Raw genomic sequence first — 112,540 nt, forward strand, 5'->3', positions numbered from 1 at the left:
TACTTGACAGGGATAAGACCACAATCGGTCTTTTTTCATTAATATAATAAAGATTAGAAATAAATAGCATTGTATTTCATACTACCCTGCGAATATTATAAGATAGATATAAATTGATTATAGTTTGAAAGTAGATTTGTTATCAGTTTTTTTAAAAATCTTACAAGCGTGTAAGATGAATCAATATGTGCTATAAAACAATTCATTTACACTATATTGTGAGAAGTGCAAATGAAGGGAGAATATAAATGGAAATTCTACATGCAAAAAGTATTAGTAAAGTATATAAAGGGAAAGTACCTTTTAAAGCATTGGTAGATATTGATTTATCAATTCAAGAAGGTGAATTTATAGGGATTATGGGGCCATCAGGGAGCGGGAAAACAACGTTATTAAATATGGTATCTACTATCGACTCTCCAACATCGGGAGAAATATTAATAAATGGTACAAATCCTTTCCAGTTGACATCAGATAATTTGGCTTTATTCCGTAGGAAACAATTAGGATTTGTTTTTCAATCATTTAATTTACTTAGCACACTTACAGTAAAGGAAAATATCGTATTGCCGATGACATTAGATGGTGTTTCTGTACAAGAAATGAACAAACGAGTTGAAGAAATTGCAGAGAAATTAAATATTACAGATATATTGAGTAAAAGAACTTTTGAAATTTCAGGGGGGCAAGCTCAAAGAACAGCAATTTCTCGTGCAATTGTTCATAAGCCGCAATTATTACTTGCAGATGAACCAACAGGGAATTTAGACTCTAAATCTTCAAATGATGTAATGGAGATGCTAGATACTTTAAATAAAGAAGAAAAAGCTACGATGATGTTAGTTACACATGATCCGTATGCAGCGAGTTTTTGCAGCAGAGTCATATTTATTAAAGATGGTCAACTATATAACGAAATTTATTGTGGTGAAAGTAGGCAAGCATTTTATCAAAAGATTATGGATGTCCTTTCTTTGTTAGGAGGGAAAAGGCATGACTTTTCGTCAGTTCGCATTTAATAATATTTTTCGCAATAAGCGTACATATGCAGCTCATTTTTTAAGTAGTGCATTTTCTATTATGATTTTCTTTACGTATGCTCTTTTATTATTTCATCCTGATTTACAAGGTGAGTTAAAATCGACAAGTGCAACAATAAGTGCATTTGGTACATTGGGATTTTCAGTTTCGCAAGGCTTGATTTTTGTATTTTCATTTTTCTTCATTCTATATTCAGTTAGTTCATTTTTAAAAACGCGTAAGAAAGAATTTGGGATATTAATGATGCAAGGTATGTCAATGAGACAGCTTAAGAAATTATTATTAATTGAAAATATGTTGATTGGACTTGGCTCAATTTGTATAGGAATTCTCATTGGACTCGTATTTTCTAAACTAGTTTTATTGATAAGCGCAAGTGTATTAATGATTAGTAATGGTTTGCCTTTTTATATACCAGTGCAGGCTGTATTATTAACAGTCATCACATTTCTTTTATTATTTTTAATTGTTTCGCTCGTTACATTTAAAATGATAAAAGTAACAGAACTTGTGGAACTTATACAAGCAGAGGAAAAGCCAAAGCCAGAACCGAAAGCATCAATTTTATTATCGCTACTTTCTTTAATTAGTATAGGGTATGGATATTTTTCAGTATTTCGCTTTATCCCAAGTACTAATTTTATTACGCTTGGAATAGGGGTGCTCCTAGTAATTATAGGAACGTACTTTTTATATACACAGTGTAGCGTTTATATATTGCACCTTGCGAAAAGGAGAGAATCTTTCTTTTTAAAGAGAACAAATATATTAACATTTTCTGAATTAATTTACCGTATGAAAGATAATGCAACGATGTTTTTTATAGTATCTATTGTTTCAGCAGTTGCATTTACAGCGATTGGTACAACAGCTGCAATTGGAAATAGGGATTTGGTAAGGATGACAAATCCGTATACATTTTTGTATGGAAGTTTTGAAAACGACAAAGTATTAAATAAAAATCTTTCTATTATAAAAAAACACCTTTCTGATGCTAATATTCCGTATCGAATGGCTTCATCTTCATATATATACACGGAAAATGGTGTAGATGTAATGAAGTTAAGTGAATATAACGATCTTGCTAAAGCACTAGGCTATCAACAAGAAACAATAGAAAAAGAAGATGAAATTTTATTAATTCCTGGAGTCGTATCACAAAAACAAGAATTTAAAAATGGCGAGTATAAAAAGAATATAGAAGTCATTCAAGGAGATTGGACAAAGACATTTCATGTGAAAAAAGCCGTAGAAAATTTAGTTTTACCACATGATTCTAGAACTATTTATATCGCTGTTAAAGATCAGGTATATGATGGAATACCTCTTACTAGTGACCCAGTTAATAAAGATGTTCAATATCGTACTTACGGATTTGTTGTAGACGATTGGATGAAAACGAAGGGAATTTCAAACGAATTAATTAGTAGATTTGAGAAAGATACTAGAGTAGGTAATTTTCAATTTCGGGCTTTAACTATAGATTTGTTAAGTGCAAAGCAAACGAATGGATTATTACTTATGGCAAGTGTTTTAGTCGGAATCGTCTTCTTCACATTCGCTGCTAGTTTTATTTATTTCCGATTATATACTGATTTGGATCGCGATCAACAGCAATATAAAATGATTTCGAAAATGGGATTAAGTAAACGAGAATTAAAAAAAATTGTAACGAGACAGTTATTATTAATGTTCTTCTTACCGATTATTGTTGCAGTGATTCATACTGTAGTCGCTTATACGGCATTACAGCAATTAGTCGATTTTTCTATAATTAATAGCTCTATCGTTATTTTAATTTCATTTATATGTATACAAGTTTTATATTTCTTTATAACCCGTTGGCGTTACCTGCAAAAGCTTTATAAGGTTATGGAGCAATAGAGTTTATTAGCTTGTAAGACTACATTAAAGTATGTGGAAAAAATGAACTGTATGATGAAAGGAAACGCGATGAAAAGAACTTTAACTATTTTTATGTTAACGATACTACTATTAATAAGTTTTAGTGCATGTTCTAAAAAGGAGAATCCATTTCCTGCAAACGGTTTATTAATCATTGGAAATGAAAATAAAATTTCACCAATTATTAATCGTTATCAAGAAATTACGAAAGAAAATGAAGTGTTTTCTGTGAAAACAGGTACTTATGGAAACGGACAAGTATTAATTTTAAATGAGTCTACAGCACAAGCATTGATTAAAGCTAAAGTTTTCCGTAAACGAGATAATGGCTCCAATTTTATGCCTGTAAATACGTTACCGAAATTCCCAAAAGAGGGTTCTCTACTGTTTGCACAAGAAGACGAAAAGACTTTGAAAAGTATTAAATTAGAAGGAAAAGAGGTTCCTGTCATATACAATAGTGACGCTTGGATAGGTAACAAGCGTAATTATCCAACGCAATGGTATGTGATTGTATCAAAAAATAATATATATAAGGAAATAAAAGCAAATGAAACAAAAATGCATCTTCTTCAATTAAAAAAATCTTTAGGTGACGAAAACCCTAAAATGTCGACGGATAATACATTGGTTAATGAAAATGTAAAAGTAAGAAAGCTAATTAAAGATTTTGAGGGAGAAGTATCAGTTCAGTTTTTAACGATTGAAGAAAAATCTTAAAAAAGAGTTCAAGGTTGATAAAGTTTCTATCAACCTTGAACTCTTTTTAGTTATAGACCATTCAGATAACATAGTTTACATGACTTCATTTAATCGAGTCTCGCTCGTTTCTTCAATCGCATTTGAATGTTGAACCGAACCATTTTGAGATTCCTTTTCTTTACGAAATTTCTGTAACATTTCTAAAATCATCCATAAAGGTACACCTTTGTCTTTTAGCATTTTCCATAAGTCTAATTCGCTAAATTTATGATCCGCTTGTTTCATTTCTTGTTCAGATGTACGAATATCAAATTTGATTAGATCATTAGATTTCTTATCTTCATGCTTAGTAGAAGAGATAGTATTATGCTCAAGATTAGATGGGGTTATTTTAGAAGGTTGAGCTAATGTATGAATGTTTAATCCGACTTGCATGCTTTTTTCCTCCTTTTCAAGCAATGAAATTAGTTTTCTTATGATTTTTAAATCCATTTAACATGAGGAAACTATATTTGATTATAAATTCAAATAATCAGATTTACAAGTTGTGTTATAAGAAGTAAATGCTTACTAGAATTAATATTTATCAACATTTGTATATGTTTTCTATATATACAACGTATATAAAATACTTTACATTATGTTTAAGTTGCAAACTAATTTTGTATTTTTTTTCAAAGATAAATGTAAACGTTTTATTGAGGGGGAGAAAGTATGGGGAAATTATTTTTAAAAGTATGTTTTTTCGCATTAGTGACTGTTTGTTCATTCGCAGCGAAAACAACATACGCTGAAGAGAGACAACAAAATAATTATCCTATCATTTTAGTGAATGGATTTGCTGGATGGGGTAGAGAGGAAATGCTAGGGGTAAAATATTGGGGTGGTGTTCATGATATACAAGAAGATTTAAAAAGAAATGGTTATACAGTACATACTGCAGCTGTTGGACCAGTTTCTAGTAACTGGGATCGTGCATGTGAATTATATGCGCAAATTAACGGTGGAATAGTAGACTACGGTGCGGCACATGCTGAGAAACATGGACATAATCGTTTTGGTAGAACTTATAGTGGATTTGCACCGAATTGGAGTGAAACAAATAAAGTTCATTTAGTTGGGCATAGCATGGGTGGACAAACGACAAGAACATTAGTGCAGCTATTAAAAGAAGGAAGTTATGAAGAAAAAGATTATGTGAAAAATCATCCGAACACAAAGATATCACCACTATTTGAAGGTGGCAAATCGTATGTTCATAGTGTTACAACTTTAGCAACTCCTCATAACGGTACAACACTCGCGGACGGAAGTCTTCTGTTGCCGTTCGTTAAAGATTTACTCATTACAGCTGCAAGTTTAGGTGGAAACAATAATTTATCATTATATGATTTTAAATTGGATCAATGGGGTATAAAAAAGAATAATGGAGAGTCCTTTTTCCAATATACTGATCGTATTTTAAATAGTTCAATTTGGGAAAATACAAAAGATATAAGTCAATGGGATTTAAGTACTGATGGAGCAAAGGAGTTAAATAATTGGGTAAAGACGCAATCGGATGTATATTACTTATCCTATAGTGGACATGCATCGCAAGCAGCACCAATAACAGGTTTACATTTACCTCATATAACGATGAATAAAGTGTTAATGGGTAATGCATTTTTCTTAGGTTCCTATGCAAGATATGAAGAGAATCGAACATTAATAGATACTTCTTGGTGGCAAAATGACGGTGTAGTAAATACAAATTCTATGATTGCACCTTCATCTAATATTGCTGCAAATGATAATGAGTCTTTACAGGTTGGAAAATGGAATCATATCGAAACGAAAGCAAATTGGGACCATCTTGATATGGTAGGATTAAGCGTTTCAGACACGTTAGGTTTTTCTAATATTCAAGAGTTTTATAGAACAATTGCAGAAAAATTATCACGGTTACCGAAATAGATAATAATAAAGCGCTCTCGATGGAATTCGAGGGCGCTTTATATTATATTGAAAGAGGGATTTGGCAAAAAAAACATGGGGTGATCTTATGAAAATTCAAGTTGTATTATCGGGGTATGGGACAGTTGGTAAAGAATTTATTAAATTATTAAACGAAAAATATTTATATATAAATGAAACATATGGAATTGACTTAGTTGTTAGTGGAGTGATAGGAAGAAATATTGCAATATATAACGGGAAAGGTTTGCAGATTAATGATTTATTGACGTATGGTGATGGTTCTGCTGCAATTGAAAAATATATCGAACATTATCCAGAGGAACGCGGAACGATTAATATAAATGGTACTGTATTGGTTGAATCAACTGCTACAAATCTTAAAAATGGAAATCCAGGGAAACAGTATATGAAACAAGCTATTGAAAATCAAATGGATATAGTAGCTATTTCAAAAGGTGCACTTGTTACAGCTTGGAGTGAACTGAATACGGCAGCACGTATTTCAGGCTCACGCATTCGATATAGCGGTGCAACTGCCGCTGCGTTACCGACATTAGACATTGGACAACTAAGTTTAGCAGGTTGCCATATTGAAAAAATAGAAGGAATATTGAACGGGACAACAAATTATATTCTTACAAAGATGCATGAAGAATATAAGACGTTTGAAGAAGCATTGCAAGAAGCACAAAATAAAGGAATTGCGGAGACTAACCCGTTATTAGATATAAGCGGGATGGATAGCGCTTGTAAATTATTACTTTTGACGAATAGTTTAATGGGAAACGATTATTCACTCAAAGATATAAAAATAAACGGAATAGAGCACGTTACAACGCAACAAATTCAAAATGCAAAGGAACAAAATAAATCAATTAAATTAATTGCATCAGTATATAAAGACGATAATGGAAAAGTAAACCTTAGTGTACAACCTTGTAATTTAGAGAAAGAACATCCGTTAGCAAATATAAATGGCACGGAAAAAGGAATTACGTTCTTTACAGATACAATGGGACAAGTCACTACAATTGGTGGAGCTTCTAATCCACGCGGAGCTGCAGCTGCTGCTTTAAAAGATGTAATCAATTTATATCGAAATGATTTATAGGCTTTATAACCGTACCGCTATTAATAAAAAATACATATGTAGTGGACCTTTTGAGAATGAAATAAATATGTAAAAATAATTGCAGGGGGTAAGAAATTGTTTAAAGATTTTAAAGTTGTAAAAGATCGTCCCGTTTATATTCAATTAAAGGATTATTTAAAAAAGATGATTATGAAAGGGCATTTGTTGGGGGACCAAAAAATCCCATCAACAAGGGAACTGAGTGAATTATTATCAGTGAGCAGAAATACAGTACTCTCTGCATATGCGGATTTAGAACAAGAAGGACTCATTTATGCAGTTAAAGGAAAAGGAAATTTCGTTGCGAAGGTGGATATAAGTAACACCTCGTCTGTTGAAATAGATTGGAAAAATAAACTTAATACAGTTACCACATTAGCGGATGAATTAGACTTAATGAAGCATGGAGTTCGCTGGGAAAAAGGAATGATTGTTTTTAATAGTATAGCCCCGGACGAAAAGCTATTTGATGTTGAAAATTTCAAAAGAGCTTTTCTTACTCGTATGTCCATTGAAGGGGATATCGTATTGAACTACGGATATGCAAAAGGTTATAGACCGTTAATGAATTATTTACTTCATTACATGGAAATGAAAGGTGTAGATATTTCGAACAAAGATATTCTAATTACAAATGGATTTACAGAAGGATTAGATATTGTGTTATCTTCTTTATCGAAGAAATCAGGGCGTGTTATTTGTGAGAACCCAACTCACCATGCTGCATTGAAGCTTTTTCGTTTACATGGACTTGAAGTTCATGGAATTAATATGAATGATGATGGTATTGATACGAATGAAGTAGAAAAAAGTTTGCGTGAAAAGGATTTTGATTTCGCGTATTTAATCCCTTCTTATCATAATCCAACTGGTATTGTTACGAGTTCGGAGAAAAGAACGGAATTGATGAGGTTATTTTCAAAATACAAGATCCCTATTATAGAGGATGGGTTTAATGAAGAATTACGTTATTCGGGTTCACATTTATCGCCATTATTAACTTTTGCAGGGGCTGGTAATAATGTGATTTATATTAGTAGCTTTTCAAAGGTGCTTTTCCCTGGTTTACGTGTAGGTTGGATCATTGCAGATAAAGAACTGATACATTATTTAGAAAGTGTTAAAAGAGCCAGAACCATTCACACATCTACGTTAGATCAAGCTGTTCTGTTTCAATATTTACATGAAGGATATTTTGAAAAATATTTAAAAAAAGCAAGATCTGTTTATAAGAAAAAATATGAGTTAGCTGTTGGGGCGTGTAATCAGTACATTCCGTTTAAAAGAATGACTGGAGACGGTGGACTTCATTTGTTTATAGAGTTGGAAGAAAAAATTCAAGCCCGCACACTTTTACAAAAGTGTTATGAGAAAGGAGTTACGTTTTCTCCTGGAGATGTTTTTTACTCTGATGGAGGAGGAGCGAACACATTCCGATTAGGATTTTCACGTTTGAAAGAACAGGAAATTGTTAGCGGGATTCAAATAATTGGTGAAACTTTAAAAAATGAAACTTGGAGTTGAGAAAATGAGAATTGGCGTTATTATGGGAGGAGTATCCTCTGAAAAACAAGTATCAATTATGACTGGGAATGAAATGATTGCACATTTAGATAAGAGTAAATATGAAATCGTTCCAATTACGTTAAATGAAAAAATGGATTTAATTGAAAAAGCGAAAGATATTGATTTTGCATTGCTAGCATTACACGGAAAATACGGAGAAGATGGTACGGTTCAAGGGACGCTTGAGAGTTTAGGTATTCCATATAGCGGCAGCAATATGTTATCTAGCGGTATATGTATGGATAAAAATATTTCAAAAAAGATTTTGCGTTATGAAGGAGTAGAAACACCAGATTGGATTGAACTTACAAAAATGGAGGATCTAAAGCTTGAGGAGTTAGATAAATTAGGATTTCCGTTAGTGGTAAAACCAAACTCTGGCGGCTCAAGTGTTGGAGTTAAGATTGTCTATGATAAAAATGAATTAATCTCTATGCTAGAAACTGTATTCGAATGGGATTCTGAAGTAGTAATTGAGAAGTATATAAAAGGTGACGAGATTACATGTTCAATTTTTGATGGGCAACAGTTACCTATCATTTCGATTCGACATGCTGCTGTGTTCTTTGACTACAATGCAAAATATGATGATACTAGTACAGTTGAAGAAGTTATCGAACTTCCAGCTGAAATAAAGGAACGTGTAAATAAAGCGTCACTGGCTTGTTATAAAGCATTAAAATGTAGTGTTTATGCAAGGGTTGATATGATGGTGAAGGAAGGAATTCCATATGTAATGGAAGTTAATACATTACCAGGGATGACACAATCAAGTTTACTGCCAAAAAGTGCGGAAGCAGCGGGAATTAATTATAGCAAACTATTAGATATGATAATTGAAACTTCATTAAAAGTAAGGAAAGAAGAAGGTTTTTAAGGTAGTTATATAATTAATTCTTTTGACAGTTCCACGAATTATGCTATGATAATTACAATACGACAACTAAATATTTATCCACTAGGGGGGCCTTTTATAGGCTGAGATCAGATGAAATTTTGAGACTCTTAGTACCTGATCTGGTTAATGCCAGCGTAGGGAAGTGGGAAAGACGTTGCTATTTAACGAATAAATACTGTCAATTTCACTTTCTTTACGCCTGTAAAGAAAGTTTTTTTATTTTACAGCTTTAATAATTGTGGATAAATACGTATATTTTTTACATTATTTGGAGGGATTTAAATGACTTTTTCACAATCATTACGTAAAGAAGTAGATTCAATTTGGGAAGCAAGTTTTAACCATCCTTTTGTAAAAAAACTAGGTGAAGGAACATTAGATTTAGCTAGTTTTCGATATTATGTGCTTCAAGATTCTTATTATTTGAGTCATTTTGCTAGAGTACAAACGTTAGGTGCTGCAAAGGCTCTTGAATTAGAAACGACAGCTCGTATGGCACACCATGCACAAAATACGTATGAAGCTGAGTTATCATTACATGAGAATTTCGCAAAGAAATTAGGGATTACAAAAGAAGAAAAAGATAATTTTATTCCTGCGCCAACTGCATATGCATATACATCTCATATGTATCGTGCAGCTTATGAAGGGCATTTAGGAGATATTATTGCGGCTATTTTACCTTGTTATTGGTTATATTATGAAATCGGTGAACGATTAAAAGAATGTCAACCAGAAGAGCCAATTTATCAAGAATGGATTTCTGCATATGGATCTGATTGGTTCCGTACTCTAGTAGAAGAGCAAATCACACGATTAGATACGATCGCTGAAAAAGTAACAGAGGCAGACCGTAATCGTATGAGACAACATTTTATTTTTAGTAGTCAATATGAATATTCATTTTGGGAAATGGCATATACATTAGAAAAATGGCCGGTGAATGAAGAAGTTAAAGGTGTTATTTAATTAAGAGGATATAAAAGGTATCGCTATATAAAGAGGCGATACCTTTTATTATATTTAGTTTCTGTAATTTTTTTGTAAATCATAGATAAAAAATATAATAATTCATTATAATGATTTTATAATATAAAGTCCCATAAGGAGGTAGTTATATGTTAATAGTTACTTTATATTAATTTGATTTTAATAATGTTTTATTCGTATAATCAAATGTAATTTAGCTATTTCCTTTAATGTGCTTGGTTAAAATTTGATTCGTTAATGCTTAAAAAATTGGTATCTTTTCTAGTATTATTCATGATCAATATAAATTAAGAGAGGAAGTATTAATAATATGGAAAAATTACAGTTATTAGCATTTAAAAATATAGTAGAACCCCTCTATAATGAGAAAGTATCGTATATTTATTTTCCTATTGAATGGCTTGAGATTGTAGAGATACATTATAGAACATTTTTATTAACGAGCAAATTAAAACTTGTAAATGAAAGATTGTATGAAATGTTTTCTGATATATTATTCATTCAGCATAATCCATATATATTAAAGGAAGATACGCCCTGGATTGTAGCAAAAGAACCAATGAAACAAGAACAGTTAGACTATATTTTCCAAAGCTGGTATGAGGTTATTCATGATTGGAAACCTAATAAATTAATAGATCCACCACATTTAGAATGGCAGTATGATTTAATTAGTAATTTGCCAGCATTACATGATAAAAAAACGTTTTCTAAATGGGTACCAGCTCTAATTACTCATATTTTTTGCGAACAGCCTTTACATTTGGAAAATAAAAATGAGGAAGAAATATATTTTTCACCACTGCGATCACAACATGTTTCTGAAGCGATGTCTGAGCCAATTAAAGATGAAGAAACACATGATTATTTCTCTTATGTATATCGGTTTGAATACGTAACTCGTGGAGGTGAGAATATTCCGCTATTAAAAGTATCTGTAGGGATTAGGAGGTTTTATCAACAATATAATCATAAAGATATCCCTATACTTTTAGGGCGAAAGCGGAGCCAAATACTGATTTCAACTCCTGAATTTGAATCAAATAATAAAAAGCAAAGATTTGTAAAGTTAAAAGTACAACAAGCTGTAAAAGGAATAAAGTGGATTAAACGTTTTAGAAATTTAAAAGATGATTATAGGATAGGGGGAGAAGTTAAATTAGAGAACATTCTCCAATGTCCGAAAGAGTATATTAGAGGAACAAAGATAAGAGTGCTTCTTCCATATAACGAAAATATATATAAAGTTCAAGGAACAAAAATAAAATTTGGTATAAAAGTAAGAGAAAAAGAGGAACTTTTTAATGAATTCCAACGAATATGCCCATATTTCACATTACTTCCAGAATGTGAAAATGTATTAACTAATAATGAGAATGAGTTATTACCTTTATTTGCCCCAAAGGGATTAGACTCAATTACGTTAGAAGTATGGTCAGATGATATAGTAATAGAGATAGAACAAGCGTTATTAGATAGCAAAATAGTTTTAGCTCAAAACGGAGATTCCTCCTATGTATTAAATGCAGACAATCCGGTGTTGTTAAAAATAGTAAGATATAACATTAGGAAATTGTTACAAAATCCATATAGAATGCAATATAGCCATAAAAACAAAAAGAAACTAGTAGACGATGTCGTAAAAGCTGTACATGCTACGGCAGGTGAGCAAAATGAAATGAAATTAGCATTAATTGCAATAAAAAATTGTGATGGTCGCGAAAAAATTAATCCAAAGCAAATTATTCGGGAAGGATTCGCTCAAACGGAACGTATTTCAGCATTTATTAATTTATTTATCGGACAAAGTGTATCTAAAAAAGAAATTATTAATGCCATTCTTAGTTTGTTAGAACAAAAGGGGTTCTTAAAGTGTAGTTGGAATAAGATAAAATTACCGGGGGTAATTGTAAATTTATCAATTGAGAAAATGTCTAAATATGATTTCTTACCTATTTTTTCAAAAATAAATGGGAGAGAAATATTATATAAATTATATGGTCAAGAAGAATGGGGCACAATTGATCATACTTTATTAAATATAGGTAATAATAAAGTGTTTTTACCACAACCATCAAAAAGGAATGATATAGGATTCAGTTTTAAACAATTTATGTCAGAAACATTAGTTGAAATTTCACAAGATGCACATAAACAAAATAAAGAAGTTTATTTTATTGTAGATGCCAATATGAGGGAATATTGGATAGAGGAATTGCAAAATAAAAGCGTTAATATTGGGGGTTCACCTGAAATAATATCAAATTTAAAAGAGGATATAAACATAATTAGAATTAATACTAACTCAGATGTACCGAACTATATTGTTAGAGACCAAGAACATGTTATGAATGAAACGAGATTATTTGTAGATCAAATGGGAATTTACTATAGCACGGCTGCATACGAATTAGATTGTAATGAGATAGTACAGCAGTACATACTCGAAGTTATCCCGCTTGGTGTGAAATCTGAAGAGAGAGAAGAAATCGCCAAAATGATACATTACATGTGCTGTAAATCAACCTTGCTCTCAGAACAAAATATTCATAATACGTATGTAATGCATATGGCTAAATTAATTAAAAATTATACTACCGATATTGATTCAAGGGAGTTTAAAGAATTCAATGACGAATTAGATGAAGATGTAATAATTTTAGAAAAAGAAGATACATTGATATTAATATAAATAATAGTGTACAAATCCTGCTAGTAATAATGAGCAGGATTTGTCATTTTTTCATGTAAATAAGGCTATCCTTTGTCATGTATCTTTTCTTTTACGTATTTACTTTATTTACATACAGGATTAAGATGTTTTTTAGAAATACAAAAACTACATCATATGGAAAAGCGATTTTTATTAATTGAAAAGAAAATTTGAAAGGAATGGGGAATTGTGAAGAAATTAGATGTATTATTAATGCTACTGAGCGGCCTCTTTCCAATTGCAGGAATGTTAAAGCAAATCCCTCTTGAACAATCTTTATATATTGGAGGACTTTTATTTTTTACTAGTTTCGGTAGTTACTTTGCGAAAAAGATATATTCACGTATATGTAGCTGGATAGCATATGCACCATTTATAACACTACTGTTAGTTATTTGGAATCAGGATATTTCAACAAGTGCTATAATAGCAAATGCAAAAATTGCCGCTTGTATCGCTTTAATACCTTGTATATTCCGCTTTCGTACATACGGGCTTACTTTAGGTTTATTCTCATTATGGACCGCTTTATTATGGGACATAAAAGAAGTACAGTCGTTAGTCATACTTGAGCGTATGACGAGTTTAATGACAAGCAATTACGTATATCTTCTACTCTTGGTTGGAGGACTTATATTAGGTGGATTACTTGCGATGTTAATACATCGAAAAGAGAAAGATAATAATAAAGAAAATACAAATCTATTTAAACAAAAAAAGAGACGTAAAAGGCTATCATTTAAGATCCGCTTTCCAAGATTACCGAAATTTAAGATGGAATTATTTAAGTTTGGTGGAAAAGGTTCTAAACGTAAAACGCCAGAAATAATGCATGAGCGTAATAACGAAGAACCAGTTGTAACATATGAAATGGCAGAGCAAATAGATCAATATAAAGAAAGTACTGTTCAAGGACAAACTAGGATGGAACGTCGAAAAAATAGGTATAATGCATAATAAATTTCACTAACCCCTTAATGATTTATCGTAAAATTGATAAATCATTAAGGGGTTTTTTTATGTAATTAAATATAGGTTGCGTATGAAGGATTCATAGCATATTTTAAAGGTAAGGATTTAAATAAAATAATGGGAGGACAAAATGCTTATTATTACATATATTTCTGTTTGCATATTATTCTTAGTTAGTTTTTTACATGTTTATTGGGCTTTCGGAGGTAAGTGGGCGACAAATAGTGTCATTCCAACTAAAGCTGGAGAAAAGGCGTTTACACCAGGTACAGGAATGACATTGTTCATTGCGTTATTATTAAGTATGGCAGCAATGATTTTATTACAACAAGCAAATATTGTTCATTCCGCACTTCCCAATGTTTTTGTTCAAATGGGATCCTGGGTTTGTATGGTTGTTTTTTTCATAAGAGTAATTGGTGAGTTTCATTATTTTGGTATCTTTAAACGAAAAAAAGATACGCAGTTTGCTAGAATGGATACTGTTTTATATGTACCACTTTGTGCATTTTTATCTTTATCCTTCTTATTAGCAATAATAACGTGAACATATAACCAGCATTATTTTAATACTTTATTACAAACTAAACTAGGGATTTATACGGCAACAGAGATGATTAGATAAGCAGTACCCTCTACCATTTGCTTTAAATAACAAGTTATTGGAGCGGTTAGAAAATGAATCTCTTCAAACTATTGAGGGTTGTGTATCATGTCTACATTTCATGTTGGATATAAATTATGAAAAAATAAAACATTATGGATCGAGCACAAGTAGGTCATTTGTTCCATTATCGCAATCTTCAATTTGTCTTGCTGATTGTGTTTGTTTAACAGGAGTTGTATTGGGGTTACTAGGAACAGTGACATTTGGAGGATTAATGTTATCTGTATGTTCTCTTACATAAAGAAAAAAGGACACCCACTTAAGGTGTTTTTTTTAGTTACTTAGGAGAGCTTTTGAGATAGGAGGGACATGGATTCAAATCTATAGTTACACATTTTTATTGTGTTGTGTAACTCAAAAAGGAAAGTATCAGCAACTGCTTATTTTGTATGACTATAAACATTGGCTATTTGGGAGCTGTAATAGAATGCTTAGAAGGGGGCAAAAAATGGTGTGTGAAATATTAATAAAAAAGGACAAGCAGTCGTACCTACTGTCCTTTAAAGGAGAAAAGTCTTTTGGTTAAGAACTACGAATAAACAGAAAATCTGCTTGTAATTAGTTTTATCCCAAATATACATGCCTATACAAAAAGGGATAAGTTCAAAAATACTTATCCCAGGAAGAGAAATCCCAAACACCAAAATGGCTTGTATTGGTATACAGGTTCAAAAGTAGTATATGTCAAACGAAAAATCTCATACAAAAAGCAGACAATCAAAAGTATTGTCTGCCAGAAAGTCGGATGAATTAGCCAACTGTGAAAAATTGCTTTCCCACTTCAAGAAGAGTAAAGGCACAAATTTGAAAGAAATGAATTGGGATTTAGTTATTGCTTCTATGAATGATGCATTTTTTTCATTTTTTTTGTCCCCAAAAAACAACTAATAATTGCGAGTAATGCATTTGAAGAAATGAAATTTACGGTCCAATAAATTCCTGTTCCAGCAATTATATCGATAATTATAAATCTTTTAATTGCCGAACTTTGTACTACATGAAAAATAAATTGATTGTTATCGTTACCCAATGTTATCACATCCCTTATCTAATATATGACAAGGCATGCTTGCTCTAGTCTTCATGATAATATACGAAAAAGAGTAATTAGCAGAAGCTTATAAAGTAGTTATAAATAAAAGATAACTATCGGAAGTTAAATTATTAACTTCAGTGAAAAAAATAACAATCATAATTTATCCTGCGTTATTGATGGGATATTATGTTTTACTTAAGGGCTTATGCGGAAAGTTTGATGAAAAATTCTTTCATTAAAAGTACGATTCCTAGCAGAAACAAGACTTCAATTGAGAACCAAAACATACTTTTGTGAGGTTTTTTAAACTCCATAATAATTGATGAAAATAAAAAAATTGCGATAAGTATGATGATTAAGAGTCGGATTATATCAACCATTAATAACACTCCTAATATTTAATCAGTACTATTATATAATCTTTTCCAAAGATATATAATTCTAGAAACATTCTATTGAAATTTTAATGAAAAGAACAGGTGGTGTTTAGTAGTTTTTTTCTCAAAATCATTTCAAACGTGTAGTGGGAAGTGATAAAAGTGATAAATCCACGTTTTAATAAAAGGATGTAAGCGTATTTTTAGCGAATTATAGATAATTAAGAGAGGCGGTGACACTATGAAGTATGTAAAAGTCAGTATGAATGGTGGAAGTGAGCACAAATTCTCAATGACTTTAGAACGATTTGAAGAGTTTATTACTACAGAGAATGGATTATTAGAAAATAAATTAGTTTGTATTGAAAATGTAATGATTAACCCTACTAATATATCTTCTGTAGTTGAAAAAATTGGTGTACCTGCTAAATTTATGGAAGTTTAAAGGTAATTAGATAAAAAACATCCATGGGGATGTTTTTTGTTTATAAATAAAGAAATTGTACAATGAAAGTATGAGAAAATTTTATTAGTAATAATGTAGGCTATTAAGAATGAATGGATATAGAAAGGTCTTTTCTAGCGTGTTAGTTACTCCAATGTGTATGTATCTATTTGGCATCTAGACATTGTGCTTTCTAGTGCACAATGTAATAAGTATAAGCATATAGTATGTAATAGGACAAGATCTTCGTGTCCTACTAAATACTCAGAAAAAACCTCTAATCACATTAGGGCATCCAATAGCAGGGTGCTCTAATTTTTTATGAAAAATGTAGCTTCACAACGGTTTCGTTTCAATTATAGTTTTCTTTAACGTTAATAAATATTAAGATTAATATGATAGCAATAATTAAATTAGACAAATAGAAATTTTGGTGACACAGTAGTTCAAAGATGACATCGAATGTATACAATAAAGCGACAGCAGGTAATATACAAATAAATATAAATCTCCAATTTTTTAAATAATGTTTATAATTAGTAAGTACTTTCGCCATTAATATTGCTCCTGTATTTTTTATTTTCTATATAATTATACATTTAAATAAAAAGATTTACAAAGTGTTTAAAAATTATTTAGCAACTAATGTGATTTTGGGAGATAAATAAGGAGGAAGAAAAAAATATTATAGATCTATAGATTGAGAGGAACATAGAGAAAGCTTTTGTTAAAAACTTAGATGGCTGCAGCAATCTGTGTAATTTAAAAAGACTTTTAAACATCTGGGCTAAAATGATACACTATAATCTACGTTATTTTAGAAATGAATAGAGGGATTTATATGATAGATAAAATTAAAAATGTTGTAGAGGATATGTATGAAGATGAAGCAAAACATTTACTTCAAAGTATTCTAATACAGTTAGATGTATTAGACGGGAATTATAGCGAAGATATGATAAAAAATTTAACGAGTATCCCTAAGCAATTGACGAGTCATACAACTCAGGGAAAAAATTTAGAAGAAAGCACACACATTCATATTGCCTTTGATGATTCAACTGCCGGATGTTTAAAATATATGTTGAAACAAGAAGGATTACACGAGGAGAGTGTTGTTTCATACTCTGAATTCTTTTCAATTGGTCCCATACATCAATTACATACGAATGAAGGTCAATTAGCAAGGGCACAGTGGTTATTAAATAACTTAACTTCTTATGATTGTTATTTTGAAGAAGAGTATTTACCAAGATTTAAGGAGACTTTAGAAGAGCTACATTCAATTCCGAATGAAACACCGATTACCGTTTGGAAGGCGGATAATGCCCATGAGCACGTAGGGCTTTGTTTTGCAATTGCGCAATTAAAAGATAAGAAAAATATTCGTGTTATGAATACTTCTGAAGCGAGTAGAGAAATATTAAAACAAGATTATGATATCCGTGGAACTGGAGAATTATCTCCTGAAAGTTTAGCTCTTTTCCAAAAAAGTTTTGTGGAATTTCCGTATTTAACTGAAGAGAAGCGAATGAAGTTTGCACATGAGTGGGATAGATTATCGCAAAGCACGGAGTTTTTAAGAGTTTGGAAAGACGATGAAGTGCATTCTGTACAAGAAGATTATTTTGATCAATTCATTATTGAGTGTGCGAAAAATGTAGGAGCAGATAAAGAATTTCATAAAGCTCCGAGAGTAATAGGTGAAGCACTTGGACTTGCGGATCAATTGGTTGGGGATACGTTTTTGGAATATCGCTTGAAAGAATTAATTAAGCAAGAGGTATTTGAATATGAAGGTTCGTTAGATCAAATGCGTTTTTATAGTGTGAAGTTAATAAAATAAAAAACATATTTTGTTTATAAAAAAGCTCGTATTTTAAAAATACGAGCTTTTTTTAGATGAATTTAGGCTATACATAAGCTTCCTATGAATGGCGTATCACATATGAATGTTAAAAGAAACAAATGAAAAGAAGGTGATGGGTTATTATGTATAACCAACAAAACTATCCATATGATCAAGAGATGTATTATAATCCACAAAACTACGGTTATGAATCTACAAATGAAGTGAGAGATATTGAACAAGAAGACTATAGACCAGATGATGCGGAAGATGCTCCAACGTCACCACCACCGTCACAAGCTCCGTCGTTACCGTCCACATTTGCTTCTCCAGCACAAGCAGGCAATATGAAATCTTGGATGTGTAACTGTCTAGGAAGATGGGGCTATTTACGTTTACATCGACCTGGTCCTTTCGGAAGAGATTTATGGTTCTTTCCAACCGAGGTAAGAAGAAGCGGGGTTTCAGGTTACACTTGGCAAGGTGGTCGTCGTCGTAAAGTAAGTTATCGATATCAACAAATTAGTAATTTTATGTGCTTCGCATAATAGGAAGTGAGAGAGTAGCATAATTTTACTCTCTCACTTTTTTATTTTTCAATATACGAAGTAAGATTTTAATTAAAAATTTACAATTTTCTAGTTTTTATTGAAGTATAATTCAAATGTTAGGTTGATTTACACAAATAATTGAGAGTGAGGGAATGTAATGTCAATAAAAAATAAGGTTGGCCGAAAAATAGAGGATGGCATTAATTTAGCTTCTGCTCAGTTTAAAGAAGATGCTTATGAAATTTATAAAGAATCGAGAAAAGTACAGCCTATATTATTTGTAAATCAAATTGAAATCGGTAAAGAATGGCTCATTACAAGATATGAAGATGCTCTGCCGCTTTTAAAAGATAATCGCTTAAAAAAAGATCAGGCAAATGTGTTTCCTCAAGATACAAAGAACATGCATCTTTCCGTTGACAATAGTGATCATTTAACAACGCACATGTTAAATTCGGACCCACCTAACCACAGTCGTTTGCGATCTTTAGTTCAAAAAGCTTTTACACCGAAGATGATTTCACAATTAGACGGAAGAATTCAGAGAATAGCGGATGATTTAATAAGTGAAATAGAGCGAAAAGGTACATTAAATCTTGTGGATGATTATTCATTCCCATTACCGATTATTGTAATAAGTGAGATGCTTGGAATTCCAAAAGAGGATCAAGCGAAATTTAGAATTTGGTCTCATGCTGTCATTGCATCGCCAGAAACACCTGAAGAAATAAAAGAAACCGAAAAACAACTATCTGAGTTTATTACATATCTCCAATATATAGTTGATGTAAAACGAAAAAATCCAAAAGAAGATTTGGTTAGTGCGTTAATACTTGCAGAAAATGAAGGGCATAAACTTAGTGCTCGAGAGCTATATTCAATGATCATGTTATTAATTGTAGCCGGACACGAGACGACAGTGAATTTAATAACAAATACGGTATTAGCACTTCTTGAAAATCCGAAGCAATTACAGTTATTAAAAGAAAATCCGGAATTAATTGATTCAGCTATTGAGGAAGGATTGCGTTATTATTCTCCAGTTGAGGTGACGACTGCAAGATGGGCGGCTGAGCCGTTTCAAATTCATGACCAAACAATCCAAAAAGGAGATATGGTTATTATCGCATTAGCTTCAGCAAACCGTGATGAAACAGTATTTGAAAACCCAGAAGTATTTGATATTATGCGTGAGAATAACCGTCACATTGCTTTTGGACATGGTAGCCATTTCTGTTTAGGAGCTCCACTTGCTAGGTTGGAAGCAAAGATTGCTATTACTGCTCTGTTTAAAAGAATGCCATCGTTACAAATAAAAGGTGAGCGTGAAAAAATTAATTGGCAAGGTAATTATTTAATGCGTTCTTTAGAGGAATTACCATTGTCTTTTTAGAATAGTTATATTGAGACATGCATACACGACAAATGATTAACATAGAGTATGTATGTGTTATTTAAATTCGAAACGGAAGGGTGAAAACATCCCAATGATCAACTAATTCTATTTGTAAGAGATCTTCGTTAAAAAACGAAATATTCTTCTGAATAGGATTAGTATGTGCATGTATAGAAAAGGGATGTGTTTCGCACTGCGAATATATAGTCTTTTCATATGATTTGTGCTGCCTCCTGTTCAGAACACGAAATAGGAGGCTTTTTTATGTCGACGACTGCAGAAACGAAACAAAATCATGGGGTATCACAAGTATTAAAAAATCGATTTGTGCAAGGGATTCTAGCATCAGCATTATTTTTACAAGTTGGAATTTGGGTTCGTAACTTTGCGATATTACTTTATGTTATGGAAATGACGAAAGGTGATGCTTTTGCTATTTCGATGATTTCGGTTGCTGAATTTGCTCCCATTTTTATTTTCTCATTCATTGGTGGAACTTTTGCTGATAGGTGGAAGCCAAAGAAGACAATGATATGGTGTGAGACGTTAAGTTCTATTTCCGTATTCGCTGTATTAATTACTCTTATGTTTGGAACGTGGAAAATCGTGTTTTTTGTGACGCTTATTTCTGCAATCCTTTCGCAGTTTTCTCAACCATCCGGTATGAAGTTGTTTAAACAGCATTTATCAACGGAACAAATTCAATTAGCGATGTCTATATATCAAACAATATTTGCGATTTTTATGGTGTTAGGACCGATTCTTGGAACATTTATTTTTCATAGTTTTGGAATTTATATTTCAATCATCATAACAGGTATCGCTTTTTTACTTGCAGCAGCTGTGTTGTTATTTCTTCCGAAAGATCTTGAGAATGATAATGAGAAGAAAGAAATTACGCTGTTACAGGAAATGCTGGATGGTATTAAATATGTAAAAAAGAAAAAAGCATTAACTTTGCTAGGGTTTTGTTTTATGGCAGCAGGACTAGGTATAGGTTTAATTCAGCCACTAGGCATCTTTATTGTGACTGAGCAGTTAGGGTTATCAAAAGAGAGTTTACAATGGTTACTAACAGTAAATGGTGCGGGGATGATTGTTGGCGGAGCTCTAGCGATGGTATTTGCGAAAAACGTTGCTCCGCAAAAAATGTTAATTGTAGGTATGCTTGGTCAGGCAATTGGAATTGCTATTATAGGCTACTCTACAAATTTATGGGTGACACTTACAGCACAACTTTTCAGTGGTTTAGCCCTACCTTGTATTCAAATAGGGATAAATACACTTATTATACAAAATAGTGATACGGATTTTATTGGTAGAGTAAATGGCATTTTAAGTCCACTATTCACCGGTTCAATGGTAGTAACGATGAGTATAGCTGGTTCATTAAAGGAGATGTTTTCATTAGGTACGATGTATGAGGGGACGGCTCTACTATTTGTTATTGGATTATTGTTTATTTTGCCTATATACAATTTAAAGCCAGTAATAGCAGTAGAAAGTGAAATGAATGGTAAAGGAAGTGCTGTGCAACATGAATCCTAATCCAAATGTTAAATACCCTATTGAAGGAAATCAAAACGTTCATTTTATAAAAAATACAATAACGAAATCTAATATATTTGTTGGTGACTATTCTTATTATGATGCGAAAGATGGAGAAACATTTGAAGATCGAGTATTACATCATTATGAATTTCTTGGAGATCATCTTACTATTGGAAAGTTTTGTTGTATTGCAAATGGAGTTACCTTTATTATGAACGGAGCGAATCACCGGATGGATGGATTTTCGGCATATCCATTTAATATATTTGGGAATGGGTGGGAGAAGTATACACCTAATTTGTCTGATTTACCTTACAAAGGGGATACAGTTATAGGAAATGACGTATGGATTGGTATGGATACAACGATTATGCCTGGAATAAAAATAGGGGATGGTGCAATCATTGCAGCAAAATCTGTTGTGACTAGAGATGTCGTACCATATACAATTGTTGGCGGAAACCCTGCAAATAAAATAAAGGAACGATTCACAAATACAATAATAGAAGAATTATTGCAAATTCAATGGTGGCATTTTGACATTGAAAAAATAACCGAAAATATAGATGCTATTGTACAAGGAGATATTGAACCATTAAGAAAGTTAAAAAGGTAATAAAAAATGCATGACAAAGAGTATCATACCTCCGAATTTTGTTAATGATAATAGAACAAGGAGGTGTGATACTATGGCACAAGACGTTTTATGTGAAGTAAACAACTGTAAATTTTGGGCTAACGGCAATAAATGTAGTGCAGATGCAATTTATGTAGTAAGTCATAAAGGTAAACATGCATCTACAACTGAAGAAACAGATTGCAAAACTTTTGATCCAGAAGTATAAATTTTTGAAGGGTAGCCAAATCGTGGTTGCCCTTTTATTAATTATAGTATTGATAATAAATCTCATTTTCATTCATTGTTTTTAACTTTTCTTTTTATTTTTTCATATTTTCTTCATAAGTGATGCAATCCAGAGCAATTCATGTTCAATACGTGATTTACTAAATTCAATGACTTCTGTAATAAAAGATGAGCTAACATGTAAAGATTGAATAGCAGGTAATGAAACAACTACAAATTTAATTATTAACAGCTTTTATTGCTTTTTAGTAGATTCACCTGGAATATATGAAGAGTTAAGAAAAGAACCTACGTTAATTTCAAAAGCGATTGAGGAAGTTTTACGCTATCGCTTTCCCATTACATTAGCTAGGAGGATTACAGCGGACACAAATATATTTGGACCTTTTATGAAAAAGGATCAAATGATTGTTGCGTGGGTTAGTGCAGCAAATTTAGATGAGAAAAAGTTCTTACAAGCTTCTAAATTTAATTTACACAGAATAGGAAATGAAAAGCATTTAACCTTTCGTAAAGGTCCTCATTTTTGCTTAGGGGCGCCACTTGCACGTTTAGAAGCTGAGATTGCATTAACTACCTTTATAAATGCCTTTGAAAAAATAGAGTTATCTCCATCGTTCAATTTAGAAAAATGTATATTAGAAAATGAACAAACATTAAAATACTTACCTATTCTTTTGAAAACTAGGTAAAACGTTCAACAAGGTACAAAATTACTGTACCTTGTTTTTTTATTTCTCAATTGTAAATTTTTAGTGGTCTATTTAGTATGGAAGTGTGTGAAAGAAGAGTGGAGGAGGATGCTTATGTTAACGTGTAATGGAAGTAAAACGTTTCAAACATTTATTAAAGCTGTAACGGATTTAATTGATAGTAATTTATTAGAAGATCAAATTGTTTGTGCGATTGAAAAATTACTAGAAGAACTTTTAGAAAAAAAAACATGGCTTCCGCTAGAAAAACAGAAGGCGAATTCGGCCCAATATGCACGACACTTGTTATATGAAGATCCTTTAAAGCGATTTGAAGTATTAGCTCTTGTATGGAAAGATGGACAATCTACACCTTTACATGATCATGATGGTACATGGGGAGTAGAAGGCGTTTTTTCAGGAAGGATAATGGTGAAGAACTTTATACAAACTAAGCAACTTGAAAATTCACTTGTTTATTTAACCCATACAGGAAATCTTTATTTGGGAGAAGGAGAAACAGATAAAGTCATTCCACCAGCTGATTGTCATATTCTTAAAATAGCTGAATGTGAAAGCGTTGTCACGATTCATATTTACGGAAAACGTTTAGAAAAGTTTAAAGTATATGTCCCAACTGAAGAAAAGAATGTGTATATGTGTGAGACAAAATATATTAATTATAGTTCATAGTTTAAAATCAAAAGCTTTTCTTTAAAGAGAAAAGCTTTTGATTTTATTTTTAATTATTTCTTGACCTGAAACGCTTTTCATAAATTATAAATAAGAAGTACTTAACGAGCTCAATATGAAAACGATACCTTTTTGTTAAATAGATCTCGTGTATTTATAGAAAGTGGTGAAGAAATAATGAAATTAATAGCAATTGACTTAGATGGAACCCTTCTTTCCGGTAATAAAATGATAAGTAAAGAAAATGCAGAAGCAATTCGAAAATGTCAGGAAGCAGGCCATGTTGTAGCAATTTGTACTGGACGTTCTATTGTGGATATTGAACGACTATTGTTAGAAGTTGATTTGGAGTGTCCGATTATCGCGGAAAATGGTGCCCTTATATATAAAGATAAAAAAATGATGAAGAGATATCCAATTCAAAATATGCAGGCACTTGAGATTGTAGAATATCTTGAAGAGAATGGCTTGTATTATCAGCTTTATACTAATAAAGGTGTGTATGTACCGGATTATGGAGTAGAGAGTGTACGTAATGAAATCGAGTATGTGAGGAATGCAAAAGAAAATTTCGATTTGAAAGAGTTAGAAACGATTGCAGCATTATATCTTGAACATACAGCATTTCATAGTACAGAAAGTTGTAAACCAATTGTAGAAACTGATATACATGTGCATAAACTTTTACCGTTTTCTTATGACATAGAGAAATTAAAAAAATTAAAAGAAACGTTTCTGCATAATACAGATTTAGCTATTACATCTTCCTATTGGCATAATTTAGAGATTAATCATCGAGATGCTCAAAAAGGAAATGGATTATATACTTTAGCAGAACATCTTAATATTCCAGTTGAAAACACTGTAGCAATAGGTGATGGCCTAAATGATGTTTCTATGATGGAGAGAGCAAATATATCAATTGCAATGGGAAATGCAGTTGAAGAAATAAAAGCGATGTGTCAATACGAAACGTTAACAAATGAAGAACATGGTGTCGCACATGCTTTATATAAATATGTAATGTAATAAAAAAAGAAAAAAGAATCCAAATAGATTCTTTTTTCTTTTTATTAGGGGTAAGGTATTCTATGTGATTCATAGAAGCCTTATTACACCTAATTATATAGAATATATTGGAATAAATGTTTATATTTTTCATGAAAATTATGAAAAAATTGTGAACTTTATGTTTATTGTATTTTTATAGTGCTGTTAGCAGCGCGTAACACTCCCATATTATTTTCTGTTTTTAATTGAAAAATAGAATTTGTTCGAATAATTATTCTACAGCTATATACCTAGGAGCACTTTCTTCGTATAATGAAGAAGTATGAATTTTGAATTTGTATAATTTTTACATATCGAGGTGAAAAAGGAATGGATGCGCGGCTAATGGAACTTATTGATGTGAGTACAATAGAAACCATGGCAGAACAATTTTATAAATTAACCAACATATCACATCAACTTCTTGATGCTGAAAACGAATGTATATTTTCATTTGGAATTAATGAAATGAAAGTATGTAAACTTCCCAAAATTGAAATCCCCCTTTTCTTATACAATCAATATTTAGGATCTTTTATTGTATGGTCCAAACGAAGCGAAATTTTCAATTGCCAAAAATATTTTGAAATGCTTTCTAACCTCATTATAACTGGGATGAAAAAAGCAGTTCAAAGTAAAAATACATCGTTACTTTCTCGAAAAGAGGAAGAACTACATACGATCTTACAAAACATGCCTGTTATGGTTGATGCGCTTGACTATAATGGAGATTTTGTTTTATGGAATCGAGAATGCGAGATTGTAACAGGTTATACTGCTGAAGAAATAATTGGGAATCCAAACGCTCTTCAATTACTGTATCCTGACCATAATTATCGCCATCAAATACAAAATAAATTTTTGACTCGTGGAAAAAATTTTAGAGATTGGGAAATGAGTTTAACATGTAAAAATGGTGAAATTAAAACGATAATGTGGTCCAATATATCAGAACAGTTTCCTGTAACAGGATTTAGTTACTGGGCTGTTGGGGTAGATATTACACATTTAAAAGCGATAGAAGAGCAATTAAAACAACAAACGTCTGAATTAGAATTAATTTTTAAAGCTTTACCAGATTTATGTTTTTTAACAGAAGATGATGGGACAATTATAGATTATAAAGCAGGATCCCCTACAAAATTTTACGTACCTGCAGAAGCTTTTATGGGAAAAAAGTTTTACGAAATATTACCGTCTCCAGTAGCACAGCAATTTCAAGAAGCAATTCGCCAATTGAAAGAAGAAGGAAAGAATGTAATTGTAGAATATATTCTAACAATTAATGGAAGTATCGATTTCTTTGAAGCTAGATGTTTACCATTATTACAAGATAAAATTATGATCATTGTACGCGATATCACAGAGCGGAAAAAGGCAGAAGAATTGCTAAATAAATCAGATACACTTGCGGCAATTGGTCAATTAGCAGCCGGTGTAGCTCATGAAGTGAGAAACCCATTAACTGTAATTAAAGGATTTATACAGTTATTCCAAATTAATAAAGAAGATCAAGAAAAATATTTTGATCTTATGCTTTCCGAAATAGAAAGAATAGAAGCAATCCTCCAAGAGTTTTTGTCGATTGCTAAAACTGATGAAATAAATACAGAAAAGAAAAATATTTATCAAATTTTTAAAAATGTCGTATCATTAATTAATACAAAAGCAATCATGACAAATATTCAAGTTGAACTATTTACAGATTCCAAAGAGATAATCATTGAATGCTCAGAAAATCAATTGAAACAAGTATTTATTAATATTTTGCAAAATTCAATTGAAGCAATGCTAGATGGCGGGAAAATTTCAATCCATATAAAAGAAATACATAAAAAAGGTGTCATTATTAGTGTAATAGATGAAGGAATAGGAATACCTGAAGAAAGAATTAAAAGATTAGGTGAACCTTTCTATAGTACGAAAGAAAAAGGTACCGGTATTGGATTGATGTTAAGTTATAAAATAATTGAAGGTCATCAAGGAACAATAAGTATAATGAGTGAGGTTGGCGTCGGGACAACTGTAACTATTTACTTGCCGAAAATTCAGAGTAAACAATCTCTATCAAATTGTGATGATAAATGTATATCGATACGTTCTAGTATTAACTCTTAAATAAATGATTAAATACCCAATGAAAAAAGCTAAACTTTTTTCATTGGGTATTTTTATATTTAATTTAGTAAACTTTACCTTTTCTTAACCTTTGTTTTAATTTCTATTAAGTTTTTATCAGTATATTAATATTTGTACAAAGTACTGTATAGAAAATGTGCACTACTTTTAATATATAGATTCAATTATTATTAGAAATACTGTAAGGAGGAGATTATGACAAGGTGAAAAAGCAAGTGAAAAAAAGTGGTAGAGCAATACCGATGCGGTTAAATATTTTATTTCTATGTGTATTTTTATTATTTTCTGCAATGATTATACAGTTAGGTAAAGTGCAAATTTTCGATGGAGAGACTTATAAAAATGAAGTAGAAAAGAGAGAAAATGCAACTGTGAGCCTATCTGTCCCACGTGGGAAAATATTTGATCGAGAAGGGAATCCAGTTGTTGATAATACATCTTTACGCACGATCACGTACACAAAGATGAAAGGTGTAAAATCAGAAGATATATTAAAAACTGCAAGACAACTTGTAGACATAATTGAAATGCCGCAAGAAGATATAGATAAGTTAAATGAGACAGATAAGAAAGATTTTTGGATGCAATTAAATCCGCAACTGGCTGAAAATCTAGTATCGAAAAAAGAAATAGATACATTTAGAGAAAAGGATATTAGCGGCAAGAAGCTAGATAAAAAAATAGAAGAGTTAAAAAGAAAACGGGTTACAGATAAAAATCTTCAGGAATTAACAGAGAAAGATATAAAAGTGTTAGCTATTAAAAGTAAGATGACTTCAGGTTATCAAATGGCACCTCAAATTATTAAAAAAGATGTTAGTGAAAAGGAATTTACTATAATTAGTGAAGGTTTAGCGAATCTCCCAGGTGTAGACGTATCGGTGGATTGGGAGAGAGTGTATGTAAATGATGGATTATTCCGATCTGTTCTTGGAAATGTTTCTAATTCCGATGAAGGATTACCAAGTGAACGATTAGATTACTACTTGGTACGTGATTATAGCCGAAATGATAGGGTTGGAAAAAGTTATATCGAGCAGCAATATGAAGATGTACTTCATGGTACAAAAAAAGAAGTAAGAAGCGTTGCAGATAAACAAGGTAATACAATTAGAACGGAAACCGTTTCTGAGGGAAAGAGCGGTAAGAATTTAACTTTAACAATAGATATGGAATTACAGAAAAAAGTAGAAGAGAGCATAGAAAAAATATTAAAGGCCTATAAAGGTTCAGAATCGATGTTGGACCGTGCTTTCGTTGTAATGATAAATCCGAAAAATGGTCAAGTATTATCAATGGCAGGGAAAAAATTAGTAGAAAAAGATGGGAAAACAGAAGTTGAAGATTATGCTTTAGGTACGATGACAAGTTCATATGAGCTTGGATCAACAGTTAAAGGTGCGACAATATTGACTGGTTTCGAAACGAAAGCTATAACACCAGGTACTTACTTTTATGATGCGCCTATGAAGTTTAAAGGAACTAAGGAGAAAAAGTCTTGGAAAGATTTCGGGAATATTGATGATCTAAGAGCTTTACAAGTTTCTTCTAACGTTTATATGTTTAATACAGCATTAAAAATTGCAGGTGTAGATTATGTGAAAAATAGTTCATTAAATATTAAACAGGAGTACTTTGATAAAATGAGGTATTATTTCAGGCAATTTGGATTAGGTGTTCCAACGGGTATTGATTTACCGAATGAAACAGCTGGACAAATTGGTAAAAAAGATAATCAACCTGGTTTTTTACTAGACTACTCAATTGGCCAGTATGACACCTATACGCCACTTCAGCTTGTACAGTATATTTCAACAATCGCAAACGGTGGATATCGAATGAAGCCACAAATTGTTCAAGAGGTAAGAGAGCAAACGTCGCAAAAAGATGAGATTGGTAAAGTGGTGCATGCAGTAGAACCAATCGTTTTAAATAAGATAGATATGAAAGAGGAATATATAAATCAAGTAAAAGAAGGATTTAGAAGGGTATTCCAAGAAGGTGATGGAACAGGAGTAAGGGCGTTCCAAAAAGCATCTTATAAGCCAGCAGGTAAAACAGGGACAGCACAGACAGTATACGGTGGAGAAAGTGATATTGGAAGAAATGAAAAAGGTGAGCGAAGGGAATGTTATAATTTAACGTTAGCAGGATATGCGCCGTATGATAATCCTGAAGTAGCATTCTCTGTAGTTGTGCCGTGGGTTATTAATGATAAATCTGGTATTAACTCTGATATTGGAAAAGAAGTTTTAGATGCTTATTTTGAATTAAAAAATAAGCGATTAACTGGCGAAGCACCAAAAACAGATGACTCTAAAGAGAATTAAAATATACGAAACGTCTCTAGCAATTATATGAACTAGAGACGTTTTTTACATACGAATAGATTAGAAATGAGGTATATATGAAGCAATTGATTCTAAAAGATCGGAGAAAAATATGTAGCTATATTTTAATTATAATAGGAATTATTTTTATTAATAAGTCATTTTTATTTTGTATGGTAGAAGGAATTTCGATGCAACCTACTTTGAATGAGAATAATCGCATACTTGTTAATAAGGCTAGCATCTATTTTTCTTCTTTTCATCATGGTGATGTTGTAATAATAAAAAAAGAAGACTCGGCTACATACTACGTGAAACGAATTATTGGATTACCGGGGAATAACATGTAATTAAGAGACGATGAGGTATATATTAACGGTAAAAAGCGTGATGAGTCGTATATACAGTTAGATATGTCACAAGTATCAAATCGTTTTTCAAACTGTAGAGAAATGAAAGTTCCCACGCATAAATTATTTGTGTTAGGTGATAATCGAAATCATAGTAAAGATAGTAGGAATACGCTTGGACTAATTGATGAGTCAAATATAATAGGTAAAGTGAAAATGGTATATTATCCATTTGATCAAATAAACTGATTAAAATAATTCTATTAGATATGCACGTTTTATAAAATAAATCATATATTGATAGCATAGGACAAGCAGAAAAGCTTATCCTAACCTCACAGAACACTCCTTATCACAGTTAGGCATCTACATTTTATGTAGATGCCTTTTTCAATGTCTGATAATTATTTATCAACCTAAAGTAGTAAGTATATTGGGACTATTAAGGGAAGATTGCTTGTAATAATAACAGTACGATTAATAAGAACATTGAATTGTAGGAGTGAGAAATAAGTGATGAATATTTTAATAGTTAATTTCCCTGCAGAGGGACATGTAAATCCTACATTAAGTTTAGTAAAGGCCTTTACTGAAAGAGGTGATAACGTACACTATATTACAACGGAAAGCTTTAAGGAAAGGCTTGAAGTTTTGGGAGCCATTGTACATACTCATCCGGATTTATTAAAGGAGATTTCTATTGATAATGAAACTTCATATGGATTAAAAACTTTCTTTCATGTACATGTTCAAACTTCTTTATACATATTAGAAATTACGAAACGATTATGTAAAAGCATTAATTTTGATTTCATAGTTTATGATATATTTGGTGCTGGAGAGTTAGTAAAGGAATATTTACAAGTTCCAGGCATAGTTTCCTCTCCTATATTTTTAATTCCACCAGTATTATTGGAAACCTTGCCTTTTCATCCAAATGCAGAAATACAATTCCAACCCGATGAACTCTCTGAAAAGTTACTGTATCAAATGGAACATGAATTTGGAGTAAAGCCCAAAAATAATCTTCAATTTATGCATAATAAGGGAGATATTAGTCTCGTGTATACAAGTCGTTATTTTCAACCTAATAGCGATTCGTTCGGAGAAAACAATGTTTTTATTGGACCGAGTATTATAAAGCGCAAAACAAATGTAAAGTTTCCACTTGAATTGCTTTCAAAAAAGAAAGTTATTTATATTTCAATGGGAACACTTCTCGAAGGGATCGAACCATTTTTTAATACTTGTATTGATGCTTTTTCAAATTTCGAAGGGATTGTAGTAATGGCGATTGGTGATAGAAATGATATTTCAAAAATTAAGCAAGCGCCAGACAACTTTATTATAACCCCTTACGTACCTCAATCAGAAATATTAAGTGAAGCAGATGTTTTTATTACACATGGTGGAATGAATAGTGTGCACGATGCAATCCATTATAATGTCCCATTTGTGATAATACCGCATGATAAAGATCAACCTATGATAGCGCAAAGATTAACTGAGCTTGAGGCAGCACATAGATTATTGAAAGAGCATGTTAATGTGCAAACTTTAAAAAAGGCGGTAACAGACGTTCTTTCAAATAAAAAGTATAAACATGGCATTCAAAAACTGAATGAAAGTTTTTTAGAGTGTGGTGGTTCCAAAAGAGCCATTGCAGTTATTGATGCTCTTTTAAATAAATAGCTCGGATAATATAAAAGCATATAGGCTCTACCTGTATGCTTTTATATTATTATCCAGCAAATTGTACAGCAGTATTCGCATGTAAATAAGCAGTATCAAAAACAGGAACAGATAGATCATTTTGGGAAATGAGCAAAGGAATTTCCGTACAGCCAAGTAGAATTCCTTCAGCCCCATTATTAATTAATGAATTGGTAATTTGTATTAGTTTTTCTTTTGATGTTTCTGAAATAATTCCTCTACTTAATTCATTTAATATGACGTGATGGATAAAAGTTCTTTCTTCGTCATTTGGGATGATTGTCTCAATGTTATATTTTGCTAGTCGTGATGTATAAAAATCTTCTTCCATTGTTTGTTTCGTTCCTAATAATCCGATCCGTTTTATATTCTGTTCTACCATTTCTTTAGCACTTACATCACCGATATGAAGAAGTGGGATTGATATTGCTTGTTCTACTTCCTCAGCAAATAGATGTACAGTATTAGAACACATTAGTAAACATTCAGCTCCAGAGTGTTCTACTTTTTTTGCTACTGCGACTAATTCATTTTTCACTTCTTCATATTGATGATTTTGTAATAATGTAGTTACTTCACCAAAGTCCATACTATATAAAACAAGCTTCGCATTTTGATCATATTGAGAGAGAGTTAGTGTATTAATATGTTTATAATATAACGATGTTGATTCCCAACTTAGTCCGCCAATTAAGCCAATTACTTTCATCATGCATTCCTCCCGTAACAATTTTGAATTTATTATTTCATAATTCCGATGAGAATACAATGATTTAAATGAACTATTTATCAAAAAATAAAAATAGTAAGAAAAGTATTGAAATTATTTATTGTTAGTGCCATAATACAGATTACAAATACATACTTATCCAGAGAGGTAGAGGGAACGGCCCTTTGAAGCCTCAGCAACCCCTATGTAATTACATAGGAAGGTGCTAATTCCGCAGAGGACACTATGTGTCTTTTGAAAGATAAGGGGATTCTTGTACGTGAAAGAAAATGACCTCTTATTTAAGAGGTCATTTTTTGTTGTATAGAAAGGAAGTGTCGATGCATAATTCCTTTTCAAAATAAATATAGAGTATTAAAAGTTGAATAATACGAGAGGGGAATTGTAATGAACAAATTAACGACAAAGCTAGTAGTAGCTATTGGAATTGGAGCAGCTCTATACGGGGTATTAGGGCTTTGGGGATTTTCTATCGCACCGAATACATTTATTAAACCCGCATTGGCTATTTTAACAGTTTTTGGAGCGTTATTTGGCCCGGTAGCAGGACTTTTAATAGGACTCATCGGTCATACCGTTACAGATACGATCGCTGGTTGGGGTATTTGGTGGGGATGGGTTATTAGTTCAGGTATTATTGGTTTAGCAATGGGACTCATACAAAAAAGAGTTGGTTTTAGTGTAAAACATGGAACGTATAATAACCGTGATATTTCTTATTTTGCAATTGCAGGGTTAATTGGTATTGTCATAGCAATTATATTTGCTGGAGCATTCGATATTATTGTGATGGGAGAACCGTTTGACAAAATAGTTATACAAGTACTAGGCGCAACAATTGCAGACGTTATCGTATTTTTAGTTCTTGGCTTACCAATCACGATCAGTCTAGCGAAATCAAATAAGAAACATACACATTTAAAAATTGAAAAGTAGGGATGAATACATGCAACCAATTATTTCTTTTGAACAATTTACCTTTCAATATAGGCATACCACGCAGCCTACTTTAAAAGATATTACATTTCAAATATATCCTGGGGAAAAGGTACTTATCGCTGGACGAAGTGGTTCAGGTAAGTCAACATTAGCTCATTGTATAAATGGGCTAATCCAATTTTCTTACGAAGGGATAAGTACCGGTAACATTTTAATAGCTGGAAAGGATCCGAGAAAAGGTAGTGTTTTTGAACAGAGTAAACACGTAGGGACAATATTACAAGATCAAGATTCACAATTTATAGGCCTTACTGTCGAAGAGGATGTAGCATTTGCATTAGAAAACGATTGTGTAAATCAAATAGAAATGAAAAAGATTGTTACGGATTCTTTAAAAAAGGTAAGCATGCAGGACTTTCATACACAAAGTCCGCATGAATTATCAGGAGGTCAAAAACAGACAGTCTCTCTTGCAGGTCTGCTAACGACAAATGCCGATATATTATTATTTGATGAACCGTTAGCTAATTTGGATCCTGCATGTAGTTTGAATACAATAGAACTCATTAAAAATATACATGAGAAATATAATAAAACAATTGTAATTATTGAACATCGAATAGAAGAAATTTTAAACCTTGATTTAGATAAAATTATTTTAATGGATGAGGGAGAAGTTATTGCCGTTGGTTCACCGGATAGTATTTTAAATTCTAATATATTACCAAATATCGGACTAAGAGAACCTATTTATATAGAGGCGCTAAAGAAATTAAATTTTGATAGTAATAATGTTAGGGTATTTCCAATTGAAAATCTTCGTAATGCAGGCGTTCATAGCCTATTAAAGAACTGGATGCATAAGCAAGTTTCATCAAAAAACAAATATATTAAAAAAGCTTTATGCAAGATAGAAAATTTATCATTTACGTACAATAACAAACATACAGCCTTAGAAGATATCAACCTTTCAATAGGAGAGGGAGAAATAGTAGCGTTATTGGGTCATAATGGAGCAGGGAAATCGACATTAGCTCATACTCTTATAGGAATAAATAAAACAAAGAATGGGAGAATAACATTCGATGGAGAAAATATAAATTGTTGGTCTATTCGTAAACGCGGGGAAGTTATTTCTTACGTTATGCAAAACCCAAATCAAATGATTACACAGCCTACTGTTTTAGAAGAGGTTTCATATTCATTAAAATTAAAAAAGGTTTCTAAAGATGAGATTGAGACAAGAGTCGAAAAATCTTTAAAAATTTGTGGGTTATATCCATTTCGTAACTGGCCAATTCAGGCATTAAGCTATGGACAAAAAAAGAGGCTTACTATTGCATCTGTACTTATAACAAACCCAAAACTTATTGTATTAGATGAGCCGACAGCTGGACAAGATTATTACCATTACAAACAGTTTATGTCGTTTATTAGAAAACTGGCTGAAAGGGGCATATCCTTTATTATTATCACACACGATATGAATCTTGCTTTAGAATATGCAGATCGAGCGGTAGTTCTGCATGAAGGGAAAATTATTGCGGACAATACTGTATCTGCTGTTTTAGGGGATAAAGGAACGTTACAAAGAGCTAATCTACGGGAGATTTCATTAATAAAACTAGCTAAATTAAGCGGAATTCCAACTCCAGAAGCATTTGTGAAACTTTATATTGAAGCTAATAGGAGGGAGGAATATGCATAATACGTATTTGTATCGTATGGATGGTGCAATTAAATTATCTTTATTTATATTTTGTATGACACTTACTTTTTTATTTTTTGATTTTCGTATATTGCTAATTTTATTTATTATTGGATGTATCGGCCTCTTAATTGCAAAAATTCAATTGCGTAAAATTATAGTTATTTTCAGCGTTATATTTACATTTAGTTTATTAAATTCCGTTATGATTCTTTTCATTACGCCCACCCATGGATCGGAATTAACGGGATCGTATACCTCTTTTTTTTATATAGGTTATGCAACAATTACATATGAAACTTTATTTTATGCAGCTACACTTTCATTGAAATATTTTACGTTATTACCATTTACACTTCTTTTTATTTATACAACTCATCCAAGTGAATTTGTAAGCAGCTTAAATAAATTTGCTGTTCCTTATAAAATTACATATGCAATAAATATTGCACTGCGTTATATACCAAGTATTCAATCTGAATATATAATCATTAGACACGCGCAGGAAGCAAGAGGCGTACCTTTTGAAAAAGGAGAAGCGAGCTTGTGGATTCGTATGAAAAACCGTGTTTTAATTTTTTGGCCACTTATTATTCATTCATTAGAAAGGATTGATACTGTTTCAAATGCAATGGATTTAAGAGGTTTTGGAAAAAAGGATAAACGAACGTGGTACTATGCAAAAGACGCACAAAAGGAGGATTACATCACACTTTTTGTTGGTATTATCATTTTGATTATTGCAGTTTACTTAAAGCTGAATGTATTCCAAAGCTTCTGGTACCCATTTTAAAGCACTCTCAATAGAGTGCTTTTACTAATTTTTATGAAGACATGCTCAAAAAAGGGAGATATACATACTGTATAATACGAACCAGTTAAAATGATCAACTACCTATTAGTTTTCAAACCAAAAGGAGGAAAAAATATGAGTTTCGGCGGTTCTTGTGGTTTTGGTGGAGGTTTCGCTTTATTAGTTGTGTTATTTATTTTATTAATTATTGTTGGATGTAGCTGTTGGAGCTAAGGGTACTAATTTCTAATTAGTCTCTTCTAAATGTAAATTAAAAAAACATAGCAGATACTTTTTGTATCGAAATAAAAAAGGAGCCATTATGCTCCTTTTTTATTTATTATGCAACGTGCTCTCATTATTATATTTTGGGAATGTAATAGTTAAAGTAGTTCCTTTATTAACGATACTTCGGATTTTTAAACTGCCTCGCATCGTTTCAATAATTTTAACAGCAACCATCGTACCTAAACCAGTACCTTTCGTTTTTGTACTAAAATATGGTTCGCCAAATCGATTAATTTGCTCTTGCGACATTCCAACTCCACTATCTTGAATCCTTATTATGACCTTATTATTGCTAACAGTTGCAGAAATAATTAGATTACCGCCACATGGCATTGCTTCTATACTGTTTTTTATTAAATTTAAAAAACATTGATGGAAGTGCTGTGTATTACCAATAATTGTTCCCTCTGAGAACTCTTTTGTAATATTAATATTATTCATGTTACAAAAAGGCAACATCATATTAATAACTCGATTTAACTCGTGCTCCACTGAAATATGATCTAGTTTTTCTGAAGCCGGTTTGGCAAAAGTTAAGTAATCATCAATAATTGCTTGTGCACGATTTAACTCTTCAAGAATATGTTCAATATACTCATCTTTGGATTGTTGAGTTATATTGGGTGTTTTTAAAAGTTGTGTAAATCCTTTTACAACAGTCAATGGATTCCTTACTTCATGTGAAATACTTGCAGCGAGTTGGCTGACAATCTCCATTTTTTCAACTTTTATTAATTTTGATCGCATAAATATTGCATCTTTTAAAACCTCATTAAAATAGACCATAAATAATATTAAAATAGTTGGTAATAGAATGAAATAAATAATGTACAAATTATTCACTTCAAAATCTGATAGAGTTAAAACAATTACTGTTGTAAATATTGCAAGGAAAAAAGTTAAAAACATAGATGAAGTTACTTTTATTTTCCTATTGTATGTATTAAATTTTGATGATGCGAATGCTGTAATTATTAACATCGTTCCATAAACAATGATTGTTAACAGGCTAAAACCATAAAACATAAAACGTATTATTAATAAAATCATGAGTAATGCAATACCGACTGGAAATCCACCATAAAGTGTACCAATTAAAAAGGGGATTTGTCTTAAATCGTGAATATAATTTTCATCCATATAGATGGGGTACCGCATACATAAAATTAGTGGGATACTCGTACAAAGAATGATAAGTAGTTTCTTATATTTCTTCCCGAAGTACCCACTATCATAAATAAAATAAAAAACAAATATACTGCTTAAAATATAAAGAAGATTATTTAAAACATTTTGATTAATGTAAACAAAGTTCATAATACATGCCCCGTTATCCTGAATTTCAATCCCATATGTATTATACATTATAAAAGTACAAGTTTTACATGTACTTTTACAATGTATTTAGTTTTTATAGATTTTCAGTGTTATAGGCTTTTAACCATGCATTATTAAACTCTTCCATTGACGCATAGCGCTCACTACGATTTTCATTTACAGCACGGTATGCTACTTCATATAAGCCTGCACTAGCTTCCCATTTCATAAAGGAACGATCTTGCCCGCCACCTAATAATGCGAAAGCTATAGCCCCCATATTAAATACATTAGTTTTCCCGTCTATCATAGCATTAAGTTGAAACTCTTCAGGTGACATAAAACGAGATGACCCCCACATTCGTCCCATCTTATTTACATACGGTTTGTTACTGTATAAATCAATATCACAAATTTTTGTTTCATTAGTTTTAAAGTTGTACAAAATACTACCGTCATAAAAATCAATAGCTACATAGTTTTTGTGTTCAACGTAAGTATGGAAATTAAAAATAGAATTTAATGAAACTAGCCTATTTTTAACGGATAATTTTTTATATTTATAAAATGGTGAGTTAGGATCATTATATTTTGCTGGGGGTGGGAAACTCCAGTGCGAGTGAAGACATTCACCGTCAAACCAATCGAAAATTAAAACATATCCATGCTGTACAGGGTAGTGATCAATTAAATTTATAAGAGAAACGTGTTTTAATTCATTGTATATTGTAACTGAGCTTTTTAATCTTTGTATAGCTTCATTTGTAGAAGCATTATATGCGAGTGTTTGTGCCCCTGCATATTTTATAAAGTTCTTTTTCCCATTCTTTTCAACACCAAAACTTATATTACCGGAATCTTGTTGGTCAAAAACCGCAAATACTGTACCTAGTTTTGTAAGCCAATCAAAATTATGATGTTTTTTTAGTTGGAATGTTATAATATCTAACTGAATTTTAACTGGAATATCTTTCATAATTCACCTCAAATTTAATATAATTAAGTTGTCCATTACAGTATTCGACATATTTTGTGAAATTCCTATATTTATAAACTTAAATTTTATAAATATAATAATATATAGTTATAAGGAGGAAAGCAAATGGATGGAAAAATCATAATTAAACTGTACCAACAATATTGGCATACAGAGTTTTTAAATGAAAAAAATAAACTTGTGCCGTTACTCCATGAAGAAATTATTGCTATTGAACATATCGGAAGCACAGCTGTAGAAGGGTTAGGGGCTAAACCTCTTATTGATATGATGATCGGCGTAACAAATTTACAAATTACCGAAAATTGGAGGGAAGCCCTAGAAGAAATTGGCTATGAATATGTTCCTAAAAAAACACCTAATTGGCGTTTTTTTAGAAAAGGTAAATGGAGAGCTGGTACCCACCATTTACATGTTTATATTTATAATAGCGAGGAATGGAGGAACAACCTTTTATTTCGAGACTTTCTAATAAATCATGAGTGGGCACGTGAAGAATATAGAGTATTAAAAGAGATGCTTGCTGCTACATATCCTTTTGATCGTGTTTCATATACAAATGCAAAAGCACCGTTTATTCAAAATATATTAACATTGGCCAAAAAGAGTATTAACAAAGTATAAGTAGTATCAATTAAAGTCCTTCCTACAAAAAAAGTGTGGGGAGGATTTTGTTTTTTCATCATAATGATTTTTATTATTTTCCAGTTGTTACAATCAAATTATTTTATTTATTTCGACATTTAAAGTAAATTGAAAGGATTAAGGGGGAATAATTAATGAAAGCTATTGTACATCAACATAAAAAAGGATTAGAAGGTTTAGAATATAAATTATCACCTGAGATAACTCCTAACATTGGAGAGGTTAAAGTGAAATTAAAAGCAGCAGGTTTAAATCATCGTGATTTATTTATAATGAATAATAGAAAAGAAATGGAACTACCATTAGTTTTAGGGTCAGATGGTGCAGGTATTGTTATAGAACTAGGAGAAGGAGTTTCAAATATTTCACTACATACCGAGGTTATTATTAACCCTAGTATTGGATGGAATAATACTCATGAAATACCAGAGTTACCTGAAGTACTAGGCGGACCAGCAGATGGAACATTTGCTGAATATGTTATTGTACCAGCAGAAAATGTAGTGGAAAAGCCATCATATCTTACGTGGGAAGAATCTGGCGTTTTATCTTTATCGGCATTAACTGCATATAGAGCGCTTTTTACAAAAGGTAGATTAAAACCTGAAGAACATGTCCTAATTCCGGGAATCGGCGGTGGTGTAGCTACTTATGCTATGTTATTTGCTAAAGCAATTGGAGTAAAGGTGAGTGTTACTTCAAGGATAGAGGACAAAAGAAAGGCTGCTGAAAAATATGGAGCAGACTTTTCTTTTAATAGTTCTGGTAATTGGGACGAGTGCCTACATGGAGAAAAAGTGGATTTAATTATAGATAGTATAGGTCCGGCGACTTTCTTAAAATATTTTGATATATTAAAACCAAATGGACGAATCGTTAACTTTGGTGCAAGTTCAGGAGATAAAATCGAATTACCGTTACGAGCATTATTTTATAATCAAATTGATATTATGGGAACATCAATGGGAAGCCGTGAAGAATTTAATGAGATGGTTCATTTTATAGAGAAACATAATATTAAACCAATTATTGATAAAGTATATCCATTAGAAGAAGCAATCCAAGCTTTAAATCGAATGCAGCAAGGAGAACAATTCGGTAATATTGCCCTTCGTATGGAATAAGAATATGATTTCGTAACTAATATATTTAAATGAATATGTTATGTATTATATCCATGCATAGAGTGTTCACCATACTATTTAAAATGGTTTACAACCTTTATACATATTTAGCTCGTGTAAATAGTTACACCATTGTCAAATGAATAGTAGCAAAATGAGAATTTGATGAGAAAAGTTTAAACCCATTTTCATATTGATGTTGTATACTGTGTAAATCAAGAACGCTTGTATCTTTATTTAAAGTACAATGAGAAAAAATAAGGAGAGAGTAATATGAATTACACAGTATTTCAATGGATTAATAACTTTGCTGGATCATCCAAGCTATTAGATACGCTAATGATCGCTATTACAAATAGTGCTGCATATGTAGCTATTCTATTTATGCTTATCCTATGGTTCAATAATGGAAAGAAAGAGAATGCAATTAGAAAACAATATACAGTGTTATATACGACACTTTCAGTTAGTATTGCATTATTAGTAAATGTTCTTATACATGCGGTATATTACCATCCGCGTCCTTTTATAACACATCATATAAATCAATTAGTACCGCATGCAGCAGATTCATCATTTGTAAGTGATCATTCTGTACTCGTATTTTCGATTGCTTTCGTATTTATTCTAAGAGGAGAAAAACTTAAATATATCGCGTTAATATGGGCAATATTAGTCGGTGTATCACGCATGTACGTAGGCGTTCATTATCCTCTAGATATACTGGGTGCTGCGTTCTTAACATTTATTACAAGTGGATTAGTGATGCAAAGCGCACGTATATTTGAACCGTTAGCAAGTTTTATTTTCAAAATGTATGCACTAGTAGCAAAACGGTTGCCATTTTTAGCGAAATATAACCATATAGCTTAATCTTAAGAACCTACAAAAAGTAGGTTCTTTTTTGAATATTCTTAAATTTCACTTACCGTATTTTATATTAAAAAATACAAAATTAATAAAAAATAAATAGCAACAGAACTGGTTTTCTTATTGTTATAGAGGAATTAGTAAAAAAACTTCGAAAAATATAGTATCTACTATATTAAAGAACATATTTAGTAGCGCATCTTCGCATTAATGCATTGTAAAGGAAAGGAGATTAGTATGCATAAACTTCAAACGAATAAAGGCGCTCGATATATGATGATTGCTTTTATTGTTTTGTTTCTTACTATGCTTTTACGTATATTTTATATTCAAGCAGTAGGAGTCGTGCATAATGTTAATGTAAAGGATCTTGCGAAGGAACAACAAAACAAAAATGGAGTTTTAGAGGCAAATCGCGGGACAATTTATGATCAAAACGGTAAAGTATTAGTCCAAGACTCAACGACATATCGCATCGTTGTAAACCTAAAAGGAAAAGATAAATTAAAAGATAAAGAAGATACCGCACAACGTTTAGCAGATGCGCTTGAAGTTGATAAAGAGGAGATCATGAAAAATTTTCACGAAGGACGTACGCAAGTTGAAATTGGTAAAATTGGACGTAACTTATCTAGAGAAGCGAAGGAAGAGATTAATAATTTGAAAATACCAGGTGTATCTTTCACAACAGAAAAAGCCAGAGTATACCCAAATGAAGATTTCGCCTCGTATATACTTGGTTTTGCAAGACCAGACGATAAAGGTAATGCGGTGGGGAAGTTTGGGCTTGAAGAAAGTTTGGATAAATATTTGCGCTCTACAAATGGTAATGTTTCATATGTAGGTTCAAGAAAAGGAATCCCACTTACAAATGATATAGGAAAAGTAGAACCTGCTAAAAATGGAAATAACGTATACCTTACGCTTGATAAACAAATTAATAGTTTTTTAGAAGACGCGATGAATAAAGCTGAGCAACACTATGACCCTTCTATGTTAGTAGGAATTATTGCAGATCCAAAAACAGGTAAGATTTTAGCAATGTCTAGTAAGCCTAGTTATAATCCTAACAAGGGAGACATTGAATATTTTTTAAACGATCCAATTGCGAATGCATTCGAACCAGGGTCTACAATGAAAGTTTTTACATTAGCTGCTGCAATTAATGAAGGTGTATATAACGGGAAAGAATATTTCCAATCAGGAAAATACGCAGTTGGTTCAGCAGAGATTAAAGATCATAATGGCGGCTATGGATGGGGCTCAATTACATTTGATGAAGGGTTTGAACGGTCATCGAACGTTGCTTTTTCTATTTTAGAAGACCAGTTACTGAAACCAAATAAATTCAAGCAATATATGAATAAATTTGGTTTCAATCAAAAAACAGGTATAGATTTGCCTGGAGAAAGTAAAAATACATTATTGCTAAATACTCAAATTCAACAAGTTACTACTTCTTTCGGCCAAGGCTCAACTGTAACTCCTATTCAAATCGTACAAGCGGCCACAGCTATAGCAAATGACGGGAAAATGATGCAACCTTATATTGTTGATAAGGTTGTAAATCCAACAAATAAACAAGTTATTATGGAAAATCAACCTAAAGAAATAGGGAATCCGATTAAAAAAGAAACCGCAGATAAGGTAAGGAACTTAATGGAGCGTGTTATAACATCATCTAAGGGAACGGGAACGATGTATAAAATTGATGGTTATCCGATTGGTGGTAAAACAGGGACAGCGCAAATTCCGAATCCTGAAAATGGACGATATATGGAAGGGAAAGATAATTATATTTTTTCATTCTTAGGAATGGCTCCAATTGATGATCCGCAATTAGTCGTATATTTAGCCATTAAGCAACCTAAATTAAAGGGGAATGAATACGGTGCTCAGCCTCTTGCTGAAATTTTTAAACCAGTTATGAAAAATAGTCTAGAATATTTAAAAGTGAAACCATATACAGAAAAGAAAATGGCAGATGCAACAAAGCAATCTGAAATAAAAGTACAAAATTATGTAAATCAAACAATGGATACTGTAAAAAATATTGCAGAAAAAGAGAAACTTCAACCGGTATTATTAGGAGAAGGAAAGATAATAAAACAATATCCACAGACTGGCGAGGTAATGAGTGAAGGAGATCGCATATTTCTAGTAGGAAGTAATGTGAAAATGCCTAACCTAAAAGGTTGGTCAATGCGTGATGTTATGTATTTCTCTAAGTTGTTGAAATTAGATTTAAAAACAACAGGTACAGGGTATGTAACGAGTCAAAGCATTGAAAAAGGACAAGATTTACAAGAGGGTGACACTTTAGAACTAGAATTAGAACCACCGCTACAACCGTTAGTAGAGGCAAATACGAATTAATTTGGAAATTTTGAAGGGCCTATATATAATTGGCTCTTTTTTTTAGAGATTCAACTAATTTCACGCACCGTAATTTTTTAAAAAAATAATAAATAAGACTATTAACATTGGCATAACTTAAACTATCTGATTATTTATTATTTACAGTCAAATAGATATGTGATAATATGGAAAAACCAAATGCAGTGAAGAGAAGAGTAGATAAAATGAATTTTTCACAGAGAGCTCCATTTAGCTGAAAAGGAGCAAAAATTCTTTATTGAACCAAGCCTCTGAGCAGCACATCGGAACCTTTTAAAAGTGGATGGTGTGACGGGAGCTCCCGTTATAGAGCTAAGGTATAAGCATGAAAATAGTGCAGTACCTGATAAGGTTAATATGGCGACATATTAACAAACTAGGGTGGCACCGCGATGATAAATCTCGTCCCTAAGACTTTAAGTCTTGGGGGTGGGATTTTTTTATTGTTTTAAAACAATTTAGAAAGCGGGTGCCTAAAGTGAAAAAATTACTTAAAGATTGGAAATATCCTTTATTACTATTGTCCGGAGTTGGTATTGCGAATTTAGGTGCATGGATTTATTTAATCGCACTGAATGTACTTGTCTATAATATGGGTGGCTCAGCCTTAGCTGTCGCTACTTTATATGTGATAAAACGATTAGCCACTTTATTTACAAACGCTTGGTCAGGAAGTATGATAGATCGTTTAAATAAACGAAAGTTAATGATTCACCTCGATATATATCGAGTAGTATTTATCGCTATTTTACCCTTGGTTCCATCCCTTTGGATTATCTATCTCTTAGTATTTTTTATAAGCATGGCCAGTGCGATTTATGAACCAACTGCTATGACATATATGACGAAATTAATTCCAGTAGAGCAAAGACAACGTTTCAACTCACTACGTAGTTTAATAGGATCTGGTGCATTTTTAATCGGTCCAGCAGTAGCAGGGATATTATTAATTACTGGTACACCAGAGTTTGCTATATATATGAATGCTATAGCATTTTTGCTATCAGGGTTCATTACATTACTTTTACCTAATCTTGATAAAAAAGACGATTCTAATACATCCAATGATAAATTATCACTAACTGTATTAAAGAAAGATTGGAACATAGTTTTAAATTTCAGCAAAAAATCTGTGTATATAGTATGTGTTTATTTCCTATTCCAAGGAATGATGGTTTTAGCTACCGCTATAGATTCACTTGAACTATCGTTTGCGAAAGAAGTTTTATTGTTAACAGATAGTGAGTATGGCTTCCTAGTTAGTATCGCTGGAGCGGGTTTTATTTTAGGAGCCATAACAAATACAATTTTATCAAAAAAATTAGCACCTTCATTTCTAATTGGGATAGGATCATTATTCATTGCAATCGGATATTTGATTTATGCTTTTTCAAGTGAGTTTTTAATAGCTGCTATCGGATTCTTTATTCTATCTTTCTCTATGGCATATGTAAATACAGGATTTTACACATTTTATCAAAATAACGTTCCGGTTCATATGATGGGACGAATCGGGAGTATATATGGGCTCATTATAGCTGTTTTAACAATTTTTATAACGATTCTGTTCGGCGTTGCAACTCAATTCACTTCTATGCAACTTGTGGTCATTGTAGGAGTACTGGTAATGCTACTTATTACTATCATATTGTGCGTGTTTACCTTATTACCATCGCAGTCTAAGATATATTCCGCTGAATCAATAAAATCGAAATAGTTACCTTGATTTTTATTTGAAACTAAAGGGTGGGTGAATAGGAGGTTTCTTTACCCTATATATGGAAAAATAATAAGGGGAAAGAACAATACCAATAAACAAGGGTGGTTATTATGATAAAAACAAAAGATCAAATAGAGAAAATTGTAAAAGAAATACATCAGAATATAGATTTTTCTGGGGTAGTCTTAATAAAAAAAGATGATGATATTATTTATGAAAATTCATTTGGATATGCTAACCGAAGTGAATGTATAAACAATACACTACAAACAAGATTTGGAATTGCCTCAGGATGCAAATTATTTACTGCTATCATAAAGGGGCAGGACCTGAAAAACTAATGGTAGAAATAGAAGTAGCTTTTTAATTACATGGATATAAAAATTAGTGCATATAAAAAAGAAGACGAAATAGGCTAGGTACGTTGCCGTGCGTTATCTTTTTTAGATACAGCATATTATGACAATGTACTTAGAGCGAAAGAAAAATATGAAAATCCCGCAATTGAACTAGTAGCTATATATGAAGACCAAGTAGTAGGAGACGTATGAGTAAAAAGTACGTCTTTTTACTTTTATGAATTATGCTTAAGGCTGATGGGAGATCACATTCCATATTATACAAATTAAAGTAGCTATCGTATTTCAAGTATGATATGAACAGAGACGAATATAATTTTCAAAGGTAAACAAGTATATAGGAGGACTCTAAATGGATATTCTATTTGTTATTCTACTTGTTATTCTTATAATTGTATTAATTCAAGGTAAGGAATACAAAGTGAATATTAATCGTATTTGGCTCATTCCGGCTTTGCTGTGCTTTGTAACAATCCAGTCCATTATTCATATGGGACAATTAAATATATTGCAAGGACTTCTCTTCGTTGCAATGCTTGGAATTGGATTGGGTCTTGGAGTTATTAGGGGAAAAGCTTTAACATTTCGATTAGATAGTGAAACAGGTCATGTATTACGAAAAGGAAATTGGTTAAGTACAATTATTCTCCTTGTTATTTTAGGTGCAAAAATCGTGATTAAGCAAAGTATGTTTCCTGGCAGTACTCACCACACATTAATGGTTGTAACGAATGCCTTTTTATGTATTACATTAGGTACCGTAATTAGTAGACGCTATTATATTTGGAAAAAATATAATGAATTAACACAAAAAGCGTAAATACATTCGTCCCTTGTTTAACAACGCTGTGAATGGTAATACTAAATAATATTGAACTTTTACAACAAGGGATGATAATATGATATTCATTTACACAGATTTCGGTGGAACGCATTCAACTGCACTCGCTGCAGCTTATCATTTAAATAAATTACCAACAGATCGTAAGTTAACGAAAGAAGAAATATTAAATGTAGATTACTTTAATAAATTGAAAACAGAGGATATGGGAAAGATTATTTTTCATGGACAAGATGAATATGAAAATCCTGTATATACAATTGGGTGCGGGGCATCCAAAGTCGTTGTACCTGCGATGAAGCATTTAGGAGAGATTCTGCAAAAACATTATCATAGCCATGAAAAGATTATCTTTTCTAATACATCACCAACAGTTCCTTTACCAATGACTTTCGGTGGTCTGTTTTCTAGAAGGTTCCACATCGACTTTATCGGCGTACCATTACTCGTATGGGGAGCAAAACTTAGCTGTGATAACATACAAAGGCTTGTTAATTATACGAAAGAAGCTGGCCGATTGACGAATGATTATGTTGTAATTTTAGATAACGAAACATTTAAGTAATGTTAAAAGAAGGCCGGTAAATTTTGTGGTTTTCTTTTTTTTGATAAATAGACAAAAAACATTCACATTTATTATTACATCTACTATAGCCAAAATAATAAAGTCCTGTTACTATTACAGGGGATATTCTCTTTTCGTAAGATAAATATATAGAAAAGTCAGAAAAGAGGAACAGAATAAGGGAGGAACAACATGAAGCGTGTTGCTTGGTTTACTGATAGTACAACTGCGAGTTTTACAACAGATGGTGATAACTTTGTTATCCCAATTGAAGTTATTATTGATGGAGTGTCTTATAAGGATTGTGAAGAAGGAGTTCATAAACGTCTTTATGAAGCGTTAAATGATGGAAGAACAGTTACTACTTCGCAACCTAACATAGGGGAAATGGTAGAATTATTTACTAAATGCAAAGAAGAATATGAAGAAGGCTTTGCAGTTGCTATTAGCGGAAAAGTAAGTGGGACCTATCAAAATATGAAGTTAGCTGCTGATATGGCAGGTTTCCCTTTAACTGTATTAGATAGTGAAACGACAAGTTATCCAATGGATGAACTTTTGAGAAAAGCTAAAACGTTATACAATGATGGTATGACTTTACAAGATATACATAAAACATTAGTAGATGAAAAAAGAAGGCCTTTTTATGTATTTCCAAAAAGCTTAAAAGGTTTATATGCAAGTGGTCGAGTAAAGGGAGTTCAATTTTTACTTGGAAGTTTATTAAGTGTCAACTTAATCTTAGAAGTAAAAGGCGGGGAACTTTTACTTGAAAAGAAAGTGCGTAAAATCCAAAAATGTAGAGAATACATTAAAAATGAGCTTGAAAAAGAATTACCAAAAGTACTTCATATGTTCTATGCTAACGATAAAGATGGAGCTGAAGAATGGATTTCAGATATTAAACAATCATTTCCTGAAATGGATTTCAAACTGTATCCATTGCCGATTTCATTTGCTGTTCATGCAGGTGAAGGAACAATAGCAATTAGTTATTAAGAGGAAAACCCGTGAATAATTCGCGGGTTTTTTATTTTTATTTAATTAAATCAAAAATGGGGTCCCGACACACCTCCATCAAGCTTAGAAATCGATGTTTCTCCAAAACAAGCCATGAGAGATTTTATTGCGTTATCAGAATTAATTCATGAAGCTGTGTTACAAGCAATAGGGCATGCTTAATAGGAAAAAAAACAAGTATAACCGAATCTAGGTTTATACTCGTTTTTCTTTCAAATAGGAGAAATTATTTTAAAACCCAGTTTTCTGCTTCATGACGAATACGAATGAAACGACGATATGTACCTTCACGTTGGATTAGTTCTTCGTGTGTTCCTTTTTGAACAATTTTTCCGTTTTCAAGTACAACGATTTGATGGGCGTTTTGAATTGTTGCAAGTCGATGGGCAATAATGAGTGTGGTTTTTCGTTTTGTCAGCTCATCAAGTGCACATTGAATGAGCGATTCATTTTCAGGATCAAGGCTTGCGGTTGCTTCATCTAAAATAATAATTGGTGCGTTTTTTAAGATAGCACGGGCGATGGAAATACGTTGTTTCTCACCTCCAGATAGAGAAGATCCACCATCTGTTAGCACCGAACTATACCCATCTTTAAGTGACATGATAAAGTCGTGACATTGCGCTTTTTTTGCCGCCTCAATGACTTGGTCTTTCGTCGCCTTAGGATTACCAAAATGTATATTGTTATAAATAGAATCATTGAATAAATAAACATTTTGGAATACCATGCTAATCGATGACATTAATGTATGAAGACTTAATTCATTAATATTCATACCATTAATTGTAATAGCCCCCTTATCTACATCATAAAAACGAGCGATTAAGTTACATAGTGTCGTTTTACCAGAACCAGACGGACCGACAATTGCAGTTGTTGTTCCTTCTTTTATATGAAGTGATACATTTTGGATAATTGGGCGATCACTATAGCTAAATGAAACATGATCGAACGTGATATCAAAATGTTTTAAATGTATATCTTTACCTTTTGTATCGACAAATTCTGTTTGTTCAATAGCATCCAGCTTATCTAGCATATTGTCAACTGTTTCAAGAACGTGTGTGGCATCACTAATTGGTTCAATACTATCAAACATAACGAAAGAAAATAGTGTGATTAAGATCAGGTCAGAAAACTCCATATCACCGGATAAAACAAGTGACGAAGCAACGAGAACAAGTAAAACTGATGCAAGTTTCAGCCCCATACGGTGACCGACATTATAAATACCGAATGACTTTTGAATTTCAATGTTAACATTTTTACTATTTTTAAAGGCCTTGTTAATATTTCGTGATGCTATACCTTCTTGGTTGAAACTTTTTACAACCGACATACCACGTAAGTATTCAAGTGTATTGTTAACGAGTTCATGTTGACTTTGTTGATGTACGGGTGCCTTTTTCCGGCTATGTTTTTGTAGTAATTGTAAAAAGATCATAGATAGTATAACGCCAGCAATTGCAATAAGTGCCATAATGGGATTGTAGAACAATAAGAATAAAATCATTGTAAATGTCATGATATAACCGTTTACAACAATATCAATCATTTTCATTGCCATCATTTCCACAAATGATAAATCGGTAGTTACAATACCATTAATATCACCTGTACGGTACTTATTGAAAAAGCCGAGTGAAACTCCTTTTAATGTGTTCCCAAGCTGAATGCGATGTGATGCAGCGAGTTCATAACCGACACTCTCTTGATAAACAGCTTTTAAATAAGAAAAGAGGAATCGTCCTAAAATTGCTATCACCATAAATAAAAGGAGTAACCAAATTGTTTGTGAGGTTAATTCTTTTGTACCATGATAGTCATCGAGCATATATTGCAGTCCCTTAGCAGAGATGACAATGGGTAAAGCAATACAAATAGCTTGGAAAAATGAGAAGACGAACCCAAGATATACGCGCTTTTTATAAGGACCGGTCCAATTCAGAATTCGTTTTATAATCTTAAACATTGGAATGCCCCTCCTTAGTTACATAGTCTGATTGAATGTCTTTTTTACTTGCACCAATATGTGCTCGCCATAGTTTTTGATACAAATTATTACTTTGTAAGAGCTGGTCATGGGTACCCATAGTATGAACATTGCCACTTTGTAAGACGACAATTTGATCAGCGTGTTTAATCGTTGATAATCGATGAGCAATAACAATTAGTGTTTTATTTGAAGCTAACTCATTAAATGCTTTTTGAATTTCAGCTTCATTTTCAGGATCTGTGAACGCTGTTGCTTCATCTAAAATAATAATTGGTGCATCCTTTAAAATAGCACGAGCAATCGCAAGACGCTTCTTTTCACCGCCAGATAGTTTTTTTCCAGCTTCACCAGAGTCCGTTTGATAGCCATTTGGTAATGATTTAATAAATTCATCGCAACGAGCAAGGCGAGCTGCATGGAAAACTTCATCGTCTGAAGCATTGGGATTCCCCATGCGAATATTCTCTAATATACTTGTACGGAAAAGGAAATTATCTTGTGCAACATAGCTAATCATCTTACTGAAATCGTTTGGATGAATATCTTTAATATTGATGCCACCAATGTTGATACTTCCATCAGATACATCCCAAAAGCGTGTTATGAGCCGAGCGATAGTGGATTTACCACTACCAGACGGACCTACAAGTGCGGTATAGTTACGCTCAGGAATAATTAACGATAGATCGCGGATAACTGTATGTTCTTCGTTGTAACCAAATGCAACATGATTCATCTCTATTTGAAAGTGAGTTGGTACTAGATTGTAAGTAGGGGCAACCGATAATGCTTCTAGATGTAAGTAGTCCTTTGTGTCATTCACTGCATATTCGATAGATTTAAAATCATTAACGAAAGTTGTCAATTGTATGAGCGGATGAATTAATCCCATCGATAAAGTTAATGAGATAATAAGTTCTGCTGGTTCAATAGTACCATTTTGGTAAAGAAGCAATCCGACTGGAAGTGTTCCAACAAGCGTTGAGGGGAGGAGCGCATTCCCGAGAGTCATTAAAGGCCATGTGCTACGGAACCAATTCAATGTGTAATCCTTAAATGATGTAATAGCATGATAGAATTTTTTATAAGATTTGTTTGTTTGATTAAATGTTTTAATGACTTCAATTCCTTCTACATACTCAACAATCACACTGTTAACGTGGTTGCTAGCCTCCATGTAATTTTTGTATTGTGAATTAAAGTTGCGCATCATGATCATATAAATCATGAACGCGATTGGTACGGTAATGAGTGTAGCTAATGCCATTCGATAATCGATTGTTAACAAGTAAATAAAAACACCAATTGGTAATAAAATATTGGATAGCCCTTCAGGGATAATATGGGCAAGTGGAAGTTCTAATGTTTCAACACGATCAACGATGACATTTTTCATCTTACCAACAGGTTGATTGATAATGTGTCCAAGTGGCGCACGCATGAGACGCTCAGCTAATTGCAAACGAATATTCTCTAAAATACTGTAAGCAACTTGATGTGAGTAATAACTTGAGAGTGCATGAAATACTGTTTGTACGAAATAGCCACAGGTAGCAATGAAAATCCAATAGCTAATGCTACTTATAGTTTGGGTACCGTCTATTAATAGTTTAAGAATATAATAGATGGCTACATAAGGAACGAGTCCACCAATAACGCTAATAATAGCTAAGAAAGTAGAAATAATCATTAAGTGTCTAAAGGAAGCTGCAAATTGTAAAATCGAGTGAATCCAATGTTTCTTTTGAGCAGGGTGTGTATAATGTTCCATATTTTCACGTCCTTTATAGTGTAAATGTTTTAATTTCTTTTATACGACCGTTTGCAATTTCAAGTGTTTCATCACAAGAAAGAGCAATCAGTTCAGGGTCATGAGTAATAATAAATAGCTGTTTTTTTATATGCGTAAAATACTTGTATAAAGCCCAGTATTCATAAAACCTTGTACAGTTAATTTATTTTTTGTCACCATAATGAAACTCCTTTCTGTTTTGAGGTCCTTATATAAATCCAATTGATATATTTAGAATATTCTACATTAGGTATTTTATCGAGAATGATTATCAATGTCAATATGTGGATGTGGAATGAAATTATAAGTATAGTACTCTTTGACAAGGTAGGAGATCGATATGTAGGTTAGACAATGAAAGTGGGAGCTGGGAGGCCTTGTGTAGCTCTCTTTAGCAGGCAGAGTAAGACTTCTAGCGCAAAAGTTAGAGAAAAGAGGGTGGTTCATCTAAACGTACGAAATCTGTAAAACGTTGGTGCCCCCATGCATATTAATAAGGTTTTAAGTGTGGCGTACACTAGTGGCACAGGTAATCTTAAAGATTGAGTTATTATTTATGAACCTGATGCAGAATTGGCAATCCTAATTCATACTATAAATAATCTTGCATAGGGAGATAAAAGGATTTTAAAAAATAAAAAAGAAGTATATATAAACAAATACATAAATGGTAGTGATAATATGAAAATCAGTAAGTTTGCAGAAGTAAATAGTGTAAGTGTAGATACGATTAGGCATTATATAGACCTAGGACTCGTTATTCCTGAAAAAAAGGGAAGTCACTATTTTTTTGATGAATATTGTCAAAAAGATGTAGAGCTTATATTAGAGTACAAATGGCTAGGATTTAGTTTGAATGAAATTAAAGAACTTTTTCTTTATAAAAATTTAGCGAAATCTATGAATTACGAAACAGATACTTCTTATCAATCTTTATTTAAATTGAAATATGAAAAGGTTGAACAAGAAATAAAAACATTAGAGGAAAGAAAAGATAAATTAAAGACAGCGTTAAATAATTTATCTACAGCAACTAAAATTTCGAATTCAATTTTAGGGATAGATTTAACAGTACTTAATTTATTTAAATGTTTTAAGTGTAACGGAAATTTAATTCTGGAAGATGGCATTATCAATAAGAACCAAATTGTTGAGGGAAATCTAATTTGCAATTGTGGTGAAGAATACAAGATTACCTCAGGGATTTTAACAGCTGGAAAATCATTTGAAGCATATGAAAGGACTTTACTTGAAGAGTATATTTCAGATTATATCAATGAAACAGATACTACTTTTTTGGAGAATATACAAAGAGGAGGAGAATGGGCGAAAAAGAAACTAATGCAGCTAGATTTAAATAATAAGGTGTTACTTGATTTAGGATCGGGTCTTGGGTTCTTTTTACGAAATATTTATGAAGAACTACCAGAAGATTGTTTATATATTGCTGTTGATCGAGATTTGAATAAACTTCTATTTTTAAAAGATGTAATTGAAAAAAGAAATTCCAAAAGAAACATTCTTTTTATTTGCGCTGATTTTTTAAGTATACCTATTCAGAATCATTCTGTTGATATTGTAATTGATCAGTCTGGTACAAGTAATTACAGTTTTGAGCATGAAAATTTTTTATTGCACGAATTAAACTATCTATTCAAACCTGATTGTTATTTATTAAGTTCATTTATTGTATTTAAAAATTTTAGCATAAATAGCCAAATTACAACTAGATTAAGAGACAATTTTACGTCTTCAAAAGTCAAGGGAGAAATCCAAAAGCTACAGTTTAATTCCATAGATGAAAGAACTTCAGAATATATAAAACGAGGAGGAAAATACGAGGATTTCTTTGTTCAAGGAGAAGAAATTTATACATATTCATTTTTCGGAAAAAGATGGGGTTAACCCCATCTTTTTTAATTTTTCTTTTAAAAGTTTTTAATACTAGCATATTGATATTGGGTTGACCCGAGAACTTACACTGTACGTAATACAAAGTTCAGCGGGAGGGAAATGTTATGGGAAGTTTACGATTACATATAGAAAATAAAAAAAGAAACCAAGAACTAAGAAATATTTGTTTATATTCAATTGCAAAAACAGTATCAATATTCGGTAGCTCTATATATAGTTTCGCATTAGGATTATATGTTTTACAAATAACCGGATCTGCTTTAAATTTTGCGATTACGCTCATTTTAGGAACGATTCCAATGATTGTTATGAATCCATTTGCCGGTGTAATTGCTGATAAGGTTGATAAAAAGAAACTGGTTATTTGTATGGATTTACTAAGTGGATGCTTATTAATAACTGTTTATATATTAAGCAGCTATTATGGATTAAACTTATCCATCGTTTATACTACTACCTTTCTTATGACGGTATTTACAACATTTTTTGGAATAGGATTAGAAGCCGCAAAACCAAATATCGTCTCTAAAGAGCGGCTTATGAGTATTAACTCTATAAGTAAAATTATCGATTCTGTATCTTTAATTCTCGGTCCTATGTTAGGTGGCATCGTTTTTGCAGTCTTTGATATTAAAATTTTTATAATTATAAACGGTATTTCATTTATTCTTTCGGGTATATCCATAGTATTTATTCATTTTAAACTGTTCGAGTTCAATATAAATGAGGAATGCCCAAAAAGGAGAATTAATTTTATTAAAGATATAAAAGAGGGGTTTTCATGCTTAATTGAAAAGGAAAGCTTAAAGAATACGTTTCGAATTTTAATTTCACTTAATTTCTTCTTAGGGTTTGCTGTAACTGTTCCATTGCCATACATTATTAACACAGTTCTCAATCTTAGTTCTAAGCAATTTGGTATCATTCAAGGGACTTTTCCAGTAGGGATGATAATTGGTGCAATTTTAGTAAAAAAGATAACTAATCGTTTTTCTTACTCTTATCTTTTGAAAAAGCTAAGTTCAATGTTGGCAGTTTTTATGATTATTTCAGGAATTCCAGTTCTATTCAAAAGTTTTGAAGTAAATGATTTTGTATACGTTATTACGTATTGTGTCGTTATGTTCTTTTTAGGGCTAATAATAGCGTTAATTGATATTCCTTTAATTTATTTCATGCAAAAAGAGATTCCTGATGAATATAGGGGGAGGGTACTCAGTATTGGATTAAGTATAGGTAAAATGATGCAGCCAATAGCATTGGCATTATCAGGATTAGTATTAAATTATATCCCTGCTTACACGCTTCCAATTACAGGAGGGATAGTATTTCTTATTTTGAATAAGGCTTACTCAAATAAGTTAAATTTAGAAATTCATTCAAAAGATTATAGTGTTTTGCGTAGCTAAGTGAACTTGTTAAGTAACAAAAAAGATGCTTATTTTGCAATAAAGTCCTTTAAAAAATAATAATGTTGTTTAAAAATCCTTCTTTAACTAAAGTGATAGGTGGTCGAAGTAAAGGCACTTTTTTAAATACAAAATTTATTATTTGATTTCGGCTGTGGAATTTGATTTATCTATTTTGTATTTACTAATAAATGTGTTAATGCTTGCTTTAATGGTGTAGCCTGACGTTCTAATAAGAAATTCAAATGGGTATGTGTTGATTCTAATCCTCCTTCACGAATCCCTTTTTGAATCATTACTAACATTGGAAGGTAGGCTTCAGGTACTCCAGCACCTTTTAACATTTCTTCATAAGAAGAGTCATCTACTTCTAATAAAGGAATTTCTTTTCCTAATACTTCACTTAATGTATCAACAAATTGCTGTTGTTTTAAATTTTCACCAGAAAGTTCATAAATCTGATTTTTGTGACGATCAGATACCAAAACATTCGCTGCTGCTTCAGCTAAATCCGGACGATATACCCAACCGATTTTCCCTTCTCCTGCAGAAGTCACCCAAGGGGCACCAGCCATACAGCTTTGAATTGTACCAAGTTCATTTTCTACATACCAGTTGTTACGCAGAATCACATAAGGAATACCTGATTCAATAATTGCTACTTCACGTGCTCTATGCATGCCCGCTAGGAAGAAGTCATTTCTTTCTGCTCTTGTAACACTTGGATAAATAATTTGTTTTACACCTGTTGCTTTGGCAGCTTCTACTGCATTTGTATGCTGACGTATAACTGTATCAAAGTCACCAAATGTTGACATGATGAATAAACGATCAACATCTTTGAATGCTGAAAACAAAGTTTCTTGATTTTCAAAATCCGTTACACGTACTTCTAAGCCTTGTTCCTTATAGCTAAGTGCTTTTTCAGACTTGTCATTACGTACACCAACAATTATTTCTTCAATTGATAATCTGGTAAGTAAATACTCAACAATTTCAGAACCTAAATTTCCGTTTGCACCTGTTACTAAAACTTTCATACAATCTCCTCCGTTAATACAGCGTTATTTTTGATTTTTGTATACATTACATATACTATTTCTTAAGAAGGATTTATGTAAGTAGGCACAATTTAATAACATAGTCATAAAAATAGTACTTAGCGAAAAAGGAGATTTTATTATGGCACGTTTTAGTTATCAAGATGAATCGGTTTCTGAAGAAACACAGCAAGAAATTTGTCCATTAACAGTTACCCAAAATGCAATTGCAGGAAGATGGAAAATCGTGATTTTGTGGCATTTAAGCAAAAATGAAATTATTAGGTTTAATGAATTATTGAGGATGTTACCTGGTATCTCAAAAGGAATCTTAACTAGACAATTAAGAGAGCTTGAAGAGGACGAGCTAGTACACAGAGAAGTTTATAAAGTTGTTCCACCAAAGGTAGAATATTCTTTAACAGAGCAGGGGAAAAAGTTTATACCTGTATTAGAAGCAATGCAAGTCTGGGGTAAAGATTTACTAAATAAAAAAATAGAGATGTATGAAAAGCATAAGGGCTAATAAATTATTAATACCTTCCTATTGGCAATAGGAAGGTATTAAGTTTAAATTAAATACTGAACAATTTATTAATGTGAGTTGCACTGGAAAACTATCGTAATTCAGCCGTCTTTCTAATAACAATCTTATCAATATCATCCTCTTCATCACCAATAAATAATCCACGTTCTTTTAAATATGTTTCGAAGTATAAATCTGCTTCTGCACGTTCATCGTATGGCTTTACAGATAAAACGAAACCTAATTTATTTTGCTCCTCTAAATGAGAAGTGGAGATGTAAGCCGGTACATTGTGGCGTAAAAAGAGTTCTTTAACAGGAATGATCATATCTTTCATTAATTTCGTTAACATACCCATTTCAAACTCAAAATTAAAGCGATCTATACTAGATAAATCCGCGAATACTACACCAATAAAACCTGTATTAAATACTTCTTGATATTCAATATCTTCGTCACCATAAAAATTCTTTTCGATCAAATAATTTATAAAATAAGAAACACCATCACTTTGTTCAAAAGGTTTTGTTGAAAGAACAAAGCCGATTTTCTTTTGTTTATGTAAATACACACATGACATGTATGCGGATATATTATGTTCTTTAAATAATGCACTCGTTGCCCCAGATAGACCATCTAGTACGTGATGAACAATTTGAAGTTTTTTACGAGCGAAATAATAGGATTTCTTTTGTAACTCCAATGTATCAATAAAGACAGAGCCGATAAAGCCTGTATTTGAAATAATAGGTGTTTGCTTTTTTCTTCCTCTGCGCTTTGCTTGAGTCATTGTTAAAATCATCCCTTCATGTACAATTAAAATAAAAAGAACGTTTGTTCGTATATTTATATTTTACTATTAAAACGCTCTAAAGTAAAGGGTTTTTGATGAAAAAACAACAAAAAAGACACCTGTAAAAGGTGCCTTAAACGCTGTAGGGAAGAGGGTTCATCCCAACTATTTATATTATGATACAGAAACAATCTCTTCTGTATCTTCTACATCTAAATGACAGTCCATAGTACGAACATCTTGATCCTCATGACTTCCGAAATAAATAGTAATTTTCATATGTATCGCTCCTTTATTCTAGGAATACCTAAAATAATTACTAGTAATGTTAATATTTATTATATACCACTTTTTTCATTCCGACAACGTTATATCATTTTTAATTCTTTTAGGGCGCAAAGAGTGATTTATAGAGATATTTTTATAGAAATAGGTACATTTCTTATATGATATATTTAACATTTAGTAGCTATGCATGATGAAACATTAAACCGCACAACAAACGGTACTGGTTTTGTAAAAGATCATACATTAGATGAAATAAAACAACTGAATGCAGGTTCTTTTTTCAATAAAAAGTATCCAAATTTAGCAAAGAAAGAATTTGAAGATACTAAAGTTCCAATATTAGAAGAGATTATTGAAACGTTTGGACATAATGCTAATTATTATATCGAAACAAAATCACCAGATGAATATCCTGGAATGGAGGAAAAACTATTAGAAATTATTAATCACTACCAAATAAATGATAAAGTTATTATTCAATCATTTAGTGAAGAAAGTCTGCGAAAGATTCACAGTTCAAATGATAATATACCGTTAGTACAATTATTATCATATAAAAAAGCAGTTCAATTAACAGACTCAGAAATAGAAAAGTATAAAACATACTGCATAGGTCTTGGTATGAATTATAAATATATTGATGCAGCCTACGTAAAAAAAATAAAGAATTATGGATTAGAAGTTCATCCATTTACAGTAAATAATGAAAAAGATATGAAAAAGTTACTTTCTTGGGGCGTCGACGGGATGTTTACTAATTATCCGGATCGTTTACATTCAGTATTAGATTTGAAAAGTCATAATTAAAAAGTATTATTCTTAAGGGAGTAATAAACAAAAAAGAATCCAATAAACATATTGGATTCTTTTTTAGTTCTATACGCCAAACTTGATATAATACAATATTGATTATTATTTTTCATAAGTTTTGTCAGAAAGTAATCAAAATGTAATTAATTTTCCCTTTCTTTTTTATATTTTTTTGATACACTGGCTACGAGAGGAATACCGATTATAGTAGGTAAGAACCAAAACCATATTGGTGGAAGTAGATTTAAAATAGGGATATACATACCAATGTTTACTAAAAGTGCGGTAACTGCACCAATATAAGAGCCTAACATACCTCTAATATGGTGTTGCAACCAATTTCTCCATCGTTTTTTTCTTGCGAGATATCCGTAAATCGCAAATGAATAGGAGATAATTGCTACATAAAATAAATATGCGATTTTATCCCAGTTTAAAATAGACAATATAATTGCAGTAAGGGTTATGACAACATAGGACGCATGATATATTTCGCCCCATTCCGTATGTTTTCCTTTCTTTTTTTGAGCAACCATCGCTACAATACCAGTAATTAAACATATGGTTCCAAATAATATGTGTATGGTCAAAAGAATGTTGAAAATGCTCATAAAAGTTCCTCCTTTTTTATTTTTATAGTATTGCAGTATAGGAGAAAAGTTGAACAATATAGTTAGTTCGCCTTAATATATTGAAATAAAGGTACTCCTAGAACAAAATGGAATGATTAAATTTTTTCTCAAATTTAGTGAGACGAGTATTACGTTAAATGAAGGAGAGACTTCTATGTTTACATCTATTACATATTTACAATCTGGGAATGATAAGCAACAAAAAGTTTACGAAGTTATTAATAAACTAAACATAATGGAGGATTTAGCTTTATATAGCCCTGTACTTTGCGGGACAATCCCTATTAGAGTTGATACCCTTCATTCTGACTTAGACATTGTAATGGAAGTACATAATTATGATTTTTTTGAACAGGAAATTAGATCATTGTATGGCTCATACGAAGGATTTGAAATGAAAAAGAAAATCATTAAAAATATCTTAACAATAAAGGTGAATTTTCAATTTGTAGGTTTTGAATTTGAATTATTTGCTCAACCGCGGCCAGTACGTAACCAAAATGCATATAAACATATGATAGTGGAGCACATGCTATTAATGCAGCACCCACACATTAGAGAAGAAGTAATTGAATTAAAAGAACAAGGGTTAAAAACAGAACCGGCTTTTGCTCAAGTATTAAACATTGACGGTGATCCCTATAAAGAACTTATTTTATTAGGACAGGAAATGAGATTATGGTAAAAAAGGCACACAAAAAATCCTCTTTATAAAAAGAGGATTTTTTTATTATGCCATTAACTTACGAATCAAATTACTTAATATAATAATACCTTGAGTAATTTGTTCAGGGGAAGAATACCCATAAGATAAACGTATAAACTGATCTGATTCTTCCTCATAAATACGTCCCGGGTTAAAAAGAACTCCCTTTGATTGAGCCTCTGAAAATAGTTTTTTCATCGAAATGTTAGGCACAACCTTTAGCCATATAAAAAATCCACCACTAGGAATATCCCATGTAGTAATGTCAGCACAGTACATATTTAATGCTTGTATCATTATTTGTCTTCGTTCTTTTAGATGAATCCTTACATTGGCTACGTGCTCCTCATAAAAACCTCTACTGAACCATTCTGCAGCAACTCTTTGAGATAAAGAACTTGACCCATAGTCAGTTTGCATTTTTATGTCTGATAATCTCTCAATAACAGGCTCTGGTCCGATAATCCAACCAATCCTAAGTCCTGGGCTAAGTGTTTTAGATAGACTACCGATATATAAAACATGTCCATATTTATCCATCGACTTTAAAGGAGGGGGCGGTAGTTCATCCATCCATAACTCACGGTAAATATCATCTTCAATGATAGGCAATTGTTCTTTTTCGCATATTCTTAGTATTTCTTTTCGTCGATCCTTGGACATTAATACACCCGTCGGATTTTGAAAACAAGGAATCGAATATAAAATATTTTTCTTTTGACTATAATTAATTCTTCTTAACAAATCATTAGGGGTAATTCCATGTTGATCCATCTGTATTCCAGAAAGGTGAATATTAGCCGATTGAAATACGTGAAGAGAATATAAGTAAGAAGGTCGTTCAAGTAAAACAGTTGACTCTCTATGTAAAAGACCGATTGATATTAATTGTAATGCCTGTAATGCACCAGAGACTATTAAGATAGAGCTTGGTGATGTATTTATTCCAAATGATTTTACATAATTACTTATTGCTTCACGTAAAGGGAGATATCCTTTTTGTTCTTCATATTCGAAATAATCTAGTTCCTCACATACGTTACGCATAATGAATTGCATAGTTTCTAACGGGAAAAGATGAGGTGCAAGTTCTCCTTTACTAAGATGAATCAATTTTTTATTTGCTTCTGCTTCATTTATTTCTCGTACCATTAACTTGCTTGGTTTATGAATACCAGCCTTTACATATTCACTCCAATCGGGCGGGGGATTGGTGGCTAATAATGACCCATGTATTATTCGTTACAATTGTTCCTGACCCGATTTTCCCTTGAATTAAGCCATCTGCCATAAGTTCTTCTAGTGCAGTTATTACAGTACTACGATTTACATGAAATAATTTCGCTAACTGCCGCTGGCTAGGAACCTTACTTCCAATCGGCCATTCTCCGTATTCAATTTTTTCTTTCATATAGTCTATTATCTGCCGATATTTAGGCAGTTTTTTATCAGTAGACATATTAAAAACTCCCTCATTCATTTTAAAAATGCAAAGTGGTTGGTTTTTTCGAGGATTAACTGGTTGAAGACATTGTATCAACTATTAAATATGATGAAAAGAAATAATTGGTAATTAGAAAATGGCTGGTTTATTGGAGAGGGAGAGAAAATATGCATAATAAAAAATGGGATTTTCGTATTGTATGTGCTCACGCTTTTACGATTCTTATATGGGGAACAGCTTTTCCAGGAATTCGGATGGGGCTTGAAGCTTACACCCCTGAACACCTTACTTTGCTACGATTATTAATCGCTTCTTTGATTCTTTTTCTGTTTTCACTTATATACAAATTACGTTTACCTGATTTGAAAGATATTCCAGTCATTTTTATATTTGGTGCTCTTGGATTTACAATTTATCATATTGCACTGAACTACGGTGAAAAGAGTGTGAATGCTGGACCTGCTAGTTTAATTGTATCAGTAACACCTATATTAACGGCAATTCTTGCTTCTGTTTTTTTGAATGAAAGAATGAAATTAAATGGTTGGATCGGTGGTGTAATTAGTTTTGTAGGAATTGCTTTTTTATCGTTAAGTCAAGGAGATTCCATTCAATTGAATAGTGGGGGATTACTAATATTATTGGCGGCAATTTCAGAAAGTCTATTTTTCGTTTTTCAAAGGCCATACTTAAAAAAGTACGGTTTCTTGCCATTTACAATATATACAATTTGGTCTGGTACTGTATTTATGCTTATTTTTTTGCCAGGGATTTATGAAGAAATCGTAACAGCTCCTATAGAAATTACTTTGAGTGTTATATATTTAGGTGTGTTCCCGACAGTACTGCCGTATATTGCATTAGCATATATTACATCCCATGCCAGTGCTTCTGAGGCAACAAGTTCTCTATATTTAACACCAGTAACTGCATGTATTATCGCTTGGATATGGTTAGGTGAGGTGCCAACCTTTGTTTCGATAATTGGAGGGGGAATTACTATACTTGGAGTTGTGATTGCTCATTTAACATTTAATAAAGATGATTATAAGCAAATTGAGAGTGAAAAAGTATGGTAAGACATCCCTGCGAGTATTTGCAATTTAAATGCAAAATTTCGGATTAATAACAGGCTTTCAATTCTATAAATATAGTGAAAAAAATCTATATTAAAATCAGCTAGTCCAATATTTGTACGAGATTTAATTAAACTGGTAGATTATTTATCTGCAAAAGAACTAGCATATGCTAGTTCTTTTTTATCAATACATTACTCACCATTAATATTTGCTTAGAACTGTATAGATTTAAATTATTTCCACATATACATAATTATCTTACCTATGAAAGGAGTGCATTTCTTGGAGAAGGTTTTATTTTTTGGAGACCCAGGTATTGATGATTCGTTTGCAATTATGTATGGCTTACTGCATCCTGAAATTGAAATTGTTGGTATCGTAACTGGATATGGAAATGTTGAACATATACATGCCGCTCATAATGCCGCATATATTTTACAGTTAGCAAACAGACAAGATATTCCTGTAATTAGCGGTGCAACAGGCCCACTTACAAATGAAATTACAACGTATTACCCTGAAATTCATGGACCAGAAGGATTAGGGCCCATCCATGTACCGGAAAGTGTGTTATCTATTCCTATATACAATTTTGGTAGTATTGCTGCGATTCTTGTAAAGTATGGAGAAGATTTAACAATTGTCGATGTAGGAAGATCTACCTCGTTCGCGATTGCTTTTAATTTATGGAACGACTTGATGTTAAATATAAAAGGAATTTATTTTATGGGTAGTGTCTTTTTAGAAGCAGGGAATGTTACTCCATTAGCAGAGGCAAACGTGTACGGAGATCCTATAGCAAGTCAAATTGTATTTCAGCAAGCGAAAAATATAACGTTATTCCCTTTAAATGTAACAAATAAAACGGTTTTAACCCCAAGTGTATTTACTTATATTTTAGTTAATACACAAAATCCATTTAAGCCGATTATGAAACCCCTGTACGATTATTATTTATCAGCATACCAAAAACTCAATCCATATATTGAAGGGCCATTATTACACGATGTACTTGCTATAAGCGGTTTAGTGAATCCTACATTTTTAAATTATACATCCCGAAAAGTGACTGTGGATATATGTGGCGAAACGAAGGGACAAACTTTTGCTGATTTTCGCCCACACTCTAAATCTGAAGGGGCGCGTATAGCGTTACAATTAGATGAGGAAAAATTTATTCAGGATTTTATGAAAATCATGTTATAAGTTGATGTCGAAAAAGGGAATCATTTCACTCCGTTGAATATAAAAGATAAATTCTCTTTTTAAAGGAGCTTAAAATAGTGAACGTTCAATTAAAAATTGTTACGAGAGAAAATTGGGAAGACGCATTAAAGTTACGAGTTAAAGAAAATCAAATCCATCTTGTTCCCGCAGTGGCAGTATCACTTGCTAAAGTATACATAAAACCAGATGGTGAAAATGTCGAATATATTCCATTCGCTATATATGATGGTGACCTTATAGTTGGTTTTATTATGCATGCTTTTGTACGAGAGTCAACAGATATGTATTGGATTAACGGATTTATCATTGATGAAAAAGAGCAAGGAAAAGGATATGGAAAAGCAGCATTACAGGAAATCATTAACTTAATAAAAAATAACTTTAAAGAGTGTGAGGAAATTAGATTAACTGTCCATAAAGATAATATTTCTGCAAAGAAACTATATGAATGTTATGATTTTAAACCATTAGGAAATGTATATGACGGTGAGGAAGTATATCGCTTATTGTTGTTGAAATAAAGATGTACTGTTTTGAAACAATAAGTTGTTCCGTTAAAGGGTCATATTGCGGAGAATTGGTTGTACTAATTCATATAAATTATCGCAAACTCAATTCACGCAATTATTTAAACATTTTATTATAAAACAGTATTTATATATACTTAAACTATCATTAATAAAAACATCAATGGAGGAACTAATATGAAAGAAAGCAATAAAAAAGAGTTGTCACTAGAGCAACGTGAAGAATTACTACAAACATTGAAAGATCGTTTTGAGAATAATATGAACCGTCATAAAGGTTTAGAATGGGCTAATGTTCAAGAAAGGCTGGATGCTAATACTGAAAAGTTGTGGTCGCTCAACGAAATGGAACGAACTGGTGGCGAACCTGATGTTGTTGATTTTGGTAAAGAAAAAGGCGAATATATTTTTTATGATTGTTCAGCAGAAAGTCCTAAAGGTCGTAGAAGTGTTTGTTACGATCTTGAAGCGCTAGAATCAAGAAAGAAACATAAACCAGAAAATAACGCTATTGATATGGCAACTGCCATGGGTATTGAACTATTAACGGAAGAAGAATATCGTACATTACATAATCTTGAAAATTTCGATATGAAGACGTCGAGTTGGGTGCAAACACCTTCTGATATTAGAGAACTTGGCGGTGCCCTTTTTTGCGATTATCGCTTTGGACATGTCTTTGTGTATCACAATGGAGCAGAATCCTACTATGCCGCAAGAGGTTTTCGTGGTTCGTTAAGAGTCTAAAATTTGTACAGGCAGGTAAATTTGAAGTAGAGAATAGATTTGCTTAGGGAATAGTAGTGATTGCATACTTTAGCTACGGCTTCGATTTTGAGGCCGCAAAGAATAGGGCTAATCAAACCTTATTGTAAAAGAATGAATCAACTAAAAATATTAAGAGTATGTTTTGATAATTTTCTTCATAAACATACTCTTTTTTAGAATTATTTATCAAAATTATTAGTTTTAATTAACGTATAAACGAGAACTTGTAAAAGGTACTCTTGCAATTATTAATGAAATTCACTCATATGAAACACCTATGATTTATATTATCCCACTTTTAAATGAAAATTTTTGAGCAAGTATAAAGTGAATGATTAGGAGGAATACAAAATGAAAAGTAAATTCCATCATATTGTACGAGCTATCATGATAAAAGATGAAAAATTACTAGTTGCTGAATACATAGGACATCACTATTTTTTACCCGGTGGCCATGTTGAAATTGGGGAATCAGCAGAGAATGCACTAATAAGAGAGTTACGAGAAGAACTTGGAGTAACTTGCAGTATAAAACAATTTTTAGGCGTCATAGAAAATCAATGGCAAGCCAAAGAAACCCTCCACCATGAAATTAACCACATTTTTGAAATAGATTCAAATGAGTTAAAATCCGATTTCACTCCAATATCTAAAGAGTCCCATTTAGCATTTCACTGGATTGATTTTAATAAAGAAAATATAAATTCCTATACAATAATGCCGACACCTTCAGTAAAAGAATTACTAGAAAGAAAATTAAGTGATGAACTATTAACTTGCTGGATTAGCAACTTTTAATTGTCTCTATTTATATTAATTCCGTCCACTAAAAGAATATAAAGAAAATAGGCTCATAAACAAGGTACATCACCTAGTGTAAAGTCATATTTTGTTGATGTACGCATTTAGTCTATAGCCTTATTTCTACTTTATTTTTAAAAGTAAATAAACTCGGAAATTTGGACGGAATTTACATTTGTAAATGGAGGGTTTCATAATGAATGAGTTTCAACAAGAACTACAAGCGTTAAACCTTAATGCTTATCAACCTGGTAATGTTGTGTATTGGGATCAGCAACAAAATCAATATCCATATTACTACATTCAAGACGATGCACGTCGTTGTGGTGGATGCGGTGGCGGCGGACGTTGCGGCGGTTGTGGTGGTCGCTGTGGTGGTTGTGGCGGCGGACGTTGCGGCGGTTGCGTAGGTTGTGTAGGCTGTGTTGGTTGTTTCAGCTGTTCTAATTGCTGGAACTGGTGGATTATTTAAGTATTATAGATCTATAATATTTCACATGAAAGAAAAGTGCAGATGCAAAGTTATAATGTATTGAAACTTTTCTTTCATGCTGTTATTTTTATATGTTTTAGGGGGATATTTATTTGTACAAATATGAAAAATTAATTTCATGGGTAGAAAACATTAAAGAGACAAATCAAAGTTCTACAGCAGCACTTTGTATTATTAAAGATAATAAGATTGTACTAGAGCATTATAGTGGAACGCATTCAAATACTCCTACTAGTAAAAAAGTAACCATATCTTCACAGTTCAATGTCGCTTCCGCAAGAAAAAGCTATTTAGGATTAATGGTAGCTTATGCTGTTTATGAGGGGAAAATAAAATCTCTTGATGACGAGGTAGTAAATTATTTTAAAAAACATGATCCTTCATTACTCGGGAAGACAACGATTAGACATTTAGTAACTCATTCACACGGTTTAAATGAAACAGATAATGGGACAGTTTTTCGTGAGTTTGAGCCGGGACAAGCTTGGGCGTACAGAGATATTAATGTAAGAATGGTGACGCAGCTTATTTATCAGCTGTATAATAAGAGTTTTCCTGAATTACTAAAGGAGCGTGTATTCCTACCTGCCAACTTCAATGAAACTGGATGGAGAATAAAACAAGATGATAATTTAGTTAAGGTTGTTGTAAACCCAGATGAAGATGCAATAAATAGTGTTGGTGCAGTAGATGACGGCTCCGAGAAAAATCTTTTTGTCTCTGCGAGAGAATTTGCATTTTGGGGTAACCTTCATTTAAATAAAGGGTTTTTAAATGGTAAACAAATTGTGCCAAAAGAAGTTATAGCACTTGCTACGAGCTTACAAAGTCCTGAGTATACAAATAAAGAACTACCTCAAAACGGGTTGTTTTGGTTCGTTCAAAATGAACCTGCTTTATTTAGCGAACTTGGTGAGCGAGTTCCTAAAGGTTCCTATCAAATATTAGGAATTACAGGACCAACGATATTAGTCATTCCAGAATATAATGTCGTCGTTGCTAGAATGTACAATAAAAGATACAACTATGGTGGGGATAATTATTTATATTATTTACGTGAATTTAGCAATTTAGTCGCTGATACATTTAGTAGCAGTAAAAATACTATGGTTAGGGTATAACTACTCCTATAATAAAAAGGAGTGAACTTTAATGAAAAATGAAGTGAATAAAAATAAAAAGCAAAATATAAAGGATGTAAACACAGAACAAAACGCGATTTATAGCGATCCGAAAGATGCAGCTAATATGCAAACTGTACCGCAGCCGAAAGACTTTGAGGAAATTGAATATTAATTTTCTCTCCGACTTATTTATGAAAGAAAAATACGTCTTAAGTCTCATCACTTTCAGCGAATTATTTGATAACATATATACATAAGCATTCGAAAATGTCTTATCTTAACAAAGCTTTCTTTAAATGCTGTATATAACCTACAAAAAGGCACTTCGTGATGAAGTGTCTTTTTGTGTAAGCTAACTCAATTTCCATTTTCCGTACAGTATCTTGCAATTTATCATGGATATACTAACTGTGAAAATTCATGTCATGATAAAAGAAGGGGACAGTTAGCATGAAACAAACATCTATAAATCCATTGCTAATTGTTCTAGGTACAATCATTGTTCAAATTGGCCTAGGAACAATTTACACATGGAGTTTATTTAATCAACCCCTTGTAAGTAAGTTTGGATGGAACCTCAATTCAGTCGCGATCACGTTCTCAATTACGAGTTTTTCTTTATCATTCTCAACTCTATTTGCAGGAAAGCTACAACAAAAATTTGGACTTCGTAAACTTATCGCTACTGCAGGAATTGTTTTAGGACTCGGTTTAATACTTAGTTCACAAGTTTCCTCATTACCATTACTTTATTTATTAGCCGGTGTTGTCGTTGGATACGCTGATGGAACAGCATATATTACATCACTATCTAATTTAATTAAATGGTTTCCAAACCGTAAAGGACTTATTTCTGGTATATCTGTTTCGGCATATGGAATGGGAAGCTTAATCTTTAGATATATAAACGGAAATCTTATCAACAGTCTTGGAGTATCACAAGCATTTTTATATTGGGGTATTATCGTCTTACTATTAGTGTTGATAGGATCATTCTTCTTACGTGAAGCAATTGTAAGTAACACTGCAACTGAAACATTACACAATGATTATACGCCGCGTGAAATGATGAAAACGAAACAAGTATATCTCTTATTTTTCATGTTATTCACATCATGTATGGGCGGACTGTATTTAATCGGTATGGTAAAAGACATCGGGGTGCAGCTCGTTGGTCTTAGTGCAGCGACTGCCGCAAATGCCGTCGCAATGATCGCAATCTTTAATACAATAGGTAGAATTATTCTTGGAACGTTATCAGATAAAATAGGTCGATTAAAAATCGTCTCGGCTACATTTATTATTATTGGATTATCCGTCTTCACTTTAAGTTTTATTCCACTAAATTACGGGATTTATTTTGCTTGTGTAGCAAGTGTCGCCTTTTGCTTTGGTGGTAATATCACCATATTCCCAGCCATTGTGGGAGACTTCTTCGGATTAAAAAACCATAGTACAAACTACGGGATTGTTTACCAAGGTTTCGGATTTGGTGCACTTGCAGGATCATTCATTGGAGCACTACTTGGCGGATTTCAACCAACCTTCATTACAATCGGTGTTCTATGTGTTATATCTTTCGTTATCTCTATAGTAATCCGCCCTCCAAATGCAGAAAAGAAGAAGGAAATAAAACAGTTAAATCGAAAAATAGCTTAATGCTAAGAAAGAGCCCTTATGCTAGGGCTCTTTTTCATTACAGCATAATGTATAAACAATGGATGCCATTCAAAAAATCTAATTTTGTCCCTGTACTTACTACATAACTAACATTAAAAAAGATAGGAAATTCCGATTATTAAATTGAATAAATAATGTAAAGGGGCGTGATAGTTAAAATGCAAATAGTAAAGCAATGGGTACAAGAAGATAGTGATTACATAAGAGAAAAAGTAATTGAATATAACCAAAAACAACTTTCAAATGAAGAAAAAACACTTTCAGAAAAGATTAGTTTTATAGTGAAGAATGAAAAAGAAGAAATAGTAGGAGGGATAACGGCAATCACATTTTGGCACCATGTATATGTTGACTTCCTATGGGTTTCTGAAGAATACAGGCATGAAGGTTATGGAAGCAATTTAATGAATCTTATTGAAGAATTTGCAATAAAAAAAGAATGTAGGCTAATCAAATTAGATACTTTTAGTTTCCAAGCCCCTAATTTTTATAAGAAGCATGGATATAAAGTGATAGGGGTAAGTGAAGATTATCCTAAAGGGCATAATCATTACTATTTAGAAAAAAGGTTATAAATGAATCATTAAAGAGTGTATTATGATTAATCTTTTTCAAAATATGCTCTTTTCTTTTGTGTGTCTATGAACACGATATCGTTTCGTATTAGTTATTTACTCAAATTACTTTTTATGAATCAAAACAATTTAATGATAGAATAAAATAAAGACAGAAAATTTTCACCATTCAAGGGGGTTACATATGAAAAAAGTAAATGTTACATACGCACTTCTATATGATGAAACTCATGAAAAGCTATTAATGGTTAAAAACAAAGGGGAAAATGGTTCTTATTACACTTTACCAGGTGGAGCAGTTAAATTCGGGGAAACGTTAGAAGAGGCAGCAATTCGTGAAGTGAAAGAAGAAACAGGGCTAGACATATCCGTAAAAGGGGTTTGTTCCATTAGTGAAGCCTTTTTTGAGGAGAGAGGCCATCATGCAATCTTCTTTAATTTTTTAGGAGAAATAATCGGAGGGGAAATCTGTATATCACGGCCAAAAGAGATTGAGGAGATTACCTGGATGGAATTAGATTCAGCAGAACCTTATTTACGTATACCAGAACACTTAAAAAGCCTTTTACAAAAGAAAGAAACAGTTCCTTATATTTTTAATGGAACTATTATTCATCAATCTTCATAAAGATAGTATTTCATTTAAGGCGGGGGAAAAATGGAGTTTATCGTTAAACACAAACAATTTACACAAGCTCTTTCAGAAGTAAGTAAAGCTATCTCAACAAAAACTTTAATTCCTATATTATCCGGAATAAAAATAACAGCAGATCAATCTGGAATTACTTTAATCGCAAGTAATTCGAATATTTTCATTGAAAAATTTATACCTATTTCAATTGAAGGTGTACAAATTACAACTATTTTAAAAGCAGGAAGTATTGTTGTACCAGCAAAGTATTTCATTGAAATTATTAAGAAAATGCCAAGTGATATTTTAATAAAAAGCATGAATGAGCAGTTGATTACAATTCAATCTGATGAAATTACTTTAAACTTAAATGGATTCTCGGCGAACGACTTTCCAAATGTACCATTTATAGACGAACATGCAGAAATACAAGTAGACACGGAACAGTTGATTGAAGTATTCAAACAAACTGTCTTTGCAGCTGCTAAAAATGAATCTAGACCAGTTCTTACTGGCGTACATATCGTTTTTGAGCATAATAAATTAATTTGCGCTGCGACTGATTCACATAGACTGGCTTTACGTGAAATATTAATTTCATCTCATGCGAAAGCAAATTGCATTGTACCAAGTTCCACTATTAGTGAACTACTAAAATTAATGAACAATAATTCAAATTTAGTATACATAGATCTTTCAGAGAGTCACATTATTTTTAAATTCGGTACAATTACGTTGTATTCAAGGCTAATTGAAGGGAAATATCCTAATATATCCGGCCTAATTCCAAATGAATCCCAAACGATTATTAATATAGATAGAAAAAAGATTTTACAAGGTGTAGATCGGTCAAGTTTATTGGCTAGTGAATGGGCAAACAACAACGTTAACTTAGAAATCATCGACGAATGCACAATACAAATCTCTTCTAATGCTTCTCAGATTGGTAAAATATCCGAGACACAACAAATAGATGCGATTCACGGTGAAAAGCAATTAAATATATCTTTCGACGGACGATATATGGTCGATACTTTAAAAGCAATAAAAGAAGATAGAGTTACTTTAAGTTTTGGTGGTTCCATGAGACCAATATTAATTGAAGCAGGTGAACAATCTGCAGCAGTATATTTAATATCACCTGTTAGAACTTATTGAGAACAAAGGAAGGAATTAAATTATGTACAAGCACACTTTATGTTTTATAAAAAGAGATGAAGAAATACTTATGTTAAATAGAGAATATGATCCTGTAAAAGGATTATGGAATGGTGTAGGAGGGAAGATAGAAAAAGGAGAAACACCGTTAGAAAATGCAATTCGTGAAATAAAAGAAGAAACAAATATAGATGTTGAACAAAATCAAATTCAATTTAAAGGCATTATTAAATGGGAGGATTCCTCATATTCTGGTGGCATGTATGTCTATTTAGTAAAGCTACTTAATGAATTTACATATCACACTCCAAAAAAAGTCTCAGAAGGAATTCTAGATTGGAAAGAGGTATCTTGGATTCTAAGTGACTATAATTACGGCGTAGGAGAGATGATACCTAAATTTTTAACTGAAGTACTTTATAATGAATTAATATTAGAGCACTCTTGCATTTTATCAAATCATAAATTAGTAGATTATGAGAATAAAGAATTAGCTAAGCAAACCAGCCCAATAGATTCAATACATAAATTAGTGCAAGCATGAACAGAAAATAGTTAGTGTAATCGAAATGTAACTAAAGATAAATTTTAACGTGAGGGTGAGTATTATGAAGAAAATAATCGCTTTACTCTTAGGTATTGTTCTAATTACTTTTGCTTTTTTTCATTACAATAAAGAAAGTTTAGTTCAAAATGATAAACTGTTTGTTGAAGACTTTAAAGGTAAAAATGATTCAAATAAAATTCAAGCAGCTATTAATAAAGCAGAATCAAGTAAAATTAAAACGGTTTTGCTCGATGATAAAAAGTATAAAATCACTTCACCAATTATCGTTAAACAAGGTGTAAAACTATTATTCGGTTATGGAACACAATTTGTTGTAGAGGGAAACTTTAGGGTTCTGGAACTAGAAAAAAATGCTTCTATTGAAGGAGCTTATATAGCTATTGACGATCCTAAATTTAATTCTGAAGTTATATATTTAGACGGCAAAAATAAGTACTATAACACTTGGAACAAAACACAAGTAAAAGATATTAACATTATCAATTGGACGGAAACGAACAAAGGTACAGGGATTTCTTTATACTCCGGTGGCAAAGAAAATGAGATTTCGTTTGTTAACTTCGAAAACATTAAAGTAGCAGGAATGGAAACAGGGCTAAAATTAGTAGCGAAAAAAACGAAAGCTGGACATTCCTGGATAAATGCCAACCGTTTTATGAACTTCTCTCTAGAGGATTGTGTAAATATGATTTATATGGATAGTAATTTAACTACGCCAAATGAGATTAGCGGGAATCAATTTACAAATCTACAAATACAACCTTCAAGTAAAACAAAAAATATTTTAAGGGTGAGTGGACAGCATAACGAGTTCAATGCAATGGTGTGGGATTTAAATAAAATTAATCACGAAAACGAACTCATTGAACTAACTGATAAGAGCATGAATACAGTCATTGATATTACCTCCGTGCCGACAAGTAGAGTTTTAGATAGCGGGAAAGCAAATATAGTAAAGTAGTAATTAGGGGCGATTAATATTTAATAGAAGGAGGGGCTCATGAAAAAAGAAAAAATGCAAATGCAATTCCAATAGATAAAACAAAGAATATTAATAGATGAGTCATAAATGAATAAAAAGCGAACCATCAATATTAAATTGGTTCGCTTTTTATTATAATTATACTTCTCGCCACCAAGCTGACGTAGGATATTCTCTAGATTTTAACGGAATAGCTTCACCGATTTGTGGCGTTGCAATATTAACCCCTAAACGATTTGCTTCTTTCGTAACTCGCTCAATTGGATCACTCCATTCATGTAATGATAATGTAAAAGCACCCCAATGAATAGGAACAAGCAATTCTCCTTTAACGTCAATATGAGCTTGTACTGTTTCTTCTGGCAACATATGAATTGCAGACCATCTCGTATCGTATTGCCCGCATTCCATTAAAGTAAGATCAAATGGACCGTATTTATTACCAATTTCCTTAAAGTGCGGAGCATATCCACTATCACCACTAAAGAAGACTTTCGTTTCTTGACCAAGGATAACCCATGAACACCATAACGAACTATCTCTATCTGTCATACTTCGTCCAGAAAAATGCCTTGCAGGTGTACAAACTAATTTAATATTATCAAACGTAATTTCATCCCACCAATTATGCTCACTAATTTTACTAGGTGAAACACCCCATTTAATAAGATAACGCGCAACTCCAGTCGGAACATAAAAGTGCTTTGCACGATCTTTTAACTGCATAATACTTTTGTAATTTAAATGGTCATAGTGATTATGCGAAATGATAATCGCATCAATTTCTTGAAATTCATCATGTTCTAAAGAAAAAGCACCACTATACCGCTTACTATTAAACACAGGAAATGGGGAAGAGGCATCGCCAAACATAGGATCTAATAACAGCTTTTTACCTTCTATTTTTAAAAGAGCAGCAGAATGTCCAAACCATGTAACACTATCTAAAGACTCATTATCTTTATTCGATAAAGCAATAGGTAAATTCTTTATAGGACGCAGCTTTGTTTTCATTTTAAAGTAATCAGTCATTAAACCGATAATATCTTTTGGTTTAAAACTTACATCAGTATGAATTTGATTTATATATTTCTTTTTCATTAGTTCTCCTTTTTACGTTTAACAATATACGTATGTTGTTATTCTAGCTGTTATTAGTGTAAACTATATCGTTTTACCTTTCATCTTTAATGCAGTACATTTCATAAATTCTTCAAATTTATTATTTATATATATAAAATTGAATTCATTTAGCAGCAGCTAAAACTAATATTATGTATTTGTGAATTGTTTTGTTTAAGTACATTCTTTCTTATAAACAACAAAGACCGTATGTTTCTTTATATGTTATAGAAGCAGATAGGTAACTAATTATCCACAGGAAGGAGAGTCTATAAATGCTGGAAGAGAGAAAAAAGAAGTCAAAATGTAAACTATCAAATAGCAATAACTAAATGTAGAATTCTAGATAACCTTAGTATAGGTATTAACATAGCTATACTAAGGTTTTTTATTTGAAATCATTAAAGGATACTTATTTTTATTTATAGAACATAGTAAATACATAGATTTTACAATTAAATTACTAAAAAAGAAGGGATTTTAAAATGCTTGCTAATTATTCTCCGGAGAAAATACTTAAAACAACTTATGAGACAAAAATGATTTCATCAGGTGACAATTATCCAACTCTAAAAATAAGCGGAACAAACCTTCAATATTTACTTGTAATGCTCCATCTGGGCATAGAATCAAATGCTATAAAAACGAAGCTAAATTGGACTAACGAGGAATTCGAAAAACAAATGCACGCATTAGAACTAGAAGGTTTATTGAATAAGACAGAAGGGAGTTACTATCCAACATGTATGGTTATAACAGCTCATGAAGGAGAAAAGCTGTATAACCTATGTGAGCCTCTAATTAAACCTACACTTAACATAATTGAAAAGTATTCTAATCAAATTGATGCTATGTCTAAAAGAATCGAGACATTTAATCATTTATCTAAAGAATCGTATAGTCTTTTACTATATAGTGGTGTGTTATTAGATTTTGGACAAATAATTAACATTGAAGAAAACTATTTAGAAACAGAACGGCCTTTGAGAAACAATAAAATATATTATTATGCGATTCTAGAACAAGAACAAACAGACAAAGAGTCCTTTGGAATGTATGGTAATACGTATTTGGATTTAGGGGAATATCAAATTGGTCTTTATGGAAACACTCGATATACAACTTTAAATTTAATAACTGCGAATAAAGAAACGTTTGAAGCATATTTTCACGATGCTATTACTGATATTAATTATACAAAAAACAATTAGTTAAAAATTTTGTAGCAGTAGATAGACAAGTAGACTTAAATTCAAATGTATTATACGAAAAATTAGGCTTATATAAAAATTCACAACCTGTTATCCCAGTGTTTACAGCCGTAGATTTATCTATACTTAACGAAATCGCGAACACGATCAGTGAAGATTTGATTTTATTATGTAAAGAAAATGAGAAGCCTTTAAAAGAATACTTTGCAAGCAGCAGATACTCAAAAGAAATAACTTACGAAGAATTTTTTATTTGGTGGTATCACTTTTTCTATACAAAAGTAACTGAAGAATTAATACAAAAAGGTGTAATTATAACAAGCGCTCAAAAAAATCAAACGTACATAATCTATTAAAAACTTTAAATTAAAGTGACTAATATACTTTTGCATATGTAGCAGCTGAATGATGTATAGACAATAATTAGTAAATAGAGGATAATCCGAAATCAAAACCTAATATAAAGAAAATAAGATATTAAAAGGAGAGAAGAGGCATGCAAAAGAAATTTATCAATCCAGAAACAATGCCAGAAACTTTTGGATACTCACATGTAGTCGAAGTTAGTAATGCTAAACGAACCATTTACATATCAGGACAAGTAGCAATTAATACTGACGGTCAAATAGTTGGAATTGATGATTTAGCTACACAAACACGACAAGTATTTGAAAATATTAAAATCGCATTAAAAACTTCAGACTTAAATTTTAATGATGTAGTAAAATTAACATTTTTCTTGACGGACATTTCTCAAATGGCCATTGTTAGAGATATTCGAGATCAATACATCAACACAAACAATCCACCAGCAAGTTCAGCTGTAGAAGTTAACAAATTGATTAACAATAAATTATTAATCGAAATCGAAGCAATTGCTGTAGCAAACTAATTTTAAAAACTTATTCTTAATCATATCAACGTAATTCGTTCACTTTAAATGAATTGCGTTTTTTATTAACTAAAATATAAATTATACACGGAAACATTCTTATCAATAACACAACATAAATAACTTTAAAAAACAAATAACCACACAATCTACAACACATTATGAACCCAATTAAAAAGGGGAGACTAACAACCGCAACTAACATATAATAAGTTTATTACTTTTTACTAGTTAACATAATATATATTATACGAAGTTGTATAGAGTAAGTGTTTATCTGTATCAAAAACCAAGTAAACTATACTTAATGAGACGGAACGGGTATTTTTAATGAGATTCACATAAAATCTTATCTAAATGAATTTCTACAGTTTTTATCGCTTATTTTGCTATAAATTAATCACAGCAAATCTTAATCGATTAATTATCGTTTAACGAGTCAAAAATAATTTTGGTTAGCACGGAATTTTTTTTATGCGAAATAAATTTTTCTATACAAATGATAAATTTCATTTTATGTTTTGCTTTATAGATTTATTGCTAATTACATATGTTTTATTATTTTATATTTTTGTTGTTATTTCTTTTATTTACGCTTGACTTTCATTGTATTCTTCATTCTAGTTAACATAACGTTTATTTTTAACGTAAAGAAATCCTCCTCACCTTCAGGAAGATTTCTTTTGCTAGCTAGTAATCCATTTATCTATTTTTAGTAACAATCCCAATTGTAAATAACATTGGAAAAATCTTGATTTAATAAATCGTCTTTCTTTATAAAGAAATTAGCAACACCAGAATCTCCCCACATAATATTTAATGAATCATCTGTATCGATTTGCAGCAATAACATATCATGTTGCTGGTATTTTTCTTCCCATTCCCTTGGATCTGTCTGTGTGAAAAATGGATAACCACCAATTTTATGCCCTTGATCTTTACATAAATCATCATACAGTTCGCCTAATTCTGTATTATTTTCTTCATCAACAATTTCTTCCCAATCAATTTCCTCACTAAACATCTTTTCAAATCGATAATCCCTTGATGTTACGGGTTGATAACCCAATTCAAACTTTAATTTCGCTGCTTCAGGTATGATAAAGTCCTCTAATTCTGAAGTGTTTAAATAACTAAAATCAGTAATAACCTTATTTAAATCTTCTATAATTGTAGAATGATAAATAATTCGAAAGTCTTTTTGGATTGTTGGATGATCAAAATCTGCTCCGTAAAGCTCATCTTCAGCACTTACGAAAAACTGTAGCATACCCTTTTGAGGCATATATTCAACATGCGGCATTTCTTCAAAGTTTAGCTGCGCAAGTAACATCATAGGTTGTCCATTTGAATCTTTAGGATGCTCTTGATCTATAGGTAAATACGGATAACCACCAAATTTACTCTCAAAAAGCGTTGTCTCTGCTAATGTTCCAGACGCTTTAATATAAGGTTTCACACTTTCTTCTAAAATACTACGATACTGCTCTAGTTCTTTCGGAATTTGAAGTTGATATGTATTCTTCATTACATTTGCCTCCCCTTAATAATGAATTGAAAATGCCTTACTTAATTATATAGCAAAAGATAACTTCATTGAAAATCGTTAAATATCCGTTTTCACCCTCGTTTTTTGCGCACTTGGTGGACAAAGTAAATTATGTTCTAAAACCTTTTTATTAATAGTTCGAATTAAATCCGCTGCTTCTGCAGTATTTGTAGTTTCTTTTAGCCTTTCTTTTAAATCATCAATTTCCTTTGAAAGCTCAATCCACCTAGGTAAAACATGATTATTTTTTAAAGTTCTATACAGTTGTTTTTCAGGATTATACGAAAGATCTTTATCTAGATTTAGAGGTTTCCCTTTACCTGGCAAATTATCAAAAGACCCTTTCTTTTCTGCTTCTTTAACGATAGAGCTAATATGATCCTCATACGTGAACGACCAAACTTTTTCATCTTTAACTAAAATTTCTTGTTTTTTAAGTTTTTTATCTAGCTCATCTTGATTCATAGATTCTCTCTCCTTTTTATTTTATAGTGTGGTTTTTGTATGTTTTAATGCTTTCAACCCATCAAATAACTTTTCTCGCCACCAAACACCGTCATGACCGCCTTGAAACTCTTCATAAGTAATTTGGTATCCTTTTTCTTTTAAAGCTTTATACAGGCGTCTATTAGCCGTTAAAAGAGGTTTGTTTTCAAGTTCTCCTGCTGCTATGTAAAAATGAGGTTGACTCGTATTAGAATCTATAGATGAAATTTGATTTTCAATCCAAGGAATTTGATTTTCATAACCATCCTTTTTCCAATGCACGGATCCAGACATTGACAACACGTTTCCGAAAACATGTGGATTTTGAAGCGCTGCATAAAAAGCTGCTAAGCCACCAAGACTGAAACCAGCAATTGTTGTATGATTCTTTTCTTGATATACGTGATACCTAGCTTGAATCCATGGAAGTAGTTCCTCCGTTAAAAATGTATTCATTTTATCGTTATAAGTTAGCTCTTCTAGTCGATCAACGGGTTCTATTGCAACAGCAATACAAGATGGGATTTCTTTTTCGTATATTAAATAATTGAGTGTTCTTGCGATTGAAAGGTTATTAATGAATGAATTCCCATCAAACACAATGAGAAGTTCTTGAAGATGTGAAGTGTGAGAATAGTCATGAGGCGTATAAATATAAATTTTACGTGTGTCATTTAAAATCGTACTATGAAAAGAATATGTTTCAATTTTTCCAGATGGATAATGATCTGAAGGAAAACGACTGCTATACTGTACTTCCATTCCTATGTTTAACACAGACGCTTTATTGGCATCTTCTCCAAATGTATTTTTATTAAATCGATCTAGTTGGTACTTTTCACTGCGCTTTATCCAATCATTTTCGAAAAAATCGTTTACTGAAAAATAGTACGTTGAAATAAAACTCTCATCCGTCCTAAACGTTACATACCAAATATCTGTCTGTAACAACCGTTGTAGTTGATTTACAGACAGATCCCAACCAGGAAAACTACCGAATACATAAACGTTTTCAGTTTTTTGATCCCCTAACCATATATACGTTATAAGCTTATACTGATTTTCTACAGGACATTGTTCTATTAGTGGCGTATTATTTGACTTTATTTCATGCAAAAAAGTATAAATTGCTTTCTCGTTTCCGTTTTTTAATTGATTATTAAGTTCCTCTAACTTAGGACTAATTATAGAACACACTCTTCGCCCTCCTTTGTAGTATTCTATATGTAGTTCTTTCTTCTCATTAGAATTCCTATATGAAAATCGCCTTAGTATGTTATGTATTTAGATGAGTTATTTATTAGAAGGTTTATCAATTGCCTGAATAGAAAGTTCCAACGCTTTTATCCGTCTTGTTAAAAGTGTTCTTTGAGGACTTCCAGCTTTAGCCTTATCATAGGCCCTCTCTATTGATGGAAGCAAACCAGCAAGGATATTACGAGCTTCTGCTAACTCTTCTTGACTATACTGGTGGCTTTCTTGATTCCACACGTTTTCTAGCACTGCTAACCCTATGCAAACAGCTTTAAATCGTTTTTTCACTAATGTAGTATTTGCACCTTTTTGAGTCATCTGTAATAGTGCATTTTCAAGTTTACGAATAGTCGATTGTAAAGATTTTATTGATTCCGATTTATCTATATTTGATACGTTTTCCATGTTACTGTTGTTCCTCCTGGCTTAACTTATTTAATACTGGATATAATAAGTACTTGATTTCACTCGAAATATTTTATCATAAATAACTAACTATATTCGAATTGGATAATGAATTAAAGGAAAATGGTATCTAAACACCTCTCCCTCCTTTACATCATTCTATATGTACTTCTTTCTTCGTATTAGAATCCCTATATAAACAAGGTATTAAAATTGTATTTTTTATGAACAAAAAAACGCACAAGCAGCATAACTTGTACGTTTTTATTTTTATTCAGTAAGGTAATATAGTAGTAGTTTCCTGGTCTTCTCAAAATTCATGAAATCTCTATACAAAATGGGATACTTCACAATTTCTATTTCTAGAAAGTGATATTGCGGAAACCATTCAAAAAACGATTTCTTTAGCCACTTTATTTGATCAAACACAATCTCCTTTTCGTTGTTATTAAGTATGTAACTTAAAGTACCTGCTGTATGCATCCAATAATAATTTAAATCAGCGCTTATGCAATCATCTTCTGTAAACATATTATTAAAATCTTTTCGTATTTTTCGAAGGTCACAATTCGGAAACGGTTTAAGCAGCGGACTATGCATTTTCTGCAATTCATTAAAAATAACCTTTTTACCTAATAGCAATTTTCCACCCCTTTATTTCCTTACCCAACTTAATAATTTTTCATAATGATGTTGAGCATCTGTATAGCCAAGATTATATAGGTTAACAAGTTTCTCTTTATTTCTTTCTATTCCGCTTATAGGAAGCTGTACGCTAGGCTGAATGATATAAAAATTGTCTTTTTGTTCTATTTGATTCATATAAGTTATCGTCTCATTATAAAAACGATAATGTTCTACTAAAGATTGTGCGATATTCGGATATTTTCTATATAACATTTTAGCCAGGCCTGAAAATTTGTTTCGCTGCTTCTCATACCCTTCTGGCTTTGTCATTATAACAACGTTTTTTAAATAACCATCATTTTGCGCTTTAAAAACTGGAATAGGATCTATAATCCCTCCATCTAACAATTTTCGATTATCATATTCTACAGCAGGTGCTATAAACGGCACAGAGCTTGATGCACGAATAATTTTTAAAATATCATTTCCATGTTCTGTTTTATTATAATAAACTGCCTGTCCTGATTCACAATCAGTCGTTCCGATTACAAACTGTTCATTTGAATTTAGGAAAGTTTGAAAATCGAACGGTACAATTTTGTTTGGTACTTCATCAAATAAAAAATCCATTCCAAATAATTCACGTTTCCGAATTAAGTTTCGATAAGATATATACCTGTGATCTCCTACTAGCTCTGTATTTACTTTCTTATTTCTTCCTTTTTGACGTGACAAATATGTTGCTCCCATACACGCTCCAGCGGATACACCGACTACATACGGAAAGAATAAGTCCCTTTCCATAAAATATTCGAGTACTCCTGCAGTATATAAACCTTTCATTCCGCCGCCTTCTAATACTAAACCGATATTCTTCATGCTATATCCCTCTGCTTCTGTTTTCTTAATTACATGTTAGCACAAGATTTTAGGATGAGGTTATATAAATTAGTTGCAATAATAACAAAAAACTATTGAAGCAATGTCATAATCTATTAGTCATTCGCATGGTACAATATAAGAAACTCATTCCACATATTATAAAGGAGGAATTTCATATGGGTTTATTTAGTGGTATTTTAGGAAATGCATCAAGTGCGAGTACAGAAAGCGTTGAACGTGATTTAGAAAAGATTATGCTAGATGATGAAAAAGTTGAGCATGCTTATAAATTAATTCGTGATTTAATCGTATTTACAAATCGTCGTCTTATTTTAGTTGATAAACAAGGGATATCAGGTAAAAAAACAGAGTATCATTCTATTCCTTATAAAAGCATTACACAATTTAGCATTGAAACAGCTGGGCATTTTGATTTAGATGCAGAACTTAAAATTTGGGTATCTAGTTTGAGTACACCAATTACGAAAGAATTTAAAGGTGACGATAGTGTTTTAAGCATTCAAAAAGCGTTAGTAACATATACGACGAAATAACGCCTTTCCGTATGTTTATTCATTATCGAAATTACTAACCCGAGTATCTTGGAAGAATATGCATTATTTTTGTATATTTAATCTAAAATAATATAAAAAGGTAAAGCGTATTTCAAATGCTTTACCTTTCTTTTTTGTAATAAATAAGTGTAGTTTTATCATTTAATTTCTTTATTACTTCTGTTCTTTTATACCCCATTTTTTCGTATAGAAAACAATTTCTTTTTTCTTCTAAAATCGTAGCAAGTTCAAAACTCCGTGCTTCTGGAAACATCTCTTCAATTAAAATAAGTACCTTCTTAGCGATTCCTTTCCCTTGATAGATTGGATGAATGAACATTGGACTGATCCAAAATTTATAAGGTCTTTCTTTTTGGGATATACATATCGCTCCAACAAGGTTCGAATCTATTATTATCTTATAAAAGTTGTTGCTCGGATTATTTATTCTTAAAATAGTTTTTTCAATAGATTCATTTGCTGGATTTGTTTCATAGTCTTTATATTTATTTAATAAAGGACTAAATGAGTCTATTTGCATTTGAAATAAAACTGCTGCATCATTTTCTGTCGCCTTCTCTAATGTAATCTCCATGTTACCAATTTAGTCGCTTTCTTAATGAAGTTATATGCGCTGTATGATGACGTCCATGCCATGCATATAGTCCAATTGCAGCAGCAAGTTTTGTTTCTCCTGATTCAGGATGATTAAATGTCTTTTCTAAATCTGCCGGTTCTAAAGAATATAATAAGTTAATCCATCTTTTATGTAATGAATCTAGCATTACAAGTGAAACATCTACTGGTAATTTCGAGTCAGGTAGCTCTGCCCATTTTTCTTCTTTGTACGGTTTAATAGTTGGATTCTTTTCTGTCAGTGCTAATTTAAAGCGTATGTAGCTATTCATATGACTATCAACAACATGATGAACAACTTGGCGAACAGTCCATCCGCCGACGCGATACGGTGTATCTAACTGCTTCTGATCTAAATCTTTTATCGCTCTTGCTAGTTCATTAGGTAAATCCTCTATTTCTTGAATCCATTTATCAATTATTTCTTCTGTAATAGTTCCTACGTAAGTAAATTGACCTATTGGATAACGTAAATCCTTCATGTACATGTCCCTCCCTATTATTTTTAACCCTTAGTAGTCCTCCAAATATAATGTACGAAATTTACGTTTTCCCCGTTTAAATCTACAGTAGTTGTCTCCGCTTCCTTTTCACGAGAAAATCCGTTCTTTTCTAATACAATTTGTGAAGCTATGTTATTTGTTGTTGTCATAGCATGTATTTCATTAATTTCATAGACTCTTGCTTGAGCCAAAATCAATTTTACAGATGCTGCTGCAACTCCTTTTTTTGTAAAACCCTCTCCAACTCGGTAGCCTAACGACCCAATTCGTTTTTCCTTATCTACATCAACTAAATTGATACGTCCTACAATTTCTTTTTCTGTATTACGTATGAGATGAAAATAAGAAATCCCCTCAGTTTGTTCTTTTAATAGTTCGGCAAGTTGCTTTTGAAAGTATTCATACACGTAATAATTAGAGCCACGACTTGGTACCATTGTTTCAAAAAATGATTTGTTCGTGAGTTCAAAATTAAATAAATCTTCAGCGTCTTGATTCTTTAATTGTTCTATGTATATTTCCATCCCGTTTACCCCTTCTTGATTTACTAACTGTTATACATTCTTTTTTAAACGATAATTTTCCTGCTATTTCTTTCGTCTGAGTAATACAGTAAGTAATACTCTAGGATGAAAAAGATGAAATGGACTACGAATTAAGTTCATAACTCTGACTAACCGAATATAAATATCAGAATCACTTGCAGAAAGTTGATATATTTGTTTCGTATACCATTGCTGAAATTTTTGTTTCGTAGTTAATTCTTTCTGTAACTTAGGATGACGTGCTATCTCCGTTGTGGTCATTTCCCAAGGTGTTTTGATAATCATAGCAGTCTTCCTATAAAACTCTCGAGTTAATGTTTTATCAAGCCTTTTTCTCCCTTGAAGAATTAGTTGCAATTGGTGAGCTTCCATAGCTGCAACTGAAACACCTTGTCCGAAAACTGGATCAAAACGACAATGCGCATCTCCAACTACTAACAATCCTTCAGGCAAATTATTAACTAGATCAAATCGCCTGCGTACTTGATATGGAATTTTGTACGTTTTTATATCGGTAATCGCCTCAGATTTGTTTAGAAACTCTGTAACATTAGTGATTGATAGGTTTTCAGCAAAATCATAAAATTCATCATCTGTTTGCGGTGCTTTTTCATTTGCATATCCACTAAAAGTAACAAAATAACGATCATCTTCAATCGTTTGAATTAGAACACCATAAGGATTCTCAGGAAAACTTGGAGACATAAGCATATTACAGCAGTCTAATTTCTCTTTTTCTTTGAGCCTAAACATTCTAGTTGCGTAAAACAAATCAATTCTTACTTTCTCTTCTTGTACTTCGAAATTGTATTCTTGTAACCAATCTATACTTTTCGAACCAAATCCACTTGCATCAACAACAAGATCTGCATGAAGTTCTTCTTTCATTCCTGTTTTCAAACATTTAGCTCTTATTCCATAGACTTTATTAAGCTTGTTATCTACTAGTAATCCTTCAACCAACATTTCATACTTCGAAGTAACATTTGAAACTTGTTCAATTCGTTTTTGAATATGCGATTCTAACAGAAGACGACTTTGTTGAATCATATTTATTTCGCCTTTGAAAGGCTGCTTCCATAGGCCGAACTGATGCCATTTTAAATCGCGAGTAAAATTATTTACGATGCTACCTGCTTCAATTAATTCATTAGTAATGTTAGGAAACAACTCCTCAAGTGCTTCTTCGCCGCCTTTTAATAACACATGCGGATGATTACTTTGCGGAACTCTTTTTCGCGGACCTTTTCCATCCCATTCTTCACCAGCTTCTACAATGATTACTTCTTCAAACGTATTTGATAAAGCCTTTGCGGCGAGTTTTCCTGCGATACTTCCACCAATAACAATAGCCTTAGTAAACATTTTTCCCCCTTAATGAAAAGAGATCCTGTCGTGTATGAATGGAACAGGATCTTAACTAATAATTCCTTCATAATTATATTTAAAACACCTGTGTGAATTGCAACATTAAAATTAAAATACCTAATCCCCATACGTAATACGCGAATACTTTTAAAGAATGACGTTTTAAATATTGAATCATCCATGAAACTGCTATGTAACCAAAGAACGCTGCTGATAATGTTCCGACAATTAATGATGTACTAGAAATAGATTCAGCTTTCCCTTGAAAAACATCTGCAAATTGCAAGATGATAGCTCCGACAATAGCTGGTGTTGATAATAAAAAGGAAAAGTACGCCGCTGTTTCACGGTCTAACTTTCTCCATAATGCAGCGACAATTGTCATTCCAGAACGGGAAATTGCTGGAAATATAGCTACTGCTTGAAATGAACCAATTATGAATGCATCTTTATATGTAATATCATTCATTTTTTTACGACCGTTCTTTTGTTTATCGGCCATATAAAGAAATAAACCCGTCACTAAAAACTCCCAACCTATTGTTATACCTGTTTTTGAAATATCTTCAAAAAAGTCTTTAAATAATAAGCCGATTACAACCGCAGGTATCGTCCCGACAATAAGTAATAGCATAAGCTTTGAAAATGGATTTTTTATTAAATAAATAAATTCTTTTCTATAATAAATAAACACCGCAAGTAACGTCCCTATATGCAGCATCGTATCTAAAAACAAACCTGCCTCATCTAACTGAAAAATATGTCGCCCTAAATATAGGTGACCTGTACTGCTTATAGGTAAAAACTCTGTCAGCCCTTGAATAATTCCTAAAATAAAAGCTTCTAGCCAATTCATGATGATCTCCTTTCTCATTTGCTTGTACCAATATATGATGCTTTAATTTTTGTTATGAAAGAAAATATATTTCTCTTGGGGATTTACTTTAACCTTTATTTAGAAGTTATGGATTGCGATAAAGATGGATATATATGTAAAAAAGGAGGGTTTACATGGAGAAACACACAAAATTAGGCAACATATTACTTTGGATTGGACAAATTCTTGTGTTCTTAGGCTTATGTATGACAAATGTAATTACAGACATACCTTTCTTCGAAGGAAAGCATAAAACTTTTGGAATTATTATGTTATTTATAGGGGTACTTTGTTTAATTGCCGCTCATTACTTTAAAATACGAAAAAATTCTGCCGATTAAATAATCTATTCCCTTATAAGGAGGAACAAATGCGAGGAAAATCATTACGGACAAAAATTACAAAACTATATAAATAAAAACAATCCTAGTGTATGTACTAGGATTGTTTCATTTCGCTAATGTTGTTTATTTATAAAACACTTTATCAACGTTATATTTCGCTTTGTACTTATTAATGATGTATGTTTCGTAAATTTCTCTTTCAGTTGGATCTTCTACGATACATGCATCGATGCGGTATACTTCATCACGATTATTTTTGATTGGTGAAACATTATCTTCAAAATGCTTTTTAATACGTTGTCTAATTTTACGAGCTTTACCTACGAAAAGAAGTTCGTCATTAATATTGTAAAACATAAAAATGCCGCCTTTATCTCTAGGGAACAAGTGGAAATCGATAAAACCGTTAATTGGAGTAATTAATGGCTCGTCTCCTTTAATAACTTGGTTACGTTCAGTAATTGAAACATCGGCTTCAGGAATATTAATTTTAATCAAGTTCATTCACGTCCTCTTTTATTATAAAGATAAATAATAGCATAAGTATGTAAGAAAAGCTATGTTAAGAGAGATATTTCATTTTATAATTCAAATATTATAGGTATATCATGTAAACTTTTTCTCCAAATCATATGATCGTTTGATTCGCCCCAATAATCCTTCAGCATATAACTAGGTTCTCCAAACTTTTTTGTCCATATACTTTGTGCTTTTTTGTATCCACTATCTAAACAGCATTCGGTTATTCCTCTGCTAAGTAATGTAAGATACATTGTATTTAGTAGTAAACTCCCTATACCTTTTCTTTGATACTCCGGAAGTATAAATACAGTTCCTATTTCATACAAATCCTTAAGTACACCGTCTGTACAACTATTAATCAATGCACTTGCTGGACCGATTTCAATCGTTCCAATGATTTTATCGTTACTTGTATCTATCGCTAATAAAAAGTAACGATTTTCTCCATTACTATCAAAATCATTTTTTAAATATTTCTTTTTCGAGTTAATTTCATTTTCTATGTCATCTAATAGATGTGATAACCCTTCGTTTTTAAATGTATTAGTAATAACAAGACGAAAAAACAAATGTAATTCATCTAAATCATTCGAATTCGGCCTTCTAATTTCAATGTTATACATGGCTTACATCTCCAACCTTTGAAAATATATGAGAAAGTGTATTTGTTCAAAAAGATTTTATGCAATTGCTAAGACCATACTTTATATACTCTATTCATTATTATTCTACACAACTCTGCATAGATCCAGCAGTATAAAAAACTCAGTATAAATATTAATGTAATAACTTTTATATCCATAGTCGTATGAATAGTAGGACCAAGTACAGGAAAACGGAAGATATCGAGAATGATCATAATTCCTATAAGTAGACATATCGCTGAAAAGGAAATTACCCAAATCCTCCTCTTGAATTGTAAAAAGGATACTCCTAACGCTATACCTAATAAGCCTGTAGTAAAGGGAAAGACAATTAGTTCACTTGGCTCAATAATGAATAATAGGAAAATAGTAAGAATATAAGAAAGTACTCCCTCACGAATAGAATAACAAATAGCCAGAAAAATCGGTAGCGTCGCGAAAGGACTAATAAATAACCCAATTCCAGGGATTAAGTTCCCCGCAGATTGAAAAATAGCAGCAAATGAACCGAGTAATGCTGTAATGACTAACCTACTTGCAGGCGTCACCTTTCTTTTATGAACAAAATTCGCATCCTGCTCTATCATCCATTGATACCAATAGCTTCTAAAGCGATTCATCAAATTCCCCCCTAAAGAGACTTAATTCACCATTTTCTATTTTTATTCAAATACTTATTGGTTATGTTTTACTTTCTGCTTGTTAGGAATCACTATACAATAGATGTTTATCCATAGAAGGTTTTTTAAGAGGCGCTAAGTCGTGCGTTTGAAAAAGTATGAATTCCATATATTTTTAGACTAAGAGTTTATACCGTATCATGGAACAATTTCAAAAATAGTACCTTTGTTAAATTCAGTTACTTTCATAGAACCATAAACTCCTAAATATAATCTAGTTTGATCTAAGTTTGTTCCTAAACTAACATAATAAGCTGCTTGAGTCCCAAAATCATAAGTGGTTTCAATAACATGAAAATCATTACGTTTCCCGTCTAGAGCTGCTCTAGTAAAAGCTAACACTCCCTTTACTGGAGATTGAAATTCTTCTTTCTTAGCAAGATCAGTAAACACGATACTACCAGTTAAACTAGGAATTGTAGTTCCCATATATGGTTGTACTCCTGTAAGTGAGGTTCCTCCAAACTTATCTGCTCTGGAATCTTTATGAAAATAACTAATTAGGGGCTGTATGCGCCTCACTGATGTTTCTATTGTTTCATTATAATAAGCCATTGTTCTCTCATCTAAAGTAGGATTCTCAGAACAGTGCCTTATAAAAGAAGTAGGAAATTCTCCTTCCCATCCTCGCCAACCAAAATTAATAAATCCATCTTGATTGGGAGTGGATCTCATTAAATGCGTTTGAACAAGTTCGGTAACCGGTATGGGTTTATAATGAACAAACGAAAAAATAGACTCTACAATATCCTGCCCGACATTTCCAGCATATTTGATATACTGATTATAAAACCTTTGAAATGAAATACCTGTTATATTCCGAACTCCTTTCGCAATTACTGTAAGTGTTTCTTGTATAGATAAAGGAAACTCATTAAAGCGTGTAACTACTGGAGGGTTATTTATGAATGTATTTTTACTTACATCAATTTCAATTATTTTACCCGCTATTTCTAAATCATCCTGGCTTAAATTAAATGGATCATAACCCGATCCACCATCTCCATTTGTAAAAACAAGTTTTCCACTCTCAGGTGAAAAGTTTAAACTATTGACTCCGTTATGATTAAAAAAGGGCCTTCTTATGTTAAGTAATATCCGTCGTTTTTGAGGTTGACTATGTGATTGTAAAATCCATTCCTCAACCGTATCAATATGATCATATTGAGTATCTCTATTTACCCACTTTAAGTTTAAAGTTTTCGGATCACACGGATTAGGTTTAAAAGGTTCAGAAAGGGCACCCGGACCTTGAGTGCCAGCTACTGAATAATGAAGGTAAAATAAACCGTTTTGATAAAATTGTGGATGAAACGCTAGTCCTAGCAATCCGCGTTCATCATAACCGCTACTAGAGACACCTTCTTCAAACGTGCCTAATTTGATAATTCGCGGGCGAATATCTAAAAAAGTCCTTATAACTCCGTCTCCTATGTAAAAGATTTCTCCTACCTGGGTTGCAATAAATAACCTTTCAATTGAGTCACCTGGTAGTATAGTTGTTTTCAAAACAGTAGGTAAATTGAACTTACTTGCAATGGGTCGTAAACTAACCTTAACTTTTGTCAACTTACTTTACACCCCTTTAATTGCGTTTTATTAAAAGAATATGATTAGAACTGTTTAATTAGTATCCAATTAGGGACTAGAGAATTGGATATTATTTCTGGCTGCGCTGCATTTCCTGCTTCTCCATATAACTGCGCATCCGTCGCATATATTCAGGTGCGTCCATTGGATTACCTGCGATCATTTCAATTATACAGAGTCTTTCGGCGCTTTCCTTTTCAGCATGGATTATAGCCTGATCAAGCTCTCCATAGGTCCGGACCGTAACGGTAAACGCGTTACCTCCAAAAGCTTCGGCCAGCTTGGTGTAAGACCATCGAGGGATTTGGTTGTACTTTTGATCCTCTGTTTTGACATTTAAATATCTCTCGATTGTATAACCATCGTTGTTCAAAACAAAGATTATAGGCTTGCAGCCGTAATAGAGCATAGAACTGATTTCCTGTACCGTTAGCTGCAGGGCACCGTCACCTGTAAACACCAATACTCGGCGTTCCGGCGCGGCCATAATAGCACCAAACGCCGAAGGGATTGCGTAACCGATGGACTGCCATCCACCTTGTCCAATATATGTTACATTGCCCGGCAGTCTTATCTCTCCCATTCCGTAATAAAGCGTTCCGGTCTCGGCGATTACAATATCCTCCTCTTTCAGCATGCGCTGAAAACGTGGATAATAGCCGTCCGCCATTAGAGGTCCGTCGGCAATAGTTGTGAATTGCTCATAAGGGAATGACAATTTTTTTGTCAAACCTTTGCCCTTATAATTCACCTTCTGAACGGCAAGTAGCATGTCGGCTGCAAGAACATTCGGATATTCCGCCTCAGCGATTTTAACTATATCCGGTTGAATATTGACAGTTATCAGCGGATTCAGCTTTGCGGTAAAACTTGCGGTGTTTGTGTCCGCCCATACCATGCCAATCGCAATGATACAATCTGCATTCTCTACCGTACTTTGGACTTCAGTCCTCCCGAAAGAGCCTTGATACATTCCGATATAATTTGGATGGTTCTCGTCGAATCCTCCCTTCCCGTACATCATCGTTACAACAGGCACATTCATATTGCATCGGCTAGCTGCCGAGTCGCTGTCTGAAGGCCGAATCGCATCGTTTTCACATCCACCAAGATAACTGGTCGGTGGGAACGTTCCAAAAGCGGACGGACATGATTCACTGCAGCCTGAAGGGTATTCGGATTGGATGTTGGACGTGGTGGTACCGGTTCTGCCCAGACTTTAATTGGCTTGGTCACTAAATCATTAGCCACAACCAGGTATACCGGCTTTTTCTTTTCCTTAGCAATGCGAATCGCAGTCTGAATTTCAATCTTGGCATTTTCCGGCGTAAGCACCGCGGTATATGCCGTAATCTGCTCATACACCTTGCGAAAAACGTCAAAATTCCCATCCATTAAGGTGTGATGCATAAGCTTATGCTCTTTTTGATCCTTCTCAGGAGGCGCACCCACAATGTGTATAATTGGCACATGCTCGCTGTTGGCTCCCGCTATCGCATTGCATGCACTGAGCTCCCCGACCCCAAATGTCGTAATAAGAGCCGATATTCCTTTGATTCTTGCATAGCCATCTGCAGCGTAGCCCGAGTTTAGTTCATTTCGTCCTTCTATAAAACGGATGCCGTTATAACACTCCAAAGTATCAAGAAGTGTAAAATTATAGTCCCCTGCCACACCAAAAATTTCGGTAATGCCCTCGAGTTTCAGGCAATCGAACAAATACTGACCAACCGTTTTTTGAGCAGGTCCCCTTTGTAAACCAAAGTTGCCCGAATTAATCATTTTATCCATCGCTTGCTCACTCCTTATCTATTTCTTTGGCTTGTTCTATTTTATAGTACCCTTTTTGATAATTCCCTTTAATTAAACCGGTTATCCGTTGTGCAACAATTAATCGGGAAGAATTACAAGAATGTATTAATTAATCTTCTAATGTTCTTTTTAAATTGTTTCCCTTTAAAACATCCCATTTATCATGCTCCTCACTCTGTTTTGCAAAAGTCTAGCTTACTTTTAAAAACTTTGTAACAGAACCTTAAAAATAATAAAAACCCACGAAGAAAATGCATTTTCTTCGTGGGTTTAGTTATTTAAATGGACTTTCACCTAACTCAAGAAGCATCCGCACCTTCAAACTGACTATTATAAAGCGAAGCATAGAAACCATCAGCTTTCAATAACTCTTCATGATTACCTTGTTCTACAATATCTCCGTCTTTCATGACAAGGATTAAATCTGCATCACGTATTGTTGATAATCTATGAGCGATAATGAAGCTTGTTCTACCTTCCATAAGGTTTTCCATCGCTTTTTGAATCAGTACTTCTGTACGAGTGTCAATGGAGCTTGTTGCTTCATCAAGTATTAATATTTTCGGATCCGCTATAAGGGCACGTGCAATTGTTAGTAGTTGCTTTTGTCCTTGGGATACGTTACTTGCTTCTTCGTTTAGTTCCATTTGATATTTATTTGGTAATGTTTTTACGAAGTTGTGAACGTGAGCTGCTTTCGCTGCTTCAATTACTTCTTCGTCTGTAGCATCGAGTCTACCGTAACGTATATTTTCCATGATGGAGCCGTTAAATAGCCAAGTGTCTTGAAGTACCATACCAAACATGTTGCGCAGGTCTTCTCGCGTGAAGTCTTTTATATCGTGACCGTCGATACATATTGCACCGCTGTTTATGTCATAGAAACGCATTAACAGTTTTACAATCGTTGTTTTACCAGCTCCGGTTGGTCCGACGATTGCTACCTTTTGTCCAGGTTTAATGTTAGATGAGAAATTATTGATGATGATCTTATCTGGATTGTATCCAAATTGAACATCTTGGAAGGTAACTTCTCCTTGAACTTTTTGCAGCTTCACTGGATTTTCTGCTTCTGGCACTTCCTCTTCTTCTTCTAAAAATTCGAAGACTCTTTCTGCAGCAGCTGCAGTAGATTGAAGTACGTTCGCGATTTGTGCTACTTGAGCGATTGGTTGCGTAAAGCTTCTAACATATTGCACAAAGGCTAAAATGTCTCCAACTGCGATGGTTCTCTTTACCGCAAGCCATCCACCTAAAATAGATACAGCGACGTAACCAATATTACCGATAAATGTCATAATCGGCATCATCATTCCAGATAAAAATTGAGATTTCCATGCGGAATGGTAAAGGGTATCATTTACCTTTTCAAATTTTTTTACTTCTTCTTCTTCTTTGTTGAAGGCTTTTACGATATTGTGACCACTATAAATTTCTTCGACCTGACCGTTTACGTGTCCTAAATATTCTTGCTGGGATTTGAAGTATTTTTGTGATCGTTTTACGACTGCCATGATGAGAATCATCGATACTGGCAATATTAAAAGCGCCACTAATGTCATTTGCCAGCTGATTGATAACATCATGATAAGTACACCGATGATTGTAATAACGGATGTGATGATTTGCGACATACTTTGGTTTAAAGTTTGGCTCACCGTATCTACGTCATTTGTAATTCTCGATAATACTTCGCCGTGCGTTGTTTTATCAAAGTATTTCAGCGGCATACGGTTAATTTTTTCATCGATTTCTTTTCTGAAGTTATAAGATACTTTTTGAGCTACTCCAGAAATAATGTACCCCTGGATAATACCAAACACAGTGCTCAGTATATATAATCCAAGGAGTAAAATGACAATGTTTCCGATATAGGTAAAGTCAATGGCCGCACCTGGTGCTCCTGATACTTTGCTTACGAGTCCTTCGAAAAGTTTTGTTGTCGCGTTTCCTAAAATTTTTGGACCAACGATTGTAAAGGCTGCACTGCCGATTGCGAAAAGGATAACGATTAAGATTGATAATTTATAGGGCTTCAAGTATTGAAGGAGTTTATTCATCGTTCCTTTGAAGTTTTTTGCTTTCTCAATCTTTCTCATGCCGCCGCCCATATGACCGCCACCGCCAGGACCAGGGCCGCTTTGTTTTCTATTATCTATTTTTCTATCACTCATGATGACAACTCCTCTCTTGAAAGTTGTGATAAAGCAATTTGCTTATAAACTTCACAGTTTTCCATAAGCTCTTCATGAGTACCAGTTCCAATTATTTTTCCTTCGTCAAGTACAATAATCTTATCGGCATTCATGATTGTACTGATTCTTTGGGCAATAAGTAAAATAGTACTTCCTGTAATCTCATTGTTTAAAGCTCTGCGCAATGCTGCGTCTGTCTTAAAGTCAAGAGCTGAGAAACTATCATCGAATATGAAGATTTCCGATTTTTTCATAAGAGCACGCGCAATAGAAAGTCTTTGTTTTTGACCACCGGAAACGTTCGTACCACCTTGTGATATTTCTATGCGGAAGCTTTCAGGCTTCGCGTTAATAAACTCCATAGCTTGCGCGATTTCCGCCGCTTTTTCGAGTTCTTCTTCAGTTGCTTCTTTTTTACCATATTTCAAATTACTCTCGATTGTACCTGAGAAGAGAACTCCTTTTTGCGGTACATAACCAATTTTCTCTCTTAATTCCTTCTGAGATACTTCTCTAATATCCGTGCCATCTATTAATATTTGGCCGCTTGTGACATCGTAAAAGCGTGGAATTAAGTTGATTAATGTTGATTTACCACTACCTGTACTTCCGATGAAAGCTGTCGTTTCACCAGGTTTTGCAGTAAAGGTGATATTGGAAAGCACATCTTCTTCTGCACCTGGGTATCTAAAGCCAACATTTTTAAATTCAACGTAACCTTTCTTGTCTGAAGCAAATGTTTTCGGCTCTTTTACATCACTAATGGTAATGTCAGTATCTAAAACTTCTGCGATACGTTGTGCGGAAACTGAAGCACGTGGAACCATAATAGATACCATTGAAATCATTAAGAAGGCCATGATGATTTGCATTGTATATTGCATAAATGCCATCAAATCACCAACTTGCATATGTCCCATATCCACTTGGTGTGATCCAACCCAAATAATAAGTACAGTAACGGCATTCATGATAAACATCATCATTGGCATCATAAATGACATTAAACGGCTTACAAATAAATTTGTTTTTGTTAAATCTTGATTTCCTTTTTCAAATTTCTTTTCTTCATGTTTTTGAGTATTAAAAGCACGAATAACGAGCATACCGGTTAAAGATTCACGAGTGATTAAGTTAATTTTATCTACTAACTTTTGGATACGCTTAAACTTAGGAATCGCGATGCTAAATAAACCAATGACTAGGCTTAAAATCGCAATTACCGCAACTGCGATAATCCATCCCATTGAAAGGTCTGTAGTAAGTACTTTAATAATGCCGCCGATACCTAAAATTGGTGCATAGAATACAATGCGAAGCATCATAACCATAAGGGTTTGAACTTGCTGGATATCATTTGTACTTCTTGTGATTAGAGATGCAGTGGAAAACTTATCAAACTCCGCATTCGAGAAGTTTGTAACTTTCCGGAATACTTTCTTTCTAAGGTCTCTGCCGAGTCCTGCAGCTACTTTTGCAGCAAGTAAACTCACGATAACGGTAGCTGCCATACTTACTAAGGATAAAAGCAGCATTTTCCCGCCGGAAGTAAGGATGAAATTAGATTGAAGCTTATCTATATTGATACCGATCTTTTTATACTCATTCTCAATGAATGAAACGGCTGATTGCGTTACCATGCTACCTGGCATATTCTTAAACTTTTCATCTGCCTTTTCTTTCATTGCATTGATTTGATCTTGAGGAAGTTTCGCAATGATTGCAAAAGGATCTGTATTTGGCGGAAGTTTCGCTAGTGTGTTGTTGTCACCTGTCGCAGCAGGAGAGAAAGCAGATGAGCCACCTTTTTCAATTCCTTGTGTAATTAACATTGGTTTCCCAAAGATATCGTTAAGTTCGTTAATTATTTTTTTATCTTCTGTATGTAACTTATAAAGTGGCTCTTTATCAAGCTGCGGATAATCTTTTAAGTCATTTTTTAGTTCACTTTGAGAGAGGTTGTTCTTATCTAAAAGCACATAGTTGTCAGCAACTTTTTTCTTCTCATTTTCATTCATAAAGAGCGTAAGTTTATCCATTTCACTTTTACGAATAACCTCAGGTACTGCATTTTCTACACCTTTTTGTTGAATCCCTACATTGACAATGTTAGACATGTAGTCTGGCAGTGATAGATCGCATACTGCCTGTACAGTTAAAAGACATACAACTGCAATAATGGAAGCAATAAATGGTTTTAAATGCTTGATGATCTTTAACATTTAGTTCATCTCTCCATTTTCTTTGTCTAATTTTTTTAGTTTTTACTCCGCTTCTCTCCTTTATTCTTCGTATTCTCAGTAATTCATTCTAGCAGCTCTTTACGTATTTTCGACTACAAATTAATTTTATGACTATATGAAGATATGATGCACCGAAAATAGGCTCTTTTTTTCAAAAACGTTTTTTATATTCGGTAAATCAGCAGTAATAGACTTACCTTTGATCAAACATGTTTATAAACCAACATAACGTACAGGAAATCGGCTTTTCTCTTGCCGAAATTTACTTAGCATACAGTGGTCATATATTTTCAAGAATAACGGAAGAATATATAGAAAATGCTACATAAACGTGAAGTTTGATCAACTTAGGGGGGACAACCTTGTTCAATCAAATAGTAAAAGCTGTACCCAATTTATTTACGATTGGAAATTTATTGTGCGGTGTTTTTTCAATTACCATGAATATGAGTGACTATTTGGAAGTAGCCTCCATTTTTATTTTCTTTTCAGCTGTTTTAGATCTCCTTGATGGAAGAATTGCGAGAAAATTAAAAGTGAACAGTGAGTTTGGTGTACAATTGGATTCCTTAGCTGATATTGTTAGTTTCGGAGTTGCTCCTGCACTTTTATTTCATTCGATAGCAACACCATCTATTTTAACTTCTTTGGCATTTATCCTTTTCCCAACGATGGGTGCTTTAAGATTAGCTAAATTTAGTGTAAAACCAACCATTGGATATTTTAAGGGATTACCTATTCCAGCTGCTGGATTACCATTGGCCGGTATGGGATTGTTTTCATATAGCAATGCATGGATTACATTAATCCTCGCTCTCTTAATGGTAAGTCCAATTAGGTTTAAAAAACTTTAATTGGGATCCCGTCTATCGCTTTAATTTCATTTGTGGAACGGTTCGCTAATATCCATCAAGTTGAGGGTTTTGATGTTATTCATCATTTTACGAATGCAGCGATGGGACAGACTTTAAAGAGCTTACCTATTGTAATTGCTCATAATAGATTGTGAAATTGAATAGCCTCCAGTTTTTGGGGCTATTGTTTATATTTCTGATATGTATTTTCGCCTCTATATTGAACGAATCAATCTTTCTTCTCTAATACCTCAAACGATAAAAATGCACTTCGTTGCTATAAAAGGCAAAAATTTTTCGTTTTGTGGGTTATCTATTTTCTTAGCTTGATAACGATGTGGTGGTACCCCTTGTTTAAAAGAACTCCTATCGCCTAAATAACATAACAAAAAGATTAGGAAATCACTCCTAATCTTTTTGTTTATTACTATTCCATTGCCCCAGCAACATCATAATCATTTAAATCTAATTCAATCGGTTGCCCTAACGCAAGTTTCGCAAGTTCTGATCCTAAGTATGGACCTGCTGTTAATCCTGAAGCACCTAATCCGTTTGCAATGAGTATGCCTTCAAAATTAGGGAGTGGGCCAATAACAGGTAAGAATCCTGGCGTAAATGGCCTGAAGCCAACTCTAGTTTCAAGCATTGTACCATCTTCTAAACCAGGCGCTACTGTTAACGCTTTATGGAATACTTCATGTAAACCACCAGCTGTTACACGGTGATCGAAACCAGTATCATTCTCATGCGTTGCACCAATTACGACATGGCCATTGTCAAATGTTAAAATATATTGATCGTTCGGCGGCATAACAACTGGCATATTTTCTGTTGCTGTATTTTCCATTTGCAAATGAACAATTTGTCCTTTTTGGAACGTAACTAAGAAATTAATTCCTAATGGATTCAAGATTTCGTTCGCCCATGCGCCTGCAGTTACCATTACCTTTTCCGCTACAATTGTTTCGTCATTTACTTTAACTCCCGTAATATGATTCCCTTCACGGACTAATACTGCATCACCTTTTATGAAAGTTGCACCATGTTTTTTCGCAGCGCTTATTAATGCTTTGCGTAATAATCTTCCATTTACTCGTGCAGCGCCACTAATATGAACAGAACTATATTCTTCCGATAATGCTGGGAATAATTTTTTCGTTTCTTCAGCTGATAAGCGAGTGATTTCACCAATCTCCGGTGCATCTTCACGGCGTTTATACGCGCGCTCTTCCATTTGATCTAGTTTTTTCTCATCAGTATGTAAACTAATTGCACCTACACGGTTGTAACCTGTATCCGTTTCACCGTCTTCTTCTAATTGCTGAATTAACGAAGAATAGTAACGTGCACCGCCTTTAACGATTTTATACCATGCTTTATTACGACGTTGCGACAGCCACGGACAGACAATACCTGCTGCTGCATCAGTTGCTTGACCTAAATCTTGACGATCTACAATAGTAACCTTCGCACCAGCCTTAGCAAGATGATAGGCAGTAGATGCCCCTAAAATTCCAGATCCAACTACAATATACGATTTCATTTCAAACACCTTTTCTCTTTTGCTAATTATTTAAATATAAGAACATACTTTAGTATACTGAAAGGAATCCTTTTTTCAATGTGCTCAACGTAATTAATTGTTGCATCATTGTGACGTTCCTAATCATTATTTTTTCTTCTTACGGAATAATTCAATTGTTTTATAGCCTTGTGAAAGAATTTCAATCATTTTCTCAAGACGTTTATCGCGTGTTTTTTCTTGTTTCACAGAAAATAAATTACGTGCCCAATCTTTTTGATAACCAGGAGTTAAACTTTGATAAAAATTAAGTTCAGCTGGATGATTAGCCAATAATGCTTCAACATCTTGAATACGATCTGCATAATCAGCAACACATTGACTCGCTACAGGTGTTTTCTTCGCTTTTTTCTTTTCACGTTTTAAACCTACAACTGTAAAGACATCATCCATACTTACCATTCGCGCAAATTTAATTTCGCTTTCCCCCACATATCCATCATCTCCAACGTTTAATGCCGGAAACATCTCATCACGGTGAATAAACGTACTATAACGAGCATTACCTTTTTTCGGATATGCGAAAAACACGTAACCTTTTTCAATTAGTAATTCTTCATTACTAATAATAAAATTCGTTTGTTTCACCATTTCATCAAGTGTTTCTACAAAAATAAAAATGGCATCATGTTCTTTTGAAAATGCAGTTTCTTTCCCCGTAAAAATGTCATAATCACTTGGTTCGTTAATAACGACCATATTTGTATACTTATTAAGTTTCAATTTATCGATAACTGACATAATAATCTTCCTTTACATTAAAAATTCATTGTACATACTTTTTATACTGTTCTAGTGTATTATATCTATTAAGAAAATCAAACTTTAAATCGTATCATTCTGTTTCAAAAGAACACAATATTCTACTTAAAGGAATGATTTTATGCCGTATGTAATCCGAGATGAAGGACTAGTTTTGCAAGGAGACAATGGAAAAGAACCCGTTTTTCATACGTATGAAGAGGCTGCAGAAACGTTAAAAACACTAACTATACCGCAGTTTCCAAAACAAATTAGAAGAAAACCTTTTAAACCAAAAATCATAAAAATAGCCGATTCTGAATAAGAACCGGCTATTTGTTTAGTTATAACTTAATAGCAAATAAAGTATATAAAAGCTCTTTATATTGATTTTCTGTAATTTCACGCTTCGTTTTTTCTCCATAAATGATTTCAGTTAAACTAGTATCCGTTAAAGAGACATGACCAGAGTTCGTCAACTTTATTGCAATGGGCCCTTTATTGAAAATAGATTTCTCATCTTCTATCACTCTTCTTTGAACATCGTTTACTACTGTCTCATCAATAATATGTTTATAAAAAGCATGACAAACTTTCCATTCTCCATCAACATCTATTCTTTCTAGAACATAGTTTCCTTTACTCGTATCTTTTTGTCTTACTCGATACGAACCGTTTTTAGAAGAAACAAGTTCGCCAGTAAACGGTACTGGCACAAGAGGTACTAATGAAGCAATACCTACATCAATTAAGTACCTTACGTTTTCGTAATTTAAAATAATTGTTATATGCCCATCTTCAAGTGCCCAAGCGTTTATATCATTTTTATATACGGTACCTAGTGCGAGTTGTACATCATAACCACTATCTTTTAAAAAATAGTAAAAAAGAGTATTTAATTCATAACAAAGCCCACCTCGAGAACTAGTTAAAATTTTCTCTTGTAAGTTTTTCATAGAAATTGTATTCGCATTACTTGCTATTACATTTAAATTCTCAAACGGGATTGTGTGGGCAAATGCAAAGAGTATTGTACTTAATTCTTCAAATTTTATTTCAGTACGTTTTTCAAGGTTTAATCTTGTAAAGAGTTTATCTTGTAACTTTGTCATATTCAGCACCCCTTAATAAGTTATAAGTTAAAATAATATATGCTGATTGTAAATTTGAAGGGATATTGTAACAATGTACATTTGCAGTTACTGTACCGGTACAAAATTTAAATTTGAAAAACATATTTATATAAAAATACAAATAAGAGGCACCTTCACGGATGCCTCTTTCGAAATACATTTTATATCTTTATTTCAATGAGCTTAACTTTTCAATTGCCAGTTGCTCAGTTGCTAAGAAAAAAATATCCTTACCTTTATTACATTCATAAATGAAATCTTTTAAGCTTTTACTAGTGTACATAGAAAAATCCCCGACGATAGCAATTTTCACGCTGTAATTAATAAACTTTTGAAGAATATCACCCGCAAGACGTGTTTTTAAGTCAAAGAAACTTTCACTTATTAATGATTTATTGATAGCAATCCGCTTTGAATCCGCTTCATATTGAACTGTTGCCATGAGATCTAATGCAGATTGAACGTCGGATATTAATACTGTATCGTTTCTGACGACGGCAATATTTATTCCGCTAATTACTACTTTCTTTATTTCCATAGTCTCACCCCTCTATAATTTATAAAGTATATATTAAACATGCTGTGTAGATCTTCATTAACACACATAAATGATTTGCCCCTGGCTCAATAACCTCTATTTCATCGTAAATAAATATTGTTTTAAAACTTCTCATACGGTCAATGAAATTAAGGGTAATCTATCTTTTACTATTTTTGAAAATTTATCTCTCCACAATAACTTAATAAATTATCAAAAGAAGTAATCTCGGCATATGGTTTAGTTTCGGTATTATTCTTAATCATATTAGGATTGAACCATATGCCCTTTATATTTGCATTTTGACAACCAGCAATATCCTTTTCTAAGTCATCTCCAACAAATAGTACATCTTCTGATTGTACATTTAGCTTATTTAATGCTAATTCAAATATGCGTTTGTCAGGTTTACTAAATCCCGCTACTTCAGAAATAATGATTGTATCAAAATAACGATTCAAATTCGTGTTAATTATTTTTGCTTTTTGCCTCTGAGTTGAGCCATTTGTTATAATTCCAACTTTAATATGTGACTTTATAGTATTTATGATATTAATAGTTTTTTGGTTTATAGAAAAACATTTTGGGAAATTATTATTCCAAAAGCCTTGAATGTAATTGCGTGGTAATCTATATTTCGGTGGGAATTCATCAAATAATGATTCCAATACCTTCACTTTATCGCTGTGGCCATAGCTTTTTTTATCATATCCCTTGAATTTCTGTAACATTTCGTTTTTTACTGCATGTTGTTCAACATCCCCATAAAACTCCTCTAAAATAAAGGAAAACAGTTTATCTACTGCCTTATCCCTATCAAGTAACGTATCATCTAAATCAAATAGCATCGCTTTATAACCCCTCAAATAATTTCACAACCTTTCTCGCAATATATAAATAATCCCTAGTTCGTACCTTTAAACTTTTGGTTTACCAAGAGAGTTGTTATTTATGTGAGAATAACGATCAAACAGAGTAAAGGATTTATTTTTACCTTCCAGGAGAATTAATTCTAGCCTTAGAATCCAGTTGTTTCTCTCCAGATCAATTAAATGCTCAACTACTTCGAATGTATTTCAAGTTCCTTCCTCTTCATTACAATGTAGCCATTCGCCTGATAAACTAGATAAAAAAACTCCAAAGTTTGTGGCACACGCTCTAGAATTACAGTAGCTTCTTTTATATTGAAATTCATTTCCTTTTCTCCTCTTGGTAAAGAAGTAAAAGTATATTTTCATACAATTCAAGAAATTACATCCGATTTACATTATTATACATTAGTTTTACTTAAATATTAATGTTCATTTTATTGAACGTGGAGCTAACACAATAATCGTCTTGTGGAATCTCCTAATTTATCTCCACATAAACTCCAGATAGTAAGGCTATAATGACTACCAGAGGTGATATTATGAAAAACTATCATATTCTCGTGGTAGAAGACGATCAAGAAATTCAGGAATTAATTAAACAATTTTTAATGACACAACAGTATACAGTTGTAGTTGCATCAGATGGATTAGAGGGTATGACACAATTTAATAAGCAATCCTTTGATTTAATTCTTCTAGATGTAATGATGCCCAATCTTAATGGATTTGAAGTATCCAAGATGATTCGAAGTCAGTCAAACGTACCAATTATTATGCTAACTGCATTGGAAGAAGAGGAAGATCAAATGAAAGGGTTCGATCTTGGAATCGATGATTATATAACAAAACCCTTTTCGTTTCATGTTTTGATTAGACGAGTCGAAGCTGTACTTAGAAGAAGTTATGATAAAAATGTAAATAATCATTTGGTATTTAAAGAAGTGCGTATCGATGTTGATGCATATAGAGTATATGTAAATGACGTTGAAATTTTATTAACGACAAAAGAGTTTGAAATTCTACAACTACTATTTCAAAATGAGAGAAAAGTACTCACAAGAGAAAATATCGTAGAAAAAGTTTGGGGGTACGATTATTTTGGAGAAACACGAATAATTGATACACATATTAAAAACCTACGTAAAAAGTTAGCTATCCCTTATATTAAAACAATAAAGGGTATTGGTTATAAAATTGATGAATAGTATTGTGAAAATCATGAAGATGAAGCAAATTACTTATAAACTCTTTATGACTACCTCTCTCATTTTGTTATCCTTTGCAGTATTGATTTATTTAACTTTATACTTCTTTCTCCCTACGTTTTATGAGCAATACAAAACAGATCAACTTCAAACAGGGATAAAAGAAATCATTGATAAATCTAAAGATCTTACGTTTCAAGATGCGATACCACTTTTTGATGAATATGCAAAAAAAAATAATGCGATGCTTTATCTTCAAAATAATGAGGGAATAATTAAATACTCTCCTTCATTTTCTTTTACTCAAAATGGTTCGCAAACAACAGTAGTTACTAGAGCCACACGGTTCGAGAATGCAGGTACCCTTAGCAATTCATATAACGTTACGAAACCAATTCAATTCCAAGATGGTAGTTTAACGCTTATAGTCTTTGCTACATTTCAACCAATTGATGAAGCTTCACAGGTTTTAGTACGCTTTCTCCCCTATATTAGTATCATTGTACTCATAATTGGTGTAGGGAGTGCTTATTTCTATTCCAGGTTTATTACAAAACCACTTATTTATATTAATGAGGGTGCACAAAAGATGGCAAATTTAGATTTCTCCGAAAAAATTGAGGTTCGCTCTACAGATGAGTTAGGAGAATTATCTAATAGTTTGAATGACATGTCTATTAACTTACAACAAGCTATGTTTGATTTAAAAAAAGCAAATCAACAATTAAAAAATGATATTGAAAAAGAACGAGAAATAGAAACAAAACGCAGAGAGTTTTTTGCGATTGTAGCACATGAATTAAAGACCCCTCTTACTGTAATGAAAGGATACTTAGAAGGGATGATATACAATATTGGCCCTTATCAAAATCGAGATCAATATTTAAAGAAAAATCATCAAATTATTGAAAGTATGGAACAATTAGTTCGTGAAATTTTAAGCATGTCGAAATTAGAACAACACACCTTTAAACTAAAAGTAGAAGAAGTTAATCTTTCGAAGTTAATAGATACAATCACAAAAGATCTCGAATTTTTTGCTTCTCAAAAAAGCATCCAAATAATAAAAGAAATTGATTCTGATCTTTCTGTTTATACAGATCGTGTTCTTTTTGAAAAAGCATGTAAAAATATTATCCATAATGCAGTTATGTATTCACCACATAATGAAAAAGTCTATATAAAGTTAAGTGAGGATTCTAAACAGGGTCAAATCAAAATGCAAATTATGAATACAGGTGTCAATATTAAAGAAGAGAATATACAACAAATTTTCAAACCATTTTATCGAATTGAAAAATCAAGGAATCGAAATACTGGAGGAAGTGGTTTGGGGTTATATATTGTTAAACAAATTCTTGAAACGTTAGATATAAAGTATTCTATAAAGAATATGGAACGTAGTGTACAATTTAGCATGAACATTCCATTATCTAAACAAAAAACAAACAAACTCCCCTCTTAGTAGGACGAGTTTGTTTGTTTTTTGTAGTTTTAGTATTGATATTTTTCGAGTTACTTTTTAAGCAATATTGGGATTAGCTTTTTTACCAATCCACATACCTAAGCCCACCATGCCAAGCCAACAGCAAATTGCTAACATAAACATCAATCGTTGTACGGATAACCCTTCAATCTGCATTTGACCCTTCCCAACAATTGTTTGGAAAAGTTGCGACCATTCGACATCGTAAAACACCCCTACTCCCACAATCACAATCAATATAAAAAATTGTAAAAATATATTCCCCATATTTCTCCATGTTGTGTAAATGAGTAAAGAAAGCTCTCTATGTGTAGCATTCACCATATATACTTTCATATTATTTTGAGAAGAAATACTATTAATGGCATAGCTCCCAAATGTAACGCTAAGGACTATAAATATTGGAGAATAAAACCCGAATATCATGATTAAAGTACTTACTAAAAACAAATGGATTGGATTAACTTTCTTAGCAGCTTTGATATCTAAAAATATGGACATCAAAATCCCTAATAGGTATGGTCCAACTACAATGAAAATACAGGTTAACATGTTATAGAAAGTAAAACTATAAAAAATACCCATCAAAAATAAATATCCATTTCCTAATCCAAGTAAAAATGATTCTGCCTTTAAGCGAATTGGTAAAGAAGATGAAAGTTTATGAAAGAACTTTCCTTTCAACAAACTCACAAACATGAAACAAATAAGCGCTATAGAAAGTAGAAAAAAACAAAAAATATATTGTTCATTATTTATGTTACGACTTGTTCGAATCAAAAGAATAAGCATTGAGACAAAAAGAAACTTTCCTACAACCGATACGATGGAGATAGGTAAAAGCCCTTTGGCTAACTCTGTTCTCGGCATTTTTTTTATAGCAAAAAGGATACTGATTAAACAAATCCCATATATGCATGTTATCAGCGGCGGCGATAAAAAACTAATCGCTAACAAAACGATTATTAGTAAAAGAAAAACGATACCAATAATAATCGCTTGTTGATTTTTATTATAAACCTTTCCCCCGCCTTCCACATGTAGAAACAATAAAGTACTCGTCATGGTAGAAATTGTACTAACTGCAAAACCAGAAACTAACGCACTTATTTCTAGCCATCTTGAACTCCATCCAAAGAAAGTAACACTAAGTAATGATACTATCAGAATAGAAACAGTCCAATATAAGGAGCGGTGAATCCCAGCCTTATTCACAATAGGTATCCAGATAAACACACCCGTCATATAAGTTGTATAAAACAGGATTGATGGCCAGTATCCCTCAAAGCCTTTCGAAATCTGTAATCCATAAACAATGTAAATAAGCATGGGTGTAAAGATAGTCGTTATTAGTAGACTAAATGTAGTTATACTTTGCACCACAAGTCTTTTTTGCTTTGTCGTATGTATCGTATAACACCTCACTTAAAATGAAATCAGTAGTTGTTATTACTTATTCTGTCCGGAACGAGGTTGTTATATATGCGCAATCCAATTGAAATTCCCATTACGAGGTAAACTCAATCTAAATCCACATTAAATTAAGTGGCGTGCAAAAAAGGTGGATTTTGTGATTCTTATAAATAAAATTAATGGATATATTCAAAACCTTAATCATAAATGGAACAAATGTGTTACTTAGATTGTCTATTACGTATAAAAAAGGTGCTTTTGGTAGTTCTCTCATTTTGTAATGCAAGAAACACAAGATGAGTGCTATCCTGTGCATTTGTTAATTGTATAGGTATGTAAAATACCTATACAAAATCCATATATTCTTGAAAGAGGTTGAAAATGTATGATAGTTTCAAAGAAGTTTTTTCACATTTCGCATTATAAAAAGATGTTACCTGTAGTATTACTTTCATGTGTAACGCTTATAGGCTGTTCCAATAGTAATATTCAATCCGCACCACCGAAACAAACCAAACAAGAAAATACAAGTAATCATTCTTTTGTAAAGTTGGAAAAAGAATATGATGCTAAACTTGGTATTTATGCATTAGACACAGGTACGAATCAAACCGTTACTTATCGTTCAAATGAACGGTTTGCATACGCATCTACCCACAAAGCCCTTGCTGTTGGAGCACTGTTACAAAAGAAATCAATAGAAGATTTAGATCAAAGAATTAAGTATACTAGCAAAGATCTTGTGAATTACAATCCAATTACTGAAAAATATGTAGATACAGGTATGACTCTGAAAGAGCTTGCGGATGCTTCCCTTCGATATAGCGATAATACTGCACAAAATCTTATTCTTAAGCAATTAGGTGGGCCAAGTGAATTCAAAAAATCACTGAGAGAAATAGGAGATACTGTCACAAATCCTGAACGTTTTGAACCAGAATTAAACGAAGTGCAGCCAGGAGACACTCGTGATACTAGTACCCCAAAGGCATTAGCTACTAGTCTTCAAGCATACGCGCTAGGCGATATACTTTCAGTTGAGAAACGGAACTTTTTAATAGATTTGATGAAAAGAAATACTACGGGGGACAACTTAATTCGTGCTGGAGTTCCAGGAGAATGGGAAGTAGCCGATAAGACCGGCTCTGGGTCTTATGGAACAAGGAATGATATTGCAATCATTTGGCCACCAAATAAAAAGCCAATTATTCTTGCGATACTTTCTAATCACGCTAAAGAGGATGCGAAATACGATGATAAACTTATTGCAGACGCAACCAAAATAGTGTTAGATTCTTTAAAAGTAACGAATAAATAATTACGCCTACTTTACGGCACATATAGTTTGAAAGACATGTACGTATCTAATCGCTAAGATGTATAAGTGAATTTATCCAAATTATTCAATACCGAATAAAAAGCATCTCTTTGTAAAGGTTTACTATGTTTTAAATGAGCAAATACTTTAGAATATATAGCTTTTGAGCAATCAAATTTTAGTTTTTTGAAATATAGTATGCTGCACTGGAGAACAGATTAATCCACTATAATTGTCGAATCGCTTTTATTTTGTCGAATATTCTATACTTAGTTTTATCCAGGCTGATATACTATAAACACAATAATTCTAGAAAGGTGATGATGTTATGTATGAACAACAAAATAATAGGGATAGAGATAAAAAAATGATGTTTTCTATGCAAGGAATTCCCACAAATAAAGTTAACATGAATCAATTACCTAAATGGATTAGGATTTTCGGCTATTGTGCGTTTGGTTGGATGATAGTATTTAGTTTAATTATGATTGTTGGTTTAATTCTTCAATAACAATACTGATAAATAGTTAAACGGGACAATATTTAGATCATACCTCTAGGTAATGTCCCGTTTTTTATATGTAATTACTTAATGATATATTAAACCGATCATAACAAAAAGAACCTGTAGAATATACTACAAGTTCTTTTTCAAAAATTGTTAAAAAGGGAATAACAAACTATCTTAACATTCAATACAGGGAGACCATTTTGATTATGGCTTGGTTATATTGTATATCAAATATAAATATTTGAAGAAACTGATTTCGAAAATTATGTGAATTAAAAAACTAGGGTGTTTATATTAAATTTCGTTTACTACCAACTTCTTCTTACTTAAATAGACTGCACGATCTGATTTTTTAGCAACTTCCTGTGAGTGCGTCACAACAATAATACATTTATTTTCTTTATGTGCAAGTTCTTGAAACAGTTCTATTATATCCATTGCCGTTTCTTCGTCGAGGTTTCCTGTCGGCTCATCCGCAATCAGTAAATCAACATTACAAGATAACGCTCGAGCGATTGCTACACGCTGCTGTTGCCCGCCACTTAGTTGCAGAATATTTCGTTTCGCTTCTACTTCTGTAAGTCCTACTTTCTCTAATAATTCTAACGCCCTTGCCGTTTTATTTTGCACTTTAACACCTGTAATTTCCATTGCTGTTAAGACATTTTGAAGAGCAGTCATATAGGTAATCAAATTATAAGATTGGAAAATTACCGATACATTTTGATTACGGTACCGATCCAAACCAATTTTTCGAATATCCTTTCCATTAAATAGTACATAACCATTTTTAGGTATATCTAGCCCACAACCTAAGCTAAGCGTAGTGGTTTTACCAGATCCGGATGGTCCTAGAATCGTGTAGAAATGTCCTTTTTGAAAAGAAAAGTTAACATTTTCTAGTATCGCTACTTTTTTTCCGTTACTTTCATAATAATAATCTAAGTTTTTAAATTGTAAAATCGTCTCCATATCGAGCCTCCTTATTCATCTTTTAAAAGAATTTGTTTTGGATTCAGGCGTAGAATAGATAATGCTGGAAGAAGCGTTGCTAATATAGCAATAGCTAGTCCAATCCCCCCCATTTTCCCTACATCTTCGCCTGTTACACTTACATTAATTTTATCAATTGGATCCTCTTTTTGATTTTGTACAGTTCCACCAGGTCCAGCTACCATTACAGTTCCATTTTGTGAGGTGTTTGTTTCTTCTCCTGCTGTAGCAATTTCACTCGAAAGTAAATTATTCCCTATGAATTGAGAAATTTTTGCTCCTGTTGTTATGGATAATCCAAATGCTAAAATAGCGATACATACTACTTCTACTACGAACTGCGCCATCAGTTTCCACTTTTTCTCTCCAATGGACAATAGAATCCCCATTTCCTTACGACGTGCTTTAATCGATAACATAATGATTAACCCTAAAATAATCGCACCTGCAATTGATACAATATAAATAATCATTTGAGAAGTTGATGAGATATTTTCGATAGGCCCAATCATTTGTTTGTACAACGAATCATGTGCATCTAATTTATAATAATTAAAATCAATATCAGATTTTTTTGCTTCTTCTTTAAATGCTTCAATGTTTTGTGGATCTTTCAAGAAATACACGACTTGAATGCTACTTATACCTTGATCTATTTCTAATTTTTTCATAGTTGAATGCGGCATATATAGTTTATTAGCTGGATCCATTATAGGAGGAGCTTGTTGCCCCATTGCTTGCTCATTCGTTTCGTAAATACCGATAATTTCAACCTCCAGGGTTTCCTTCTTATCCCCTGATTGCACTTTAACTTTGTCTCCTACTTTCAAGTTGTTTAATTCCGCTAATCGTTTTTCCATTAAAGCTACATTCTGATCTTTCATCTGTTCTGTAATTGGTTTCCCATCAATGATTTTACTTTTTCCATTCTTAAAGCTTTCTTGTAATGCAGTTTTGCGAACTCCCTCAATCATAAAAGAAGAATTCATATCTATTTCTGTACCGGAGCCTGAACCGCCTCGTACAGCCGCCATTCCCGCCTTATCTTTTCCTTCTTCTTCTCCTTCTGAAGCTCCTACTAGTTTAAGTCCGTCAGAAATTCCGAGAGTGCTAGTTATGTAATTATAGTCTTTTACATACTTTGACTTCGCTAATTGATCTGCTTCTTTTGTATTAAGCTTCGGTGGATTAGGCATCTCTCCAGTTTCCCTAGCTTGTTGACCTAATTTGTCAAAATCAAGACTTAAAGTAACATCTGCACCGAGTTTTTTTCTTGCTGCATCAGCAGCTTTTTTTGATGCATTTTGGATTGTGAATCCTGCCAACACTAAATTTGTAACAATTAGGAAAACCGCCATCAAAATTAATGATGTTCCTACTCTTTTTTTCATACTGAGAATTGCTCGTTTCATAAAGTTCATTTTTTCTTACCTCCTTGATAACTTGTATTCTATATAGGTTATCTAGAGTCTATATGGAGCTAATCGGTAGTTTATCTAGAGATATAAGGAGTTTATGTGTAGTTATTCATTGACCTGGTCAAGAAAGACCGGAACACATATTCAAAAACGTAATCGTTTTTGAATATTGGCAAGGAAGTTATGGCTTTAGATAGCATTGAATGAGAGCATACAAATCCATGCTTATTACGTAATTTCTATACAACAAATAAAAACCACCCTATTTGAATGGTTCTATGTGTGCTTGTTAAATATGAAAATTCATTAAAGAATATGGAGGTTTTTTGAAGTTGGTCGGATTTTCTAATAATAATATTGTGTTAAAAAGCCTAAATTATAATTTTATAAGTTAGGCTTTTATGCTATCTATAAGAAAAAGTTATAGAGACTCATAATATTTTATAATTTAACCTATTGTATTTAAACAAGTAAAATAAAAGTAACAAGTGCATACATTAAGGAGGTTTTTTGATAGTGACAGAAACTATAACATTTAGGATTGCAACGGCAGATGATTTAGATGAAATTGTAAAAATGCTTGCTGATGATGTTTTAGGAAATAAAAGAGAGCGCTATGAAACACCACTCCCTGATAGTTATATAAGAGCATTTCATGCTATTGATTGTGATCCAAATAACGAGTTGATTGTAGCGTGTGATGGGACGGAGATTGTCGGTATTCAACAAATTACATTTACGCCTTACATTGTACGTCAAGGGGGTTGGAGAGCTACAATTGAGGGTGTACGGACAGCCTCATCAAAACGTGGTAAAGGTATAGGAAGTAAACTTATTAAATGGGCTATTCAACGTGCTAAATTACGGGGATGTCATTTAGTACAGTTAACAACAGATAAAGAACGACAAGAAGCTTTACACTTTTATAAGAAATTAGGTTTTAAAGATTCTCATGAAGGATTAAAACTCTTTCTCTAATGAATATAGCTATTTATATACCAAAAAGACGTATATTGTAAGGTTAATTAACTATAGGCTTCGAAAATTACGGTAACTATCACTGTATTAAATATACAAATTGACACATTGTCTTTCATATAAATTACGTCACTTCAAAAGGTGTACCTTTTGATACGAAAATAAGCAAGTTAATGTTCTCTTTTATGAATGAGAATATTAACTTGCTTTTTAGGTTTTTGTAAAAGATATTTATAGTTTTATTTTATTGATATATTTATAATATAATATACAAATTCCCCACCTGTTTTATTATTCAAGCATCTACTATTAGGAAAAGAGAATATTTTACAATTAATTTACAGCATAAATTTTGTCCATCTTTTAGACGATATGTATTTTGGAGGAGGTTAATTTGATTTTTTCAAAACTCATTGATCGATACGCCTTGTATGATTTGCACAAAAAAAGAAGTGTAAAGTTTCAGTATACTTCTCTTTCTAACACCTCACTATATATAAAGGACATAGAATTTTTTTATAAAGTAAAACCATCTCATATTCATTTTAACATTAAGCATTTAAAACAAGAAAAGGAATACATGGTTGGACAATTCAAATATAAAAGCTCGGTTCAATCTGGTGATTCACGCAACGATTCTGTCACTGGAGAATTATTTTTACATGAAAATGAAGATGCACCTCATGTCATCTTTGTTCACGGTTGGAGAATGGATTCTAACGAACGTGTAAAAAAAATATTCCACGACCATATGACCAACTTGAAGTGGAATATGTATTATTTCACTTTACCATATCATTTTGACAGAAAACCGAACCAATCCCTATACAGTGGAGAGTACATGGTAAGTGCCAATGTTGAACGAACTGTAGAAGCAACTAGACAAGCGGTAGCTGATTTACGAACTTTGATCAAATGGATAAAAGAAAATAAAAATGGTCCCTTGATTTTAATAGGAATCAGTTTAGGTGGAGTTATTACTAACTTAACATCTCTTGTTGAACCAGAAATTGATGTGTTAGCATCCATTTTCTACGCGAATCGACTCTCATATTCAATTTGGAAGACAAATCCAGGTAAATTTATTAGAGAAGATTTGGAACATCATGGTGTTACGTATGATGATTTAATAGCTTATTGGAAAATCACTGAACCGAGTCAAGCGTTACCAAAAGTAAAAAAAGAAAATATTTTATTAATTTCAGGTAAGCACGATCTATATGTGCACTCTGAGGATACGGACTATTTGTGGGAATCCTGGGAAAGACCTACGCGATATATTTATACATGTGGACATGCCGGGATTGTTCTTAAACGTAAAAAAATTGCAACTGATACTATCAATTTTATTCAGAATCGATTGAACTCCTCACACTTCCCCAAAGACATACCTTAAAGTGAGGGATTACTAAGTATAGAATCTTATACTTGTAATCTTTCATTTTATACCAAGTTCATTTCATATGGAAAAGGGTTACTCATCATTTTCACCAGGGGCTTATTTTTATAAAAAGAAATTATTGTTGTTTACCCTTTATATACAATATTACATATAAAAATCTTTAATTGTTCTGTTATAATTTTAAGAGTAAATTATTCATCCATTAATTTACACCATCCATATCTACAGTTATGGAAACCCTAATTACATATAAAAAAGAGAAGAACTTTGGTGTGATATGATCCCCTTATAGTA

General features: G+C 32.5%; 101 protein-coding genes, 12 pseudogenes, 2 riboswitches and 1 other annotated feature. Of the genes and pseudogenes, 72 read left to right on the forward strand and 41 right to left on the reverse strand.

From position 1 onward, the window contains the following. Window positions 1-248 precede the first annotated feature (248 nt). The 3 genes from B5P40_RS21120 (at window position 249) to B5P40_RS21130 (ending at window position 3,666) form a co-directional block, all read left to right on the forward strand. A complete protein-coding gene (locus tag B5P40_RS21120) occupies window positions 249-1,019 on the forward strand; it encodes an ABC transporter ATP-binding protein (protein ID WP_113709806.1) in 771 nt (256 codons plus the stop codon). Further along, entirely contained in the window at window positions 994-2,925 is a 1,932-nt protein-coding gene (locus B5P40_RS21125) for an ABC transporter permease (protein WP_113709807.1), read from the forward strand. The genes B5P40_RS21120 and B5P40_RS21125 overlap by 26 nt, the downstream gene beginning before the upstream one ends. Window positions 2,926-2,994: 69 nt before the next feature. Continuing rightward, window positions 2,995-3,666 (forward strand): lipoprotein BA_5634 family protein, encoded by a 672-nt coding sequence (locus tag B5P40_RS21130; protein WP_113709851.1) that lies wholly within the window; start codon window positions 2,995-2,997, stop codon window positions 3,664-3,666. A 75-nt stretch (window positions 3,667-3,741) separates the two neighbouring features. Here the strand turns inward: B5P40_RS21130 and B5P40_RS21135 are convergent, their stop codons facing one another. Next, window positions 3,742-4,083 (reverse strand): DUF3914 domain-containing protein, encoded by a 342-nt coding sequence (locus B5P40_RS21135; protein WP_002127670.1) that lies wholly within the window; start codon window positions 4,081-4,083, stop codon window positions 3,742-3,744. Between the two features lie 279 nt (window positions 4,084-4,362). On the opposite strand from B5P40_RS21135, the gene B5P40_RS21140 reads away from it, so the two are divergent. From B5P40_RS21140 to B5P40_RS21180, 9 genes and pseudogenes are all read left to right on the forward strand, one after another. Next, window positions 4,363-5,604, forward strand: a complete 1,242-nt coding sequence (locus tag B5P40_RS21140) for an esterase/lipase family protein (protein ID WP_078177411.1) — start codon at window positions 4,363-4,365, stop codon at window positions 5,602-5,604. Between the two features lie 88 nt (window positions 5,605-5,692). After that, window positions 5,693-6,718: a homoserine dehydrogenase gene (locus tag B5P40_RS21145; protein WP_078177413.1), complete on the forward strand. Its 1,026-nt coding sequence runs from the start codon at window positions 5,693-5,695 to the stop codon at window positions 6,716-6,718. Window positions 6,719-6,814: 96 nt separating this feature from the next. Beyond that, window positions 6,815-8,263, forward strand: a complete 1,449-nt coding sequence (gene pdxR, locus B5P40_RS21150) for a MocR-like pyridoxine biosynthesis transcription factor PdxR (RefSeq protein WP_002185703.1) — start codon at window positions 6,815-6,817, stop codon at window positions 8,261-8,263. 4 nt (window positions 8,264-8,267) lie between these two features. Beyond that, window positions 8,268-9,182, forward strand: a complete 915-nt coding sequence (gene ddlB / locus B5P40_RS21155) for a D-alanine--D-alanine ligase (protein WP_002013134.1) — start codon at window positions 8,268-8,270, stop codon at window positions 9,180-9,182. A 73-nt stretch (window positions 9,183-9,255) separates the two neighbouring features. Beyond that, a riboswitch (TPP riboswitch) is annotated at window positions 9,256-9,361 on the forward strand. Between the two features lie 124 nt (window positions 9,362-9,485). Beyond that, window positions 9,486-10,172, forward strand: a complete 687-nt coding sequence (tenA, locus tag B5P40_RS21160) for a thiaminase II (RefSeq protein WP_002032475.1) — start codon at window positions 9,486-9,488, stop codon at window positions 10,170-10,172. 331 nt (window positions 10,173-10,503) lie between these two features. Further along, window positions 10,504-12,885 (forward strand): pPIWI_RE module domain-containing protein, encoded by a 2,382-nt coding sequence (locus B5P40_RS21165; protein ID WP_113709808.1) that lies wholly within the window; start codon window positions 10,504-10,506, stop codon window positions 12,883-12,885. A gap of 210 nt (window positions 12,886-13,095) precedes the next feature. Beyond that, entirely contained in the window at window positions 13,096-13,863 is a 768-nt protein-coding gene (locus B5P40_RS21170) for a DUF3959 family protein (protein ID WP_113709809.1), read from the forward strand. Between the two features lie 145 nt (window positions 13,864-14,008). Then, entirely contained in the window at window positions 14,009-14,425 is a 417-nt protein-coding gene (locus B5P40_RS21175; RefSeq protein WP_060751211.1) for a DUF3995 domain-containing protein, read from the forward strand. A gap of 70 nt (window positions 14,426-14,495) precedes the next feature. Then, window positions 14,496-14,786, forward strand: a pseudogene (locus tag B5P40_RS21180) (homoserine dehydrogenase); the annotation flags it as partial. Window positions 14,787-15,383: 597 nt separating this feature from the next. Here the strand turns inward: B5P40_RS21180 and B5P40_RS33690 are convergent. Then, entirely contained in the window at window positions 15,384-15,575 is a 192-nt protein-coding gene (locus tag B5P40_RS33690; protein WP_002070042.1) for a hypothetical protein, read from the reverse strand. A 624-nt stretch (window positions 15,576-16,199) separates the two neighbouring features. Here B5P40_RS33690 and B5P40_RS21195 point away from each other — a divergent pair. Beyond that, window positions 16,200-16,403 (forward strand): hypothetical protein, encoded by a 204-nt coding sequence (locus tag B5P40_RS21195; protein ID WP_002085220.1) that lies wholly within the window; start codon window positions 16,200-16,202, stop codon window positions 16,401-16,403. A 352-nt stretch (window positions 16,404-16,755) separates the two neighbouring features. Here B5P40_RS21195 and B5P40_RS21200 read toward each other — a convergent pair whose 3' ends face one another. Beyond that, complete coding sequence (locus B5P40_RS21200) at window positions 16,756-16,959, reverse strand: hypothetical protein (RefSeq protein WP_002085221.1); 204 nt, start codon at window positions 16,957-16,959, stop codon at window positions 16,756-16,758. 285 nt (window positions 16,960-17,244) lie between these two features. Between B5P40_RS21200 and B5P40_RS21205 the strand changes: the two genes are divergently transcribed. The 6 genes from B5P40_RS21205 (at window position 17,245) to B5P40_RS21235 (ending at window position 22,595) form a co-directional block, all read left to right on the forward strand. Next, window positions 17,245-18,249 carry a DUF1835 domain-containing protein gene (locus tag B5P40_RS21205; protein ID WP_113709810.1) on the forward strand — a complete coding sequence of 335 codons (1,005 nt, stop codon included), beginning with the start codon at window positions 17,245-17,247 and terminating at the stop codon, window positions 18,247-18,249. Window positions 18,250-18,395: 146 nt separating this feature from the next. Next, a complete protein-coding gene (locus B5P40_RS21210) occupies window positions 18,396-18,800 on the forward strand; it encodes a hypothetical protein (RefSeq protein ID WP_002032464.1) in 405 nt (134 codons plus the stop codon). A gap of 160 nt (window positions 18,801-18,960) precedes the next feature. Continuing rightward, complete coding sequence (locus tag B5P40_RS21215) at window positions 18,961-20,196, forward strand: cytochrome P450 family protein (RefSeq protein ID WP_061675033.1); 1,236 nt, start codon at window positions 18,961-18,963, stop codon at window positions 20,194-20,196. A gap of 267 nt (window positions 20,197-20,463) precedes the next feature. After that, on the forward strand, window positions 20,464-21,747 hold the full coding sequence (locus tag B5P40_RS21225) for an MFS transporter (RefSeq protein ID WP_113709811.1): 1,284 nt from the start codon (window positions 20,464-20,466) through the stop codon (window positions 21,745-21,747). Beyond that, on the forward strand, window positions 21,737-22,366 hold the full coding sequence (locus B5P40_RS21230; protein WP_113709812.1) for a Vat family streptogramin A O-acetyltransferase: 630 nt from the start codon (window positions 21,737-21,739) through the stop codon (window positions 22,364-22,366). The genes B5P40_RS21225 and B5P40_RS21230 overlap by 11 nt, the downstream gene beginning before the upstream one ends. 73 nt (window positions 22,367-22,439) lie before the next feature. After that, entirely contained in the window at window positions 22,440-22,595 is a 156-nt protein-coding gene (locus tag B5P40_RS21235) for a DUF1540 domain-containing protein (protein WP_000046089.1), read from the forward strand. 102 nt (window positions 22,596-22,697) lie between these two features. Here the strand turns inward: B5P40_RS21235 and B5P40_RS21240 are convergent. Further along, window positions 22,698-22,817: pseudogene (locus B5P40_RS21240) on the reverse strand (PadR family transcriptional regulator); the annotation flags it as partial. Here B5P40_RS21240 and B5P40_RS21245 point away from each other — a divergent pair. From B5P40_RS21245 to B5P40_RS21275, 7 genes and pseudogenes are all read left to right on the forward strand, one after another. Beyond that, window positions 22,810-23,307 (forward strand): annotated as a pseudogene (locus tag B5P40_RS21245) (cytochrome P450); the annotation flags it as partial. The pseudogenes B5P40_RS21240 and B5P40_RS21245 overlap by 8 nt on opposite strands. Before the next feature lie 114 nt (window positions 23,308-23,421). Continuing rightward, complete coding sequence (locus B5P40_RS21250) at window positions 23,422-24,000, forward strand: cysteine dioxygenase family protein (RefSeq protein ID WP_113709813.1); 579 nt, start codon at window positions 23,422-23,424, stop codon at window positions 23,998-24,000. Window positions 24,001-24,177: 177 nt separating this feature from the next. After that, complete coding sequence (locus tag B5P40_RS21255) at window positions 24,178-25,029, forward strand: Cof-type HAD-IIB family hydrolase (RefSeq protein WP_113709814.1); 852 nt, start codon at window positions 24,178-24,180, stop codon at window positions 25,027-25,029. Between the two features lie 351 nt (window positions 25,030-25,380). Next, the gene (locus B5P40_RS21260; RefSeq protein ID WP_113709815.1) at window positions 25,381-27,168 is read left to right on the forward strand and encodes a PAS domain-containing sensor histidine kinase; all 1,788 of its coding nucleotides are present in this window, start codon (window positions 25,381-25,383) and stop codon (window positions 27,166-27,168) included. Window positions 27,169-27,392: 224 nt separating this feature from the next. Beyond that, the gene (locus tag B5P40_RS21265) at window positions 27,393-29,519 is read left to right on the forward strand and encodes a peptidoglycan D,D-transpeptidase FtsI family protein (protein WP_088291866.1); all 2,127 of its coding nucleotides are present in this window, start codon (window positions 27,393-27,395) and stop codon (window positions 29,517-29,519) included. A gap of 77 nt (window positions 29,520-29,596) precedes the next feature. Then, window positions 29,597-30,118: pseudogene (lepB, locus tag B5P40_RS21270) on the forward strand (signal peptidase I). 264 nt (window positions 30,119-30,382) lie between these two features. Then, a complete protein-coding gene (locus B5P40_RS21275) occupies window positions 30,383-31,561 on the forward strand; it encodes a macrolide family glycosyltransferase (RefSeq protein ID WP_061675530.1) in 1,179 nt (392 codons plus the stop codon). A gap of 49 nt (window positions 31,562-31,610) precedes the next feature. On the opposite strand, the gene B5P40_RS21280 is transcribed toward B5P40_RS21275, so the two are convergent. After that, window positions 31,611-32,294 (reverse strand): aspartate/glutamate racemase family protein, encoded by a 684-nt coding sequence (locus B5P40_RS21280; RefSeq protein WP_002127641.1) that lies wholly within the window; start codon window positions 32,292-32,294, stop codon window positions 31,611-31,613. A gap of 150 nt (window positions 32,295-32,444) precedes the next feature. Next, window positions 32,445-32,560: riboswitch (SAM riboswitch) on the forward strand. A 139-nt stretch (window positions 32,561-32,699) separates the two neighbouring features. On the opposite strand from B5P40_RS21280, the gene B5P40_RS21285 reads away from it, so the two are divergent. The 4 genes from B5P40_RS21285 (at window position 32,700) to B5P40_RS21300 (ending at window position 35,986) form a co-directional block, all read left to right on the forward strand. Continuing rightward, window positions 32,700-33,248 carry an ECF-type riboflavin transporter substrate-binding protein gene (locus B5P40_RS21285; RefSeq protein WP_113709816.1) on the forward strand — a complete coding sequence of 183 codons (549 nt, stop codon included), beginning with the start codon at window positions 32,700-32,702 and terminating at the stop codon, window positions 33,246-33,248. Between the two features lie 10 nt (window positions 33,249-33,258). Beyond that, a complete protein-coding gene (locus tag B5P40_RS21290) occupies window positions 33,259-34,959 on the forward strand; it encodes an ABC transporter ATP-binding protein (RefSeq protein WP_113709817.1) in 1,701 nt (566 codons plus the stop codon). Beyond that, the gene (locus B5P40_RS21295) at window positions 34,952-35,752 is read left to right on the forward strand and encodes an energy-coupling factor transporter transmembrane component T family protein (protein WP_002189766.1); all 801 of its coding nucleotides are present in this window, start codon (window positions 34,952-34,954) and stop codon (window positions 35,750-35,752) included. The genes B5P40_RS21290 and B5P40_RS21295 overlap by 8 nt, the downstream gene beginning before the upstream one ends. A gap of 135 nt (window positions 35,753-35,887) precedes the next feature. Continuing rightward, on the forward strand, window positions 35,888-35,986 hold the full coding sequence (locus B5P40_RS21300) for a YjcZ family sporulation protein (RefSeq protein WP_000007808.1): 99 nt from the start codon (window positions 35,888-35,890) through the stop codon (window positions 35,984-35,986). A gap of 99 nt (window positions 35,987-36,085) precedes the next feature. Here the strand turns inward: B5P40_RS21300 and B5P40_RS21305 are convergent, their stop codons facing one another. Further along, window positions 36,086-37,405 (reverse strand): sensor histidine kinase, encoded by a 1,320-nt coding sequence (locus B5P40_RS21305; protein WP_078176622.1) that lies wholly within the window; start codon window positions 37,403-37,405, stop codon window positions 36,086-36,088. 46 nt (window positions 37,406-37,451) lie between these two features. After that, window positions 37,452-38,333, reverse strand: a complete 882-nt coding sequence (locus B5P40_RS21310) for a protein kinase family protein (protein WP_078176621.1) — start codon at window positions 38,331-38,333, stop codon at window positions 37,452-37,454. Window positions 38,334-38,459: 126 nt separating this feature from the next. Between B5P40_RS21310 and B5P40_RS21315 the strand changes: the two genes are divergently transcribed. From B5P40_RS21315 to B5P40_RS21360, 10 genes and pseudogenes are all read left to right on the forward strand, one after another. Further along, entirely contained in the window at window positions 38,460-38,978 is a 519-nt protein-coding gene (locus B5P40_RS21315; RefSeq protein ID WP_113709818.1) for a GrpB family protein, read from the forward strand. Window positions 38,979-39,133: 155 nt separating this feature from the next. Further along, entirely contained in the window at window positions 39,134-40,123 is a 990-nt protein-coding gene (locus B5P40_RS21320; RefSeq protein ID WP_113709819.1) for a zinc-binding dehydrogenase, read from the forward strand. A gap of 273 nt (window positions 40,124-40,396) precedes the next feature. Continuing rightward, the gene (locus tag B5P40_RS21325) at window positions 40,397-40,996 is read left to right on the forward strand and encodes an undecaprenyl-diphosphatase (RefSeq protein WP_078176619.1); all 600 of its coding nucleotides are present in this window, start codon (window positions 40,397-40,399) and stop codon (window positions 40,994-40,996) included. A gap of 234 nt (window positions 40,997-41,230) precedes the next feature. Further along, window positions 41,231-43,369, forward strand: coding sequence for a penicillin-binding protein (locus B5P40_RS21330; RefSeq protein ID WP_078176618.1), 2,139 nt, complete (start codon window positions 41,231-41,233; stop codon window positions 43,367-43,369). 176 nt (window positions 43,370-43,545) lie between these two features. Then, window positions 43,546-43,803, forward strand: a binding site (T-box leader). A gap of 65 nt (window positions 43,804-43,868) precedes the next feature. Continuing rightward, a complete protein-coding gene (locus tag B5P40_RS21335) occupies window positions 43,869-45,107 on the forward strand; it encodes an MFS transporter (protein ID WP_113709820.1) in 1,239 nt (412 codons plus the stop codon). Between the two features lie 113 nt (window positions 45,108-45,220). After that, window positions 45,221-45,424 (forward strand): annotated as a pseudogene (locus B5P40_RS21340) (penicillin-binding protein); the annotation flags it as partial. A 57-nt stretch (window positions 45,425-45,481) separates the two neighbouring features. Beyond that, window positions 45,482-45,652, forward strand: a pseudogene (locus B5P40_RS21345) (GNAT family N-acetyltransferase); the annotation flags it as partial. Window positions 45,653-45,821: 169 nt separating this feature from the next. After that, a complete protein-coding gene (locus tag B5P40_RS21350; protein ID WP_002032414.1) occupies window positions 45,822-46,289 on the forward strand; it encodes a CcdC protein domain-containing protein in 468 nt (155 codons plus the stop codon). A 79-nt stretch (window positions 46,290-46,368) separates the two neighbouring features. Then, a complete protein-coding gene (locus B5P40_RS21355; RefSeq protein ID WP_002141972.1) occupies window positions 46,369-46,875 on the forward strand; it encodes a DUF3189 family protein in 507 nt (168 codons plus the stop codon). A gap of 192 nt (window positions 46,876-47,067) precedes the next feature. Further along, window positions 47,068-47,874, forward strand: a complete 807-nt coding sequence (locus tag B5P40_RS21360) for a DegV family protein (RefSeq protein WP_078176616.1) — start codon at window positions 47,068-47,070, stop codon at window positions 47,872-47,874. 247 nt (window positions 47,875-48,121) lie between these two features. Here the strand turns inward: B5P40_RS21360 and B5P40_RS21365 are convergent, their stop codons facing one another. Both B5P40_RS21365 and B5P40_RS21370 read right to left on the reverse strand, forming a co-directional pair. Further along, the gene (locus tag B5P40_RS21365) at window positions 48,122-49,870 is read right to left on the reverse strand and encodes an ABC transporter ATP-binding protein (RefSeq protein ID WP_113709821.1); all 1,749 of its coding nucleotides are present in this window, start codon (window positions 49,868-49,870) and stop codon (window positions 48,122-48,124) included. Next, window positions 49,863-51,665 (reverse strand): ABC transporter ATP-binding protein, encoded by a 1,803-nt coding sequence (locus tag B5P40_RS21370; protein WP_113709822.1) that lies wholly within the window; start codon window positions 51,663-51,665, stop codon window positions 49,863-49,865. The genes B5P40_RS21365 and B5P40_RS21370 overlap by 8 nt, the downstream gene beginning before the upstream one ends. Before the next feature lie 702 nt (window positions 51,666-52,367). On the opposite strand from B5P40_RS21370, the gene B5P40_RS21375 reads away from it, so the two are divergent. Continuing rightward, on the forward strand, window positions 52,368-53,591 hold the full coding sequence (locus B5P40_RS21375) for a MerR family transcriptional regulator (protein WP_113709823.1): 1,224 nt from the start codon (window positions 52,368-52,370) through the stop codon (window positions 53,589-53,591). A gap of 113 nt (window positions 53,592-53,704) precedes the next feature. Beyond that, window positions 53,705-55,009 carry an MFS transporter gene (locus tag B5P40_RS21385; protein WP_078176613.1) on the forward strand — a complete coding sequence of 435 codons (1,305 nt, stop codon included), beginning with the start codon at window positions 53,705-53,707 and terminating at the stop codon, window positions 55,007-55,009. A gap of 170 nt (window positions 55,010-55,179) precedes the next feature. On the opposite strand, the gene B5P40_RS21390 is transcribed toward B5P40_RS21385, so the two are convergent. Further along, window positions 55,180-56,049, reverse strand: a complete 870-nt coding sequence (locus B5P40_RS21390; protein WP_078176612.1) for an SDR family oxidoreductase — start codon at window positions 56,047-56,049, stop codon at window positions 55,180-55,182. Between the two features lie 142 nt (window positions 56,050-56,191). On the opposite strand from B5P40_RS21390, the gene B5P40_RS21395 reads away from it, so the two are divergent. Continuing rightward, a complete protein-coding gene (locus B5P40_RS21395; RefSeq protein ID WP_078176611.1) occupies window positions 56,192-56,575 on the forward strand; it encodes a winged helix-turn-helix transcriptional regulator in 384 nt (127 codons plus the stop codon). 91 nt (window positions 56,576-56,666) lie between these two features. On the opposite strand, the gene B5P40_RS21400 is transcribed toward B5P40_RS21395, so the two are convergent. After that, window positions 56,667-57,365, reverse strand: a complete 699-nt coding sequence (locus tag B5P40_RS21400; protein WP_078176610.1) for a hypothetical protein — start codon at window positions 57,363-57,365, stop codon at window positions 56,667-56,669. Window positions 57,366-57,827: 462 nt separating this feature from the next. Between B5P40_RS21400 and B5P40_RS21405 the strand changes: the two are divergent. Continuing rightward, window positions 57,828-58,463: pseudogene (locus tag B5P40_RS21405) on the forward strand (glycerophosphodiester phosphodiesterase); the annotation flags it as partial. Between the two features lie 146 nt (window positions 58,464-58,609). Here B5P40_RS21405 and B5P40_RS21410 read toward each other — a convergent pair. Then, window positions 58,610-59,077 carry a DUF2306 domain-containing protein gene (locus B5P40_RS21410; RefSeq protein ID WP_002189751.1) on the reverse strand — a complete coding sequence of 156 codons (468 nt, stop codon included), beginning with the start codon at window positions 59,075-59,077 and terminating at the stop codon, window positions 58,610-58,612. A 175-nt stretch (window positions 59,078-59,252) separates the two neighbouring features. On the opposite strand from B5P40_RS21410, the gene B5P40_RS21415 reads away from it, so the two are divergent. Continuing rightward, window positions 59,253-59,783, forward strand: a complete 531-nt coding sequence (locus B5P40_RS21415) for a DUF4269 domain-containing protein (protein WP_113709824.1) — start codon at window positions 59,253-59,255, stop codon at window positions 59,781-59,783. A 45-nt stretch (window positions 59,784-59,828) separates the two neighbouring features. On the opposite strand, the pseudogene pdxR (B5P40_RS21420) reads toward B5P40_RS21415, so the two are convergent. Then, window positions 59,829-61,263: pseudogene (gene pdxR / locus B5P40_RS21420) on the reverse strand (MocR-like pyridoxine biosynthesis transcription factor PdxR). A 152-nt stretch (window positions 61,264-61,415) separates the two neighbouring features. Here pdxR (B5P40_RS21420) and B5P40_RS21425 point away from each other — a divergent pair. From B5P40_RS21425 to B5P40_RS21490, 15 genes and pseudogenes are all read left to right on the forward strand, one after another. Continuing rightward, on the forward strand, window positions 61,416-62,327 hold the full coding sequence (locus tag B5P40_RS21425) for a DMT family transporter (protein WP_113709825.1): 912 nt from the start codon (window positions 61,416-61,418) through the stop codon (window positions 62,325-62,327). Between the two features lie 282 nt (window positions 62,328-62,609). After that, window positions 62,610-63,533 carry a nucleoside hydrolase gene (locus B5P40_RS21430; RefSeq protein ID WP_113709826.1) on the forward strand — a complete coding sequence of 308 codons (924 nt, stop codon included), beginning with the start codon at window positions 62,610-62,612 and terminating at the stop codon, window positions 63,531-63,533. A gap of 77 nt (window positions 63,534-63,610) precedes the next feature. Then, a complete protein-coding gene (locus B5P40_RS21435; protein ID WP_002168287.1) occupies window positions 63,611-64,075 on the forward strand; it encodes a GNAT family N-acetyltransferase in 465 nt (154 codons plus the stop codon). Between the two features lie 183 nt (window positions 64,076-64,258). Further along, window positions 64,259-64,828: a DUF4256 domain-containing protein gene (locus B5P40_RS21440; RefSeq protein ID WP_000665071.1), complete on the forward strand. Its 570-nt coding sequence runs from the start codon at window positions 64,259-64,261 to the stop codon at window positions 64,826-64,828. Window positions 64,829-65,063: 235 nt separating this feature from the next. Next, a pseudogene (locus B5P40_RS21445) lies at window positions 65,064-65,165 on the forward strand (cytochrome C biogenesis protein); the annotation flags it as partial. A 35-nt stretch (window positions 65,166-65,200) separates the two neighbouring features. Continuing rightward, the gene (locus B5P40_RS21450) at window positions 65,201-65,647 is read left to right on the forward strand and encodes an NUDIX domain-containing protein (RefSeq protein WP_002032390.1); all 447 of its coding nucleotides are present in this window, start codon (window positions 65,201-65,203) and stop codon (window positions 65,645-65,647) included. 199 nt (window positions 65,648-65,846) lie between these two features. Next, complete coding sequence (locus B5P40_RS21455) at window positions 65,847-66,122, forward strand: heterocycloanthracin/sonorensin family bacteriocin (RefSeq protein WP_002032388.1); 276 nt, start codon at window positions 65,847-65,849, stop codon at window positions 66,120-66,122. Window positions 66,123-66,235: 113 nt separating this feature from the next. After that, window positions 66,236-67,264, forward strand: a complete 1,029-nt coding sequence (locus B5P40_RS21460; protein ID WP_113709827.1) for a serine hydrolase domain-containing protein — start codon at window positions 66,236-66,238, stop codon at window positions 67,262-67,264. Window positions 67,265-67,295: 31 nt separating this feature from the next. Next, complete coding sequence (locus tag B5P40_RS32910) at window positions 67,296-67,439, forward strand: hypothetical protein (RefSeq protein WP_002013225.1); 144 nt, start codon at window positions 67,296-67,298, stop codon at window positions 67,437-67,439. 278 nt (window positions 67,440-67,717) lie between these two features. After that, the gene (locus B5P40_RS21465; RefSeq protein ID WP_002013226.1) at window positions 67,718-68,926 is read left to right on the forward strand and encodes an L-lactate MFS transporter; all 1,209 of its coding nucleotides are present in this window, start codon (window positions 67,718-67,720) and stop codon (window positions 68,924-68,926) included. A 179-nt stretch (window positions 68,927-69,105) separates the two neighbouring features. Then, window positions 69,106-69,522, forward strand: a complete 417-nt coding sequence (locus tag B5P40_RS21470; RefSeq protein WP_113709828.1) for a GNAT family N-acetyltransferase — start codon at window positions 69,106-69,108, stop codon at window positions 69,520-69,522. A gap of 184 nt (window positions 69,523-69,706) precedes the next feature. After that, entirely contained in the window at window positions 69,707-70,150 is a 444-nt protein-coding gene (locus B5P40_RS21475) for an NUDIX hydrolase (RefSeq protein WP_016101906.1), read from the forward strand. A 30-nt stretch (window positions 70,151-70,180) separates the two neighbouring features. Next, complete coding sequence (gene dnaN / locus B5P40_RS21480) at window positions 70,181-71,311, forward strand: DNA polymerase III subunit beta (RefSeq protein WP_113709829.1); 1,131 nt, start codon at window positions 70,181-70,183, stop codon at window positions 71,309-71,311. A gap of 22 nt (window positions 71,312-71,333) precedes the next feature. Beyond that, window positions 71,334-71,855: an NUDIX hydrolase gene (locus tag B5P40_RS21485; protein ID WP_078176600.1), complete on the forward strand. Its 522-nt coding sequence runs from the start codon at window positions 71,334-71,336 to the stop codon at window positions 71,853-71,855. Between the two features lie 64 nt (window positions 71,856-71,919). Continuing rightward, window positions 71,920-72,840 carry a hypothetical protein gene (locus B5P40_RS21490; RefSeq protein WP_113709830.1) on the forward strand — a complete coding sequence of 307 codons (921 nt, stop codon included), beginning with the start codon at window positions 71,920-71,922 and terminating at the stop codon, window positions 72,838-72,840. 159 nt (window positions 72,841-72,999) lie between these two features. Here the strand turns inward: B5P40_RS21490 and B5P40_RS21495 are convergent, their stop codons facing one another. After that, window positions 73,000-73,962 (reverse strand): MBL fold metallo-hydrolase, encoded by a 963-nt coding sequence (locus tag B5P40_RS21495; RefSeq protein WP_113709831.1) that lies wholly within the window; start codon window positions 73,960-73,962, stop codon window positions 73,000-73,002. 506 nt (window positions 73,963-74,468) lie between these two features. On the opposite strand from B5P40_RS21495, the pseudogene B5P40_RS21500 reads away from it, so the two are divergent. After that, window positions 74,469-75,550: pseudogene (locus tag B5P40_RS21500) on the forward strand (hypothetical protein). Window positions 75,551-75,690: 140 nt separating this feature from the next. Beyond that, entirely contained in the window at window positions 75,691-76,086 is a 396-nt protein-coding gene (locus B5P40_RS21505; protein WP_113709832.1) for a RidA family protein, read from the forward strand. Window positions 76,087-76,798: 712 nt separating this feature from the next. On the opposite strand, the gene B5P40_RS21510 is transcribed toward B5P40_RS21505, so the two are convergent. From B5P40_RS21510 to B5P40_RS21535, 6 genes are all read right to left on the reverse strand, one after another. Next, window positions 76,799-77,614 carry a YwqG family protein gene (locus B5P40_RS21510; protein ID WP_113709833.1) on the reverse strand — a complete coding sequence of 272 codons (816 nt, stop codon included), beginning with the start codon at window positions 77,612-77,614 and terminating at the stop codon, window positions 76,799-76,801. A gap of 78 nt (window positions 77,615-77,692) precedes the next feature. Further along, window positions 77,693-78,100, reverse strand: a complete 408-nt coding sequence (locus B5P40_RS21515; protein WP_002032371.1) for a DnaJ family domain-containing protein — start codon at window positions 78,098-78,100, stop codon at window positions 77,693-77,695. 21 nt (window positions 78,101-78,121) lie between these two features. Further along, window positions 78,122-79,318, reverse strand: coding sequence for an alpha/beta hydrolase-fold protein (locus B5P40_RS21520; RefSeq protein WP_113709834.1), 1,197 nt, complete (start codon window positions 79,316-79,318; stop codon window positions 78,122-78,124). Window positions 79,319-79,414: 96 nt separating this feature from the next. Then, window positions 79,415-79,780, reverse strand: a complete 366-nt coding sequence (locus B5P40_RS21525; RefSeq protein ID WP_113709835.1) for a hypothetical protein — start codon at window positions 79,778-79,780, stop codon at window positions 79,415-79,417. 270 nt (window positions 79,781-80,050) lie between these two features. After that, window positions 80,051-80,422, reverse strand: coding sequence for a YxiJ-like family protein (locus tag B5P40_RS21530; RefSeq protein ID WP_063219021.1), 372 nt, complete (start codon window positions 80,420-80,422; stop codon window positions 80,051-80,053). Window positions 80,423-80,434: 12 nt separating this feature from the next. Beyond that, window positions 80,435-81,286 (reverse strand): patatin-like phospholipase family protein, encoded by an 852-nt coding sequence (locus tag B5P40_RS21535; RefSeq protein ID WP_088039463.1) that lies wholly within the window; start codon window positions 81,284-81,286, stop codon window positions 80,435-80,437. 179 nt (window positions 81,287-81,465) lie between these two features. Between B5P40_RS21535 and B5P40_RS21540 the strand changes: the two genes are divergently transcribed. Continuing rightward, a complete protein-coding gene (locus B5P40_RS21540) occupies window positions 81,466-81,843 on the forward strand; it encodes a PH domain-containing protein (protein ID WP_002032364.1) in 378 nt (125 codons plus the stop codon). 121 nt (window positions 81,844-81,964) lie between these two features. Here B5P40_RS21540 and B5P40_RS21545 read toward each other — a convergent pair. The 5 genes and pseudogenes from B5P40_RS21545 to B5P40_RS21565 form a co-directional block, all read right to left on the reverse strand. After that, window positions 81,965-82,438: pseudogene (locus B5P40_RS21545) on the reverse strand (GNAT family N-acetyltransferase); the annotation flags it as partial. A 1-nt stretch (window position 82,439) separates the two neighbouring features. Continuing rightward, on the reverse strand, window positions 82,440-82,961 hold the full coding sequence (locus tag B5P40_RS21550) for a YfiT family bacillithiol transferase (RefSeq protein ID WP_113709837.1): 522 nt from the start codon (window positions 82,959-82,961) through the stop codon (window positions 82,440-82,442). Between the two features lie 23 nt (window positions 82,962-82,984). Next, window positions 82,985-83,506 (reverse strand): GNAT family N-acetyltransferase, encoded by a 522-nt coding sequence (locus B5P40_RS21555; protein WP_113709838.1) that lies wholly within the window; start codon window positions 83,504-83,506, stop codon window positions 82,985-82,987. A gap of 63 nt (window positions 83,507-83,569) precedes the next feature. Beyond that, window positions 83,570-84,892, reverse strand: coding sequence for an FAD-dependent oxidoreductase (locus B5P40_RS21560; protein ID WP_113709839.1), 1,323 nt, complete (start codon window positions 84,890-84,892; stop codon window positions 83,570-83,572). Window positions 84,893-84,971: 79 nt separating this feature from the next. After that, window positions 84,972-85,751, reverse strand: coding sequence for an undecaprenyl-diphosphate phosphatase (locus tag B5P40_RS21565; RefSeq protein WP_002013258.1), 780 nt, complete (start codon window positions 85,749-85,751; stop codon window positions 84,972-84,974). Between the two features lie 155 nt (window positions 85,752-85,906). Here B5P40_RS21565 and B5P40_RS21570 point away from each other — a divergent pair, with 155 nt between their 5' ends. Further along, the gene (locus tag B5P40_RS21570; protein ID WP_113709840.1) at window positions 85,907-86,113 is read left to right on the forward strand and encodes a hypothetical protein; all 207 of its coding nucleotides are present in this window, start codon (window positions 85,907-85,909) and stop codon (window positions 86,111-86,113) included. Between the two features lie 126 nt (window positions 86,114-86,239). Here B5P40_RS21570 and B5P40_RS21575 read toward each other — a convergent pair whose 3' ends face one another. The 7 genes and pseudogenes from B5P40_RS21575 to B5P40_RS21605 all read right to left on the reverse strand — a co-directional run bounded on the left by B5P40_RS21575 (window position 86,240) and on the right by B5P40_RS21605 (window position 95,781). Next, complete coding sequence (locus B5P40_RS21575; protein ID WP_002013261.1) at window positions 86,240-86,620, reverse strand: nucleotide excision repair endonuclease; 381 nt, start codon at window positions 86,618-86,620, stop codon at window positions 86,240-86,242. Window positions 86,621-86,697: 77 nt separating this feature from the next. Then, window positions 86,698-87,261 carry a GNAT family N-acetyltransferase gene (locus B5P40_RS21580; RefSeq protein WP_113709841.1) on the reverse strand — a complete coding sequence of 188 codons (564 nt, stop codon included), beginning with the start codon at window positions 87,259-87,261 and terminating at the stop codon, window positions 86,698-86,700. Window positions 87,262-87,329: 68 nt separating this feature from the next. Then, on the reverse strand, window positions 87,330-87,902 hold the full coding sequence (locus B5P40_RS21585; protein WP_002013264.1) for a YybS family protein: 573 nt from the start codon (window positions 87,900-87,902) through the stop codon (window positions 87,330-87,332). A 198-nt stretch (window positions 87,903-88,100) separates the two neighbouring features. Continuing rightward, on the reverse strand, window positions 88,101-89,531 hold the full coding sequence (locus tag B5P40_RS21590) for a PQQ-dependent sugar dehydrogenase (RefSeq protein WP_113709842.1): 1,431 nt from the start codon (window positions 89,529-89,531) through the stop codon (window positions 88,101-88,103). A gap of 91 nt (window positions 89,532-89,622) precedes the next feature. Next, window positions 89,623-91,343: pseudogene (locus B5P40_RS21595) on the reverse strand (alpha-keto acid decarboxylase family protein). A gap of 320 nt (window positions 91,344-91,663) precedes the next feature. Beyond that, entirely contained in the window at window positions 91,664-93,538 is a 1,875-nt protein-coding gene (locus B5P40_RS21600; protein ID WP_113709843.1) for an ABC transporter ATP-binding protein, read from the reverse strand. Beyond that, the gene (locus B5P40_RS21605; RefSeq protein ID WP_113709844.1) at window positions 93,535-95,781 is read right to left on the reverse strand and encodes an ABC transporter ATP-binding protein; all 2,247 of its coding nucleotides are present in this window, start codon (window positions 95,779-95,781) and stop codon (window positions 93,535-93,537) included. The genes B5P40_RS21600 and B5P40_RS21605 overlap by 4 nt, the downstream gene beginning before the upstream one ends. A 383-nt stretch (window positions 95,782-96,164) precedes the next feature. On the opposite strand from B5P40_RS21605, the gene pssA reads away from it, so the two are divergent. Next, a complete protein-coding gene (gene pssA, locus B5P40_RS21610; protein WP_002085344.1) occupies window positions 96,165-96,656 on the forward strand; it encodes a CDP-diacylglycerol--serine O-phosphatidyltransferase in 492 nt (163 codons plus the stop codon). A 427-nt stretch (window positions 96,657-97,083) separates the two neighbouring features. On the opposite strand, the gene B5P40_RS21615 is transcribed toward pssA, so the two are convergent. Together B5P40_RS21615 and B5P40_RS21620 are read right to left on the reverse strand one after the other, a co-directional pair. Continuing rightward, a complete protein-coding gene (locus tag B5P40_RS21615; RefSeq protein WP_033709793.1) occupies window positions 97,084-98,199 on the reverse strand; it encodes an NAD(P)/FAD-dependent oxidoreductase in 1,116 nt (371 codons plus the stop codon). Window positions 98,200-98,325: 126 nt separating this feature from the next. Then, on the reverse strand, window positions 98,326-98,979 hold the full coding sequence (locus tag B5P40_RS21620) for a YdeI/OmpD-associated family protein (RefSeq protein ID WP_002032340.1): 654 nt from the start codon (window positions 98,977-98,979) through the stop codon (window positions 98,326-98,328). Between the two features lie 142 nt (window positions 98,980-99,121). On the opposite strand from B5P40_RS21620, the gene B5P40_RS21625 reads away from it, so the two are divergent. After that, entirely contained in the window at window positions 99,122-99,304 is a 183-nt protein-coding gene (locus B5P40_RS21625; protein WP_113709845.1) for a hypothetical protein, read from the forward strand. 19 nt (window positions 99,305-99,323) lie between these two features. On the opposite strand, the gene B5P40_RS21630 is transcribed toward B5P40_RS21625, so the two are convergent. The 4 genes from B5P40_RS21630 to B5P40_RS34420 form a co-directional block, all read right to left on the reverse strand. After that, window positions 99,324-100,091: an arylamine N-acetyltransferase family protein gene (locus tag B5P40_RS21630; RefSeq protein ID WP_113709846.1), complete on the reverse strand. Its 768-nt coding sequence runs from the start codon at window positions 100,089-100,091 to the stop codon at window positions 99,324-99,326. 190 nt (window positions 100,092-100,281) lie between these two features. Continuing rightward, window positions 100,282-100,650: a DUF4180 domain-containing protein gene (locus B5P40_RS21635; RefSeq protein ID WP_002032337.1), complete on the reverse strand. Its 369-nt coding sequence runs from the start codon at window positions 100,648-100,650 to the stop codon at window positions 100,282-100,284. 170 nt (window positions 100,651-100,820) lie between these two features. Next, complete coding sequence (locus tag B5P40_RS21640) at window positions 100,821-101,498, reverse strand: HAD family hydrolase (protein ID WP_113709847.1); 678 nt, start codon at window positions 101,496-101,498, stop codon at window positions 100,821-100,823. Between the two features lie 212 nt (window positions 101,499-101,710). Next, entirely contained in the window at window positions 101,711-101,845 is a 135-nt protein-coding gene (locus B5P40_RS34420) for a hypothetical protein (protein ID WP_002141907.1), read from the reverse strand. 216 nt (window positions 101,846-102,061) lie between these two features. On the opposite strand from B5P40_RS34420, the gene B5P40_RS21645 reads away from it, so the two are divergent. Together B5P40_RS21645 and B5P40_RS21650 are read left to right on the forward strand one after the other, a co-directional pair. After that, window positions 102,062-102,727: a response regulator transcription factor gene (locus B5P40_RS21645; protein ID WP_000800741.1), complete on the forward strand. Its 666-nt coding sequence runs from the start codon at window positions 102,062-102,064 to the stop codon at window positions 102,725-102,727. Next, window positions 102,720-104,192 carry a sensor histidine kinase gene (locus B5P40_RS21650; protein WP_033709149.1) on the forward strand — a complete coding sequence of 491 codons (1,473 nt, stop codon included), beginning with the start codon at window positions 102,720-102,722 and terminating at the stop codon, window positions 104,190-104,192. Before B5P40_RS21645 ends, B5P40_RS21650 begins: the two co-directional genes overlap by 8 nt. Window positions 104,193-104,249: 57 nt before the next feature. On the opposite strand, the gene B5P40_RS21655 is transcribed toward B5P40_RS21650, so the two are convergent. Then, window positions 104,250-105,542: a hypothetical protein gene (locus B5P40_RS21655; protein WP_113709852.1), complete on the reverse strand. Its 1,293-nt coding sequence runs from the start codon at window positions 105,540-105,542 to the stop codon at window positions 104,250-104,252. A 469-nt stretch (window positions 105,543-106,011) separates the two neighbouring features. On the opposite strand from B5P40_RS21655, the gene bla reads away from it, so the two are divergent. Then, window positions 106,012-106,944 (forward strand): class A beta-lactamase, encoded by a 933-nt coding sequence (bla, locus tag B5P40_RS21660; RefSeq protein WP_033709148.1) that lies wholly within the window; start codon window positions 106,012-106,014, stop codon window positions 106,942-106,944. A gap of 328 nt (window positions 106,945-107,272) precedes the next feature. Continuing rightward, window positions 107,273-107,455 (forward strand): hypothetical protein, encoded by a 183-nt coding sequence (locus tag B5P40_RS21665; protein WP_002032329.1) that lies wholly within the window; start codon window positions 107,273-107,275, stop codon window positions 107,453-107,455. A 294-nt stretch (window positions 107,456-107,749) separates the two neighbouring features. Here B5P40_RS21665 and B5P40_RS21670 read toward each other — a convergent pair whose 3' ends face one another. Beyond that, window positions 107,750-108,427: an ABC transporter ATP-binding protein gene (locus B5P40_RS21670; protein WP_113709848.1), complete on the reverse strand. Its 678-nt coding sequence runs from the start codon at window positions 108,425-108,427 to the stop codon at window positions 107,750-107,752. Between the two features lie 11 nt (window positions 108,428-108,438). Further along, window positions 108,439-109,869 (reverse strand): ABC transporter permease, encoded by a 1,431-nt coding sequence (locus tag B5P40_RS21675; RefSeq protein WP_113709849.1) that lies wholly within the window; start codon window positions 109,867-109,869, stop codon window positions 108,439-108,441. Between the two features lie 513 nt (window positions 109,870-110,382). Here B5P40_RS21675 and B5P40_RS21680 point away from each other — a divergent pair. Continuing rightward, a complete protein-coding gene (locus B5P40_RS21680; RefSeq protein ID WP_002032325.1) occupies window positions 110,383-110,844 on the forward strand; it encodes a GNAT family N-acetyltransferase in 462 nt (153 codons plus the stop codon). A 394-nt stretch (window positions 110,845-111,238) separates the two neighbouring features. Then, window positions 111,239-112,240, forward strand: coding sequence for an alpha/beta hydrolase (locus B5P40_RS21685; RefSeq protein ID WP_113709850.1), 1,002 nt, complete (start codon window positions 111,239-111,241; stop codon window positions 112,238-112,240). Window positions 112,241-112,540: the final 300 nt, after the last annotated feature.

It is taken from the genome of Bacillus sp. SRB_8 (assembly GCF_003264205.1).
GTDB classification, from domain to species: Bacteria; Bacillota; Bacilli; order Bacillales; family Bacillaceae_G; genus Bacillus_A; species Bacillus_A mycoides.

Coding starts and splice junctions, on each gene's coding strand:
- B5P40_RS21120 (WP_113709806.1), top strand. CDS start 249: ATGGAAATTCTACATGCAAAAAGTATTAGTAAAGTATATAAAGGGAAA.
- B5P40_RS21125 (WP_113709807.1), top strand. CDS start 994: ATGACTTTTCGTCAGTTCGCATTTAATAATATTTTTCGCAATAAGCGT.
- B5P40_RS21130 (WP_113709851.1), top strand. CDS start 2,995: ATGAAAAGAACTTTAACTATTTTTATGTTAACGATACTACTATTAATA.
- B5P40_RS21135 (WP_002127670.1), bottom strand. CDS start 4,083: ATGCAAGTCGGATTAAACATTCATACATTAGCTCAACCTTCTAAAATA.
- B5P40_RS21140 (WP_078177411.1), top strand. CDS start 4,363: ATGGGGAAATTATTTTTAAAAGTATGTTTTTTCGCATTAGTGACTGTT.
- B5P40_RS21145 (WP_078177413.1), top strand. CDS start 5,693: ATGAAAATTCAAGTTGTATTATCGGGGTATGGGACAGTTGGTAAAGAA.
- ddlB (WP_002013134.1), top strand. CDS start 8,268: ATGAGAATTGGCGTTATTATGGGAGGAGTATCCTCTGAAAAACAAGTA.
- tenA (WP_002032475.1), top strand. CDS start 9,486: ATGACTTTTTCACAATCATTACGTAAAGAAGTAGATTCAATTTGGGAA.
- B5P40_RS21165 (WP_113709808.1), top strand. CDS start 10,504: ATGGAAAAATTACAGTTATTAGCATTTAAAAATATAGTAGAACCCCTC.
- B5P40_RS21175 (WP_060751211.1), top strand. CDS start 14,009: ATGCTTATTATTACATATATTTCTGTTTGCATATTATTCTTAGTTAGT.
- B5P40_RS21195 (WP_002085220.1), top strand. CDS start 16,200: ATGAAGTATGTAAAAGTCAGTATGAATGGTGGAAGTGAGCACAAATTC.
- B5P40_RS21200 (WP_002085221.1), bottom strand. CDS start 16,959: ATGGCGAAAGTACTTACTAATTATAAACATTATTTAAAAAATTGGAGA.
- B5P40_RS21205 (WP_113709810.1), top strand. CDS start 17,245: ATGATAGATAAAATTAAAAATGTTGTAGAGGATATGTATGAAGATGAA.
- B5P40_RS21210 (WP_002032464.1), top strand. CDS start 18,396: ATGTATAACCAACAAAACTATCCATATGATCAAGAGATGTATTATAAT.
- B5P40_RS21215 (WP_061675033.1), top strand. CDS start 18,961: ATGTCAATAAAAAATAAGGTTGGCCGAAAAATAGAGGATGGCATTAAT.
- B5P40_RS21225 (WP_113709811.1), top strand. CDS start 20,464: ATGTCGACGACTGCAGAAACGAAACAAAATCATGGGGTATCACAAGTA.
- B5P40_RS21230 (WP_113709812.1), top strand. CDS start 21,737: ATGAATCCTAATCCAAATGTTAAATACCCTATTGAAGGAAATCAAAAC.
- B5P40_RS21235 (WP_000046089.1), top strand. CDS start 22,440: ATGGCACAAGACGTTTTATGTGAAGTAAACAACTGTAAATTTTGGGCT.
- B5P40_RS21250 (WP_113709813.1), top strand. CDS start 23,422: ATGTTAACGTGTAATGGAAGTAAAACGTTTCAAACATTTATTAAAGCT.
- B5P40_RS21255 (WP_113709814.1), top strand. CDS start 24,178: ATGAAATTAATAGCAATTGACTTAGATGGAACCCTTCTTTCCGGTAAT.
- B5P40_RS21260 (WP_113709815.1), top strand. CDS start 25,381: ATGGATGCGCGGCTAATGGAACTTATTGATGTGAGTACAATAGAAACC.
- B5P40_RS21280 (WP_002127641.1), bottom strand. CDS start 32,294: ATGATGAAAGTAATTGGCTTAATTGGCGGACTAAGTTGGGAATCAACA.
- B5P40_RS21285 (WP_113709816.1), top strand. CDS start 32,700: ATGAACAAATTAACGACAAAGCTAGTAGTAGCTATTGGAATTGGAGCA.
- B5P40_RS21290 (WP_113709817.1), top strand. CDS start 33,259: ATGCAACCAATTATTTCTTTTGAACAATTTACCTTTCAATATAGGCAT.
- B5P40_RS21295 (WP_002189766.1), top strand. CDS start 34,952: ATGCATAATACGTATTTGTATCGTATGGATGGTGCAATTAAATTATCT.
- B5P40_RS21300 (WP_000007808.1), top strand. CDS start 35,888: ATGAGTTTCGGCGGTTCTTGTGGTTTTGGTGGAGGTTTCGCTTTATTA.
- B5P40_RS21305 (WP_078176622.1), bottom strand. CDS start 37,405: ATGTATAATACATATGGGATTGAAATTCAGGATAACGGGGCATGTATT.
- B5P40_RS21310 (WP_078176621.1), bottom strand. CDS start 38,333: ATGAAAGATATTCCAGTTAAAATTCAGTTAGATATTATAACATTCCAA.
- B5P40_RS21315 (WP_113709818.1), top strand. CDS start 38,460: ATGGATGGAAAAATCATAATTAAACTGTACCAACAATATTGGCATACA.
- B5P40_RS21320 (WP_113709819.1), top strand. CDS start 39,134: ATGAAAGCTATTGTACATCAACATAAAAAAGGATTAGAAGGTTTAGAA.
- B5P40_RS21325 (WP_078176619.1), top strand. CDS start 40,397: ATGAATTACACAGTATTTCAATGGATTAATAACTTTGCTGGATCATCC.
- B5P40_RS21330 (WP_078176618.1), top strand. CDS start 41,231: ATGCATAAACTTCAAACGAATAAAGGCGCTCGATATATGATGATTGCT.
- B5P40_RS21350 (WP_002032414.1), top strand. CDS start 45,822: ATGGATATTCTATTTGTTATTCTACTTGTTATTCTTATAATTGTATTA.
- B5P40_RS21355 (WP_002141972.1), top strand. CDS start 46,369: ATGATATTCATTTACACAGATTTCGGTGGAACGCATTCAACTGCACTC.
- B5P40_RS21360 (WP_078176616.1), top strand. CDS start 47,068: ATGAAGCGTGTTGCTTGGTTTACTGATAGTACAACTGCGAGTTTTACA.
- B5P40_RS21365 (WP_113709821.1), bottom strand. CDS start 49,870: ATGTTTAAGATTATAAAACGAATTCTGAATTGGACCGGTCCTTATAAA.
- B5P40_RS21370 (WP_113709822.1), bottom strand. CDS start 51,665: ATGGAACATTATACACACCCTGCTCAAAAGAAACATTGGATTCACTCG.
- B5P40_RS21375 (WP_113709823.1), top strand. CDS start 52,368: ATGAAAATCAGTAAGTTTGCAGAAGTAAATAGTGTAAGTGTAGATACG.
- B5P40_RS21385 (WP_078176613.1), top strand. CDS start 53,705: ATGGGAAGTTTACGATTACATATAGAAAATAAAAAAAGAAACCAAGAA.
- B5P40_RS21390 (WP_078176612.1), bottom strand. CDS start 56,049: ATGAAAGTTTTAGTAACAGGTGCAAACGGAAATTTAGGTTCTGAAATT.
- B5P40_RS21395 (WP_078176611.1), top strand. CDS start 56,192: ATGGCACGTTTTAGTTATCAAGATGAATCGGTTTCTGAAGAAACACAG.
- B5P40_RS21400 (WP_078176610.1), bottom strand. CDS start 57,365: ATGACTCAAGCAAAGCGCAGAGGAAGAAAAAAGCAAACACCTATTATT.
- B5P40_RS21410 (WP_002189751.1), bottom strand. CDS start 59,077: ATGAGCATTTTCAACATTCTTTTGACCATACACATATTATTTGGAACC.
- B5P40_RS21415 (WP_113709824.1), top strand. CDS start 59,253: ATGTTTACATCTATTACATATTTACAATCTGGGAATGATAAGCAACAA.
- B5P40_RS21425 (WP_113709825.1), top strand. CDS start 61,416: ATGCATAATAAAAAATGGGATTTTCGTATTGTATGTGCTCACGCTTTT.
- B5P40_RS21440 (WP_000665071.1), top strand. CDS start 64,259: ATGAAAGAAAGCAATAAAAAAGAGTTGTCACTAGAGCAACGTGAAGAA.
- B5P40_RS21450 (WP_002032390.1), top strand. CDS start 65,201: ATGAAAAGTAAATTCCATCATATTGTACGAGCTATCATGATAAAAGAT.
- B5P40_RS21455 (WP_002032388.1), top strand. CDS start 65,847: ATGAATGAGTTTCAACAAGAACTACAAGCGTTAAACCTTAATGCTTAT.
- B5P40_RS32910 (WP_002013225.1), top strand. CDS start 67,296: ATGAAAAATGAAGTGAATAAAAATAAAAAGCAAAATATAAAGGATGTA.
- B5P40_RS21465 (WP_002013226.1), top strand. CDS start 67,718: ATGAAACAAACATCTATAAATCCATTGCTAATTGTTCTAGGTACAATC.
- B5P40_RS21470 (WP_113709828.1), top strand. CDS start 69,106: ATGCAAATAGTAAAGCAATGGGTACAAGAAGATAGTGATTACATAAGA.
- B5P40_RS21475 (WP_016101906.1), top strand. CDS start 69,707: ATGAAAAAAGTAAATGTTACATACGCACTTCTATATGATGAAACTCAT.
- dnaN (WP_113709829.1), top strand. CDS start 70,181: ATGGAGTTTATCGTTAAACACAAACAATTTACACAAGCTCTTTCAGAA.
- B5P40_RS21485 (WP_078176600.1), top strand. CDS start 71,334: ATGTACAAGCACACTTTATGTTTTATAAAAAGAGATGAAGAAATACTT.
- B5P40_RS21490 (WP_113709830.1), top strand. CDS start 71,920: ATGAAGAAAATAATCGCTTTACTCTTAGGTATTGTTCTAATTACTTTT.
- B5P40_RS21495 (WP_113709831.1), bottom strand. CDS start 73,962: ATGAAAAAGAAATATATAAATCAAATTCATACTGATGTAAGTTTTAAA.
- B5P40_RS21505 (WP_113709832.1), top strand. CDS start 75,691: ATGCAAAAGAAATTTATCAATCCAGAAACAATGCCAGAAACTTTTGGA.
- B5P40_RS21510 (WP_113709833.1), bottom strand. CDS start 77,614: ATGAAGAATACATATCAACTTCAAATTCCGAAAGAACTAGAGCAGTAT.
- B5P40_RS21515 (WP_002032371.1), bottom strand. CDS start 78,100: ATGAATCAAGATGAGCTAGATAAAAAACTTAAAAAACAAGAAATTTTA.
- B5P40_RS21525 (WP_113709835.1), bottom strand. CDS start 79,780: ATGGAAAACGTATCAAATATAGATAAATCGGAATCAATAAAATCTTTA.
- B5P40_RS21535 (WP_088039463.1), bottom strand. CDS start 81,286: ATGAAGAATATCGGTTTAGTATTAGAAGGCGGCGGAATGAAAGGTTTA.
- B5P40_RS21540 (WP_002032364.1), top strand. CDS start 81,466: ATGGGTTTATTTAGTGGTATTTTAGGAAATGCATCAAGTGCGAGTACA.
- B5P40_RS21550 (WP_113709837.1), bottom strand. CDS start 82,961: ATGAAGGATTTACGTTATCCAATAGGTCAATTTACTTACGTAGGAACT.
- B5P40_RS21555 (WP_113709838.1), bottom strand. CDS start 83,506: ATGGAAATATACATAGAACAATTAAAGAATCAAGACGCTGAAGATTTA.
- B5P40_RS21560 (WP_113709839.1), bottom strand. CDS start 84,892: ATGTTTACTAAGGCTATTGTTATTGGTGGAAGTATCGCAGGAAAACTC.
- B5P40_RS21565 (WP_002013258.1), bottom strand. CDS start 85,751: ATGAATTGGCTAGAAGCTTTTATTTTAGGAATTATTCAAGGGCTGACA.
- B5P40_RS21570 (WP_113709840.1), top strand. CDS start 85,907: ATGGAGAAACACACAAAATTAGGCAACATATTACTTTGGATTGGACAA.
- B5P40_RS21575 (WP_002013261.1), bottom strand. CDS start 86,620: ATGAACTTGATTAAAATTAATATTCCTGAAGCCGATGTTTCAATTACT.
- B5P40_RS21580 (WP_113709841.1), bottom strand. CDS start 87,261: ATGTATAACATTGAAATTAGAAGGCCGAATTCGAATGATTTAGATGAA.
- B5P40_RS21585 (WP_002013264.1), bottom strand. CDS start 87,902: ATGAATCGCTTTAGAAGCTATTGGTATCAATGGATGATAGAGCAGGAT.
- B5P40_RS21600 (WP_113709843.1), bottom strand. CDS start 93,538: ATGAGTGATAGAAAAATAGATAATAGAAAACAAAGCGGCCCTGGTCCT.
- B5P40_RS21605 (WP_113709844.1), bottom strand. CDS start 95,781: ATGTTAAAGATCATCAAGCATTTAAAACCATTTATTGCTTCCATTATT.
- B5P40_RS21615 (WP_033709793.1), bottom strand. CDS start 98,199: ATGAAATCGTATATTGTAGTTGGATCTGGAATTTTAGGGGCATCTACT.
- B5P40_RS21620 (WP_002032340.1), bottom strand. CDS start 98,979: ATGTCAGTTATCGATAAATTGAAACTTAATAAGTATACAAATATGGTC.
- B5P40_RS21625 (WP_113709845.1), top strand. CDS start 99,122: ATGCCGTATGTAATCCGAGATGAAGGACTAGTTTTGCAAGGAGACAAT.
- B5P40_RS21630 (WP_113709846.1), bottom strand. CDS start 100,091: ATGACAAAGTTACAAGATAAACTCTTTACAAGATTAAACCTTGAAAAA.
- B5P40_RS21635 (WP_002032337.1), bottom strand. CDS start 100,650: ATGGAAATAAAGAAAGTAGTAATTAGCGGAATAAATATTGCCGTCGTC.
- B5P40_RS21640 (WP_113709847.1), bottom strand. CDS start 101,498: ATGCTATTTGATTTAGATGATACGTTACTTGATAGGGATAAGGCAGTA.
- B5P40_RS34420 (WP_002141907.1), bottom strand. CDS start 101,845: ATGAATTTCAATATAAAAGAAGCTACTGTAATTCTAGAGCGTGTGCCA.
- B5P40_RS21645 (WP_000800741.1), top strand. CDS start 102,062: ATGAAAAACTATCATATTCTCGTGGTAGAAGACGATCAAGAAATTCAG.
- B5P40_RS21650 (WP_033709149.1), top strand. CDS start 102,720: ATGAATAGTATTGTGAAAATCATGAAGATGAAGCAAATTACTTATAAA.
- B5P40_RS21655 (WP_113709852.1), bottom strand. CDS start 105,542: ATGCTTATTTACATTGTTTATGGATTACAGATTTCGAAAGGCTTTGAG.
- bla (WP_033709148.1), top strand. CDS start 106,012: ATGATAGTTTCAAAGAAGTTTTTTCACATTTCGCATTATAAAAAGATG.
- B5P40_RS21665 (WP_002032329.1), top strand. CDS start 107,273: ATGTATGAACAACAAAATAATAGGGATAGAGATAAAAAAATGATGTTT.
- B5P40_RS21670 (WP_113709848.1), bottom strand. CDS start 108,427: ATGGAGACGATTTTACAATTTAAAAACTTAGATTATTATTATGAAAGT.
- B5P40_RS21675 (WP_113709849.1), bottom strand. CDS start 109,869: ATGAACTTTATGAAACGAGCAATTCTCAGTATGAAAAAAAGAGTAGGA.